At 66.9% G+C, this 113,191-nt stretch carries 104 protein-coding genes, 4 tRNA genes and 2 pseudogenes (2 of these 110 cut by a window edge); 49 read left to right on the top strand and 61 right to left on the bottom strand.

Features of this window, described 5'->3' with window-relative positions:
* From PPZ50_RS11295 to PPZ50_RS11305, 3 genes are all read left to right on the top strand, one after another.
* On the top strand, positions 1 to 197 hold the end of the coding sequence (locus tag PPZ50_RS11295; protein ID WP_066689878.1) for a manganese catalase family protein. Its footprint begins 658 nt before the window's first position; only the last 197 of its 855 coding nucleotides appear in the window; the start codon falls outside the window, past its left edge; it ends in the stop codon at positions 195 to 197.
* 54 nt (positions 198 to 251) lie between these two features.
* Positions 252 to 1,106 carry an MBL fold metallo-hydrolase gene (locus tag PPZ50_RS11300; RefSeq protein WP_066689877.1) on the top strand — a complete coding sequence of 285 codons (855 nt, stop codon included), beginning with the start codon at positions 252 to 254 and terminating at the stop codon, positions 1,104 to 1,106.
* A 147-nt stretch (positions 1,107 to 1,253) separates the two neighbouring features.
* Positions 1,254 to 3,257, top strand: coding sequence for a S9 family peptidase (locus tag PPZ50_RS11305; protein ID WP_066689876.1), 2,004 nt, complete (start codon positions 1,254 to 1,256; stop codon positions 3,255 to 3,257).
* Positions 3,258 to 3,574: 317 nt separating this feature from the next.
* Here the strand turns inward: PPZ50_RS11305 and cobA are convergent.
* From cobA to PPZ50_RS11340, 7 genes and pseudogenes are all read right to left on the bottom strand, one after another.
* Positions 3,575 to 4,303 (bottom strand): annotated as a pseudogene (gene cobA, locus PPZ50_RS11310) (uroporphyrinogen-III C-methyltransferase); the annotation flags it as partial.
* Positions 4,293 to 6,881: a nitrate reductase gene (locus tag PPZ50_RS11315; protein ID WP_066689874.1), complete on the bottom strand. Its 2,589-nt coding sequence runs from the start codon at positions 6,879 to 6,881 to the stop codon at positions 4,293 to 4,295. The gene PPZ50_RS11315 and the pseudogene cobA, both read right to left, overlap by 11 nt.
* A 113-nt stretch (positions 6,882 to 6,994) precedes the next feature.
* On the bottom strand, positions 6,995 to 7,333 hold the full coding sequence (gene nirD, locus PPZ50_RS11320; RefSeq protein ID WP_066689873.1) for a nitrite reductase small subunit NirD: 339 nt from the start codon (positions 7,331 to 7,333) through the stop codon (positions 6,995 to 6,997).
* Positions 7,330 to 9,810, bottom strand: coding sequence for a nitrite reductase large subunit NirB (nirB, locus tag PPZ50_RS11325; protein ID WP_157092717.1), 2,481 nt, complete (start codon positions 9,808 to 9,810; stop codon positions 7,330 to 7,332). The genes nirD and nirB overlap by 4 nt, the downstream gene beginning before the upstream one ends.
* 23 nt (positions 9,811 to 9,833) lie before the next feature.
* Positions 9,834 to 11,078 (bottom strand): nitrate/nitrite transporter, encoded by a 1,245-nt coding sequence (locus tag PPZ50_RS11330; RefSeq protein ID WP_066689871.1) that lies wholly within the window; start codon positions 11,076 to 11,078, stop codon positions 9,834 to 9,836.
* 321 nt (positions 11,079 to 11,399) lie between these two features.
* The gene (locus tag PPZ50_RS11335; protein WP_066689870.1) at positions 11,400 to 12,611 is read right to left on the bottom strand and encodes a CmpA/NrtA family ABC transporter substrate-binding protein; all 1,212 of its coding nucleotides are present in this window, start codon (positions 12,609 to 12,611) and stop codon (positions 11,400 to 11,402) included.
* Entirely contained in the window at positions 12,608 to 13,189 is a 582-nt protein-coding gene (locus PPZ50_RS11340) for an ANTAR domain-containing response regulator (protein WP_066689895.1), read from the bottom strand. Before PPZ50_RS11340 ends, PPZ50_RS11335 begins: the two co-directional genes overlap by 4 nt.
* Positions 13,190 to 13,348: 159 nt before the next feature.
* Here PPZ50_RS11340 and PPZ50_RS11345 point away from each other — a divergent pair, with 159 nt between their 5' ends.
* From PPZ50_RS11345 to PPZ50_RS11385, 9 genes are all read left to right on the top strand, one after another.
* On the top strand, positions 13,349 to 14,206 hold the full coding sequence (locus tag PPZ50_RS11345; RefSeq protein WP_066689869.1) for a TorF family putative porin: 858 nt from the start codon (positions 13,349 to 13,351) through the stop codon (positions 14,204 to 14,206).
* 110 nt (positions 14,207 to 14,316) lie between these two features.
* Positions 14,317 to 14,406 carry a K(+)-transporting ATPase subunit F gene (kdpF, locus tag PPZ50_RS11350; RefSeq protein ID WP_066689868.1) on the top strand — a complete coding sequence of 30 codons (90 nt, stop codon included), beginning with the start codon at positions 14,317 to 14,319 and terminating at the stop codon, positions 14,404 to 14,406.
* A gap of 12 nt (positions 14,407 to 14,418) precedes the next feature.
* Positions 14,419 to 16,122, top strand: a complete 1,704-nt coding sequence (gene kdpA, locus PPZ50_RS11355) for a potassium-transporting ATPase subunit KdpA (RefSeq protein WP_066689867.1) — start codon at positions 14,419 to 14,421, stop codon at positions 16,120 to 16,122.
* Positions 16,123 to 16,130: 8 nt separating this feature from the next.
* Positions 16,131 to 18,167 (top strand): potassium-transporting ATPase subunit KdpB, encoded by a 2,037-nt coding sequence (gene kdpB, locus PPZ50_RS11360; protein ID WP_420794413.1) that lies wholly within the window; start codon positions 16,131 to 16,133, stop codon positions 18,165 to 18,167.
* 11 nt (positions 18,168 to 18,178) lie between these two features.
* On the top strand, positions 18,179 to 18,760 hold the full coding sequence (gene kdpC / locus PPZ50_RS11365; RefSeq protein WP_066689866.1) for a potassium-transporting ATPase subunit KdpC: 582 nt from the start codon (positions 18,179 to 18,181) through the stop codon (positions 18,758 to 18,760).
* Complete coding sequence (locus tag PPZ50_RS11370; RefSeq protein WP_066689865.1) at positions 18,760 to 21,432, top strand: sensor histidine kinase; 2,673 nt, start codon at positions 18,760 to 18,762, stop codon at positions 21,430 to 21,432. The genes kdpC and PPZ50_RS11370 overlap by 1 nt, the downstream gene beginning before the upstream one ends.
* Entirely contained in the window at positions 21,432 to 22,118 is a 687-nt protein-coding gene (locus PPZ50_RS11375) for a response regulator transcription factor (RefSeq protein ID WP_066689864.1), read from the top strand. Before PPZ50_RS11370 ends, PPZ50_RS11375 begins: the two co-directional genes overlap by 1 nt.
* A gap of 42 nt (positions 22,119 to 22,160) precedes the next feature.
* Positions 22,161 to 22,742, top strand: coding sequence for a YkgJ family cysteine cluster protein (locus PPZ50_RS11380; protein ID WP_066689863.1), 582 nt, complete (start codon positions 22,161 to 22,163; stop codon positions 22,740 to 22,742).
* Positions 22,743 to 22,897: 155 nt separating this feature from the next.
* The gene (locus tag PPZ50_RS11385; protein ID WP_126013713.1) at positions 22,898 to 25,207 is read left to right on the top strand and encodes a beta-glucosidase family protein; all 2,310 of its coding nucleotides are present in this window, start codon (positions 22,898 to 22,900) and stop codon (positions 25,205 to 25,207) included.
* Between the two features lie 267 nt (positions 25,208 to 25,474).
* Here PPZ50_RS11385 and rpmE read toward each other — a convergent pair whose 3' ends face one another.
* The 12 genes from rpmE to rpsB all read right to left on the bottom strand — a co-directional run bounded on the left by rpmE (position 25,475) and on the right by rpsB (position 36,797).
* A complete protein-coding gene (rpmE, locus tag PPZ50_RS11390) occupies positions 25,475 to 25,705 on the bottom strand; it encodes a 50S ribosomal protein L31 (RefSeq protein WP_066689861.1) in 231 nt (76 codons plus the stop codon).
* A 97-nt stretch (positions 25,706 to 25,802) separates the two neighbouring features.
* Positions 25,803 to 26,273, bottom strand: coding sequence for a 3-hydroxyacyl-ACP dehydratase FabZ (gene fabZ / locus PPZ50_RS11395; protein ID WP_066689860.1), 471 nt, complete (start codon positions 26,271 to 26,273; stop codon positions 25,803 to 25,805).
* Between the two features lie 3 nt (positions 26,274 to 26,276).
* The gene (locus PPZ50_RS11400; protein WP_066689859.1) at positions 26,277 to 26,888 is read right to left on the bottom strand and encodes an OmpH family outer membrane protein; all 612 of its coding nucleotides are present in this window, start codon (positions 26,886 to 26,888) and stop codon (positions 26,277 to 26,279) included.
* Positions 26,888 to 29,587 carry an outer membrane protein assembly factor BamA gene (gene bamA, locus PPZ50_RS11405; protein WP_084401509.1) on the bottom strand — a complete coding sequence of 900 codons (2,700 nt, stop codon included), beginning with the start codon at positions 29,585 to 29,587 and terminating at the stop codon, positions 26,888 to 26,890. Before bamA ends, PPZ50_RS11400 begins: the two co-directional genes overlap by 1 nt.
* Positions 29,588 to 29,708: 121 nt before the next feature.
* Positions 29,709 to 30,842 (bottom strand): M50 family metallopeptidase, encoded by a 1,134-nt coding sequence (locus tag PPZ50_RS11410; protein WP_066689858.1) that lies wholly within the window; start codon positions 30,840 to 30,842, stop codon positions 29,709 to 29,711.
* On the bottom strand, positions 30,839 to 31,996 hold the full coding sequence (locus PPZ50_RS11415; RefSeq protein ID WP_066689857.1) for a 1-deoxy-D-xylulose-5-phosphate reductoisomerase: 1,158 nt from the start codon (positions 31,994 to 31,996) through the stop codon (positions 30,839 to 30,841). Before PPZ50_RS11415 ends, PPZ50_RS11410 begins: the two co-directional genes overlap by 4 nt.
* Complete coding sequence (locus PPZ50_RS11420; protein WP_084401508.1) at positions 31,993 to 32,718, bottom strand: phosphatidate cytidylyltransferase; 726 nt, start codon at positions 32,716 to 32,718, stop codon at positions 31,993 to 31,995. The genes PPZ50_RS11415 and PPZ50_RS11420 overlap by 4 nt, the downstream gene beginning before the upstream one ends.
* Before the next feature lie 74 nt (positions 32,719 to 32,792).
* Positions 32,793 to 33,458, bottom strand: a complete 666-nt coding sequence (gene uppS, locus PPZ50_RS11425) for a polyprenyl diphosphate synthase (RefSeq protein WP_084401506.1) — start codon at positions 33,456 to 33,458, stop codon at positions 32,793 to 32,795.
* Between the two features lie 92 nt (positions 33,459 to 33,550).
* Positions 33,551 to 34,108 carry a ribosome recycling factor gene (gene frr / locus PPZ50_RS11430; protein WP_066689855.1) on the bottom strand — a complete coding sequence of 186 codons (558 nt, stop codon included), beginning with the start codon at positions 34,106 to 34,108 and terminating at the stop codon, positions 33,551 to 33,553.
* 18 nt (positions 34,109 to 34,126) lie between these two features.
* Complete coding sequence (gene pyrH, locus PPZ50_RS11435; RefSeq protein ID WP_066689854.1) at positions 34,127 to 34,849, bottom strand: UMP kinase; 723 nt, start codon at positions 34,847 to 34,849, stop codon at positions 34,127 to 34,129.
* Between the two features lie 148 nt (positions 34,850 to 34,997).
* On the bottom strand, positions 34,998 to 35,927 hold the full coding sequence (gene tsf / locus PPZ50_RS11440; RefSeq protein ID WP_066689853.1) for a translation elongation factor Ts: 930 nt from the start codon (positions 35,925 to 35,927) through the stop codon (positions 34,998 to 35,000).
* A 90-nt stretch (positions 35,928 to 36,017) separates the two neighbouring features.
* Positions 36,018 to 36,797 (bottom strand): 30S ribosomal protein S2, encoded by a 780-nt coding sequence (gene rpsB, locus PPZ50_RS11445; RefSeq protein WP_066689852.1) that lies wholly within the window; start codon positions 36,795 to 36,797, stop codon positions 36,018 to 36,020.
* Positions 36,798 to 37,051: 254 nt separating this feature from the next.
* Here rpsB and PPZ50_RS11450 point away from each other — a divergent pair, with 254 nt between their 5' ends.
* Positions 37,052 to 37,276, top strand: a complete 225-nt coding sequence (locus PPZ50_RS11450) for a hypothetical protein (protein ID WP_066689851.1) — start codon at positions 37,052 to 37,054, stop codon at positions 37,274 to 37,276.
* On the opposite strand, the gene PPZ50_RS11455 is transcribed toward PPZ50_RS11450, so the two are convergent.
* Positions 37,239 to 38,006 carry a CDP-alcohol phosphatidyltransferase family protein gene (locus tag PPZ50_RS11455; protein ID WP_066689850.1) on the bottom strand — a complete coding sequence of 256 codons (768 nt, stop codon included), beginning with the start codon at positions 38,004 to 38,006 and terminating at the stop codon, positions 37,239 to 37,241. The genes PPZ50_RS11450 and PPZ50_RS11455 overlap by 38 nt on opposite strands.
* A gap of 2 nt (positions 38,007 to 38,008) precedes the next feature.
* Positions 38,009 to 38,740 carry a phosphatidylserine decarboxylase gene (locus PPZ50_RS11460; RefSeq protein WP_066689849.1) on the bottom strand — a complete coding sequence of 244 codons (732 nt, stop codon included), beginning with the start codon at positions 38,738 to 38,740 and terminating at the stop codon, positions 38,009 to 38,011.
* 120 nt (positions 38,741 to 38,860) lie between these two features.
* On the opposite strand from PPZ50_RS11460, the gene PPZ50_RS11465 reads away from it, so the two are divergent.
* Positions 38,861 to 40,081, top strand: a complete 1,221-nt coding sequence (locus PPZ50_RS11465) for an NADP-dependent isocitrate dehydrogenase (RefSeq protein ID WP_066689848.1) — start codon at positions 38,861 to 38,863, stop codon at positions 40,079 to 40,081.
* Between the two features lie 106 nt (positions 40,082 to 40,187).
* Positions 40,188 to 41,963, top strand: coding sequence for a cation:proton antiporter domain-containing protein (locus PPZ50_RS11470; protein WP_066689891.1), 1,776 nt, complete (start codon positions 40,188 to 40,190; stop codon positions 41,961 to 41,963).
* 49 nt (positions 41,964 to 42,012) lie between these two features.
* Here PPZ50_RS11470 and PPZ50_RS11475 read toward each other — a convergent pair whose 3' ends face one another.
* Both PPZ50_RS11475 and PPZ50_RS11480 read right to left on the bottom strand, forming a co-directional pair.
* A complete protein-coding gene (locus PPZ50_RS11475; RefSeq protein ID WP_066689847.1) occupies positions 42,013 to 43,062 on the bottom strand; it encodes a Glu/Leu/Phe/Val family dehydrogenase in 1,050 nt (349 codons plus the stop codon).
* Between the two features lie 26 nt (positions 43,063 to 43,088).
* Positions 43,089 to 43,165, bottom strand: a tRNA-His gene (locus PPZ50_RS11480).
* An 81-nt stretch (positions 43,166 to 43,246) separates the two neighbouring features.
* Between PPZ50_RS11480 and PPZ50_RS11485 the strand changes: the two genes are divergently transcribed.
* The gene (locus PPZ50_RS11485) at positions 43,247 to 43,918 is read left to right on the top strand and encodes a prolyl hydroxylase family protein (RefSeq protein ID WP_066689846.1); all 672 of its coding nucleotides are present in this window, start codon (positions 43,247 to 43,249) and stop codon (positions 43,916 to 43,918) included.
* A 55-nt stretch (positions 43,919 to 43,973) separates the two neighbouring features.
* Here the strand turns inward: PPZ50_RS11485 and PPZ50_RS11490 are convergent, their stop codons facing one another.
* The 5 genes from PPZ50_RS11490 to lon form a co-directional block, all read right to left on the bottom strand.
* Positions 43,974 to 46,784 carry a TonB-dependent receptor domain-containing protein gene (locus tag PPZ50_RS11490; RefSeq protein ID WP_066689845.1) on the bottom strand — a complete coding sequence of 937 codons (2,811 nt, stop codon included), beginning with the start codon at positions 46,782 to 46,784 and terminating at the stop codon, positions 43,974 to 43,976.
* 106 nt (positions 46,785 to 46,890) lie between these two features.
* Complete coding sequence (locus PPZ50_RS11495) at positions 46,891 to 48,531, bottom strand: hypothetical protein (RefSeq protein ID WP_066689844.1); 1,641 nt, start codon at positions 48,529 to 48,531, stop codon at positions 46,891 to 46,893.
* A 263-nt stretch (positions 48,532 to 48,794) separates the two neighbouring features.
* Positions 48,795 to 48,869: transfer RNA gene (locus PPZ50_RS11500), tRNA-Val, on the bottom strand.
* A gap of 51 nt (positions 48,870 to 48,920) precedes the next feature.
* The gene (locus PPZ50_RS11505; protein WP_055756411.1) at positions 48,921 to 49,193 is read right to left on the bottom strand and encodes an HU family DNA-binding protein; all 273 of its coding nucleotides are present in this window, start codon (positions 49,191 to 49,193) and stop codon (positions 48,921 to 48,923) included.
* A 183-nt stretch (positions 49,194 to 49,376) separates the two neighbouring features.
* Positions 49,377 to 51,860 (bottom strand): endopeptidase La, encoded by a 2,484-nt coding sequence (gene lon / locus PPZ50_RS11510; RefSeq protein WP_066689843.1) that lies wholly within the window; start codon positions 51,858 to 51,860, stop codon positions 49,377 to 49,379.
* A gap of 94 nt (positions 51,861 to 51,954) precedes the next feature.
* On the opposite strand from lon, the gene PPZ50_RS11515 reads away from it, so the two are divergent.
* Entirely contained in the window at positions 51,955 to 53,634 is a 1,680-nt protein-coding gene (locus PPZ50_RS11515) for a M1 family metallopeptidase (RefSeq protein WP_066689842.1), read from the top strand.
* Between the two features lie 26 nt (positions 53,635 to 53,660).
* On the top strand, positions 53,661 to 53,873 hold the full coding sequence (locus PPZ50_RS11520) for a hypothetical protein (RefSeq protein ID WP_241215452.1): 213 nt from the start codon (positions 53,661 to 53,663) through the stop codon (positions 53,871 to 53,873).
* Here PPZ50_RS11520 and PPZ50_RS11525 read toward each other — a convergent pair.
* Positions 53,857 to 55,023: a calcium:proton antiporter gene (locus PPZ50_RS11525; protein ID WP_232307936.1), complete on the bottom strand. Its 1,167-nt coding sequence runs from the start codon at positions 55,021 to 55,023 to the stop codon at positions 53,857 to 53,859. The genes PPZ50_RS11520 and PPZ50_RS11525 overlap by 17 nt on opposite strands.
* A 68-nt stretch (positions 55,024 to 55,091) precedes the next feature.
* Positions 55,092 to 55,790 (bottom strand): HAD family hydrolase, encoded by a 699-nt coding sequence (locus PPZ50_RS11530; protein ID WP_066689840.1) that lies wholly within the window; start codon positions 55,788 to 55,790, stop codon positions 55,092 to 55,094.
* A 79-nt stretch (positions 55,791 to 55,869) separates the two neighbouring features.
* Here PPZ50_RS11530 and PPZ50_RS11535 point away from each other — a divergent pair, with 79 nt between their 5' ends.
* Positions 55,870 to 56,019 carry a hypothetical protein gene (locus PPZ50_RS11535; RefSeq protein WP_157092716.1) on the top strand — a complete coding sequence of 50 codons (150 nt, stop codon included), beginning with the start codon at positions 55,870 to 55,872 and terminating at the stop codon, positions 56,017 to 56,019.
* A gap of 7 nt (positions 56,020 to 56,026) precedes the next feature.
* Here the strand turns inward: PPZ50_RS11535 and clpX are convergent, their stop codons facing one another.
* The 5 genes from clpX to PPZ50_RS11560 form a co-directional block, all read right to left on the bottom strand.
* Positions 56,027 to 57,292 carry an ATP-dependent Clp protease ATP-binding subunit ClpX gene (gene clpX / locus PPZ50_RS11540; RefSeq protein ID WP_066689839.1) on the bottom strand — a complete coding sequence of 422 codons (1,266 nt, stop codon included), beginning with the start codon at positions 57,290 to 57,292 and terminating at the stop codon, positions 56,027 to 56,029.
* Between the two features lie 129 nt (positions 57,293 to 57,421).
* Positions 57,422 to 58,051 carry an ATP-dependent Clp protease proteolytic subunit gene (locus PPZ50_RS11545; protein WP_055756397.1) on the bottom strand — a complete coding sequence of 210 codons (630 nt, stop codon included), beginning with the start codon at positions 58,049 to 58,051 and terminating at the stop codon, positions 57,422 to 57,424.
* A gap of 94 nt (positions 58,052 to 58,145) precedes the next feature.
* A complete protein-coding gene (locus tag PPZ50_RS11550; RefSeq protein WP_066689838.1) occupies positions 58,146 to 59,084 on the bottom strand; it encodes a glycosyltransferase family 2 protein in 939 nt (312 codons plus the stop codon).
* 105 nt (positions 59,085 to 59,189) lie between these two features.
* Positions 59,190 to 60,806, bottom strand: a complete 1,617-nt coding sequence (tig, locus tag PPZ50_RS11555; RefSeq protein ID WP_066689837.1) for a trigger factor — start codon at positions 60,804 to 60,806, stop codon at positions 59,190 to 59,192.
* Between the two features lie 67 nt (positions 60,807 to 60,873).
* A tRNA-Leu gene (locus PPZ50_RS11560) sits at positions 60,874 to 60,958 on the bottom strand.
* A 137-nt stretch (positions 60,959 to 61,095) separates the two neighbouring features.
* Between PPZ50_RS11560 and PPZ50_RS11565 the strand changes: the two genes are divergently transcribed.
* Positions 61,096 to 61,326 (top strand): hypothetical protein, encoded by a 231-nt coding sequence (locus tag PPZ50_RS11565; RefSeq protein WP_066689836.1) that lies wholly within the window; start codon positions 61,096 to 61,098, stop codon positions 61,324 to 61,326.
* Position 61,327: 1 nt separating this feature from the next.
* Complete coding sequence (locus tag PPZ50_RS11570) at positions 61,328 to 61,546, top strand: hypothetical protein (RefSeq protein WP_126013701.1); 219 nt, start codon at positions 61,328 to 61,330, stop codon at positions 61,544 to 61,546.
* A 141-nt stretch (positions 61,547 to 61,687) separates the two neighbouring features.
* Here the strand turns inward: PPZ50_RS11570 and PPZ50_RS11575 are convergent, their stop codons facing one another.
* From PPZ50_RS11575 to gatC, 5 genes are read right to left on the bottom strand one after another with little or no spacing between them, the layout of a single operon-like run.
* Complete coding sequence (locus PPZ50_RS11575) at positions 61,688 to 62,317, bottom strand: peptidylprolyl isomerase (protein ID WP_084401498.1); 630 nt, start codon at positions 62,315 to 62,317, stop codon at positions 61,688 to 61,690.
* Positions 62,314 to 63,792 (bottom strand): Asp-tRNA(Asn)/Glu-tRNA(Gln) amidotransferase subunit GatB, encoded by a 1,479-nt coding sequence (gene gatB / locus PPZ50_RS11580; RefSeq protein ID WP_126013699.1) that lies wholly within the window; start codon positions 63,790 to 63,792, stop codon positions 62,314 to 62,316. Before gatB ends, PPZ50_RS11575 begins: the two co-directional genes overlap by 4 nt.
* A 1-nt stretch (position 63,793) precedes the next feature.
* Positions 63,794 to 63,970 (bottom strand): hypothetical protein, encoded by a 177-nt coding sequence (locus PPZ50_RS11585; protein WP_164523849.1) that lies wholly within the window; start codon positions 63,968 to 63,970, stop codon positions 63,794 to 63,796.
* Positions 63,961 to 65,442, bottom strand: coding sequence for an Asp-tRNA(Asn)/Glu-tRNA(Gln) amidotransferase subunit GatA (gatA, locus tag PPZ50_RS11590; protein ID WP_066689833.1), 1,482 nt, complete (start codon positions 65,440 to 65,442; stop codon positions 63,961 to 63,963). Before gatA ends, PPZ50_RS11585 begins: the two co-directional genes overlap by 10 nt.
* A complete protein-coding gene (gatC, locus tag PPZ50_RS11595) occupies positions 65,442 to 65,729 on the bottom strand; it encodes an Asp-tRNA(Asn)/Glu-tRNA(Gln) amidotransferase subunit GatC (RefSeq protein ID WP_066689832.1) in 288 nt (95 codons plus the stop codon). Before gatC ends, gatA begins: the two co-directional genes overlap by 1 nt.
* Before the next feature lie 107 nt (positions 65,730 to 65,836).
* On the opposite strand from gatC, the gene PPZ50_RS11600 reads away from it, so the two are divergent.
* Genes PPZ50_RS11600 through PPZ50_RS11615 form a run of 4 tightly spaced genes read left to right on the top strand, consistent with a single transcriptional unit; the run spans position 65,837 to position 69,642 of the window.
* Positions 65,837 to 66,946, top strand: coding sequence for a DUF3089 domain-containing protein (locus PPZ50_RS11600; protein WP_066689888.1), 1,110 nt, complete (start codon positions 65,837 to 65,839; stop codon positions 66,944 to 66,946).
* Positions 66,943 to 67,413 carry a Holliday junction resolvase RuvX gene (ruvX, locus tag PPZ50_RS11605; protein WP_066689831.1) on the top strand — a complete coding sequence of 157 codons (471 nt, stop codon included), beginning with the start codon at positions 66,943 to 66,945 and terminating at the stop codon, positions 67,411 to 67,413. Before PPZ50_RS11600 ends, ruvX begins: the two co-directional genes overlap by 4 nt.
* A gap of 40 nt (positions 67,414 to 67,453) precedes the next feature.
* Positions 67,454 to 68,443: an aspartate carbamoyltransferase catalytic subunit gene (locus PPZ50_RS11610; RefSeq protein WP_066689830.1), complete on the top strand. Its 990-nt coding sequence runs from the start codon at positions 67,454 to 67,456 to the stop codon at positions 68,441 to 68,443.
* On the top strand, positions 68,440 to 69,642 hold the full coding sequence (locus PPZ50_RS11615) for a dihydroorotase (protein ID WP_066689829.1): 1,203 nt from the start codon (positions 68,440 to 68,442) through the stop codon (positions 69,640 to 69,642). Before PPZ50_RS11610 ends, PPZ50_RS11615 begins: the two co-directional genes overlap by 4 nt.
* A gap of 40 nt (positions 69,643 to 69,682) precedes the next feature.
* Here the strand turns inward: PPZ50_RS11615 and PPZ50_RS11620 are convergent, their stop codons facing one another.
* From PPZ50_RS11620 to PPZ50_RS11630, 3 genes are read right to left on the bottom strand one after another with little or no spacing between them, the layout of a single operon-like run.
* Complete coding sequence (locus PPZ50_RS11620) at positions 69,683 to 70,984, bottom strand: SPOR domain-containing protein (protein WP_066689828.1); 1,302 nt, start codon at positions 70,982 to 70,984, stop codon at positions 69,683 to 69,685.
* Positions 70,981 to 71,376 (bottom strand): hypothetical protein, encoded by a 396-nt coding sequence (locus PPZ50_RS11625; RefSeq protein ID WP_066689827.1) that lies wholly within the window; start codon positions 71,374 to 71,376, stop codon positions 70,981 to 70,983. The genes PPZ50_RS11620 and PPZ50_RS11625 overlap by 4 nt, the downstream gene beginning before the upstream one ends.
* 4 nt (positions 71,377 to 71,380) lie before the next feature.
* Positions 71,381 to 72,088 carry an AAA family ATPase gene (locus tag PPZ50_RS11630; RefSeq protein WP_272815300.1) on the bottom strand — a complete coding sequence of 236 codons (708 nt, stop codon included), beginning with the start codon at positions 72,086 to 72,088 and terminating at the stop codon, positions 71,381 to 71,383.
* A gap of 155 nt (positions 72,089 to 72,243) precedes the next feature.
* Between PPZ50_RS11630 and PPZ50_RS11635 the strand changes: the two genes are divergently transcribed.
* The gene (locus PPZ50_RS11635) at positions 72,244 to 73,155 is read left to right on the top strand and encodes an SPOR domain-containing protein (RefSeq protein WP_066689825.1); all 912 of its coding nucleotides are present in this window, start codon (positions 72,244 to 72,246) and stop codon (positions 73,153 to 73,155) included.
* A 4-nt stretch (positions 73,156 to 73,159) separates the two neighbouring features.
* Here PPZ50_RS11635 and serB read toward each other — a convergent pair whose 3' ends face one another.
* Positions 73,160 to 74,038 (bottom strand): phosphoserine phosphatase SerB, encoded by an 879-nt coding sequence (serB, locus tag PPZ50_RS11640; protein WP_066689824.1) that lies wholly within the window; start codon positions 74,036 to 74,038, stop codon positions 73,160 to 73,162.
* Here serB and miaA point away from each other — a divergent pair.
* The 6 genes from miaA to leuA all read left to right on the top strand — a co-directional run bounded on the left by miaA (position 74,037) and on the right by leuA (position 81,365).
* Positions 74,037 to 74,969 (top strand): tRNA (adenosine(37)-N6)-dimethylallyltransferase MiaA, encoded by a 933-nt coding sequence (gene miaA, locus PPZ50_RS11645; RefSeq protein ID WP_066689823.1) that lies wholly within the window; start codon positions 74,037 to 74,039, stop codon positions 74,967 to 74,969. The genes serB and miaA overlap by 2 nt on opposite strands.
* 85 nt (positions 74,970 to 75,054) lie before the next feature.
* The gene (locus PPZ50_RS11650; RefSeq protein WP_066689822.1) at positions 75,055 to 76,800 is read left to right on the top strand and encodes an acetolactate synthase 3 large subunit; all 1,746 of its coding nucleotides are present in this window, start codon (positions 75,055 to 75,057) and stop codon (positions 76,798 to 76,800) included.
* 113 nt (positions 76,801 to 76,913) lie between these two features.
* Entirely contained in the window at positions 76,914 to 77,429 is a 516-nt protein-coding gene (ilvN, locus tag PPZ50_RS11655; protein WP_066689821.1) for an acetolactate synthase small subunit, read from the top strand.
* A 53-nt stretch (positions 77,430 to 77,482) separates the two neighbouring features.
* Entirely contained in the window at positions 77,483 to 78,502 is a 1,020-nt protein-coding gene (gene ilvC / locus PPZ50_RS11660; protein WP_066689820.1) for a ketol-acid reductoisomerase, read from the top strand.
* A 356-nt stretch (positions 78,503 to 78,858) separates the two neighbouring features.
* Entirely contained in the window at positions 78,859 to 79,464 is a 606-nt protein-coding gene (locus PPZ50_RS11665; RefSeq protein WP_066689819.1) for a YceI family protein, read from the top strand.
* Between the two features lie 224 nt (positions 79,465 to 79,688).
* The gene (gene leuA / locus PPZ50_RS11670) at positions 79,689 to 81,365 is read left to right on the top strand and encodes a 2-isopropylmalate synthase (RefSeq protein WP_066689818.1); all 1,677 of its coding nucleotides are present in this window, start codon (positions 79,689 to 79,691) and stop codon (positions 81,363 to 81,365) included.
* 321 nt (positions 81,366 to 81,686) lie between these two features.
* Here the strand turns inward: leuA and PPZ50_RS11675 are convergent, their stop codons facing one another.
* The 4 genes from PPZ50_RS11675 to PPZ50_RS11690 all read right to left on the bottom strand — a co-directional run bounded on the left by PPZ50_RS11675 (position 81,687) and on the right by PPZ50_RS11690 (position 86,172).
* Entirely contained in the window at positions 81,687 to 82,418 is a 732-nt protein-coding gene (locus PPZ50_RS11675; protein WP_066689817.1) for a TorF family putative porin, read from the bottom strand.
* Positions 82,415 to 82,861, bottom strand: coding sequence for a hypothetical protein (locus PPZ50_RS11680; RefSeq protein ID WP_066689816.1), 447 nt, complete (start codon positions 82,859 to 82,861; stop codon positions 82,415 to 82,417). The genes PPZ50_RS11675 and PPZ50_RS11680 overlap by 4 nt, the downstream gene beginning before the upstream one ends.
* Positions 82,862 to 83,076: 215 nt before the next feature.
* Positions 83,077 to 83,349, bottom strand: coding sequence for an SWIB/MDM2 domain-containing protein (locus PPZ50_RS11685; RefSeq protein WP_055761337.1), 273 nt, complete (start codon positions 83,347 to 83,349; stop codon positions 83,077 to 83,079).
* Positions 83,350 to 83,508: 159 nt separating this feature from the next.
* Complete coding sequence (locus PPZ50_RS11690) at positions 83,509 to 86,172, bottom strand: TonB-dependent receptor (protein WP_066689814.1); 2,664 nt, start codon at positions 86,170 to 86,172, stop codon at positions 83,509 to 83,511.
* A 202-nt stretch (positions 86,173 to 86,374) separates the two neighbouring features.
* Between PPZ50_RS11690 and folE the strand changes: the two genes are divergently transcribed.
* The 3 genes from folE (at position 86,375) to PPZ50_RS11705 (ending at position 87,717) form a co-directional block, all read left to right on the top strand.
* Complete coding sequence (gene folE, locus PPZ50_RS11695) at positions 86,375 to 86,998, top strand: GTP cyclohydrolase I FolE (RefSeq protein WP_066689813.1); 624 nt, start codon at positions 86,375 to 86,377, stop codon at positions 86,996 to 86,998.
* 35 nt (positions 86,999 to 87,033) lie between these two features.
* Positions 87,034 to 87,594, top strand: coding sequence for a hypothetical protein (locus tag PPZ50_RS11700; RefSeq protein WP_066689812.1), 561 nt, complete (start codon positions 87,034 to 87,036; stop codon positions 87,592 to 87,594).
* Positions 87,595 to 87,640: 46 nt separating this feature from the next.
* Positions 87,641 to 87,717, top strand: a tRNA-Arg gene (locus PPZ50_RS11705).
* A gap of 289 nt (positions 87,718 to 88,006) precedes the next feature.
* Here PPZ50_RS11705 and PPZ50_RS11710 read toward each other — a convergent pair.
* The 4 genes from PPZ50_RS11710 to PPZ50_RS11725 are packed head-to-tail and all read right to left on the bottom strand — an operon-like array spanning position 88,007 to position 90,273.
* On the bottom strand, positions 88,007 to 88,435 hold the full coding sequence (locus PPZ50_RS11710) for a DUF1178 family protein (protein WP_066689811.1): 429 nt from the start codon (positions 88,433 to 88,435) through the stop codon (positions 88,007 to 88,009).
* Positions 88,432 to 89,235 carry a carbon-nitrogen hydrolase family protein gene (locus tag PPZ50_RS11715; RefSeq protein WP_066689887.1) on the bottom strand — a complete coding sequence of 268 codons (804 nt, stop codon included), beginning with the start codon at positions 89,233 to 89,235 and terminating at the stop codon, positions 88,432 to 88,434. The genes PPZ50_RS11710 and PPZ50_RS11715 overlap by 4 nt, the downstream gene beginning before the upstream one ends.
* A 20-nt stretch (positions 89,236 to 89,255) precedes the next feature.
* Positions 89,256 to 89,510, bottom strand: a complete 255-nt coding sequence (gene grxC / locus PPZ50_RS11720) for a glutaredoxin 3 (protein WP_066689810.1) — start codon at positions 89,508 to 89,510, stop codon at positions 89,256 to 89,258.
* 31 nt (positions 89,511 to 89,541) lie between these two features.
* Positions 89,542 to 90,273, bottom strand: coding sequence for a ComF family protein (locus PPZ50_RS11725; protein WP_066689809.1), 732 nt, complete (start codon positions 90,271 to 90,273; stop codon positions 89,542 to 89,544).
* A 45-nt stretch (positions 90,274 to 90,318) separates the two neighbouring features.
* Here PPZ50_RS11725 and PPZ50_RS11730 point away from each other — a divergent pair, with 45 nt between their 5' ends.
* Complete coding sequence (locus PPZ50_RS11730; RefSeq protein ID WP_232307935.1) at positions 90,319 to 91,158, top strand: class I SAM-dependent methyltransferase; 840 nt, start codon at positions 90,319 to 90,321, stop codon at positions 91,156 to 91,158.
* Here PPZ50_RS11730 and PPZ50_RS11735 read toward each other — a convergent pair.
* The gene (locus PPZ50_RS11735; RefSeq protein ID WP_066689808.1) at positions 91,155 to 91,523 is read right to left on the bottom strand and encodes a (deoxy)nucleoside triphosphate pyrophosphohydrolase; all 369 of its coding nucleotides are present in this window, start codon (positions 91,521 to 91,523) and stop codon (positions 91,155 to 91,157) included. The genes PPZ50_RS11730 and PPZ50_RS11735 overlap by 4 nt on opposite strands.
* A gap of 102 nt (positions 91,524 to 91,625) precedes the next feature.
* On the opposite strand from PPZ50_RS11735, the gene PPZ50_RS11740 reads away from it, so the two are divergent.
* Together PPZ50_RS11740 and PPZ50_RS11745 are read left to right on the top strand one after the other, a co-directional pair.
* Positions 91,626 to 91,817: a Flp family type IVb pilin gene (locus PPZ50_RS11740; RefSeq protein ID WP_066689807.1), complete on the top strand. Its 192-nt coding sequence runs from the start codon at positions 91,626 to 91,628 to the stop codon at positions 91,815 to 91,817.
* A 129-nt stretch (positions 91,818 to 91,946) separates the two neighbouring features.
* A complete protein-coding gene (locus PPZ50_RS11745; protein WP_055793027.1) occupies positions 91,947 to 92,114 on the top strand; it encodes a Flp family type IVb pilin in 168 nt (55 codons plus the stop codon).
* 84 nt (positions 92,115 to 92,198) lie between these two features.
* On the opposite strand, the gene PPZ50_RS11750 is transcribed toward PPZ50_RS11745, so the two are convergent.
* From PPZ50_RS11750 to PPZ50_RS11765, 4 genes are read right to left on the bottom strand one after another with little or no spacing between them, the layout of a single operon-like run.
* Entirely contained in the window at positions 92,199 to 93,146 is a 948-nt protein-coding gene (locus PPZ50_RS11750) for an acetyl-CoA carboxylase carboxyltransferase subunit alpha (protein WP_066689806.1), read from the bottom strand.
* Between the two features lie 11 nt (positions 93,147 to 93,157).
* Entirely contained in the window at positions 93,158 to 94,063 is a 906-nt protein-coding gene (locus tag PPZ50_RS11755) for a tyrosine-type recombinase/integrase (protein WP_066689805.1), read from the bottom strand.
* Positions 94,063 to 95,877, bottom strand: coding sequence for a hypothetical protein (locus PPZ50_RS11760; protein ID WP_066689804.1), 1,815 nt, complete (start codon positions 95,875 to 95,877; stop codon positions 94,063 to 94,065). The genes PPZ50_RS11755 and PPZ50_RS11760 overlap by 1 nt, the downstream gene beginning before the upstream one ends.
* Entirely contained in the window at positions 95,858 to 95,995 is a 138-nt protein-coding gene (locus PPZ50_RS11765; RefSeq protein ID WP_164523848.1) for a hypothetical protein, read from the bottom strand. Before PPZ50_RS11765 ends, PPZ50_RS11760 begins: the two co-directional genes overlap by 20 nt.
* A gap of 91 nt (positions 95,996 to 96,086) precedes the next feature.
* On the opposite strand from PPZ50_RS11765, the gene PPZ50_RS11770 reads away from it, so the two are divergent.
* Genes PPZ50_RS11770 through PPZ50_RS11785 form a run of 4 tightly spaced genes read left to right on the top strand, consistent with a single transcriptional unit; the run spans position 96,087 to position 99,104 of the window.
* Positions 96,087 to 96,638 carry a shikimate kinase gene (locus PPZ50_RS11770; protein WP_066689803.1) on the top strand — a complete coding sequence of 184 codons (552 nt, stop codon included), beginning with the start codon at positions 96,087 to 96,089 and terminating at the stop codon, positions 96,636 to 96,638.
* Positions 96,635 to 97,735 (top strand): 3-dehydroquinate synthase, encoded by a 1,101-nt coding sequence (gene aroB, locus PPZ50_RS11775; RefSeq protein ID WP_066689802.1) that lies wholly within the window; start codon positions 96,635 to 96,637, stop codon positions 97,733 to 97,735. Before PPZ50_RS11770 ends, aroB begins: the two co-directional genes overlap by 4 nt.
* A complete protein-coding gene (locus PPZ50_RS11780) occupies positions 97,735 to 97,884 on the top strand; it encodes a DUF2256 domain-containing protein (protein ID WP_084401491.1) in 150 nt (49 codons plus the stop codon). The genes aroB and PPZ50_RS11780 overlap by 1 nt, the downstream gene beginning before the upstream one ends.
* A gap of 59 nt (positions 97,885 to 97,943) precedes the next feature.
* Positions 97,944 to 99,104 carry a GGDEF domain-containing protein gene (locus tag PPZ50_RS11785; protein WP_066689801.1) on the top strand — a complete coding sequence of 387 codons (1,161 nt, stop codon included), beginning with the start codon at positions 97,944 to 97,946 and terminating at the stop codon, positions 99,102 to 99,104.
* Positions 99,105 to 99,108: 4 nt separating this feature from the next.
* Here the strand turns inward: PPZ50_RS11785 and PPZ50_RS11790 are convergent, their stop codons facing one another.
* Positions 99,109 to 99,513: a hypothetical protein gene (locus tag PPZ50_RS11790; protein ID WP_066689800.1), complete on the bottom strand. Its 405-nt coding sequence runs from the start codon at positions 99,511 to 99,513 to the stop codon at positions 99,109 to 99,111.
* A gap of 112 nt (positions 99,514 to 99,625) precedes the next feature.
* On the opposite strand from PPZ50_RS11790, the gene PPZ50_RS11795 reads away from it, so the two are divergent.
* The 6 genes and pseudogenes from PPZ50_RS11795 (at position 99,626) to lexA (ending at position 104,647) form a co-directional block, all read left to right on the top strand.
* On the top strand, positions 99,626 to 100,210 hold the full coding sequence (locus tag PPZ50_RS11795; protein ID WP_066689799.1) for an anthranilate synthase component II: 585 nt from the start codon (positions 99,626 to 99,628) through the stop codon (positions 100,208 to 100,210).
* Positions 100,207 to 101,199: an anthranilate phosphoribosyltransferase gene (gene trpD, locus PPZ50_RS11800; protein WP_066689798.1), complete on the top strand. Its 993-nt coding sequence runs from the start codon at positions 100,207 to 100,209 to the stop codon at positions 101,197 to 101,199. The genes PPZ50_RS11795 and trpD overlap by 4 nt, the downstream gene beginning before the upstream one ends.
* Entirely contained in the window at positions 101,196 to 101,972 is a 777-nt protein-coding gene (gene trpC, locus PPZ50_RS11805) for an indole-3-glycerol phosphate synthase TrpC (RefSeq protein WP_066689797.1), read from the top strand. The genes trpD and trpC overlap by 4 nt, the downstream gene beginning before the upstream one ends.
* Positions 101,973 to 102,007: 35 nt before the next feature.
* Positions 102,008 to 102,436, top strand: a complete 429-nt coding sequence (moaC, locus tag PPZ50_RS11810; protein ID WP_066689885.1) for a cyclic pyranopterin monophosphate synthase MoaC — start codon at positions 102,008 to 102,010, stop codon at positions 102,434 to 102,436.
* A gap of 317 nt (positions 102,437 to 102,753) precedes the next feature.
* Positions 102,754 to 103,931, top strand: a pseudogene (locus tag PPZ50_RS11815) (molybdopterin molybdotransferase MoeA).
* A gap of 53 nt (positions 103,932 to 103,984) precedes the next feature.
* A complete protein-coding gene (lexA, locus tag PPZ50_RS11820) occupies positions 103,985 to 104,647 on the top strand; it encodes a transcriptional repressor LexA (RefSeq protein ID WP_066689795.1) in 663 nt (220 codons plus the stop codon).
* 210 nt (positions 104,648 to 104,857) lie between these two features.
* Here the strand turns inward: lexA and PPZ50_RS11825 are convergent, their stop codons facing one another.
* Entirely contained in the window at positions 104,858 to 106,984 is a 2,127-nt protein-coding gene (locus PPZ50_RS11825) for an alpha-glucuronidase family glycosyl hydrolase (RefSeq protein WP_066689794.1), read from the bottom strand.
* Between the two features lie 101 nt (positions 106,985 to 107,085).
* On the opposite strand from PPZ50_RS11825, the gene PPZ50_RS11830 reads away from it, so the two are divergent.
* On the top strand, positions 107,086 to 108,234 hold the full coding sequence (locus PPZ50_RS11830; RefSeq protein ID WP_066689793.1) for an endo-1,4-beta-xylanase: 1,149 nt from the start codon (positions 107,086 to 107,088) through the stop codon (positions 108,232 to 108,234).
* Between the two features lie 29 nt (positions 108,235 to 108,263).
* On the opposite strand, the gene PPZ50_RS11835 is transcribed toward PPZ50_RS11830, so the two are convergent.
* A complete protein-coding gene (locus PPZ50_RS11835) occupies positions 108,264 to 112,490 on the bottom strand; it encodes a translocation/assembly module TamB domain-containing protein (RefSeq protein WP_066689792.1) in 4,227 nt (1,408 codons plus the stop codon).
* Positions 112,490 to 113,191, bottom strand: partial view of an autotransporter assembly complex protein TamA gene (locus PPZ50_RS11840; RefSeq protein ID WP_443018791.1) — the final stretch only. 1,407 nt of this gene lie beyond the right edge of the window; only the last 702 of its 2,109 coding nucleotides appear in the window; its start codon lies beyond the right edge, outside the window; its stop codon occupies positions 112,490 to 112,492. The genes PPZ50_RS11835 and PPZ50_RS11840 overlap by 1 nt, the downstream gene beginning before the upstream one ends.

The following is a 113,191-nucleotide window of genomic DNA, read 5'->3' on the forward strand; positions in this document are numbered from 1 at the left end:
TGGAGGATCAGGCGAACAACTATAACTTCTACGCGACCTCGGTCGACGGCACGTACCCCGAAGGGCGCTGGACCGCCGGCCCGACGATGGACGGCCGCGACGAATTCACCGTGTTCCAGAACAAGCCGCTCGGCCAGGAACCGGTGCTGGGTCCCGCGCGCCCTGACAGCGGCGCACAGGACCAGCAGATCGGCTGACGCGACCGGCGGGGATGCCTCACCATCCCCGCCCCTTTGCCAAGGACCGCGTCCATGCGAATCCATCACCTGAACTGCGGCAGCGACTGCCCCCTGGGCGGGGCGCTGTTCGACGGGCGCAGCCACGGGCTGCTCGGCCATCTCGTCTGCCATTGCCTGTTGATCGAAACCGACGCGCACGGGCTGGTACTGGTCGATACCGGCTATGGCCTGCGCGACGTCGCCCATGCCCATGCCCGCCCCGATCCGCGCATCACCCTGCCATGGCGGATGCTGCTCAACATCCGCCTGCGCGAGGAAGAAACCGCCATTCGCCAGATCGAGGCGCTCGGCTTTCGCGCACAGGACGTGCGGCACATCGTGCTGACCCATCTCGATTTCGATCACGCCGGCGGGCTGGAGGATTTCCCGCACGCGACCGTCCACGTCATGCAGCGTGAATATGACGACGCGACCAGACCCAAGACCGGCATCGTCGCGCGCAATCGCTGGCGCACGCGCCAGTTCGACGACGTCCGTCATTGGCGCGGCTATGGTGCGCCGGGCGAGCCGTGGTTCGGTTTCGACGCGGTCCGCGATCTCGACGGGTTACCGTCCGACATCCTCCTCGTCCCCTTACCCGGGCATAGCTGGGGCCATGCCGGGGTGGCCGTACGCGGCGATGACGGCCGGTGGCTGCTCCACGCCGGCGACGCCTATTTCTACCGGGGCGAGATGCGTCGGGCGCGCCGCCGCTGCACCCCCGGGCTGCGCGCCTATCAGCGCTTGATGCAGGTCGATGCCGATCGCCGCATGGCGAACCAGGAGCGCCTGCGCGCCCTGTCCGTCGACCAACGGGGCGACTTCAGCATCGTGTGTGCCCATGATCCGGTCGAGCTGGAGCACTGTCAGGCCGGAACGCCGCTCTGATCCTGCGCTGGGTCGTGACGGGGCAGGCCACACCGACGGCCCGACCCCGCGGGTAACCGGCCGTCCGTTTCGATAACGATATCCCCTTGCCGCCCCGGAAAGGGTGTGGTGTACTGGCAATACACTACATAACGGGGGGACAAGGCCATGCGTACGTCAATTCTGCTGGGATCGTTGAGCGGGGCGGCACTGCTGTCGATCGCGGGCGCGGCCTATGCCGCCCCGACGGGCGACGTGCCGCTGATCGAGCGTACCAAGCTCTTCGGCAACCCCACGCGCACCAACGGCCGGCTGTCGCCCGATGGCAAATGGCTCGCCTTCATCGCGCCGCAGGGGGGCGTGCAGAACATCTGGGTCGCGCCGGTCGACCGCCCGAACGAAGCCCGCGCCCTGACCGCCGAGACGAAGCGCCCGATCCGATCCTATTTCTGGTCGCCGGATTCGCGGCAGATCCTGTTCGTGAACGACAAGGGCGGCGACGAGAATTTCCTGCTCTACGGCGTCGACCTGACGACCGGCCGGCAACGGGCGCTGACTCCGTTCGAAAAGACGACCGTGCAGGTCATCGGCATGTCCGACACGATCAAGGACCGTATCCTCCTCGGCGTCAACAATCGCGACCCGCGCTGGCACGACGTACAGGAACTGAACCTGGCCACCGGCAAGTTGACGCCGGTGCTTCAGAATGACGGCTATGCCGGCTTCATCACCGACGACCAGCTGCGCGTGCGCATCGCCGTAAAGCCGCGCGCCGACAGCGGCATGGACTATTACCGGGTGACCGACAACAAGGTGGAGGCGACCCCCTTCACCCGCGTCGATTATGAAGATGCCTCGACGACCATCCCCTATGGTTTCACCACCGATGGCAAGACGCTCTATTGGGGCGACGCCCGCGGCCGCGATACCGTCGCGCTGCTGGCGCAGGACATGGCGACCGGGAAGTTCACCACCATCGGCGCGAGCGACCGGGCCGATGTCGGCGCCGGGCTGACCAATCCGAAGACCGGCGTCGTGGAGGCGTATTCCGTCAACTTCCACCGCAATGAATATGTCCCGGTCGGCGAAGCGGTGAAGGCGGACCTCGCCTTCCTGAAGGCGCAGAACAAGGGCGAATTCTATATCGGCACCCGCACCGATGCCGACGACAAATGGCTCGTCACCTTCGATCCGGTCAGCGCGCCGTCGTCCACCTGGCTCTACGACCGTCGCGCCCGCAAACTGACCGCGCTCTACACCCCGCGTCCCGAACTGGTCGGCGCACCGCTGGTCGGCATGGAACCGGTCGACATTCCGACCCGCGACGGGCTGTCGATGGTCAGCTATCTGACCCGGCCCAAAGGCGCGACCGGCGCCACGCCGATGGTGCTGCTCGTCCATGGCGGACCCTGGGGCCGCGACAGCTATGGCTATAACGGCTATCACCAATGGCTCGCCAATCGCGGCTATGCGGTGCTGTCGGTCAACTTCCGTGCCTCGACCGGGTTCGGGAAGAAATTCGTGCAGGCCGGCGACCGGCAATGGGGCCGCAAGATGCACGACGACCTGATCGACGCCGTCGACTGGGCGGTGAAGCGCGGTGTCACGACCAGCGACAAGGTCGCGATCATGGGCGGTTCCTATGGCGGCTATGCGACGCTCGCCGGGCTGACGATGACGCCCGACAAGTTCGCCTGCGGCGTCGATATCGTCGGCCCGTCGAACCTGTTCACCCTGCTCAAGACCATTCCGCCCTATTGGGAGGCGGGCAAGCAGCAGATGTACCGCCGCATGGGCGATCCGACCACGCCGGAGGGTCAGGCGCTGCTGAAGGAACGCAGCCCGCTGACCTATGCCGATGCGATCAAGCGGCCGCTGCTGATCGGACAGGGCGCCAACGATCCCCGCGTCAACGTGGCCGAAAGCGACCAGATCGTCGCCGCGATGCAGGCGAAGAAGATTCCGGTCACCTATGTCGTCTTTCCCGACGAAGGCCATGGCTTCGCCCGCCCGGCGAACAACATCGCCTTCAACGCGGTGGCGGAGAATTTCCTCGCCAAATGCCTCGGCGGCCGCGCCGAACCGATCGGCGGCGCGCTGGCCGCCTCGACCGCGCAGGTGAAGGCCGGCAGTGTAGAGGGCGCGGTAGCGCCGGGCGCCAAGGGCAACTGACCTGCGCAGCACCGCCATGCCCTTCGGCATGGCGGTGCCCCCTTCCCGCCAAACGTCACCCCGGGCTTGACCCGGGGTCCCGCTTTTCCAGCGAAATGCTCCGCGAGCAACGGATCCTCCCCGGCACGGGGAAGGGGACCATGCGCAGCATGGTGGAGGGGGCGTCCGCATACGGCACCGTTGCTTTGCGCAATGAATCCCCTCCACCATCGCCTCCGGCGACGGTCCCCCTCCCCGTACCGGGGAGGATACTTGCTAGCCCGCTCTATCCGACGACCGAAAGTGCCGTCCCCCGCGCGACCCTCGACGGCGCGCCCCCGCCACCGCCTCCCCACGATCAACACCGCCGGATCACTCGCACTGATCGCCTCGACCAGAAACGCCAGCGCCGACAGCCGCCCGCGAATGATCCGTTCATCCGGCAACGACGCATTGACCACCACCAGCACCGGCGTCTCCGCCGCGCGCCCGGCCGCGATCAGTTGCTGCGCCACCGTCGCCGCCGCCGCCCGCCCCATATAGATCGCCAGCGTCGCATCGGGTGCGGCCAGCACGTCCCAGTCGAGATCGATCGGCTGTCCCGCCTGCGCATGCGCCGTGACCAGCGTCAGCCGCCGCGCGATCCCGCGCAGCGTCAGGCTGGTGCCCGCCGACGCCACCGCCGCGCTCGCCGCCGTAATCCCCGGACAGATGCGGACCGCGACGCCGGCGGCGTTGCAGGCGGCAACCTCCTCCGCCGTCCGGCCGAAGATCGCCGGATCGCCGCCCTTCAACCGCACGATCCGCTTGCCCGACAGCGCGGCGGCGACGATCAGCGCATCGATCGTTCCCTGATCCTTCGAATGCCGCCCGGACCGCTTGCCGACGCTGACCCGCTCGGCACCCGGCGCGATCAGGTCGAGCACGCCCGGCCCGACCAATGCGTCGTAGAACACGACCTCGGCCGCGCCGATCAGCCGCGCCGCCTTGCGCGTCAACAGGTCGGGATCGCCCGGCCCCGCCCCCACCAGCCACACCGACCCGGCGGGAAAATCGTCATGCGGCATGGGTCTTCTCCTCGGTAAGCAGGCGGGCGAGTGCCGGGCGACACGATCCACAATTGGTCCCGGCGCCGATCGCCGCGCCGATCGCGGCGACATCGGCCAGCCGTTGATCCCGGATCGCTGCGACGATGGTCCGCATGCCGATATCGAAACAGGAACAGATGATCGGCCCACGATCGACCGCCGCGCCCGGCGCACGTCCGGCCAGCACCGTCGGCGCGGCCTGCGCCTCGCTCAGTTGCCCGATCAGCCAGTCGCGGCTCGGCAGCTCCCCGCGCTCGGTCACGAACAGCGCGGCGACCAGCCGCCCTTCGGCCAGCACCGCGATCCGCCGCGTGCCCCGCGCCCGGTCGACCGCCTCGATCCGCTCGCCGGCCGGCAGGCACGCCTCCAGCCGCGCGGCATCGCCATTGCCGGCCAGCTCCCACAGGCTCCCCGCCGGCACCGCCACCCGCGTCGCCCACAGGCAGTCGGGACGGCGCACCGGCTCGCCCGCGACGATCAGGAAGCCGCGCCATTCGGTGGCAACCGCGCCGATGTTGGCGGGGGTCGACTTGAACCCCGGCTGGCCGGAAACCGGATCGGTCAACGGCCGCGGCAGCAACCCCGTGCGCCCGCCGCTCGACGTCCGGTCGGTCCAATGGATCGGGGTGAACAGCTCGCCCGGCCGCTGGCTGTCGGTGACCTGCACCCGGTACAGGCTCTCCCCCTGCGGCGTCGCCAACCGCGCCAGGCCGCCATCGACCAGTTCCAGCCGGCGGGCGTCGTCCGGATGCACCTCGACCAGCGGCTCCTCGCGATGCCGTGCCAACTTCGGCGCCAATCCGGTCCGCGTCATCGTATGCCACTGATCCCGGTACCGCCCGGTGTTCAGCGTCAGCGGCCAGTCCTTGAGCGGCTCCGAAATCGCCTTCTGCGTAACCTTCACCAACTTCGCCCGCCCGTCCCCGGTCGGGAAGCGCCCATCCGCAAACGGCTTGCCCCCCCACCGGAACGGCGTCATCGCATCATACTCGGCATTGCCGCCCGCACCGTGCCCGGCCAGCGAAAACAGCCGCTTACCGTCATTGCGATAGGTCGACAGCCGGACATGCTCGCGCCAGATCTCCGCCGGCCGGTCGTAGGCGAAGGCGGTCTTCCACCCCATGCGCCGGGCGACTTCCTTGATGATCCACCAGTCGGGCTTCGCTTCGCCCGGCAGCGGGAACAGCGCCCGCTGGCGACTGACCGTCCGGTCGCTGTTGGTGACCGTCCCGTCCTTCTCCCCCCACGCCGCCGCCGGCAGCCGGACATGGGCAAAGGCCGACGTATCGGTGTCGGCGATCACGTCGCTCACCACCACGAACGGACACCCCGCCAGCGCTTCGCGCACCCGCCCCGCATCGGGCATCGACACGGCGGGGTTGGTCGCCATCACCCACAACGCCTTGATCCGGCCATGGCCCAGCTCGCGGAACAGGTCGACCGCCTTCAGCCCCGGCTTGGTCGCCATGGTCGGCGACGCCCAGAAGCGTTGGACGAGCGCCCGGTTTTCCTCGGCAAAATCCATGTGCGCCGCCAGCGTCGAGGCGAGCCCGCCGACCTCGCGCCCACCCATTGCATTGGGCTGCCCCGTGATCGAAAAGGGCTGCGCGCCGGGCTTGCCGATACGCCCGGTCGCGAGGTGGACGTTGATGATCGCGTTCACCTGGTCGGTGCCGGTCAGCGACTGGTTCACCCCCTGGCTGAACATGGTCACGGTCCGCGGAGTCGCCGCGAACCATTCGTAGAAGCGGCGCAGATCGGCGGCAGGCACATCGCAGGCCCGGGCAACCGACCACAGGTCGCTGCCCTCACCCACCTGCTCCCAAAAGCCGTCGGGCGTCATCACATGCCGGTCGAGGAAATCGGTATCGAGCGCCCCCGCCTCGCGACACCACGCCAGCAGCCCATTCATCAACGCCACATCGCTGCCCGGCCGGATGGCGAGGTCCAGGTCGGCCTGCTCGGCGGTCTCGGTGCGGCGCGGATCGATCACGACCAGCCTGGCGCCCGCATCGCAGCGCGCCCGGATCCGTTGATAGACGATCGGATGGCACCATGCGGTGTTCGACCCGATGAGCACGATCAGGTCGGCGACGTCGAGATCGTCATAGGATGCCGGAACGACATCCTCGCCGAATGCCCGCATGTGCCCGGCCACCGCGCTCGACATGCACAGCCGCGAATTGGTGTCGATATGCGCCGACCCGATGAACCCCTTCATCAGCTTGTTGGCGACGTAATAATCCTCGGTCAGCAGCTGGCCCGAGACATAGAAGGCGACGCTGCCCGGCCCATGCCGCTCGATCGTCTCGCGGAACCGGCGCGCGACCTGATCGAGCGCCTTGTCCCAACTCGCCCGCCGCTTACCGATCATCGGATGGAGCAACCGCCCCTCCAGCCCGACCGTCTCGCCCAGGTGCGTGCCCTTGGAACAAAGCTTCCCGCGATTGGCCGGGTGGTCCAGATCGCCCTCGATCCGCACGCTGCGCTCACCGGTGACGGTCGCGCGAATGCCGCAGCCGACGCCGCAATAGGCGCAGGTGGTGCGTACAGTCATCTAGCCCTCTCCCAGAAGGGGAGAGGGTTGGGAGAGGGGCGTTCCCGCAAGCGCTTGCCTCGGTGAGACACCCGCCCCCCTCCCCTTCCGGGTGAGGGCTTTTCCAATCCCGCTCACGCCGCCGCCTGCAACGTGGAAGCCCGACAGATCAGCACCCGTCCACCGCTCACCTTGACCGGCACGGTCGGCGTACACCCGCGATCCTCGCCCAGCGCTTCGCCGGTCGTCAGTGAAATCCTCCAGTTATGCAGCGGGCACGCCACCGCGCCGCCATGGACGATCCCCTGCGACAGCTTGCCATGCTTGTGCGGGCAACGGTCGCGCAGCGCGAACACCTTGCCCTCGCCGGTGCGGAACACCGCGATATCGTCGCCGCCATCAACCTGCACCGTGCGGCTGCCGCGCAGGGGGATTTCCTCGACCCAGCCGATATCGAGCCACTCGCCGATCATGCCATCTCTCCCACGGGCTGAAAGCGCGCCATCGGCGTATGGATTTCGCGCTCCTCGCCCGCGACGCGCGCCGCCCACGGATCGTCCTGCGAGAATTGCTGCGAATGGACGAATCGCCGCGCCAGTTCGGCCCGCGCATCCGCATCGGGCAGCAGCCGCGACTGGATGTAGGTCAGCCCGACCCGCTCGATCCAAGGTGCGGTCCGCTCAAGATAGCGTGCCTCCTCGCGATAGAGCTGGATGAAGGCAGCGCACATCTCCATCGCCTCCGCCTCGGTCGCGACCTTGCAGAGCAGGTCAGTGGCACGGACCTTGATCCCGCCATTGCCGCCGACATGCAGCTCATAGCCGCTGTCGACACACACGATGCCGAAATCCTTGATCGTCGCCTCGGCGCAATTGCGGGGGCAGCCCGACACGGCGATCTTGAACTTGTGCGGCATCCACGACCCCCAGGTCGCGCGCTCGATCTTGACGCCCAAGCCAGTCGAATCCTGCGTGCCGAAGCGGCACCATTCGCTGCCGACACAGGTCTTCACCGTGCGCAGCGACTTGCCATAGGCATGGCCGCTGACCATCCCGGCGGCGTTCAGATCGGCCCAGACGGCAGGCAGGTCCTCCTTCTTGATCCCGAAGATGTCGAGCCGCTGGCCGCCGGTGACCTTCACCATCGGCGCGTTGAACTTCTCGACCACATCGGCGATCGCGCGCAGTTCGGTCGGGTTGGTCAGGCCACCCCACATGCGCGGCACGACCGAATAGGTCCCGTCCTTCTGGATGTTGGCGTGCATCCGCTCGTTGACGAAGCGGCTCTGCTGATCGTCCTTATACTCGCCCGGCAGCGCGCAAAGCAGATAATAGTTGAGCGCCGGACGGCACGACGAACAGCCGTCGGGCGTCGACCAGTGCAGCTTCTGCATCACCTCGGGGATCGAGCGCATGTCCTGCGCGACGATCTCCCGACGCACGTCGTCATGGCCGAAGCTGGTGCATTTGCACATGGTCTTCGGCCCTGCCTCGACCTCGCCGCCCAGCCTGAGCGCCAGCAGGCTCTCGACGATACCGGTGCACGACCCGCAACTCGCCGACGCCTTGCACCCCGATCGCACCGCGTCGAGGCTGTGCGCGCCGCCATCGATGCACGCGAAGACCTTGCCCTTGGACACGCCGTTGCAGCCGCAGATTTCCGCATCGTCGGAAAGCGCCGCAACGGCCGCCTTAGGGTCCGCCTGCCCCCCTCCCGAGGCGAAGGCCTGACCGAAGATCAGGGCGTCGCGGATATCGGCAACGCTCTCGCCCTTCTTGAGCAAGTCGAAATACCAGTTGCCATCGGCGGTATCGCCATAGAGCACCGCACCGACGATCCGGTCGTCCCTGACCACCACCCGCTTGTAGATGCCGCGCGAGGCGTCGCGCAGCACGATGTCCTCCGCGCCGTCGCCGCCCGAAAAATCACCTGCGGAGAACACATCCAGCCCGGCTACCTTGAGCTTGGTCGAGGTGGCAGCAGGCTTGTAGCCGCTGGGTGCCTCGACCAGCCCGTCGGCCAGCGCGCGACACATGTCCCACAGCGGCGCAACGAGGCCATAGACCTGTCCGTCATGCTCGACACATTCGCCGACCGCCAGAACGTTAGGATCGCTCGTCACCATATGGTCGTCGACCTTGATCCCGCGCCCGACGTCCAGCCCCGTCTCGCGCGCCAGTGCGACCGAGGGGCGGATACCGACCGCCATCACCACCAGATCGGCGGGGATGACCGTCCCGTCCTTCAGGTGCACCGCCTCGACCCTGCCGTCGCCAACGATTGCGGCGGTGTCGGCCCCCGTCAGGATCGTCTGCCCGCGCGCCTCCAGCGCGGTCTTCAGCAACCAGCCGGCGGCTTCGTCCAGTTGCCGCTCCATCAGCGTCGGCATGATGTGCAGCACGGTCACCTTCATGCCGCGCAAGCTGAGCCCGTGTGCAGCCTCCAGCCCAAGCAGCCCACCGCCGATCACCACCGCGCTGCCGCCCCGGTCGGCCGCCGCCAGCATATGCTCGACATCCTTCATATCGCGAAAGCTGATGACGCCGGGCAGGTCCTTGCCGGGCACCGGGATGATGAACGGATCGGACCCGGTCGCGATCAGCAGCCGGTCATAGTCGAGCGTCAGGCCGCTGCGGCTGGTCACCGTCCGCGCGGCGCGGTCGATGGCGATCACCGGATCGCCGCTCAGCAGCGTGATCCCATTGTCGGCATACCAGTCGAGGCCGTTGATGACGATCTCGTCAAACGTCTTCTCGCCGGCCAGCACCGGCGACAGCATGATGCGGTTATAGTTCACCAGCGGTTCGGCACCGAAGATCGTTACCCGGTACCGGTTCGGATCGCGCGCCAGCAATTCCTCGACCGCGCGGCATCCCGCCATGCCGTTGCCGATGACGATCAAGTGCTCGCGGGTGTCGCCTTGCGGGCTTTGGATGGGTTCGTGTTGCATGACTATCATCCGGTGAAGAGGGATCAGATCCGCACGCCGTCGGCGGTCGCCCAGCGGCGGCGCCAGCCGGCCTTGACCAGCGTCAGTCCGCCCAGCGCGAGGACCGACAGCGCGGCGAAGATCAGGAAGCCGGGCGCAAAGCTCCCCGTCCATTGCTTGGCGAGGCCGAGCGACGAGGCGAGGTAGAAGCCACCGACCCCGCCGGCCATGCCGACCAGTCCGGTCATTACGCCGATCTCGGCGGCAAAACGCTGCGGCACCAGCTGGAACACCGCGCCGTTGCCGGTGCCGAGCGCCAGCATGGCCAGCACGAACAGCGCCAGTGCCGCCTCGACGCTGCCCGCCGCACTCACTCCCACCAGCGCCAGCGCAGCGACCGCGAACACGGCGGTCAGCGCCTTCACGCCGCCGACCTTGTCGGCCAGCGCCCCGCCCATCGGCCGCACCAGCGACCCGGCAAAGACGCAGGCGGCGGTGCAATAGCCGGCCGCGATCGTCGAGAGCCCGAATTGATCGGTGAAGTAGACCGGCAGGCTGGCCGCCAACCCGACGAACCCGCCGAAGGTCACGGCATAGAAGCCCATCAGCCACCAGGCGTCGGCCTGCTTCAGGGGGCTGAGATAGGCGGTCAGCGAACGCGGCGCGGGTGCATTCGGCGCGTCCTTCGCCATCACCATATAGGCGAAGAAGACGAGGGTCAGCGGAATGCAGGCCAGGCCCAGCACGGTGTTCCAGCCGAACAGCTTGGCGAGCGCAGGCGCAAACAATGCGGCCAGCACCGTGCCCGAATTGCCCATGCCGGCGAGGCCCATCGCCTTGCCCTGATGCTCCGGCGGATACCAGCGGCTCGCAAGCGGCAGGGCGATAGCGAAGGACGCGCCGGCAAAGCCGAGGATCACGCCCAGCGCCAGCGTGCCGCCAAAGCTGTTTACGCCCAGCAGCCACGCGACGAACAGGCCGGCGATGACGATGATCTGGCTGATCGCCCCGGCGCGCTTCGGCCCGATCCGATCGACCGCAAGGCCATTGACGACCCGCAGCACCGCGCCCGCCAGCGTAGGCACCGCGACCATCAGCCCCTTCTGCGCGGGCGACAGCCCCAGCGTCAGTGCGATGTCGGGCGCGAGCGGCCCGAGCAACACCCACACCATGAACGCGAGGTCGAAGTACAGGAACGCGGCGATCAGCGTCGGCTTGTGCCCGCTGTTCCAGAAACTGTCGCTGCCTTCGCGCTCAACCTGCGTGTCTTGCCAATATGCCGTTGCCATTCCTGCCTCCCAGAGCCGGAAACGAAAAAAGCCGCCAGAACGGCGGCCCTAGTCGGGCGCGTTCTGGCGGCTTCGTTGCCTGTGTCGGATGACGGGCCGATGCCCGTACTCCGTCAGCGGGAACCTCCCCGGCGCTGGAGAGGCTTGTCGCTGCTATTGCGTGCCCGACGCCATTGCCGGGCTGCGATCAAGCTGCCCGATTCGCGGATCGGATACAAGAGGCTTTCGCAGACGCAGCAAAATTGCGTTGGTAACAGCGCGAAACCAAAGCCTTCATCGCCACGCCGGGCTTGCCCCGAGGCGACGGCTAGAGGCACCGACTTATGGCAAACCAGCCAAATACCCCGGAATGTCATCCGGATCGAACGACCGCTCGTCGAAGAACCGATCGCTGCCGAGCATCAACCGACCCTGCGTCGAGCCCGCCCCGATCGGCCCACCCAGCGCCCCTTCCAGCTTCGAACTGGCGCCTGGCAACGGCGCGCCCGATCCGGCCAGCGCGGCTCGATACAGGTCCGGCCGGAATGTTGCCGCCGCGATCGCCGCGTCCCCGGCATCAAAACCCCGCCCGTCCCAGCGAACCATCTGTGCATAAAGCCACGCCGCCTGACTGCGCCACGGGAAGTTCGCTGCCTCGCGATACTGGAACATGAAGTCCGGATAGTGAACGGGCGCCCCGCCCGGCACCACCCGGATGCGGTCGGTGATCGCCCGCAGGATCGCGTCGACCGGCGCGTCGAGATAGGCGTCGCGGGCAAGGATCGCAGCACTCTGTTCGACCGTCGCGGGATCGACGAAATGCGCAGCGGCAGCGTGCAATGCGCGGATCAGCCGCAACGTCGCGTCGCCCCGCCCGGCAGCGGTATCAGCCCGCATCGCCAGCACCTTCTCGACGCCCCGCCGCCATATCTGCGCGGTCGCCAGCGCGATCCTCCCGACGCCGAGATCCACCGCGATGGAATTCCACGGCTCGCCCACGCAGATGCCGTCCACCTCGCCCGCCGCCAGCGCATCGGCGGCGAAGGGCGGGCTGGTCACGACGATCTCGACATCGATATCCGGTCGGATGCCGACTCCCGCCAGCCAGTAGCGCAGCATATAGTTGTGGCTGGAATAGCGATGGACGACACCGAAGCGCAGCCTTCGCCCCGCCGACGCACGCGCTTCCGCCACAGCCTTCAGCGCCGCACCCACGGCGACCGGATCGCCCAGTTCGTCACCCAGCCCGCACGCCTCGCCCAACGCGGTCGAAAAGGTGATGGCATTGCCGTTCAGCCCCAGCACGAACGGCACCGCCATCGGCACCGCCGGCCGGTCGCGGCCCAGGCTGGACGCGATGGCGAGCGGCGCGACCATATGCGCCGCATCGGTATGGCCATAGAGCAGCCGGTCGCGCACCGCCGCCCAGGTCACGTCACGGACGAGATCGATCGCGACGCCCTGTTCCTCGGCAAAGCCCAGTTCGTGCGCCAGGATCGGCAGCGCGGCGTCGACGAGCGGCAGGAAGCCGATACGGAAACGCTCGGTCGTCATGGCAAATCCCCCATCAGCGCATCGCTGGTGACGATCGCCTCCGCCACTTCGGCAATGCGGCGGTTCGACTGCATCGCGTGGCCGCGCAGCAGCGCATAGGCGGCGGGTTCGTCGATCCCGCGCCGCCGCATCAGAATCGCCTTGGCCTTATCGATCGTCTGCCGATCGGCCAGCGCTGTCTTCGCTTCGGCCAGCTCGGCCTGCAACCGCGAAAAGGCTTCAAACCTGCGGATGGCGACATCGAGGACCGGCTTGATCCGCTGCTTGGCAAGCCCGTCCACGACATAGGCGGACACTCCGGCATCGACCGCCGCCAGCGCGCTGTCCGCATCGGACTGATCGACGAACATCGCGATCGGCCGGTCGAGCGCGCGCGACATGGCGAAGAAATCCTCAAGCAGGTCGCGGCCCGGATTTTCGAGGTTGATCAGCACGACTTCGGGCGAACATGCCTCGATCTGGCGGACGATCGGTCCGGCGGGATCGATCACCACCTGATCGTCCAGCCCCGCTTCCGCCAGGCCCTCGGCGATGATCGCCGCGCGCGTGCTGCTGGTGTCGATGATTGCGATCCTCACGGATGCCTCGACTACCGCGATCGGCCGGATGCGGCAACTATACGCCAGCACTATGCGATCGAACGGAATCGCTCTCGAATTGATACGCCCCATGCGCCTAATCGCGCACCCCGTAAGGCGCCGTCGCGTGACGGACGCCTCGACATAGGGGTAACATCCATGACGTTCCGTCCCGCCGCCATCGCCTTGGCGCTGGCCGCATTTCCCACCACCACCTACGCCCAGGCCGCGCCCGAACCGACCGAACCGCCGGCCAGCGTCACCGTCAGCGGATCGGCGGCCGTCGCTTCCGACTATCGTTTCCGGGGCGTCTCGCAGTCGGATCAGGAAATGGCGGTACAGGGCGGCATTACCATCGCACACGACAGCGGCGCGTATATCGGCACCTGGGCATCGAACCTTGCCGGATGGGGCACGTTCGGCGGCGCCAACATGGAACTGGACCTGATCGCCGGCTACAAGACGGCGATCGCCGACGGTGCGACGCTCGACGTCGGCCTGACCTGGTATGTCTATCCCGGCGGGGCGGACAAGACCGACTTCGCCGAACCCTATGCCAGGCTGACCGGCACCGCCGGCCCCGCGACGCTGACCGCGGGTGCCGCCTATGCGCCGAAGCAGGAGGCGATCGGGAAATGGTATGCAACCGGCGCCGATGCGGCACGCGGGGTCTATACCCGCCCGGGCGCGAAGGACGACAATCTCTACCTGTGGGGCGACGCCGCCCTCCCCGTCACCGGCATCCCGATCACCGCCAAGGCGCATATCGGCCACAGCTGGGGTCAGGACGGGCTTGGCCCCAACGCGACCGCTGTGTCACCGACCGGCAGCTATTGGGACTGGTCGCTGGGCGCGGACGCGACCTGGCGCACCCTTACCCTGAACGTCAGCTATGTCGACACCGACCTCTCCGACCGTGACGCCGCCTATCTCCGCCCGAGCTTCAGCCGCGGACAGGACGGCAGCGGCAACATCGCCGGCGGGACGGTCGTCGTCGCGCTGACGGCCGCCTTCTGAATCGGGAGCGACCATCATGCAGGATATTCTCTGGCTCGCCGTCATGGTCGGACTGGTCGCGCTGACGCTCGCCTATGTCCGCCTGTGCGACAACGCGTGAGGGGGCGGCGATGACCCTCGACCTCTGGCTCGCCGCGATCACCGCGCTCGGGCTGCTCGTCTATCTGGTGGCGGTGCTGATCCGCCCCGAACGCTTCTGAAGGGGCGGTTCCATGACATTTCAGGGCTGGCTCCTGATTCTTGGCTTCGTTGGCATCCTGCTGGCGCTGGCCAAGCCGATGGGCCTGTGGCTGCACGCGCTCTACGAAGGCCGTCGTACGCCGCTCCATCTCCTCCTCGGCCCCGTCGAGCGGGGCCTCTACCGTCTTTCCGGCATCGATCCGAGCCAGGAACAGGGCTGGCGGCGCTATGCCGTGCACATGCTCGTGTTCAACGCCGTGTTGATGTTCTTAACCTATGCCGTGCTGCGGTTGCAGGCGGTACTGCCGGGCAATCCGCAGGGGTTGGCGGCGGTCGGTGAGCATCTGTCGTTCAATACCGCGATCAGTTTCACCGCCAACACCAATTGGCAGAGCTATGGCGGTGAGAGCACCATGTCGAACCTCAGCCAGATGCTGGGGCTGACGATCCACAATTTCCTGTCGGCGGCGACCGGCATCGCGCTGGCGTTCGCGCTGTTCCGCGGCTTTGCCCGGCGGGAAGCGAAGGCGATCGGCAATTTCTGGGCCGACATCACCCGCATCACGCTCTACCTGCTGCTCCCGCTCTGTGTCGTGCTGACGGTCTTCTACATCGCCAGCGGCGTGCCGCAGACGCTGGCCGGCGTCGTCGACGTCCAGACGCTGGAGGGCGCACGTCAGTCGATCCTGCTGGGTCCGGTCGCATCCCAGGAAGCGATCAAGATGCTCGGCACCAATGGCGGCGGCTTCTTCAACGCCAATTCGGCGCACCCGTTCGAAAACCCGACCGCACTGACCAACTTCATCCAAATACTGTCGATCTTCGTGATCGGCGTCGGGCTGACCTGGACCTTCGGCAAGGCGGTCGGCAACCCGCGTCAGGGTTGGGCGATCCTCGCCGCGATGATGATCCTGTTCCTGGCCGGCACGACCGTCACCTACTGGCAGGAAGCCGCAGGCAACCCGATGCTGCACAGCCTTGGTGTCGCAGGCGGCAATATGGAGGGCAAGGAAGTCCGCTTCGGGATCGCCGCCAGCGCACTCTTCTCGGTGGTCACGACGGCGGCATCGTGCGGTGCGGTCAATGCGATGCACGACAGCTTCACCGCGCTGGGCGGCCTGATCCCGCTGTTCAACATGCAACTGGGGGAGGTCGTGATCGGCGGCGTGGGCGCCGGCATCTACGGCTTCCTGCTGTTCGCGATCCTCGCCGTGTTCGTCGCCGGACTGATGGTCGGACGCACGCCCGAATATGTCGGCAAGAAGATCGAGGCGCGCGAAGTGAAGCTGGCGGTGCTGGCCATCGCCGTCCTCCCGCTCGCCATTCTCGGCCTCACTGCGCTGTCGTCGGTGCTGGAACAGGGGCTGGCCGGGCCGCTCAACAAGGGGCCGCACGGGTTCAGCGAAATCCTCTACGCCTTCACCAGCGCGGTCGCGAACAACGGATCGGCCTTCGCCGGCCTCACCGCCAACACGCCCTGGTACAACGGGATGCTGGGCGTCGCGATGTGGCTCGGCCGCTTCTTCGTCATCGTGCCGATGCTGGCCATCGCCGGCAGCCTCGCCGCCAAGAAGCATACGCCGGAAAGCACCGGGTCCTTCCCGACCACCGGCGGCCTGTGGGTGGGGCTGCTGGTCGGCATCATCCTGGTGCTGGGCGGCCTGACCTTCTTGCCGAGCCTCGCGCTCGGTCCCATCGCCGATCATCTCGCGATGATCCGCGGTCAATCCTTCTAAGGGGAGCCATGGTGGCACAATCCCAAGGCAAGAGCCTGTTCACCGCCGATCTGATCGTGCCGGCGTGTCGGGCTTCGTTCGTTAAGCTGCACCCGGCCGAACTGGTGCGCAATCCGGTCATGTTCGTGACCGCGACCGTCGCGGCGCTGCTCACCATCCTGCTCGTCGTCGGCAATGACGGCCTGACCGCCGGCTTCAAGCTGCAACTGGTCGTGTGGCTGTGGCTGACCGTCCTGTTCGGCACCTTTGCCGAGGCACTGGCCGAAGGGCGCGGCAAGGCGCAGGCGGCATCGCTGCGCGCGACCAAGGCGGAACTGACCGCAAAGCGGCTGCGTGGCGATGGACGCAATTATGACGCCGTTCCGGCAAGCGCGCTGACCGTCGGCGACGTCGTACTGGTCGAAACCAACGACCTGATCCCGTCGGACGGCGAGGTCGTGTCGGGCGTCGCCTCGGTCAACGAAGCGGCGATCACCGGCGAGAGCGCGCCGGTGATCCGCGAGGCGGGCGGCGACCGTTCCGCCGTCACCGCCGGGACCCGCGTCATCTCCGACGAAATCCGCGTCCGCGTGACCGTCGAGCCGGGCAAGGGCTTTCTCGACCGCATGATCGCGCTGGTCGAGGGAGCGGAGCGGCAGAAGACCCCGAACGAGATCGCACTGACGCTGCTGCTCGTCGGCCTCACCATCATCTTCCTGATCGCGGTCGCGACCATTCCGGGGTTCGCCAGCTATGCCGGCGGCAACATCCCCGTCGCGATCCTCGCCGCGCTGCTCATCACGCTGATCCCGACGACCATCGCCGCGCTCCTGTCGGCGATCGGCATCGCCGGCATGGACCGGCTGGTCCGTTTCAACGTGCTCGCCAAATCGGGCCGCGCGGTGGAAGCGGCGGGCGATGTCGACGTGCTGCTGCTCGACAAGACCGGCACGATCACCATCGGCGACCGTCAGGCATCCGAGTTCCGCGCGGTCGGCGGCACCAGCGAGGCCGAACTGGCCGAGGCGGCGCTGCTCGCCAGCCTCGCCGACGAGACGCCCGAGGGCCGCTCGATCGTCGTCCTCGCCCGCGACCGGTTCGACCTGAGACTGACGATGCCGTCGGGCGCGGAGGTCATTCCCTTCACCGCACAGACCCGCGTGTCGGGCATCCGGGACGGCGAGACCGTGATCCAGAAGGGCGCGGTCGATTCGATCCTGAAGGTGAGCGGCGGTGCCGGCGCCACCGCAGCCGCCACCGAACTGCGCCGCATCACCGATGAGATTGCGCGGGCCGGCGGCACGCCACTGGCGGTGGTGAAGGACGGCCGGCTGCTCGGCGCGATCTTCCTGAAGGACGTGGTGAAGGCCGGCATCCGCGAACGCTTCGGCGAACTGCGCGCCATGGGGATTCGTACGGTGATGATCACCGGCGACAACCCGCTGACCGCCGCCGCCATCGCTGCGGAAGCCGGGGTCGACGACTTCCTCGCCGAAGCGACGCCGGAGGACAAGCTGGCGCTGATCCGCAAGGAACAACAGGGCGGCAAGCTGGTCGCGATGTGCGGCGACGGCACCAACGACGCCCCCGCCCTTGCCCAAGCGGATGTCGGCGTGGCGATGAATACGGGCACGCAGGCCGCACGCGAAGCGGGCAACATGGTCGATCTCGACAGCGATCCGACCAAGCTGATCGAGGTCGTGGGGCTGGGCAAGCAGTTGCTGATGACCCGCGGGGCGCTGACGACCTTCTCGGTCGCCAACGACGTCGCGAAATATTTCGCGATCATCCCGGCGATGTTCGTCGCGCTCTACCCGACGCTCGGCGTGCTCAACGTCATGGGGCTGGCCTCGCCGCAATCGGCGATCCTGTCGGCGATCATCTTCAATGCGGTCATCATCCCGATGCTGGTGCCGCTGGCGCTGAAGGGTGTCACCTACAAGCCGATGGCGGCGGGGCCGCTGCTGTCGCGCAACCTCGCCATCTACGGTCTGGGGGGGCTGGTCGCGCCGTTTTTCGGCATCAAGCTCATCGATATCGTCGTCAGCGGCCTCGGCCTCGCGTAAGGAAGACGGACATGAACAAGGATTTCTCCTCCGCGCTGCGGCCGGCCATCGTGATGACGCTACTGTTCGCCACGCTGCTCGGCCTCGGCTATCCGCTGGCGATGACCGGGATTGGACAGGCGCTCTTCCCGGCGCAGGCCAATGGCAGCCTGGTCCGCGACGACGCCGGCCGCGTGATCGGGTCGAGTGTCGTCGGACAGGCCTTCACCACCGACCGCTATTTCCAGACCCGTCCATCGGCGGCAGGCAAGGGCTATGACGGACTCGCCTCGTCCGGCTCCAACCTCGGCCCGACGTCCAAGGCGCTGATGGAACGCGTAACGACAGACGTGGCGAAGCAGCGCGCGGAAGCGGTGAACGGCCCCCTGCCAGCCGACCTCGTGACCACCAGCGGATCGGGGCTCGACCCCGACCTGTCGCCAACCGCCGCGCTGGCACAGGCGCCCCGGGTCGCGCGGGTACGCGGGATCGGCGTCGATGCGGTCCGCCGCCTCGTGACGGAGACCACCGAAACCTCCGTCCTCGGCGACCCGACTGTCAATGTCCTCGCGCTCAACCGCGCACTCGACCGGCTGGCCCCCGCCCCGCGCTGATGCCGCCAGCCGACCCGCACCGTCCCGACCCCGACGCCCTGCTGCGCACCGCCGCGCAGGAGGGGCGCGGGCGGCTGAAGATCTTCCTCGGCGCGGCGCCGGGGGTCGGCAAGACCTATGAGATGCTGTCCGAAGGGGCGGCGCGCAAACGCGACGGCGTCGACGTGGTGGTCGGAGTCGTCGAGACGCACGGCCGGGTCGAGACCGAGGCGCTGACCCGTGGGCACGAAATCGTCCCCCGTCGCGACGTCGCCTATGAAGGCCGCACGCTGGGCGAGATGGACATCGACGCCATCCTGGCCCGTACCCCCCGCCTCGTCCTCGTGGACGAACTGGCGCACACCAACGCACCGGGCAGCCGCCATCCCAAACGCTATCAGGATGTCGAAGAACTGCTGGCCGCCGGCATCTCGGTCTATTCGACGCTCAACATCCAGCATGTCGAAAGCCTCAACGACGTCGTCGCCAGCTTCACCCGGGTCCGCGTCCGCGAAACCGTGCCCGACAGCATCCTCGAAGCCGCCGAGATCGAGGTCGTCGATATCCCTCCCGACGAGCTGATCGACCGGCTGAAGGCGGGCAAGGTCTATCTGCCGCAGGAGGCCACCCGCGCGCTCGACCATTTCTTTTCCAAATCGAACCTCTCGGCGCTGCGCGAACTGGCGCTGCGCCGCGCCGCACAGGCGGTCGACGCCCGAATGCTCGACGATGTTCGCGCGCTGGGGCTGGGCGGGACCTGGGCGGGCAGCGACCGGATCGTCGTCGCGATCAACGAACTGCCCGGCGCCGACAATCTGGTCCGCGCGGCCAAGCGCGTTGCCGACGGCCTGCGCGGCCCCTGGACCGCGCTGTTCGTCGAAACCCCGCGCACCGCCGCCTTCACGCCGGCGCAGCACGCCCGCGTCGCTGCGACGATGACCCTCGCGACTCAACTCGGCGCAGCGGTCGCGACCGTGCCGGCGCCCAATGTGGTGGACGGCATCCGCGGCTTTCTCTCCGATGCCCGCGCGACCCAGCTGGTGCTGGGCAAGTCGCGCCGGTCGCGCTGGTTCGAATTGCGGCATGGATCGGTCGTCGACCGGCTGGTGCGCGACACGCCGGGCGTGACGATCCACGTCCTGCCGGTCGAAGGCGAAGCGCCGCCCGACAGCCGCCGACAGCGCCCGATACATCCCTGGGGTACGGCCACCGGCTACGCGCTGACTACCGCGATGGTCGCCGGCATCACCGCGATCGCCAGCGCGCTGTTCCACATCCTCGAACTCGGCAATATCGGGATGCTGTATCTGCTCCCGGTGATGGTCGCCGCCAGCCTGCATGGGCTTCGCACCGGCCTGTTCGCCGGACTGGCCTCCAGCCTCGCCTACAACTTCTTCTTCCTGCCACCGGTCGGCACGCTCAGCATCAGCAATCCCGAAAATATCGTGTCGGTCGTGGTGCTGTTCGGTGTCGCCGTCGCGACCAGCCAGCTGACCGCGCGCGTGCGGGCGCAGGCCGATCTTGCCGCCGCCAGCGCGCGGACCAACGCGACGCTCGCCGGCTTCCTGCGCCAGATCGCGAGCGTAAACGACATCGACACCGCCGCGCGGATGATCTGCGACGATGTTCGACGGCTGCTCGGCGTACAGGTGCTGCTGCTGGGACCGGATCGCGCCAGCAACGTCGCAATCCTTGCCGCGACCGACCCGGCCTATCGGCTCGACACCATGGACCACGCCGCCGCAAACTGGGCCTATGAAACCGGCACGCCTGCCGGCAAGGGATCGGGCACGCTCACCGCCTCCGAATGGCTGTTCCACCCGCTGAAGGCCGGCGAACGGAGGGTCGGTGTACTGGCCATCGCCAATGAAAGTGGCGGCAATCCGGTCCGCCCCGACCAGCTTCCCCTGCTCTCCAGCCTCGCCGACCAATCCGCGCTCGTCCTCGAACGGCTGCGCCTGCAGGCCGAGATGCGCGACGTCGACGCCGTCCGTACCCGCGACCGGCTGCGCGCCGCACTGCTGTCGTCGGTCAGCCACGACCTGCGCACCCCGCTGACCGCCGTGATGGTCGCCGCCGACCAGCTGGGCCACGGCGTCACGCCCGAACTGGTCGGCACGATCCGGTCGGAAGCGGCGCGGCTGAACCGCTTCGTCGCCAACCTGCTCGACATGGCGCGGGTGGAGGCCGGCGCGATCCGGCTGAAGGTCGAGGCGACCGACCTCAGCGATGCTGTCGCCGGGGCCGCGCACGACGCGCGCGATGCGCTGGCGGGGCATGACGTCCGCCTCGACGTGCCGCCCGATCTGCCGCTGGTGCGCGTCGATCCGCAATTACTGCACCATTGCCTGCTCAATCTGCTCGACAATGCCGGGCGTTACGCCGATCCGGGCACCGAAATCGTGATCGAAGGGCGCAACCGCTATGGCGAGATCAGCCTGTCGGTCCGCGATCAGGGGCCGGGCCTTCCCCCCGGACAGGAGGCGCGCGTGTTCGAAACCTTTACCCGGCTGGAGGGGACCGATCGCTCGGCCGGCGGCACCGGGCTGGGCCTTGCCATCGTCAAGGCCTTTGCCGAAGCGATGGGGATGACCGTCACCGCCGCGAACCGACCCGATGGCGCCGGCGCTATCTTCTCACTGATCCTCCCGCCCGCCCTGCTGCTGCGCGACGTCGCGGGGAGCGCCGACTGATGCCCGCGAAAATTCTCGTCGTCGACGACGAAGCCGCCATCCGCCGTCTACTCCGCAACACCCTGGTCCGCGCAGGTTATGACGTCGTCGACGCCTGTAACGGTCGGGATGCCTTGCACGAAGCTGCAGCCGAACGCCCCGACGCGGTCCTGCTCGACCTCGGCCTGCCCGACCGCGACGGACTGAGCCTGATCCCGCTGCTGCGTGCGCAGGGCGACGCGGTCGTGCTGGTCGTCTCCGCGCGCGATGCCGTGGAGGAAAAGGTATCCGCGCTCGACCTCGGCGCCGACGACTTCGTCACCAAGCCGTTCGATACCGAGGAACTGCTCGCGCGCCTCCGGGTCGCGCTGCGGCATCGCCGCGCCAACGACCCCGCACGGCAGATCGTCGAGCGCGGCGACCTGCGCATCGACCTGGATCGTCGCACCGTATTCCGCGCCGGGGTCGAGCTCCACCTGACCCGCAAGGAACATGACGTGCTGGCGCAACTCGCCCGCCACATCGGCCGCATCGTGACGCACGAACGGCTGCTGACGACCTGCTGGGGTGGCGACGAGGACCCCCGCATCGAATATCTGCGCATCATCATCCGCAACCTGCGCCAGAAGCTCGAAGCCCCCGACCCGGTCGGCAGCGTCATCGCCAATGAACTGGGCGTCGGCTATCGGCTGCGGTCTGACAGCTGACCGCGATTTTGCCGCTTCGGCATCCGGCGGTATAGGCCGCACATGCACCGCCCGCCGAGTGAACCCGATATCGAAACCATGCTGCTCGGCCCGGTCCTGCCGGAGCGCGACTGCGGCGACTGCACTGCCTGCTGCACCCATCTGACGGTCAATTCGCCGGATTTCGCCAAGCCGGCCGGCATCGCCTGTTCGCACCTGACGCCAGGCGGATGCGGCATCCACGCAGTACGCCCGCATATCTGCCGGACCTGGTTCTGTGTCTGGCGCCGCCGCGCCGACCTGCCCGACGCCGCCCGGCCCGACCGCTCCGGCCTGCTCGTCTCGCTGAATTTCGTCGACCAGGCGCAGAATTGTCTGGAGGCGGTGTCGATCAATATCCGCATGCTGCCGGGCAGCGACGCAATCCGCAACGGGCTGGCCGCCGCGACGCTCGACCGCCTGTGCCGGGACCTGGTGCCGGTCTGGTTCAGCGACGGCGAGGAAAAGATGCTGATGCACCCGGCGGCCGACGTCGCCCGTCACGTCCTGTCCGACACCCCGCCGCCCGCCGCGCTCGCGCCAGAGGTAGCCGCTTGGCGCGAACGCTACGCCCTGTTCGGCGCCGATCGGACCGATGCCGACTGACGCAGACCGTCTGGGCTGACAACGTTATCATCCTGCAGTAAGTCGGGCGCGAACAGCGAACAGGAAACGGCTGGGGGACGATGATGCCAGTATCGACAAACGGACTGAATAGAACCATTGTGAACGTTCACTCGACTTCGATCGGAAAGCACCGCATGCCCGCCACTTCCCGCACCACCCTGCTGCGCCTGCTCGGCGGCACGTTGCTCGCCGGCAGCATCCTGTCGTCGCCCGCTTTGGCGCAGACGACCAACAACGCACCCAAGGCCGCTAGTGCGCCGACCGAAGGCCCGCAGCAGCGCCCATGGATGAACACCGCGCTCGACGCCGCGGCGCGGACCGAATTGCTGCTGAAGGAAATGACGCTCGACGAAAAGCTCCAGCTGACCTTCGGCTATTTCTCGACCAAGGCGGAATGGCAACGCTCGCCGATCAAGAACTGGCAGATGCCGAAGGACGGCCTGCCCGATTCCGCCGGCATCGTCCCGGGCATCCCGCGCCTCGGCATCCCGAACCAGTGGCAGACCGATGCCGGTGTCGGCGTCGCCAGCCAGCGTACGCAGACCCCGCGTCTGCGCACGTCGCTCCCCTCGGGCATCGCCACCGCCGCGACCTGGAACCCCGAACTCGCGCAGGCGGGCGGTGCGATGATCGGGAACGAGGCGTTTCTGTCGGGCTTCAACGTGCAGCTGGCCGGCGGCATGAACCTGATGCGCGAACCGCGCAACGGGCGGAATTTCGAATATGGCGGCGAAGACCCGCTGCTCGCGGGCATCATCACCGGCCACGAGATCAAGGGCATCCAGTCGCAGAACGTCGTTTCGACGATGAAGCATTTCGCCTTCAACGGGCAGGAAACGAACCGCTTCAACATCGACCACAGGATCGGCGAACAGGCCGCCCGCCAGTCCGACCTGCTCGCTTTCGAATTCGCGCTGGAGGTCGGCGATCCCGGATCAGTCATGTGCGCCTACAACCGCGTCAACGGCTTCTATGCGTGCGAGAATGACTGGCTGCTCAACAAGACGCTGAAGCAGGACTGGGGCTACAAGGGCTTCGTCATGTCCGACTGGGGCGCAACCCATTCGACGACGCAGGCGGCCAATGCCGGGTTGGACCAGCAATCGGGCTGGGCGTTCGACCGCTCGCCCTATTTCGCCGATGCGCTGCGCGAAGCGGTCAACAACGGCTATGTGCCCGAAGCCCGCGCGACCGACATGGCCCGCCGCATTCTGTGGGCGATGTTCGACAACGGCCTGTTCGACAAGCCGGTGGCCGGCGACCGCGCGACCACGATCGACTATGCCGCCCACGCCGCCGTCACCCGCGCCGATGCGGAAGAAGGCATCGTCCTGCTCAAGAACACGCCGGGCCTGCTGCCGTTGTCGCGCACGGCAAAGTCGATCCTCGTCATCGGTGCCCATGCCGATGTCGGCGTCCTGTCGGGCGGCGGGTCGAGCCAGGTCTATCCCTATGGCGGTCCGGTCAACGGCTTGGCCGTGCCGGACGAATTCCCCAGCGGCTTCCCCGGCCCCAAGCTCTACCACCCGTCCTCACCAGTGAAGGCGTTGCAGGCCCGCACCCGCGCCACCGTTACCTATCTCGACGGCAAGGACGTTCGCGCCGCCGCGGCCGCCGCGCGCAAGGCCGATGTCGTCATCGTGTTCGGTGAACAATGGACTGGCGAATCGATCGACGCGCCGAACCTGAACCTGCCCGACAATCAGGATGCGCTGATCGACGCGGTCGCGCGCGCCAACAAGCGCACCGTCGTCGTGCTCGAAACCGGCGGTCCGGTGCTGATGCCGTGGCTGCCAAAGGTCGGCTCAGTGCTCGAGGCATGGTATTCCGGCACCTCGGGCGGCGAAGCGATCGCCCGCGTCCTGACCGGCGAGGTCAACCCGTCGGGTCACCTGCCCGCAACCTTCCCCGCTTCGCTCGCCCAGCTGCCGCGTCCGGTGATCGAGGGCGATCCCAAGCTCGACCGCGATTCACACCCGATGGGCAATTACGATATCGAAGGCGCTGCGGTCGGCTACAAATGGTTCGACAAGACCGGCGCCAGGCCGCTGTTCCCGTTCGGCTACGGCCTCTCCTACACCAATTTCACGCTCGGCAAGCTGACCGCCACGCCGCAGGGCAAGAGCGTGTCGGCGAGCTTCACCATCACCAACAGCGGCAAGGTCCGGGGCAAGGGGCTGGCCCAGCTCTATGTCGCCGGCAACGGCTGGGAAGCACCCAAGCGGCTCGGCGGCTTCACCAAGGTCGATCTGGCCCCGGGTGAAAGCCGGTCGGTCACGCTGACCGTCGATCCGCGCCTGCTAGCGACCTTCGACAGCAAGACCCGCGGCTGGAACATCGCCGGCGGCGACTATCAGCTGCTGCTGGCCCATTCCGCGACCGACATCGCCGAACGGGCAACGGTGCGGCTGGCGCCCGCTACGCTCGACAATCGCGGGCGGTGATGGGACGTCCGGGGATCGGTCTCGATCCCCGGATCGTCCAACCAGACCACGCCATCTCCGTCACCCCGGGCTTGACCCGGGATGACGAGCTGGTGGATCGGTCCTGTCGCGCTCAAATTCGTCGTCCGCCGGACAAGCCGAGCCGGCCGGGTTTTACGCCATGAAGTGGGGAAGGTGACGCTCTCCGCAAAACAAAAAGGGCCGCGGTAGCATCTGCCACCGCGGCCCTTTTCGCAGCAATCGACGCGGCATCCCGCCGCGTGCGACTTACTTCTTGCCGAGCGTGAGACCGCCGAAGCGCTTGTTGAAGCGCGCGACCTGGCCGCCCGAATCCAGCATCTGGCCACGGCCGCCGGTCCATGCCGGGTGCGCCAGCGGGTCGATGTCCAGCTGCATCGTGTCGCCTTCCTTGCCCCAGGTGGAGCGGGTTTCGAACACCGTGCCGTCGGTCATCTGGACCTTGATCATGTGGTAGTCGGGGTGCGTGTCTTTCTTCATCGACTGTCTCCGCAAGCGGCTGGTTCCGACCAGCCCTGGAAAGGGGAAGGCGCGCCCGTACACGGACGCGCCCATAATAGCAATGATCGGTATCCGCCTACGCCTTGGGCGGGTCGGCGATCATCGCGGTGAATTCGCATTCGGCGGCCAGTTCGCCATCGATCCGCGCCTTGCCCGCGAACTTGCAGACCCGCGCGCGCTTCTGCACGAACTCCGCCTCCAGCGTCAGCAGCACGCCCGGCTCGACCGGCTTGCGGAACTTCACGCCGTCGATCGACATGAAATAGACCAGCTTGCCCGAGCCGGCGAGGCCGAGGCTTTCGACCGCGAGGATGCCGGCGGCCTGCGCCAGCGCCTCGACGATCAGCACGCCCGGCATGATCGGACGGCCGGGGAAATGCCCCTGGAAAAAGCCTTCGTTGATCGTCACCGCCTTGATCGCGGTGATCGACCGGTCGGGGATCAGCTCCGCGACACGGTCGACCAGCAACATGGGATAGCGATGCGGGATCGCCGCCATCACGCGCGTGATGTCGAGCGGTCCGATCGAGGTCGCTTCCCCTTCCATCGATCAGCGGCCTGCCGGGGCCGGACGTGCGCCGGCGGCGGGCGCGGTCGGGGCGGCCTGTGCCGGGGCGGTCACGCTGACGCTCGGCAGCTGCGCGTTGAGGGCGGCGAGCACCGCGTCGGTGATCTCGGTCGCCGGTGCGTTGTAGAAGCTGCTGCCCTTGTCGACGGCCAGCGTCGCGCCGCGCTGCTGCGCGACCTGGGTAATGATCGGGCCCAGCTTCGTGCCGATCTGTTCGCGGACATAGGCGATGTTGCGCTGGACCTGCTGTTCCTGCTGGCCGATCTGCTGCTGCGCCTGCTGCTGGCGCTGCTCGAAGGTGCGGATGCGGGTCTGGAGCGCGGCGTCCGGGTTGCCCTTGGCGGCGGTCACGGCGGTCTGCAGCGACTGCGCTTCGGTCTGCAGCGGCTGGCCGAGCGAGGTCGCGAGCGACTGGAGCTGGGTGCGCTGCGTCTGGAGCTGCGCGGTTGCCGCCTTGCACGCGGTGCAGTCGCGGAAGATCCGCTCCGAATCCACGACGGCGATCTTCGCGTCGGGCAGCGCCTGGGCGAACGCCGGGGCGGTCGGAAGGGCGAAAACGAATGCGGCGACAGCCGCCTTGGTGAAGCTACGCATCAGAATTGGGTTCCTACGTTGAAAGTAATGAGTTTCTTGTCGTCGCCCGGCTGGCTCAGCAACGCCTTGGCAAGGTCGATGCGCAGCGGCCCGAACGGCGAGTTCCAGTTCACCCCGATACCGATCGACAGGCGCGGGCGAGCCGAATCGCCAAGGAACTGTTCGAGGAAGGGATCGGTGGTCGACACGGCAAGCGTGTTCGCTTCACCGCCGGCGCACGTGCCACCGATCGTCGCCGAGTAACCGACCGCACAGGTGGTCTGGCGGAATGCCGTTGCGCCCGACGCGTCGGTGAACTGGTTGTTGTAGACCTGCTGACCGTTGATCTTGGTCGGCTGGCTGAACGGCAGCAACGACGGCGACCCGTCCTTGTTGAACCGCAACGTGCCATCGGCATTCTTCGCCTGCTCGAACTGAACGGTCGGCAGCGGACGGGTGACGCCGAACAGCGCACCGGCCTGGATGAAGATCGACGGACGCAGCCCCAGCTCGGCGATGCCCGATCCCAACGGCGGCTCGAGTTCGAGCTTGCCGAGATAATAGGCCTTGCCGCCCAGCGGGTCGTTCAGCACCTGATCGCGTGCGGTGATCAGCGCCTGATCGCCCCCGGCGACCGACCCGGTGTAACGCTGCCGCTGGATGCGCGGGCCGACGCCGCGAATGTCGAAGCCGCGGAACTGCGGTTCACCCAGATAGAAGCGATCGACGATGCGGACCGGATCGATTCCCTCGCCCGGGCTCTTCTGGAGCGCGTGGATATAGCCGCCCTCGATACCGGCCGACAGGACGAACCCGCCGAGATTCCAGTATTTGTCGAAGTCGCCGCGCACGCGGGCATAGCGCACGTCGCCGCCCAGACCGGCAAAGTCGACGCCGGTCACCAGCCGCTGGCCACGCGACGGGCGCAGGCGGTTGTTGAGATTGTCGAAGATCAGATTCGCGCCGACGATGCTCGACAAACGGTTGCCGATTGAATCGCACAGATAGCGCCCGGCCTTCAACGGGTCGCAGACGCCGTCGGTGAAATAGGTCGCCTCGTCCAGCCCGACATTGTCCTGGCTCAACTGATAGCGGCCCGACAGCGTCCAGAACTCGGTCAGCGGCACGCTCGCCACGACCTGTCCGCCGGTCGAAATCTGCGAATAGAGCGAGTTGCGGCCGGTGCCGAGGAAGTTGAACGAATTGAAATCGCGGCGGAACAGCGTACCGCCCAGCGCGATATTCTTGTCGAACAGATAGGGTTCGGTGAAGCCCAGCTCGATCGACTTCTGATAGGTCGAATAATTGACCGACGCCTGAAGGTCCTGCCCCTTGCCCCGGAAATTCCGTTGGCGGATCGACGCCTGGATGATGAAGCGTTCGAGGCTGGAGAAGCCGGCCGACAGCGTCAGTTCGCCGGTCGACTTTTCCTCGACATTCGCCGCCAGGATGATCCGGTCGGGCGAGGACCCTTCCTTGCGCTCGATTTCGAACTTGTCCTGGAAATATCCCAGCGAATTGATGCGGTCCTGCGAACGCTTGATCAGGAACGCGTTGAACGCGTCCCCTTCGGCCACGCGGAATTCGCGACGGATCACGCGGTCCTGCGTCTGCGTATTGCCGGTGATGTCGATCTTCTCGACATAGGTGCGGTTGGCTTCGTTCAGGAAGAACGTGATCGCCATGGTCAGGTTTTCGCGGTCCGGCTGATATTCCGGGCGCACGTCGGTGAACGCATAGCCGAACAGCCCGGCATATTCGCTCAGTTGGTCGATCGCGTCTTCGGTCAGCTTCGCGTTGTACCAGTCGCCCTTCTTCATCGGCAGCGACTTGGTCAACGATGCGTTGTCGAAGTCGCGGATCGCGCTTTCGACCGCCACATCGCCGAATTTGTACCGCTTCCCTTCCTCCACCACGTAGGTGATGATGAAGTCTTCCTTGTCCGGCGTCAGTTCGGCAACGGCCGAGATGACGCGGAAATCGGCATAGCCGTTGGTCAGGTAGAATTGGCGCAGCTTCTGCTGGTCGTAGGCGAGGCGATCCTGATCATAGCTCGTGTTCGAGCTGAAGATGCGCCACGGCCGCGACTCCTTGGTCGCCATCTCGCCGCGCAGCTCGCTGTCGCTGAACACCTCGTTGCCGAGGATGTTGATCTGGCGGACCTTGGACTTCGGCCCTTCCTGGATTTCGAAGATTACGTCGACGCGGTTCTGGTCGAGCATGACCATCTTCGGCTCGACATTCGCCGCGAACCGGCCCTGACGGCGATACAGCTCGACGATCCGCGCCACGTCGGCACGGACGGCGGTACGGGTGAAGATCTGCCGCGGGGCGAGCTTGATCTCCTTGGTGATCTTGTCGTCCTTCAGCCGCTTGTTGCCTTCCAGCACGACGCGGTTGATGATCGGGTTCTCGCGCACCCGGACGATGATGTCGCTGGTCTCGGCGCCCTCGATCTCGACATTGGCGAGCAGGTCCGACGCGTACAGGTCCTTGATCGCCTGATCGAGCGTTTCCGCGGTGTACGGAATGCCGACGCGCAGCTTGGTATAGGACAGCACCGTGTCCGGTTCGATACGCTGTGCGCCTTCGACCCGGAGCGAGCGGATGGTACGGGTCGGCGCGACGGGCGCCGCCGGCGCCTGCGCGGTGGGCGGCTGGACTGCCGGGGCAGCAGCGGCCGGGCGCGTCTGGGCCGAGGCGGCCGTGCCCGAGAGCATCGTGCTCGCGAGCAGCGCGACGCCATGCGCGCCGTAAATCGAAAACTTGCTTGCCGTCACCAAACCCACCCCAACCGGAGGAACTTTCCAAACAGGACGATTGCGCCCTGCCCTAACCGCGTCAGCCGATCAAGCCGGCCAGCCCACGCCACACGCCGAACGCCCCCAGATCGTTCACCGTGACGAAAATCATCAATGCAAGCAACAGCGCCAATCCGCCGCGGAACGCCCACTCCATCGTCTGCGGGCTGACCGGCCCGCGCTTCACCGCTTCGATGGCGTAGAAGAACAGGTGGCCGCCATCCAGCATCGGAACTGGCAACAAGTTGATGAACCCCAAGTTAATGGATACGAACGCCACGAACGTCACCAGCGCCGGCCAACCGAGCGACAGCTGTTCGCCCGACGTCTTGGCAATGCGCAAGGGGCCGCCCATTTCGTCCATCGAACGCCGCCCGGTGATGATCTGCCACAGCCCGTCGACGGTCCCGCGCAGGATCGCACCGACCATCCGCGTGCCTTCGGCTGGCGCCTGCCAGAGCGGCAGCGGGGCATAGACCGGAGGCCCACGCTCGATGCCGAACCGGCCGATCTTCGCTTCGTTGCCGAACCGGTCGCGCTGTACCACCGAACCGATGACGGCATCGGTCTTCTGCGCCGCTCCGCCGCGCAGATACTCCACCGTCACCCGTTCGCCCGGATGCATCGCGGTATAGAAGGACAGGTCCGAAAAGGTTTCGATCGTCCGCCCGTCCAGCGCCGCGATCCGGTCCCCCGGCTGCAATCCGGCGCGGTCCGCAGCACTGCCCTGCACCACACCGCCGACTGTGGCCGGCGTGCGATCCACGCCATAGGCTGCGGCAAAGCCACCCAGGATCAGGACTGCGAGCAACAGGTTCACCGCCGGCCCCGCCGCAACGATGATCGCCCGCTGCCATACCGGCTTGGCCTGAAACGTGCGAGCGCGCTCATGGGCCGGCAGTTGCAGCCATTCCGCATCCGGCTGCGACGCCGGGTTCATGTCGCCGGCAAAGCGGACATAGCCCCCCAGCGGTAGCCATCCGAACTTCCACCGGGTGCCGTGCCGGTCGGTAAAGCCGGCAATCTCCCGGCCGAACCCGACCGAAAACGCATCGACCTTCACACCGAACCAGCGTCCGGCGGCATAATGGCCAAGCTCGTGCAGGAACACCAACGGCCCCAGCACCAGCAGGAACGCGATGATGGTCATCAACAGTCCGGGGGATTCGATCAAGCGACGCCGTCCTTCACACGCTCGCCCGCCAACACCCTTGCCTCCGCATCGATCGTCAGCACGGCGTCGAGCGTCTGCGGCTTCGGCGGATCGAAGCGATCCAGAACATCCGCGACGATTGCGGCAATTTCGAGGAAGCCGATCCGCCGGTCGAGAAACGCCGCCACCGCGACTTCATTCGCCGCGTTCAGGATCGCCGGCCGCGCCCCGCCCGCCGACAGCGCGGCACGGGCCAGCGCGAGAGCGGAGAAGCGCACCATGTCGGGCGCCTCGAAATCCAGCCGCCCGATCCGGGCAAGATCGAGCCGTTCGCACGGCGTATCCATCCGGTCGGGCCAGGCGAGCGCGTGCGCGATCGGCACGCGCATGTCCGGCGACCCCAGTTGCGCCAGTGTCGACCCGTCGACATATTCGACCATCGAATGGATCACCGACTGGCGATGGACCAGCACGTCGAGCTGTTCGGGGCTGACGGGGAACAGGTGATACGCCTCGATCAGTTCGAGGCCCTTGTTCATCATCGTCGCCGAATCGACCGAAATCTTGGCGCCCATCGACCAATTGGGATGCGCCACCGCCTGTTCGGGCGTGATGGCGCGCATCTCTTCCAGTGATCGCTCGCGGAACGGCCCGCCGCTCGCGGTCAGGATGATGCGGCGGATGCGCTCGGGCGGGCAATCGTCGAGGCACTGGAAGACCGCATTATGCTCGCTGTCGACCGGCAGCAGCGTGGTGCCCGCCCGGCGCGCCGCCGCCATCATCACATCGCCGGCCGAAACCAGGGCTTCCTTGTTGGCAAGCGCCACCGCGCCACCGCGCGCCAACGCTGCCATGACCGGCTTCAGCCCCGCGGTGCCGACGATCGCCGCCATGGTCCAGTCGACCGGCCGCGCCGCCGCTTCGACCACCGCCTGCGCGCCGCCCGCCGCCTCGATCCCGCTGCCGTCCAGCGCGTCGCGCAACGCCGGCAGACAGGCTTCGTCGCCGACCACCGCCAGCGCCGCGCCGACCCGGCGTGCAGCGGCTGCCAGCTTGCCGACGTCACGATGTGCCGTCAGCGCCTCGACCGCGAAATCATCGGGATTGCGCTCGATCAGGTCGAGCGTCGACGACCCGACCGATCCGGTCGCGCCCAATATGGTAACCCGCTTCATGCCAGATACAGCCCCGCCAATACCATCAGCGCCGCAGCCGGCGCGACGGGAACCAGTCCGTCCAAACGATCCAAGACGCCGCCATGGCCGGGCAGGACGTTGCCCGAATCCTTGACCCCGGCCTTGCGCTTCAGCTGGCTCTCATACAGGTCGCCCATCTGCGCCAGTACCGCCAGCAGCGGCGTCGCCAGCACCAGATGCAGCGGCAGTCCGGCATATTGCAGCACGCCCGCCAGCACCGACGCGGCGATTACGCCGCCGATCAGTCCGGCCCAGGTCTTGTTCGGGCTGATCGTCGGCGCAAGCTTCGGCCCGCCGATCGACCGGCCCGCGAAATAGGCGCCGATGTCGCATGCCCAGACCAGCGCCATCGCCCAGAAGGCGAGCAGCAGCCCGTCGCCCTGCCCGCGCAGGAACACGACCGCCAGCGCCGGCGCCCCGCAATAGACGATGCCACGCGCCAGCCCCGGCAGGCGGGTCGTGATGACGACGAAGAACGCAGCGCCAATAATCAGCCCCAGCGCCAGGAAACTCGCTCCCGCCGCCAGCGGCGACAGGATCGCCAGCGGCACGGTCAGCGCGAACTGCGCCAGCCGCTTATGCTCGCGCGAGACTTTGTGCAGGTCGGCCCATTCGGCCATCATGAACAGGGTGCCGATCGCGACCAGCAGCCAGAACACGAAACCGCCCAGCCACAAGGCGGTCGCCGCCACCGCAATCATGCCGACACTGGCCAGCGTCCGCGTGGCAAGGTCGGATTTGCGCCGCGCAACCGGATCGGCGGCGGGATCGGGAATCACAGGCCCCCGAACCGGCGCTGCCGCTGGCCATAGGCGGCGATCGCCTGCGCCAGGCACTCGCCGTCGAAATCGGGCCACAGCGTGTCGACGAACAACAGCTCGGCATAAGCCGCCTGCCACAACAGGAAGTTCGACAGGCGCTGTTCCCCCGACGTGCGGATCATCAGGTCGAGCGGCGGCAGGCCATCGGTATCGAGTTCACGGTCGATCGCCGCCTCGTCGATCGCCGACACGGGCATCCCGGCCGCAACCTTTTCCGCCAGCCGCCGCGCCGCCGCGACCAATTCGGCCTGCGCGCCATAGTTCAGCGCGATGGCCAGGATCGGCCCGGTGTTGGTCGCCGTCCGCGCCACCGCGTCGTCGATCAACTCGACCAAGTCGGCCTTGAGCGCGCGGTAATTCCCAAGGATGCGCAGCCGCACGCCCTCGCGCGTCAGTTCCTTGATCTCGTTCTTCAGGAAATGGCGCAGCAACCCCATCAGGTCGCCGATTTCCTCTTCCGGCCGGCGCCAATTCTCCGACGAGAAGGCATAGAGCGTCAGCGCCTCGATGCCCTGTTCGCGCGCGGCCCGGGTGATGCGACGCACCGCCTCCACGCCCTGCCGATGGCCCGCCACGCGCGGCAGGCGCCGGGCCTTCGCCCAGCGGCCGTTGCCGTCCATGATGATCGCCACATGACGCGGAATGGATGCGGAGGAATGCAGGCCCGGTTCGTCGGCATGGGCCGGAACCGGAGCACGCGCGGCGAACGACGTCACTTGCCGAGGATTTCCTTTTCCTTGGCATCGGCCGCCGCATCGATCTCGGCGATCGTGGCGTCGGTCAGCTTCTGGACCTCGGTCTCGTGGCGCTTGCGCTCGTCTTCCGAATAGACGCCCTTCTTCTCGTCGGTCTTCAGGCTTTCCATGCCGTCGCGACGGACGTTGCGCACGGCGATACGCGCCGATTCCGCATATTTGCCGGCCAGCTTCGCCAGTTCCTTGCGACGCTCCTCGGTCAGGTCGGGGATCGGCAGGCGCAGCGTCTGGCCGTCGACGATCGGGTTGAGGCCGAGACCGGCCGAACGGATCGCCTTGTCGGCCGGGCCGACATTCGACTTGTCCCACACCTGGACCGACAGCATGCGCGGCTCGGGCGCCGACACGGTCGCGACCTGGTTCAGCGGCATGTGCGCGCCGTACACCTCGACCATCACCGGATCGAGCAGCGATACCGCCGCCCGCCCGGTGCGCAGACCGCTCAGGTCGCCCTTCAGCGATTCCACGGCACCGGCCATCCGGCGCTCCAGATCGGCCTTGTTATATGCGGCCATAACCGACTTCCTTCTGAATCAAGCGTTGTTCTGGACGATCGTCGACACACCTTCGCCCGCCAGCACGGCGGCAAGGTTGCCTTCGTCGCGAATGTTGAAGACGACGATCGGGATATTGTTGTCGCGGCACAGCGCCACCGCCGACGCGTCCATCACCTTCAGGTCGTCGGCCAGCACGCGCCCGAAGCCCAGCGTGTCGTAGCGCTTGGCGGTCGGCACCTTCTTCGGGTCCGCGTCATAGACGCCGTCGACACTGGTGCCCTTGAACAGCGCCTCGCAACCCATTTCGGCGGCGCGCAGCGCGGCGGTGGTATCGGTGGTGAAGAACGGGCTGCCAGTGCCGGCGGCGAAGATCACGACGCGCCCCTTCTCCATGTGGCGCACCGCGCGACGGCGGATATAGGGCTCGCACACCGACGCCATCGGGATCGCCGACTGGACGCGGGTTTCGACGCCGATCTGTTCCAGTGCGTTCTGCATGGCGAGCGCGTTCATCACGGTCGCGAGCATGCCCATATAATCGGCGCTCGCGCGCTCGAAGCCCGCCGCAGCCCCGGCGACACCGCGGAAGATGTTACCGCCGCCGACCACGACGCACACCTCATGCCCTTCGCCCCGCGCGGCCTTGATCTCGCGGGCGACGCGGTCGCACATCGCGGGGTCGATGCCGAACTGGCCCGATCCCATCAGCACTTCGCCGGACAGTTTCAGGAGGATACGATTGAAGCGGGGACGGGTCATGAAACCTGCAAAGTTGGCTGGATTGGAGCGCGGCGGACCCTAGCCGCGACCGCCCGCAAAGCCAAGCGGCCATTGGCCGATACGACAAGGGCCGCAGGTGCATATCACACCTGCGGCCCCTGCCTTTGCCGGATCGGCGGGTAGGACCTTACTTGGTCAGGCCGGCCGTGGCGGCGACTTCGGCGGCGAAGTCGCTCTCTTCCTTCTCGATGCCTTCGCCGAGCTGGAAGCGGACATAGTCCTTCAGCACGATGGTCGTGCCCGCGTCCTTGGCCGCCTTGGCGACGACGTCCGCGACCGGCGTCTTGCCGTCCATCACGATCGGCTGGCTCAGCAGCGCGTTTTCCTTGGCGAACTTCTTCACCGAACCTTCGACCATCTTGGCGATGATGTCGGCCGGCTTACCCGATTCGGCGGCCTTTTCGGTCGCGATCTGGCGCTCACGCTCCAGGATGTCCTGGTCCAGACCGCTCTCGTCCAGCGCCAGCGGGAAGGCAGCGGCGATGTGCATCGCGATCTGCTTGCCCAGCGGTTCGAGGACGTCGACGCCGGCGTCCGATTCCAGCGCGACCAGCACGCCGATCTTGCCCAGGCCGGGGGCGGCGGCGTTGTGGACATACGGGATCACCGCGCCCTTGGCGACTTCGACGGCCTTCGCGCGACGCAGCACCTGGTTTTCGCCGATGGTCGAGATGTTGGCGACCAGCGCGTCCTCGACGGTGCCGCCGTTCGGCATCGCCTGGCCCTTCAGCGCCTCGATATCGTCGCCCTTTTCCAGCGCGATCGCGACGACGTCACGAACGAAGCTCTGGAACTGGTCGTTCTTGGCGACGAAGTCGGTCTGGCTGTTGACTTCGATCGCAACGCCCTTGGTGCCGGCGACGGCAACGCCGACCAGACCTTCGGCCGCGGTGCGGCTCGACTTCTTGGCGACGGCGGCAAGGCCCTTGGTACGCAGCCAGTCGACGGCGGCTTCCATGTCGCCATTATTCTCGGACAGCGCCTTCTTGCAGTCCATCATGCCTGCGCCCGAGCGCTCACGCAGTTCCTTGACGGCGGCGGCGGTAACTTCTGCCATGATCAGGCTCCTGATTGGTGTTCGATATGCTTGCGGGCGAGGCAGCGCGTGTTCCGCCCTGCCCCGCCCGCACGTCAGTTCCGTGACAGCTTACGCTTCGACAGCGGCTTCCGGCTCGGCGGTCAGCACTTCCTCTGCCGGCGGCTCGTCCATCGCGCCCAGGTCGCGGCCCGAATGGGCCATCGCCTGCTGCCCGCCACGGGTCGCGGCGATCGCCACGGCTTCGCAGTACAGGCGGATCGCACGGCTCGCGTCATCGTTCGCGGGCACCGGGAAGGCGATGCCGTCCGGCGACACGTTCGAATCGAGGATCGCGACGACCGGGATACCTAGCGTGTTGGCTTCCTTGATCGCCAGCTCTTCCTTGTTCGCGTCGATCACGAACATGATGTCGGGAATGCCGCCCAGATCGCGGATACCGCCGAGCGACAGCTCCAGCTTGTCCTTCTCGCGGGTCAGGTTCAGCACTTCCTTCTTGGTCAGGCCGTGCGTGTCACCCGACAGCTGCTCTTCGAGCGCCTTGAGACGCTTGATCGAGTTGCTGATCGTCTTCCAGTTGGTGAGCATGCCGCCCAGCCAGCGATGGTTGACGAAATGCTGGCCCGACTTGCGCGCTGCTTCGGCGATCGGCTCCTGCGCCTGGCGCTTGGTGCCGACGAACAGGACCTTGCCGCCCGACGCGACGGTCGACGACACGAATTCGAGCGCGCGTGCGAACAGCGGCACGGTCTGCGACAGGTCGAGGATGTGGACGCCGTTACGATCGCCAAAGATGTACGGCTTCATCTTCGGGTTCCAGCGGTGGGTCTGGTGGCCGAAGTGCGCGCCCGATTCGAGCAGCGCCTGCATGGTGACGACGGGTGCCGCCATAGGATAATTCCTTCCGGTTGATCCTCTGGGAAGCAGGAACCCTTGTTTGGGCCTTAGGCCCGGGCACCGGTATATGCGCTTCCCATGTGGGGTTGAGACGGCGGCCCTTAGCGGAACATCGGCGGGCGATCAAGACTTGACGATGGAACGATATGAGAACATACAGGGTTCAGACACGGACCATGGAACAAGAACTCAACTAACCTGTTGAGGGGGCTTGCGATTTCATGGTCGCATGATCGGGGAGTTTCGAGATGGCCCTGTTGGTTTCTGCGTTGTTCGCTTTCGGTTTCATCGTCGCGGTGGCGACGATCTTCGCCACCATCGTTCCGGCAAAGGACCGCATCCTTCGCCTGCTGCTGCGTGGCCCGGAATGGACGATCGACCCACTGCCCCCGGTACGGCTGACATCGCGCCGTGGCGTTATCCGCCAGCGCGCCGCTACGGCCGCTGCGCAGCCGCTTCGCGTAGCCGCCTGACCCGCGCATAGCTGCGAATGCTGAACGGCAGCGTCACCAGATAGGCGACGCATACTGCCGTGAGCGTTTCCCACGCGGCGGACACCAACGCAGCCGCAACGATCACCACGCCGACAATCGCTTCGAACCGGATGTTCGGACGCAGCTTGAGCGACGACCAGCTATAGGTGGCGAGGCTCGACACCATCAGGAAGGCGACGAACGCCACCCAGGGGGCGACCAGCCACGGCGACCGGAACAGGTCCTCGCCTGACCAGATCCAGATGTATAGCGGCAGCATGGCCAGCCCGGCACCCGCCGGGGCAGGAATGCCGGTCAGGAATCCGGCGGACTTGTGCGGCTGATCGGCCACGTCGATCCGCGCGTTGAATCGGGCGAGGCGGAGCGCGGTGAATACCGCATAGACCAAAGATACGATCCATCCGATCCGCGGCTCGGTCAGCAGCGACCAGAGGTACAGGATCAGCGCCGGCGACACACCGAACGAGATCGCGTCGGACAGCGAATCGAGCTCCGCGCCGAACTTGCTCTCGCCGCGCACCAGTCGCGCGACCCTGCCGTCCAGCCCGTCGAGCACCCCGGCGAGCAGCACCATCAGCACGGCGCGCTCCCACTCGCCGCCAATGGCGAAACGGATGCCGGTCAGGCCGGAACACAGCGCCAGCGCGGTGATGGCATTGGGCGCGAAGGCACGCAGCGGAATACCGCGCACGGGAAGCTGGCGACGCATCCTCACTGTGCCACACCGACGGGGGCGGCAAGTCCCGGTCGTCCCAGTACCGTTTCACCGGCAACGCTGCGCTGGCCCAGCGCAACCTGCGGCTCGATCCCTTCGGGCAGGAACACGTCGACGCGGCTGCCGAAGCGGATCAGGCCGATCCGCTGTCCTGCCGCGACGAAATCCCCCGGCTTCACGAAGCCGACGATCCGCCGCGCGACCAGCCCGGCAATCTGGGTGAAGCCGACCCGCTGCCCATCCAGTCCCTCGACCACGATATGCTGGCGCTCATTCTCGTCGCTTGCCTTGTCGAGATCGGCGTTCAGGAACTTGCCGGAAATATAGACGACCTGCCGCACCGTGCCCGCGATCGGCGTACGGTTGATGTGCACGTCGAACACCGACATGAAGATCGACACCCGCACCAGCGGCTGATCGCCAAGACCGTTGGGGCCGCGCAACTCCGGCGGCAGTTCGACCCGCTGGATCATCGTGACCATGCCATCGGCCGGCGCGACGATCAGGCCTTCGCCCTGCGGCGTCGTGCGGATCGGATCGCGAAAGAAGGAGGCGACCCACAAGGTCACCAGCCCCATCGGCCATGCCAGCGTCTCCCATGCCATGAAGGCGAAGAAGGCGGTGATGACGGCGGCGATGAGGACGTATTTGCGCCCTTCGGGATGAACCGAGGGCCAGCGCCACTTGACGGTCGTGGTGCCGACCGCGGGCTTTTCGAGCGATGCCATGAAGCGTGGTGTAGCCAAGGCGGGTCGTGCTGACAACCGCCCCGCTCCGCCCGCCCGGTTGATCCCGCGCCAACGACCCCCTAAGGCCCTCGCAACCGCAACAATATCGAGAGCAGGCGCATGGCGAAGATCAAGGTCAAAACCCCGGTCGTGGAGATCGACGGCGACGAAATGACCCGCATCATCTGGGCATGGATTCGCGAACGGCTGATCCTCCCCTATCTCGATATCGACCTCGAATATTATGACCTGGGCATCGAGAGGCGCGACGAGACCGACGACAAGATCACGGTCGACAGCGCCAAGGCGATCCAGAAGTATGGCGTCGGCGTGAAGTGCGCCACGATCACCCCCGACGAAGCCCGCGTCGAGGAATTCGGCCTGAAGAAGATGTGGCGCTCGCCCAACGGCACGATCCGCAACATCCTGGGCGGCGTGGTCTTCCGCGAACCGATCGTCATCTCGAACGTGCCGCGCCTGATCCCGGGCTGGACCAAGCCGATCGTCGTCGGCCGCCATGCATTCGGCGACCAGTATAAGGCGACCGATTTCAAGGTGCCGGGTGCGGGCAAGCTCACCATGAAGTGGGAAGGCACCGACGGGCAGGTGATCGAGGAGGAAGTGTTCGACTTCCCCGCCGCCGGCGTCGCCATGGGCATGTACAATCTCGACGAATCGATCCGTGACTTTGCCCGCGCGTCGATGAACTACGGCCTCGGCCGTGGCTGGCCGGTGTATCTGTCGACCAAGAATACGATCCTGAAAGCGTATGACGGCCGCTTCAAGGATATCTTCGAGGAAGTATTCGCGACCGAATTCAAGGATCAGTTCCAGGCCGCCGGCATCGAATATCAGCATCGCCTAATCGACGACATGGTTGCATCGGCGCTGAAGTGGCACGGCGAGTTCGTCTGGGCCTGCAAGAACTATGACGGCGACGTGCAGTCTGACCAGGTCGCGCAGGGTTTCGGTTCGCTCGGCCTGATGACTTCGGTTCTGATGTCGCCGGACGGCAAGACGATCGAAGCCGAAGCCGCCCACGGCACCGTTACGCGACACTATCGCCAACATCAGCAGGGCAAGGCGACCTCGACCAACCCGATCGCGTCGATCTTCGCCTGGACCGGCGGCCTGAAGTATCGCGGCAAGTTCGACGGCACGCCGGAAGTCACCAAGTTCGCCGAGACGCTGGAAAAGGTCTGCATCGAAACCGTCGAAGCCGGCCACATGACCAAGGATCTCGCGATCCTGATCGGCCCGAACCAGCCGTGGATGACCACCGAACAGTTCTTCGAACAGGTTCGCGTCAACCTCGAATCGGCGATGGGCGCGCAGAGCTGATCCGTCCCCATCATCGGTAGAGGCGAACGGCGTTCATCCCCGCGGATGGGCGCCGTTCGTGCGTTAGCGGTTGCCGCGTCCGTGCCGCATCCGCAACAATGCCGCCATGCCATTGCCGATTGATTCGACGCCGTTCAGCGATTCGCTGGTCATTCTGGGGGCCGCCGGCCTCGTCATTCCCGCGTTTGCCCGCTTTCGGGTCAACCCGGTCATCGGGTTCATTCTGGTCGGCGTGCTCGTCGGCCCCTTCGGCCTCGGCGCGCTGGTCGACCGTGCGCCCTGGCTGTTCCACATCACCATCACCGACCGACATTCGATCGAACCCTTCGCCGAATTCGGCATCGTCCTCCTGTTGTTTTCGATCGGCCTCGAACTGTCGTTCAAGCGCCTCTGGGCGATGCGCCGGCAGGTGTTCGGACTGGGCGCCGCCGAACTGTTCGGATCGGCGCTGCTGATTGGCATCGCGCTGATGGTACTGGGTCAGGCAACCGCGGGTGCGATCGGGCTCGGCCTCGCCCTCGCACTTTCATCGACCGCGTTGGTGCTGCCGATGGCAGGCACGACCGGACCGGTCGGCCGCACCGCCTTCTCCATGCTGCTGTTCGAGGATCTGGCGCTCGTCCCGATCATCTTTGCGCTCGGCGCGCTCGCTCCGACCGCGACCGATGACGGCTGGGTCGGCCTTGCCAATACCGCGATGTGGGGCGGCTTGAGCGTCGTCGGCCTCTATGCCGCCGGCCGCCTGTTCCTGCCACGCCTGTTCGCGCAGGCAGCCCGGACCAAGAGCCCCGAGCTGTTCCTGTCCGCCAGCCTGCTCGTCGTCATCGTCGCCAGCCTCGTCACGACCGCAGCCGGCCTGTCGCCGATCGTCGGAGCGCTGCTCGCCGGCCTGCTGATCGCCGAAACCGAATATCATAGCGAGGTCGAGGTCATCACCGCGCCATTCAAGGGACTGGCGCTGGGCGTGTTCCTGATCACCGTCGGCATGAGCCTCGACCTCGCGACTATCGCCGACAACTGGCCCGAACTGCTTGGCGCCATCGCCGGCGTGGTCGTGCTGAAGGCGGTCGTTACCAGCGGGCTGCTGTGGTTCAACGGCGTGCGCCCTGGCACCGCAACCGAAACCGGCCTGCTGATGTCGAGCCCGTCGGAAACGACGCTGATCGTGCTGGCCGCCGCGACGCAGGCGCAGCTGATCCAGTCGTCGACTGCCGCCTTCTGGCAGACGGTCACTGCCATCGGTCTGACCATCACGCCGCTGCTGGCGACGCTGGGCAAGCGGGTGTCACGCCGGATCGAGCATCGCACGGGTACGCCGGAGGAAGCCCCGGTCGAAACCGCCGCCGCACGCGTCGTGATCATCGGGTTCGGGCGTGTGGGTCGGCTGGTCGCCGAAATGCTCAAGACCCACGGCAAGAGCTATATCGCGGTCGATTCAGACATCGACAACGTCGCGGCGGCACGCGCGGAAGGGCATCCGATCCTGTTCGGCGACGTATCGCGTTCCGAACTGGTCGATCGCCTGGACCTCGGCCGTGCGTCTGCCCTGGTGCTGACGATGGACGATCCCGTGCTGACCGTGCGGTTGACGCGCCGGGTTCGCGGCTGGGTGCCGAACCTGACGATCCTCGCCCGCGCTCGGGACGCGACCCATGCCGCCGAACTCTATGCAGCCGGGGTCAGCGACGCGGTGCCCGAAACGCTCGAAAGCTCGCTGCAATTGTCTGAAGCGGTGCTGGTCGATCTCGGCGTCGCGATGGGACCGGTGATCGCCTCGATCCACGAAAAGCGTGACGAATTGCGCCAGACGATCCGCGAGCAGGCCGATCTGGAACGCGAACCCCGTATCCGCCGCCTGCGCCGGATCGACGATCCTGTGTGACTTAAGAGAAGGTCGCCAGTCCTGCCGATGCGGGACTGGCGACGAAGGATCAGCCGCGGCCGATCAGCCGGCGGGCAATGGCATCCGCGACGTCCGAATGCGGCTTGCCGCTGGCTTCGCTCTCGTCCCACACCTGCACCAGCCGGTCGGGGATGCGCGCAATGCGGGCCTCGACCTCGGCACGGTTGCCCTGGCCGAGATATTCCAGCGCGACGTTGATGATCCCGCCCGCGTTGATGACGTAATCGGGCGCGTAGAGGATCCCGCGATCCTGCAGGCGCGCACCGTCCGCAGCCGTCGCCAACTGGTTGTTGGCGCCGCCCGCCACCGCGCGGCACCGCAGCGCCGCAATAGTTGCTTCATCCAGCACCGCCCCCAGCGCATTGGGGCTGACGATATCGGCCTCCAGCGTCAGGACCGTTGCCGGATCGGCGGTCGTCGCGCCCAGCTCGCTCGCCAGCGCTTCGGCCCGTGCTTCGTTGACGTCGGCCAGCGTCAGCACGGCACCGTCCTTGGCCAGCAGGCGCGCAAGCCCGCCACCGACCGAGCCGACACCCTGCACCGCGACGCGAACGCCGCGCATGTCGTCGCTGCCCAGCGCTCGCCTGGCCGCCGCACGGACGCCCAGATACACGCCCATCGCGGTGAAGGGCCCCGGATCGCCGCCGGCATTGCCCGCCGCGACGGGCAGGCCGGACACATATTTGGTCGAACCGGAGATCGTGATCATGTCGGCTTCCGACATGCCGACATCTTCGGCCGTAACGTAGCGCCCGCCGAGCGATTCGACCGCACGACCGAAAGCCGCCAGCAGTTCGGGCGTCTTGGCGCCGCCCTCAGGCGCCAGCACCACGCCCTTGCCGCCGCCCATCGGCAGGCCGGCCATCGCGTTCTTGAAGCTCATGCCGCGCGACAGGCGCAGCGCGTCGGTCACCGCCGCGTCACTGGTCGCATAGCGCCAGAAGCGCACGCCGCCCGCCGCCGGGCCCAGCGCGGTCGAATGGACCGCGATGACGCAGCGCAGGCCGGTCTGGTGATCAGAAAAGAGGTGGATGCCCTCGTGATCGTCGAAGTCGGGATAACCCCAATCGGTCTGCACGGCGGCGGCTCCAGCGCTGTAAGGGATGGGGCGACCGACGGGACTTGAACCCGCAACTTCCGGCATCACAAGCCGGCGCTCTAACCAATTGAACTACGGTCGCCGTGGAGTGGCGCGCTTAGCCGTGCGTCGCGCGTCGGTCAAGCAGTGGCGCAACGATAATCGTTCTGGCAGGAAAATCTCCATGCAAACGCACGCCACCCCCGCCCGCCCGTCGCTCGGTTCCGGCTATCCATCGGAACCGGTCGTCGAGCACATCATGGCCCAACCGGGCGTGCAACGCGTACCCAGCGCCAAACTGTCGCTGTTCATCCGTCGGGCGCTGATCCCCGCCAATCTGTGCGCCGCGCTGATCGAGCGGATCGATGCCAAGCGCCGGCCGTCGACCATCGCCGACGCCAATGGCGACCCGACCTTTCGGACCAGCGAAACGTGTGACCTCGATTCGACCGATCCGGTGGTCGCTGCGGCAGAGGCGTTGATCTTCGACTTCTGCGCGCTCGACCCGGCCCATGGCGAGCCGTTGCAGGGACAACGCTATGCCGTGGGGCAAGAGTTCAAGGCGCACACCGACTATTTCGATCCGCATGGCGGCGACTTCGCGAAATATTGCTCGGTCGCCGGCAACCGGACCTGGACGGTCATGCTTTACCTCAACGAACCGGGTGCCGGTGGCGCCACGCGCTTCAAGGCGATCGACAAGATCGTCCAGCCCGAGACCGGCAAGCTGCTCGCCTGGAACAATTTGCGCGCGGACGGCACGCCGAACCCCGCGACGCTCCACCACGGGATGAAGGTGCGCGAGGGCACGAAATACGTCCTGACCAAATGGTTTCGCGAACGCCCGTGGGGATAAGCGAACGGGCCGCCGGCATCGCTGCCGACGGCCCGTCCTGCCGCGTTACGCCGGATCAGAACTGGGCGGTGATGCCCAGCGAGAACATCCGGCCGAGGTCGTAGCGGTTGATATAGACCGGGTTGCCGCCGAAATTCTGGCTTTCCGAATAACGCTGGCCGGTCAGGTTGCGGGCCTCCGCCTTCACCTCCAGATTGGCGCCGGCCACTTCGAACCCCTGCCGCGCGACGAGGTCGAGGCGGATGCCCGGACGCTCGACGATATCGGGCTGGAACCCCTGCCCCGACAGGTTCGACGGACCACGGTTCGTCACACGGTCGCTGGCATAGTTGAATAGCAAGGTCAGCTGCGACAGGTTGGCGGTATCCTCCAGCCCGACCTGCACGTTGACCAGATGGTCCGACTGGCCGGTCAGCGGCGCGCCGTCGCGGAACAGCAGATTGGCACGACCGAAGCCCGCCGCACAGCCACCGATGCCGGGCGAACCCAATGCCGCCGCCGGATTGGGCACGCAGCTGCCATCCGCCGTGATCTGCGACTGGGTATAGGTATAGTTCGCCAGCAGCAGCAGGCGCCGCGTCGCGAAGAAATTGCCGAGGCTTTCGAGCGGAACATATTTCTGCGCCTCGACCTCGCCGCCCCACAACGTCGCCTTGGGCAGATAGGTAAAGCCGGTTTGCAGCGTCGCGTCGGGGCTGGGATAGAAGCCGGCCTGTTCGATCGGGCGATCGATCCGCTTGTAGAAACCGGCGGCGGTGAAGCGCTGGTCGCGGCCGAAGAACCATTCGTAGCGCGCTTCGAGATTCCACAATTCGGAATCGCGCAGGTTCGGGTTACCGAAGAACAGGCGGTCCGAGTCGGGATCGCGGAACTGCTGGGGGGCAAGCTCGCGGAATTGCGGGCGCGAGATCGTCTTCGCGCCGCTCAACCGCGCCTGCATGTCCGACGCGAAATTCCACGTCAGCGTGCCCGCCGGCAGCCAATAGCCGTTCTTCAGGATGGTCGACGGATTGCCGATCGGCGTCACTTCCTCGCGCGCCGTTTCGTAACGCACGCCGGCGACCGCGCGCAGGCCGTCGCTAACCTCGGCCTCGGCCTGGACATAGCCGGCATGGATTTCGAGGCCGGCATCATAGGCATAGGCGCCGTTCTGCGTATTGAACTGCAGCTGGATCGTGCAGGCCCCGGTCCCGCGCTGCGGACAGGCGTTGAACAGCGAGTCGGGCGACAGCAGATAGTCCGGACGCAGCAGGTTGTTGGGGAAACCCGGCGCCGTGCCTGCGCCATCGCTGGTCTGGTAGTTGAACTGCAACCGGCGCGAATTGCGGTCGGTGTTCGAATAGAAATAGCCGGTCGACAGCGTGATCGGTCGATCGGTCGCCAGCTTGTACGACAGGTCGGCCTGACCGGTGTACAGATTCTCGTCCAGCTCGCTGAACACGACGCTGGCAAAGGGCGAGAAGCGCTGCGTCACCTGATAGGCGCCGTTGCAATTGAACCCGCGCGAGAAGGGCGCACCGTCAGTCGTAATCGGATAGCCGTTGGTCGTACGGTTCGAGCAGAGATAGTCGAACTGCCGCTCATAGGGCGCGTTGCGCTTCGAATTGGCGAAGGCGCCGCGCGCGTCGAACTTCAGCGCATCGGTCAGCTTGAATTCGCCGACCAGTTGCGTCTCGATCAGCTGGCGTTCGAACCAGTTGGTGTTCTGTTGCAGGCGCAGGCCGCTGAAATTGTTGTACGCTTCCGACCCGGCCAGACGGCCCTGCTTCAGCGTGTCGTGGATATAGACGTTGGTCCAGCGGATCGTATTGTCGTTGAACTCGTAGCCCAGCCCGACCAGCGCATTGGCCACAATCCGGTTGTCGGTCAGCACGGTGCGGAAATCGTTGCGGACCGTGCCGTCCTCGCTGACGCTGTCCTGCTGGATCGCGTCGCGGGTGCGGAAGGTGTTGGACAGGCCGAGCGACGCGATGACGCCCAGCCGGTCGCTGCCGATATCGAACACCGAACCGCCGGCGATCTCACCCGACAGGTTGGCCGGCAGCTGGTTGTTGACCTGCAACAGCGTCGTGCGTGCGTTGTTCAGCTGCGCCACCTGATCGGCGGTGAAGATGCCCGATCCCTGGTCGGCGTTGCGGATGAAGGCGGGAACGCCGCGCGTCCCATCGTCATAGCCGATCCAGTCGGACTTGCCGCCGGCATAGACATAGCCGAGCTCGCTGGTCGTCACCGTGTCCGCAGCTATCGACCCGCCGATTGACAGGAAGTTCTTCTTCGGGATCGCCTTCGACGTCAGGTTGATGACGCCGCCGCCGAATTCACCGGGGAAGTTGACCGAATAGGTCTTTTGCACCAGCGCCGATCCGACGATCGAGGTCGGGAAGATGTCGAGCGGGACCGAACGGCGCAGCGGCTCAGGGCTGGGCAGCGGCGATCCGTTGAGCAGCGACGACGAATAGCGATCGCCGAGACCTCGGACATAGACGAAGCCGCCGCCGACAACCGACAGGCCGGTGACACGGGTCAGCGCGCCGGCGATGTCGCCGTCACCGGTGCGCGCGATGTCGGCTTCCGACAGCACCGACACGATCTGCGGCGTGGCACGCACCACGTTCGGGATGTTGCGGCCGACGACGACGATTTCCTCCGCCGTCGATTCGTCGAAGCCCGGCGAGGAGACTTCGGCCGGGGTGTCGGTCGTGGTCGTGCCGTCCTGCGGCGTGGCGACCGGGTCCGGCTGGGTGCCGGTCTGCACGACCGGCGGAGTGGCCGCGGTCGGTGCCGGCGCGGTCTGCGCCAGTACGGCCGGCGCGACCAGTTGCGATGTCAGGAGAAGGAGCGTTGCATAGGCGCGGCGGTGCTGCATGACCGGGGATCCACCTGTTCAAGTCGTAAAGAGCGAATGCCGGGACGGGCGTATCGGCCCGCCCCGGCATCGGCGTGTCATCGCTTGGGCGCGATGGTGTCGCGGATCAGCGCCCGTTGCAGGCGAAGTAGATCGAGCTGAACACCGGCGGGCCGAATTCCTGCGGGCCGCCATTGTCGGTCGGACCAGTGTTCGCCGCGCGGATCGTCGAGCGATCGCTGGTGCCCGCCACCAGGTTGAGGCACGGGACGCTCGACACCGACTTCACGATGCCGTTGACATAGCGCATGTCCGACCCGCCGCGCTGACGGATCGCGGCCGGCGCCAGCGCCGTCTGGATGAAGGTGAAGTTGGCATAGGTCGAGAAGGTCCGCGGCAGCAGGTCCTCGGCGTTATTAGAGTCGATCTCGGTCGAGAAGGAGTCGGCGGTCGCGCCCAGCGTGCGCTGCGCGGCGATCATGAACTGCATGAACCCGCGATAGCCATTGTCGATGTCGAAGCCGTCATCGTCAGCACCGGTGATCGCGATGTACTTCAGATTGGTCGTGCCACCGAAGATTTCGATGCCGTCATCGGCCGAATTGTGGCTCTGGATATGGTCCAGAACGGTGCCGGTCCCGGTGCCGCCCAGCGTCAGGCCCTGCAGTTCGTTGCCGTCGCTGATCGCGATACCCGAATAGCGGATCTGGACGTACGACATCTGGCCGGAGCTGTCGGCGACGTTCGGACCGCCATAGAAGCGTCCCGTCACGCCTTCGATCGCCTGCTGGCAGGTGGTCGACGAACCGGCGGCGTTGTTCGGGCCGGTGCCGGTCGCGCAGACGGCGGTCGGCGCACGGCCGAGCAGGATGATGCCGCCCCACTGACCCTGAGTCGCGTCCGATACGCCGTTGCTGACGGTGTTCTGCTGCGAGGTGAAGATGATCGGCGCGTCGCGCGTGCCGATCGCCGAAATCTTCGAACCGCGGTTGACCAGCAGCAGGTCGTTGGTTGCTTCGGTCGAGTCGGCGGCGATGACGACGCCGGCGGCGATCGTCAGTGTGGCGCCGGTGCCGCCCGTGGTGCCGAGGTCGGTGCCGACTTCGGTCTGGCCGCGCAGGCGATAGACGACGCCGGCGATCTTGGGCAGCGACAGGTCGGTGGTGATGTTCTGCGGCAGGCGGCAATAGCGGATCGTCGGGCTCGACGAGCTGTTGGTGCCGTCATCCAGCGTGCCGGTCGGGCAGACCGAGGTCGCCGCGGCATAGGTGCCGATCGACGGGACCGCGGTGCAGCGCGCGCCCGAACCGCCGAATTCGGCCGAGGTCGAGTTGCAGGTCCAGCCCTGGAACGCGGTATCGGTCGGACCGTTCAGCGCGCCGACATAGTTGGTGCTGGTGAAGAAGCTGTTGATCGTCGACGGATCGGTCGCGGTGGCCAGCGAGGCGCTGCCGACCGGATAGACGCCGTTCATCGTCGAACCGACGCCGTTCACATTGTTGTTGGTGCCGGCATTGACGATGGCGAGCTGTTCTTCCGGCGTGATCGAGACGCCGTTGACGGTGGTCGAGGCCGCGAACTGCGCCGCGGTGATCGCGCTCGGGGTGGCCGAGGGCGTCGGGGTCGGCGTCGGGGCCGGCGCGGGGACGGTCACGTTGATGCTGCCCGCACCCGGCGAGGCGACGCCATCGGCGCCGCTGCACCCCGCGAGCGCGGCGCAGGCCGTCGACGCCATGAGAATAAAGCCGATGCGCTTGCTGCTGGCCATCACCGAAGAACTCCCGAAACCTGGTTGTCGTTATGCGGGCGCATTGACCCGGCGATCGACCAAGGTTCCCCCGTCGGCCGATCCACACCCGCCCGTTAGGCGCGCTGGATGACGGGACCGTGCGATTTGGATGAAGTTTCGGAGACGTTACGGTTTCGGTTTTGTGACAGCGTTCCAGATCGAACCATGTTGCCCGGAATCAGAAACGGCCGCCCCGCACAACGCCTCTGTTCAGAGGTCGCAGTGCCGGACGGCCGTTGATCTGGTGGGCGCGACAGGGATTGAACCTGTGACCCCACCCGTGTGAAGGGTGTGCTCTACCGCTGAGCTACGCGCCCGGAAACCCGGAGGACGGCTCCCTAAATGGGTCCGGCCACCGTGTCCAGAACTTAATTCACCGAATCCTTCAGGCCCTTGCCGGCCTTGAACTTCGGCTGCGACGACGCCTTGATCGTCATCGGTTCGCCGGTCCGCGGGTTGCGGCCGGTCGACGCCTTGCGCTTCGACACCGAAAACGTGCCGAATCCGACGAGACGAACCTCGTCACCCTTTTTGAGCGCCGCCGAGATGACGTCGAACACCGCTTCGACCGCCTTCATCGCATCGCCGCGGGTAAGCCCCGAATGGTCGGCGACCTGCCCGATCAGCTCCTGCTTGTTCATCCCGTGGAACCCCCTTCAGCCTAATAACAATATGGAAAACTCGAAAGCGGCAATAAGGCCGCTCGAACGCGGGCTGTCAAAGCAAATTGGACGCATTAGTGCAATCCGGTGCTTTGCACGCCATCGTCCGCCAAACGTACATCAGGATCGGACGGGGGCGGCCATTGGCCACCCCCATCCTCATCAATGTGGGCGCGACTCGCCGATGCCCGGTACCGGGACCGGCGGTTGTGCCGCCAGATCGTCTGCCTCGGTCCAGTCGATCGCGGTCAGCGGCTCGGTCAGCGCCAGGCGCAGCACCTCGTCGACATGCGCGACCGGAATGATCTCCAGCCCCGAACGGATGTTGGCCGGGATTTCCGCCAGATCCTTTTCGTTCTCGACCGGGATCAGCACCGTGGTGATCCCGCCGCGCAGCGCCGCGAGCAGCTTTTCCTTGAGACCGCCGATCGGCAGTACCCGACCGCGCAACGTCACCTCGCCGGTCATCGCCACCTCCCGCCGCACCGGCACGCCGGTCAGCGTGGACACGATCGACGTGACCAGCCCGATGCCGGCCGACGGGCCGTCCTTCGGCACCGCGCCCTCGGGCAGGTGGATATGGACATCCTTGCGGTGGAACAGGCTGGGCTTGATGCCATAGCCAGGCGAGCGCGCCTTGACGTAGCTCCACGCCGCCTCGACCGATTCCTTCATCACGTCGCCTAGCTTGCCGGTCGTCTTGACCGACCCCTTGCCCGGCACCGTGACGCTTTCGATGGTCAGCAGTTCGCCACCGACCTCGGTCCAGGCGAGACCGGTGACCGCACCGATCTGATGCTCTTCCTCGCCCACGCCGAAGCGATATTTGCGGACGCCGGCGAACTCGGACAGGTTGTCCGGGGTGACCGTGACCGACGTCGCCTTGCCTTCGAGAATGCGGCGCAGCGCCTTGCGGGCGAGTTTCGCAATCTCGCGCTCCAGCGTGCGGACACCGGCTTCGCGGGTGTAGAAACGGATCAGATCGCGCAGGCCGTCCTGCGTCAGTTCGAACTCGCCCGGTTTCAACCCATGCGCATCGACCTGCTTGGCGACCAGGTGCCGCTCGGCGATCTCGACCTTCTCGTCCTCGGTATAGCCTTCCAGCCGGATGATCTCCATCCGGTCGAGCAGCGGCTGCGGCAGGTTCAGCGTGTTCGCGGTGCACACGAACATCACGTCCGACAGATCGATGTCGATCTCCAGATAATGATCGTTGAACTTCGCATTCTGTTCGGGGTCGAGCACCTCGAGCAGCGCCGATGCCGGATCGCCGCGGAAATCCTGACCCAGCTTGTCGATCTCATCGAGCAGGAACAGCGGGTTCGACGCGCCGGCCTTTTTCAGGTTGGTGACGATCTTGCCCGGCAGCGACCCGATATAGGTGCGGCGATGGCCCCGAATCTCCGCTTCGTCGCGCACGCCGCCCAAAGACTGGCGGATGAACTCCCGCCCCGTCGCCTTCGCGATCGACTTGCCCAAGCTGGTCTTGCCGACCCCCGGCGGGCCGATGAGGCACAGTATCGGCCCCTTCAGCTTGTTGGTCCGGGCCTGCACCGCCAGATATTCGACGATGCGGTCCTTGACCTTTTCCAGCGCGTAATGGTCGTGGTCGAGCACGTCCTGCGCGACCGCGATATCCTTCTTCAGCTTCGACTTCTTGCCCCAGGGCAGGCCCAGCAGGACGTCGAGATAGTTGCGCACGACGGTCGCCTCGGCACTCATCGGCGCCATCGTCTTGAGCTTCTTCAGCTCCGACGTCGCCTTGGTCCGCGCTTCCTTGCTGAGCTTCAGCGTCGCGATCTTCTGCGTCAGCTCGGCGATCTCGTCGCCGTCGCCATCCTCGCCCTCGTTGCCGAGTTCGCGCTGGATCGCCTTCAACTGCTCGTTCAGATAATATTCGCGCTGCGTCTTCTCCATCTGGCGCTTCACGCGGCTGCGGATTTTCTTCTCGACCTGCAACACGCCCAGTTCGCCCTCCATGAAGGCGAACACCATCTCCAGCCGCTTGTGCGGATCGGATTCGACCAGCAGTGCCTGCTTGTCGGCGACCTTGACCGCGATGTTACCGGCAATCGCATCGGCAAGGCGCGAGGGATCGTCCAGCTCGGACAGCTGCACCGCGGTTTCCGCCGGCAGCTTCTTGTTGAGCTTGGCGTAATTCTCGAACTGGTCGACCACCGACCGCATCAGCGCCTTCAGCTCGGCACTCGGCTGAGCAACCGATTCGGCGACGCGCTCCTCCATGCCCTCATCTGCATCTTCCAGCGTCGTGTCGTCCGCTTCGGCCGGCGTGACTGTCGCGACCAGATAATTGTCGACCGATTCGAGCTCGGTCAGGGTCGCGCGCGCCTTGCCCGACACCAACACACGAACCGTGCCGTCGGGCAGTTTCAGCATCTGCATGACTTCGGCAGACACGCCGACATCATACAGGTCCTCGCGCGCCGGATCGTCATCACCGGGATCGAGCTGCGCCACGAGGAAGATTTCCTTCGATCCCGCCATCGCGGCCTCAAGCGCCGCGACCGACTTGTCGCGCCCGACGAACAGGGGCACGATCATGTGCGGAAACACGACAATATCACGCAGCGGCAATACCGGCAGCTTCAGCGGCTCGGACGAAACGGAATTGGTAATCTCGGACATGGACACTCCACGACCCGGCCGAAGCGCCGGACCCACGACCTTATATGGTGGCAATTGCCGCGCCATCAATCTCCGTTCGCAGGCACACTGACCCATGACGGTATCGCTTGCGCTGGCGCTGGCCGCCGCGTTGCAGGTGGCGCCGACCGAAACGGTGCCGCCGGTCCATCCGATGACCTTGCGATCGGGCGGCCCCATCGCCGCCGATCGCGCCGCACTGCGGCTGGCGCATGCCGATCTGGCGATCGAGGCGTTGCCGGCGCGGCGGATGTTGTCGGCACGGGCGACGCTGACCCTCGCCGCCAATGCCGCGGTGCCTCGCATTCCGATCGACCTCGACGATGTGCTGACCGTCCGGTCGATTCGCGTCGACGGCCGCCCGCTCGATCGCGCCCGCTGGCGCCAAGCGGGCGGACAGGTGGTGATCGACACCCCGCTTGTCGCCGGACAACGCACCACGATCGAGATCAGCTATGCCGGTAGTCCGCGGGTTGCGAAGCGCGCGCCATGGGATGACGGCTTCGTCTGGAGCGAATGGAAGGGCAAGCCCTGGTTCGGCACCACCGCGCAGGATACCGGCTGCGACCTGTGGTGGCCATGCCTCGACTTTCCCGCCGGTGAACCCGCCGCCGTTGACCTGCACCTGACCGTCCCGGCCGGTCTGTCCGCCCCGGCCAATGGCGTGCTCCGCGGGATCGACCGGCTGCCCGATGGCCGGACCACCTGGCACTGGCATGCCGGTTCGACCAATCCCTATGCGCTGGCGATCAGCGTCGGCCCGTATCGCGAGATCAAGGGCGAGTATCGCAGCCGCTTCGGCAACGTCATCCCGCTGCATTTCTGGCATTTGGAAGGGAAGGACGAGCAGGCGAAGCAGCTGTTCGCCGAGTTCGCCCCGACGCTCGACTTCTTCGAATCGACCATCGGCCCCTACCCGTTCGGCGACGAGAAGGTCGGCGTGGTCGAAACGCCCTATCTCGGCATGGAGCATCAGACGATCAACGCATACGGCAACGGCTACAAACCGGCGCCCGAAGGCTTCGACTGGCTGTTCCAGCACGAATTCAGCCACGAATGGTTCGGCAACCAGATGACCGCCGCCGACTGGGACGATTTCTGGCTGCACGAGGCATTCGCGTCCTACATGCAGCCGCTCTACGGCAAATGGCGGGAAGGCGACGCGCGCTATTTGTCGATGCTGCTGATCCAGCGGCAACGCGTCGCCAATCGCGCGCCGATCGTATCGGGCAGTTCACGGACCACGCGTGAGGTCAACGGCGAGACCGGCCCCGGCACCGACGTCTATTTCAAGGGCGCGTGGATGCTGCACAGCCTGCGCCACCTGATCGGCGACCGCGCTTTCTTCGCGGCGACGCGTCGGCTGGTCTATGGCCGCCCCGATCCGAAACCGGGCAATTTCACGCCCCGTTTTGCCACGACGCGCGAATTTGAAACGGCGGTGGCGGAGGAAACGGGGAAGGATTTCGGCTGGTTCTTCGACGTCTATCTGCGACAGGCCGCCCTGCCCGATCTGATCGAGCAGCGCAGCGAGACCGCGCTGATGCTGCGCTGGCAGGTGCCGGGCGACGGCCCCTTCCCGCTGCCGGTCGAGGTCGAAGTCGATGGCGTCCGCCACACCCTGCCGATGACCGGCGGCTCGGGCGCTATCGCGGTGCCGCAGGACGCCCATGTCGTGATCGACCCTATGGCTTGGTTGTTGCGGCGTTCCCCGGCGATCGAACGGATGCAGGCGCCGCGCGTTGCCACCCCATGACCCAGCTATCCAGACGCGCTGCCGAAATGGCCGCGACCTTCATGATCGGCGACGGGCTGCTCGGCCTGTTGCAGCCCAGTCGCCATATCGCGCTGTGGCAGGAACGCGCCGGCGGTGCGCAGTGGCTGGTGCGCCCCTTTATCGGTCGCCCCACCCTGCGCCGGGCCTATGGCGTCGCACAGATCGCTGCCGGGCTGGCCCTCGCCGCCCGGCAGCGGGCGATCACGGAACGATCGTGATGAACAGATAGGCGGCGAAAATTGTCAGGTGGACGATGCCGGACAGCACCGTCGTCCGCCCGTTCCCGAGCGTCAGCGTCGACACCAGCAACGATAGCGCGAACAGCACCATCGACTTGGCATCGATGCCCAGCGACAACGGCCAGCCCATCACCAGCGACACGATCGCGACGCTGGGGATGGTCAGCCCGATGGTCGCCAGAGCCGATCCCATGGCGAGGTTGAGACTGGTCTGAAGCCGGTCCTTACGCGCGGCCTTCACCGCCGCCAGGCTCTCGGGCGCGAGCACCAGCGCCGCGATCAGAATGCCGACGACCGCCAGCGGCAACCCCGCCCCCAGCACCGCCGCTTCGATCGTCGGCGACAAATCCTTCGCCAGCAGCACCACCCCCACCAGCGCGATCAGCAACGCGCCGAACGCGATCCAGGCGGTTCCGGCGCTCGGCGGCTCGGCGTGGGCGTCCTTGGGCAGCGAACCATCGGTCGCCGGCAGGAAATAGTCGCGGTGCCGCACCGTCTGCACCATCACGAACGTGGCATAGAGAATGACCGAGATGATCGCGACGAAGGTAAGCTGCGACGGCGACAGTGTCGGCCCAGGCACGCTCGACGTATAATTGGGCAGGACGAGCGACATCACCGCCATCGCCGCCAGCACCGACAGCGCGGCGCTGACCCCGCGCAGCACGAACCGCTGCTCGTGGTGACGAATACCGCCGACCAGCAGGCAGATTCCGACGATGAAGTTCAGGATGATCATGATCGCGGCGAACACCGTATCGCGCGCCAGCGTCGCAACGTCCCCCGAGCCGGACAACATCAAAGATACGATCAGCGAAACCTCGATCACCGTCACCGCGACCGCCAGCACCAGCGTTCCGAACGGTTCGCCGACCTTGTGGGCGACCACCTCGGCGTGATGGACGGCAGCGATCACGCAACCGATCATGATCGCTGCCGCAAGACCGGCACCGATCCCGCCCACTTTCGCCAGGTTCAGCAGGATCGCAACCAGCCCCAGCACCGGAATGACCGTCGACCACCATGGCAGCGCGGTACGGTCGAGCAGCGCACGTTTGGTCGCCGGACTGACCAGCGTTTCCTCGAATTCCGCCGCCATCGCCGCTTCATGGTCTCGTGCCGCCGACATCATCGCTCCCTGATCGTTACGCAAAGCCAATGCTTCGGGCGCGCGATGTTTCCATCGGGCGCAGGCATTTAGCGGCCGATCGAGTCGATCCAGTCGGGCAGCGCCGCCAGATCGGGCAACTGGCGAAAGCGGGGATGGTCGATCGGCGGCTCACCCGCCTCGTGCGCCCAGGCCAGCGGCTGCGGAACATACGCGGCCCATGCCCCGGCCGACAGGGCGGGCAGAACGTCGGAGCGCATCGAATCGCCTGCCATGACCGCTGCCTCGGGTGTCGCGCCATAGCGGTCGAACAGCCGCGTAAACGTCTCGGTCGTCTTGTCGCTGACGATCTCGATCCCGGCAAAGCGGTCGCCAAGGCCCGATGCGGCGAGCTTCGCTTCCTGGTGCAGCAGGTCGCCCTTAGTGACCAACACCAGTCGTCCGCGCTGCGACAGCGCATCCAGCGTCGCCTCGATCCCGTGCAGTAACTCGACAGGATGCGCCAGCAACCGGCGTCCGGCGGCCAGTATGTTGGCGATCACGCCGCTCGGCAAACGATCCCCGCCCAGTTCGAGGGCCGTTTCGATCATCGATAGCGTGAATCCCTTGGCACCATAGCCATAGAGTTTTAGGTTGCGCGCCTCGCAGGCGTCGAGCGTTTCGAGCGCGACATCGGCGGCCGCGAACGGGCGAAGCATTGCGGTGAAGGCGTGATGCGCCTCCTCGAAATGGCGCATATTGTGCCAGAGCGTGTCGTCGGCATCGAGGCAGATAAGATCGATCGGCATGGACGCTGGATAGCGGGCGGAGGGTGGCGAGGAAAGTCATAGCACCTCCCCATCGTCATTCCGGCGTAGGCCGGAATCCATGGACGCGGCGACGTCGCAAGCAGATCGTAAACGCCCGACACAATGGATTCCGGCCGACGCCGGAATGACGATGGCCGGCTGGCTGGCTGGCGAACCAGAACGCAAAACGGGCGCCGGTTTCCCGACGCCCGCCCTACAAACCGGCTGATCGCAGCTTACGCGGCGTCGCCCGCCTTCTTCTTTTCGGCATAGACACGAACCGGTTCCTTCCGGCCCTCGATCACGTCCTTGTCGACGACGACCTCGTCCACCCCGTCCATCGACGGCAGGTCGAACATCGTGTCCAGCAATATGCCTTCGAGGATGGAACGAAGCCCGCGCGCGCCGGTCTTGCGTTCGATCGCCCGCTTGGACACCGACACCAGCGCTTCCTCGTTGAAGCCGAGCTTCACGCCCTCCATGTCGAACAGCTTCTGATACTGTTTGACCAGTGCGTTCTTCGGCTCCGTCAGGATTTTGATGAGCGCCGCGACATCGAGGTCTTCGAGCGTCGCGATCACCGGCAAGCGGCCGACGAATTCAGGGATCAGGCCGAACTTCAGCAGATCTTCGGGCTCGGTCTGACGCAGCACCTCACCGGTACGGCGTTCCTCCGGCGCCGCGACATAGGCACCGAAGCCGATCGACTTGCCCTGCAGACGATCGGCGATGATCTTTTCAAGACCCGCGAACGCGCCACCGCAGATGAACAGGATGTTCGTCGTGTCGACCTGAAGGAATTCCTGCTGCGGATGCTTGCGCCCACCCTGCGGCGGCACCGACGCGGTGGTACCTTCCATCAACTTGAGCAGCGCCTGCTGCACGCCCTCGCCCGACACGTCGCGCGTGATCGACGGATTCTCGGCCTTGCGGCTGATCTTGTCGATCTCGTCGATATAGACGATTCCGCGCTGCGCCCGCTCGACATTATAGTCGGATGCCTGGAGCAACTTCAGGATGATGTTCTCGACATCCTCACCGACATAGCCCGCTTCGGTCAGCGTCGTTGCATCGGCCATGGTGAACGGCACGTCGAGGATGCGCGCCAGCGTCTGTGCGAGCAGCGTCTTGCCGCAACCGGTCGGCCCGACGAGCAGGATGTTCGACTTCGCCAGTTCGACGTCGGCGCCCTTCTGACCGTGGTTCAACCGCTTATAGTGGTTGTGCACCGCGACCGACAGCACGCGCTTCGCCTGCTTCTGCCCGATGACGTAATCGTCGAGCACGTTGCAGATTTCCTGCGGCGTCGGGACCCCGCCATCCTTCTTGGCGACCAGTGCCGACTTCGTTTCCTCGCGGATGATGTCGTTGCACAGTTCGACGCATTCGTCGCAGATGAACACGGTCGGACCCGCGATCAGCTTGCGCACCTCGTGCTGCGACTTGCCGCAGAACGAGCAGTACAGGGTGCTCTTGGAGTCGCCGCCGCTGAGCTTCGTCATTCAAATCATCTCCCGCGCCGCTGTGACGCGTCTTTCCGCCCGTCAGGATACACACAGGCTTGTATCCGGCAATGCATTAAAAGTTTACCCGCCCGAGCCGCCGGATAGGCCGTCGGGCGGGGCAACCGCTTATGCGGCCGGGGTCGCCTCTTCCGGCGCGCCCGGACGCTTGTCGAACACTTGGTCGACCAGACCGAACGCCTTGGCTTCCTCCGCTTCGAGGAAGGTGTCGCGGTCCATCGCACGCTCGATCTCTTCCAGCGGCTTGCCGGTGTACTTCACATACAGCGCGTTCATCCGGTCCTTGATGCGCTGGATTTCCTTCGCCTGGATCTGGATGTCCGACGCCATGCCCTGCGCCCCGCCCGAAGGCTGGTGGATCATGATGCGGGCGTTGGTCAGCGCCACGCGCATCCCGGGCTCACCGGCGGCTAGCAGGAAGCTGCCCATCGACGCTGCCTGCCCGATGCAGACCGTGCCGACGCGCGGGCGGATATACTGCATCGTATCGTGGATCGCCATGCCGGCCGTCACCACCCCGCCCGGCGAGTTGATGTACATCCAGATGTCCTTCTTCGGATTTTCCGATTCGAGGAACAGCAGCTGGGCGGTGATGAGCGAAGCCATGTGGTCCTCGACGCCGCCGGTCACGAACACGATCCGTTCACGCAGCAGGCGCGAGTAAATGTCGAAGCTGCGCTCCCCGCGGCTCGACTGTTCGATGACGATGGGGACGAGGCCGTCGTGAATATCTAGCATTGGGTTCCCGCTGAGTAGGTTTCGACGCCCTACATCGGCGCTCCCGACTGAGCGCGCAAGGGGCCAGCGCATCGCTACGCCCCCGGAATGATGGTTAGCGTGCGATCCACCCGCTGCCCGGTGCCGGATGCGCCAGATAGGCCAGCCGCCGCACCTCCCGCCGCCCCCGCACAACCGTGTCGAGAATCAGGCCGGAAAAGAGGCACAGTGAGGCAAGGATGACCAGCCCGGTCGCGAGAATCGCCGTCGGGAATCGCGGCACTAAACCGGTATGCAGATAGGTAATGACGATCGGCACCGCGAGCACGACCGCGATCAGCGCCAGCAACAGGCCAATCGCGCCGAAGAACCACAAGGGCCGCTCGATCCGGTACAGGGTCGCGATGGTCCGCGCGATGCGGAACCCGTCGCCATAGGTCGACAGCTTCGACGCGGACCCTTCCGGCCGGGCGAAATAGCGGGTCGTCACCTCCGCCACCGGCATCCGCAGTTCGAGCGCGTGGACGCTGATCTCGGTCTCGATCTCGAAGCCGGCCGACAGCGACGGAAAGCTCTTCACGAATCGCCGCGAGAAGACGCGATATCCCGACAGGATGTCGGTGAAGCTGCGCCCGAACAACCGCGCCAGCATCCCGGTCAGCATCGCATTGCCGAAACGATGGCCCCGCCGGTACGCCAGCGCAGCCTCACTCACCCGCTGCCCGACCACCATGTCGAGCTGCTCGTCGAGCAGTCTAGCGACCAGTTCCGGCGCGGCGGCCGCGTCATAGGTCGCATCGCCATCGGCCATGACATAGATATCGGCATCGACATCGGCGAACATCCGCCGCACGACCGCGCCCTTGCCTTGGATACGCTCGCTGCGCACGACCGCCCCGGCGGCACGGGCGACCTCGATCGTGCGGTCCGAAGAGTTGTTGTCATACACATAGATGGTCGCATCTGGCAGCGCCGCGCGAAACCCCGCGACCGTCGCGCCGATCGCGGCTTCTTCGTTGTAGCAGGGCAGCAGGACGGCAACGGTCGTGGACATGGCCCTGCGTACAACACCGGACGCCGCCGAAAGCAAGCGCCCGACATGCAAAGGCCGCCCGCTCCTCGTGGGAGTGGACGGCCCTTTCGCATCAGGATCGACCGATCAGTCTTCGCTGGCTTCGGTTTCGACCTTCTTCTTGGCGCGTGGCTTCTTGGCCGGGGCCGGAGCGGCCTCGCCCTCGGCGGCTTCGGCCGGAGCGGCTTCCGCCTTCTTGGCCGGAGCCTTCTTCGCCGGAGCCTTCTTCTTCGGCGCTTCCGCGTCGGTGGCAGCTTCGCCTTCCGCCGATGCTTCGGCGGCCGGCTTGGCCTTGGCAGCCTTCTTCACCGGCTTCGCATGGTCATGATCGTGATCGTGGTTGCAGTCCGGGCCGTGCACATGCGGCACCGCGCCTTCCTCGCTCTCGATCGCGGCTTCCAGTTCCTCGCGCGTCACTTCGCGGTCGGTGATCTCAGCCTTGCCGAACAGGAAGTCGACGACTTTGTCCTCGTACAGCGGGGCACGCAGCTGCGCGGCGGCCATCGGCTCCTGCTGCACATACTGGATGAAGCGCTGGCGATCTTCCGGGCCGTACTGCTGCGCGGCCTGCATGATCAGGCGCTGCATTTCCTGCTGGCTGACCTCAATGCCGTTCTTCTGGCCGATTTCGGACAGGAGCAGGCCGAGGCGAACGCGGCGCACCGCGATCTGGCGATAATCGTCACGCTCGGCTTCCAGCTCGGCACGGGCCGCTTCCGGATCGGCTTCGTGGCCGGCTTCGTGCTGCAGCTGGGCCCAGATCTGGTCGAACTCGGCTTCGACCATCGACGGCGGAACGTCGAAGTCGTGGCCGGCGGCCAGCTGGTCGAGCAGCTTGCGCTTCATGTGGGTGCGGGTCAGGCCGTTCAGTTCCTGCTCGACCTGCCCCTTGATGAGCCCGCGCAGCTGTTCGAGGCTTTCGAGGCCCAGCGACTTGGCGAACTCGTCGTCCGGGCCACCTTCTGCGGGCACCTTCACGTCGGTGATCTTCAGGTCGAAGGTCGCCGCCTTGCCCTTCAGGTTTTCGGCCTGATAATCGTCGGGGAAGGTGACGTTGATCGTCTTCTCGTCGCCCTTCTTCACGCCGATCAGCTGGTCTTCGAAGCCGGGGATCAGACGACCCGAACCGATTTCGATCGCCATGCCTTCGCCGGTGCCACCGTCGAACGCCACGCCGTCAACCTTGCCGACGAAATCCATCACGACCAGATCGCCAGTGGCGGCTTCATGGCCTTCCTCGGCGTCGTTGTGGCGCTTGTTGTTGCTGGCGAGCTGCTCGAGCTGCTGGTCGACCACGGCTTCGTCAGCGGGAACGGTCAGGCGCTCCAGCTTGATCTCATCGATCGCCGGGGCCGGCACGTCGGGCAGCACTTCGAGCGACACGGTTACGGCCGCATCCTTGCCCGGTGCATAGTCGCCTTCCAGCGAGACCTGCGGCGCGGTGGCGGGGCGCAGCTTCTGCTCGGCGATCAGCGTCTGGATACCGTCCTGGATCGAGCTGTTCAGCGCGTCCTGCGACAGCGCTTCGCCGTGCATCTTACGGATCAGGTTCGCGGGCACCTTGCCGGGGCGGAAGCCGGGCATCTTCACGGTCGGCGCGACGCGCTTCACTTCGGCATCGACCTTCGCGTCGATATCGGCAGCGGTGATGGTCAGCGTGTAGGCGCGCTTGAGGCCCTCGTTCAACGTCTCGACAGTCTGCATTCTCACGGCTTTCGTCAAAAGAATCGAATGGAGCGGCTCCAGCTTCGACAGGCGCTGGCGGCGTCACTGGTGCGGGCGAAGGGAGTCGAACCCCCACATCTTTCGATACTGGAACCTAAATCCAGCGCGTCTACCAGTTCCGCCACGCCCGCCGAGCGGACGCCGCCGGCACGGGCGCGTCTATAGCAGCCATGCGCGTCGGGGCAAGTCGCCACGCTTCGCAGAGTTGTATGAGCACCGCAACCCGTCCGCGCGGCGGACGTTGGAGTGCGAGAAGGAGAGACTTTCCATGCCCGTCGAACCGCCGATCCCCGCCGAAACGCCCGCCCCCGAACCGGGCGTAGCGCCGACCACCCCGCCGCCCGAACAGCCGGCGCCGCAGACCGAACCCGGCCAACCGACCGCCCCGCCGCCGGAAATCGACGTACCCGGTCCCGATATCGACGTGCCCAGCCCGCTGCCCGGCGGCGATCCGGGCGTGACGCCCGTTCCCGGCCAGCCGGTCATGGGAGGAAACTGACATGAGCGACCGCGATCGCAGCATTCACCCCGACAGCGCCCCGCAGGACGATACCGATCGTCGCAGCGATATCGAAAAGGCGGTCGATGCCGTCAATGGCGATGTCGAACGCGGCGGAACCGACAGCGGGGCGACCTCGCCGACCGAACCCACCGTGTCGCCCGATACGGCCGGCGGGTCGGGCGGGGTCGTCCGCAATCAGGAGGGCGACGGACAGTAACGCCCGTACTGATCGACAAGGGTCGATCGTTCCAGCGCAATCGTAACCCCGGACTTGCTCCCGGGTCCCGCTTCTACTGCAAACGGCGAACGAAGCGGGACCCCGGCTCAGGGCCGGGATGACGCGTACAAGAAGACAGGCCTACTTCAGCACCCGCCGCGCGGTGATGACCTTCACCGGCGCAGCGGGCATTTCGCCCTTGAACGCACCGTTGCTCGCCTTGGTCGGATCTACCGGAGTATCGAGGATCTTCACGAGCACGTCGCGCCCGTCGACGACCCGGGCAAAGGCGGCATAGCCCTGCCCGTCCGCCGGCACGCCCGGCGCGGCATCCAACGCGCGGCGCTGATCCCCGACCGAAATGGTGAATTCGCCGCGCGCCGTTCCCAGCCCTAGACGGGCGACCGACAGCGTGCCGTCGGTATGCGACAGCCCGGTCAGCGTCGTCGGCTCATGCTTGATCGGCGGCAGATACTTCTTCGCATCGGTATGCGGCCCGAACTGGACGAAGCCGAACTCCGGTCCGACCTTCACGATGCGATAGAAGCTGACGCCATCGAGCCGCTTCTGGTCGACATAGCGCAGGAAATTGGCCGCCGTGATCGGCGCGCGCTTCACCTCGACCTCGACGGTCAGGGTGCCGGCGGTGGTAACGATCGCGACGCGCGGCAGCGGCGGTTCGGCGCCCGGTTGCGGCGCCGGCGTCTGTGCCAACGCCGGCCCGGCCCAAGCCAGCACCACCAGCAGCGCGCGCCTCGTCGTCTGCATCATCCCAGCGCCTTCTTCAGCAGGTCGTTGACGACGCCGGGATTGGCCTTCCCGCCCATCGCCTTCATCGTCTGCCCGACGAAGAAGCCGAACAGCTTGTCCTTGCCGCCGCGATAGTCGGCGACCTTGTCGGCGTTCTTTTCCATGACCGCGGCGATCACCGCCTCGATCGCGCCGGTGTCGCTGGTCTGCTTGAGCCCGCGTTCCTCGACGATCGCATTCGCCCCCTGCCCGGTTTCGAGCATGATCTCGAACACCTGCTTCGACAGCGTACCCGACAGCGTACCGTCGGCCACCAGCTTGAGCAGTTCCGCGCCCTGCGCCGGCGACACCGGGCTGTCGCCGATGCCCTTGCCCAGCCGATTGAGCGCGCCATACAGGTCAGAAATCAACCAGTTGGCGGCCGACTTTGCCGGCACGTCCGAACCGCCTTCGGCCAGCAGCGCCTCGAACCAGCGCGCCGTTTCGACCTCGGCGGTCAGCACCGCGGCATTATACGCCGACAGGCCGAGCTCGCTCTCATAGCGCTTGCGCTTGGCATCGGGCAGCTCGGGGAGCGACGCACGACATTCCTCGAGAAACGCATCGTCCAGTTCGAGCGGCAGCAGATCGGGATCGGGGAAGTAGCGATAGTCGTGCGCGTCTTCCTTCGACCGCATCGACCGGGTCACGCCCTTGTCGGGATCGAACAGGCGCGTTTCCTGCACGATGCGGCCGCCATCCTCCAACACCGCCACCTGCCGGTTCGCTTCATATTCGATCGCGGCCATGACGAAGCGTACCGAGTTGACGTTCTTCGTCTCGGTCCGCGTGCCGAATTCCTCGCCCGGACGGCGGACCGACACGTTGACGTCGGCGCGCATCGACCCCTGGTCCATATTGCCGTCGCACGACCCGACATAGCGGAGAATCGTGCGCAGCTTCGACAAATAAGCGCCTGCTTCGGCAGGCGAACGCATGTCCGGCCGGCTGACGATCTCCATCAGCGCCACGCCCGATCGGTTCAGGTCGACATAGGACCGCGTCGGATGCTGGTCGTGCATCAGCTTGCCGGCATCCTGCTCGACATGGATGCGCTCGACGCCGATCGCCTTGGGCACGCTATTCGGGTCTTTCTCGTCCAGCACGATCTCGACCACGCCTTCGCCGACCAACGGATGATAGAGCTGGCTGATCTGATAGCCCTGCGGCAGATCGGCGTAGAAATAATTCTTGCGGTCGAAGCGCGACCATTTGTTGATGACCGCATCGATCGCCATGCCGGTCCGCACCGCCTGCCGGATGCATTCGCGGTTCGGGGTCGGCAGCATGCCGGGCATCGCCGCGTCGACAAGGCTTACCTGCGTATTCGGCTCGGCACCGAAGGCGGTCGCCGCGCCGGAGAACAGCTTCGCGTTCGACGTGACCTGCGCATGGACTTCGAGGCCGATCACGACCTCCCAGTCGCCGGTGGCACCACGGATGCGGTAATCGCTCATGTCATCGCTCTTCATACGGGCCGGTCGGCGGCCGCTGTTCCATTTCGCTCCTCGGGACCGGTGTCGGCCCGTCGGAGATCGTGTGCTTCGTCTTCGACTTCCCATCGGGGATCAGATCGATGGCAGTTTCCACCACCGCTCCGATCGCCTCGATCAGCAGTTCGACAACTACCACCATTTGTCCGCACGGGCGACGAAGCCGGCGCGCTGCTCGATCGCAAGGCCTGCGTTCAGCACGCCCTGTTCGTCCAGTGGCTTGCCGATGATCTGCAACCCCAGCGGCAGTCCGTCCTTGTCGACGCCGCCCGGCACGCTCATCGCCGGCAGGCCTGCCAGCGACGACGGCACGGTGAAGACGTCGTTCAGATACATCGCGATCGGATCGGCGCTCTTTTCCCCCAGCGCGAACGCCGCCGATGGCGCGGTCGGGGTCAGTAGCACGTCGCACTGTTCCCACGCCTGTTCGAAATCGCGCGCGATCAGCGTCCGCACCTTCTGCGCCTGCGTGTAGTAGGCGTCGTAGAAGCCAGCCGAGAGCACATAGGTGCCGATCATGATCCGGCGCTTCACCTCGTCGCCGAAACCGGCGGCGCGGGTGGCGGCGTACATGTCCTGCAGGCCGGCGCCATCAGGCAGCACGCGTTGACCGAACCGCACACCGTCATAGCGGGCAAGGTTCGACGACGCTTCGGCCGGCGCGATGATGTAATAGGCCGGCAGCGCATATTTGGTGTGCGGCAGCGAGACCTCGACGATCTCCGCCCCCGCATCCTTCAGCCATTCGATGCCCTGCTGCCACAGCGCCTCGATCTCCGCCGGCATGCCATCGACGCGATATTCCTTGGGGATGCCGACCCGCTTGCCGCGCAGGTCGGCGTTCAGCCCCGCTTCCCACGCCGGCACGGGCAGGTCGAGCGAGGTCGAGTCCTTCGGATCGAACCCGGCCATCGCCTCCAGCATGATCGCACAGTCGCGGACGTCGCGCGCCATCGGCCCGGCCTGATCGAGCGAGGAGGCGAACGCGACGACGCCATAGCGCGAGCAGCGGCCATAGGTCGGCTTGATGCCCGTGATGCCGACGAACGCGGCGGGCTGGCGGATCGAACCGCCGGTATCGGTGCCGGTCGCCGCCGGGCACAGCCGCGCCGCGATCGCCGCGGATGACCCGCCCGACGATCCGCCCGGCGCCATCGGCGCGGTGTCGCCCGGACGCCGCCACGGCGAGATGACGTTGCCGAACGCGCTGGTTTCGTTGGACGATCCCATCGCGAACTGGTCGAGGTTCAGCTTGCCCAGCATCCCCGCCCCGGCATTCCACAAGTTACCGGAAACCGTCGATTCATACTGAGGCACGAAGCCTTTTAAGATACCACTTGCCGCCGTCGTCTCGACGCCCTGCGTGCAGAACAAGTCCTTCATGCCGATCGGCACGCCGGCCAGCGGCTTGAGCGTCTCGCCAGCGGCGCGGGCATCGTCGGCCACCTTCGCGGCGGCACGGGCATGGTCGGGGGTTTCGACGAGAAAGGCGTTGAGCGGCTTCGCAGCGGCGACCGCGTCGATGAACGCGTCGGCGACATCGCGGGCGGAAAAATCGCCGCTGCGCACGCCGTCGCGGATCGCGGCGACGCCAAGGTCGGTCAGGTTCGACACTATTCGATCACTTTCGGAACGGTGAAAAAGCCATGCTCGCCCTGCGGCGCATTGGCGAGTACCTTGTCGCGGACGTCGCCATCGGTCACGACATCGTCGCGCAGGCGCAGATGGTTGGGGATGACCGCGGTCATCGGCTCGACGCCCTGGGTATCGACCTCGCCCAGTTGCTCGATCCAGCCGAGAATGTTGCCGAGTTCAGGTGCGAGCTTTTCGGCTTCGGCATCGGTGATCGCGATACGGGCAAGGCCGGCCACGCGTTTGACGGTTGCAGGTTCGACGGACATGGGAAGGGCGGCTAGCATCCCGGCACGCCCCCCACAAGCACCCGCAAAGCAGTTGCACCCGGCCGCGCCATCCCGCATCGGTGCGCCGACTGACGGTGGAGTTCGGATTGGCGCGCAAATTTCTGTACATTGTGGCGACGCTGATCGTCCTCGTCATCGCCGGCGCCGTAGCCTATCGCATGTTCGGCAACGACCTGCTGCGCCGCGCGCTGGTGCCGAGCGTTGCGTTCCGGACCGAACCGACCATTCCGTCGCGACTCTATGCCGACAAGACGATGTGGTTCGCACGGCCAGGGCTGACCAATACGCCGGTCGACTGGTTGCCGCCGGGGGTGCAGCCGACGCCGCCGGGCCGGGCCGAGATTTTCTTCATCCACCCGACATCGTTCGTCGGCACCGACCGCTGGAATGCGGTGCTGGACGACGCCGAGACCAACGACCGCGCGCGCATCTTCCTGCGCGGGCAGGCCAGCGCCTTCACCGCCGCCGGACGCGTCTGGGCGCCGCGCTATCGCCAGGCGACCTTCGGCGCGTTCCTGACCAGCGAAGATGCGGCGGAACAGGCACTCGACCTCGCCTATCACGACATCGAATCGGCGTTCGACCGGTTCGTCGAGGAAATCGATCCGAAGCGGCCGATCATCCTCGCCGGCCATAGCCAGGGCGGGCTGCACCTGACCCGGCTGCTGCGAGAAAAGGTCGCCGGCACGCTGCTCGCCCGACGGATCGTCGCGGCCTATGTCGTTGGCTGGCCGGTATCGAAGGTGACGGATATCGTCGCGCTCGGCCTTCCCGAATGCACGACCGCCGATCAGGCCCGGTGCCTGCTGTCGTGGCAGAGCTTCGCCGAACCGGCCGATCCGTCGCTGATCCTTGAACAATATGACGCATCGACCGGGTTCGACGGCCGCCCGCGAGCGAAAACGCCGATGGTCTGTACCAATCCGCTGACCGGCACCGCCGATGCGCAGGCGCCGGCCAGCGCCAATCTCGGCACGCTGATCCCGGATAAGTCGCTGCAGAACGCGACGATGACGCCGGGGCTGGTGCCCGCAGCCTGCGGGCCGCGCGGATTCCTGTCGATCGGTGACAACCCGCCCGACCTCGGCCCCTATGTGCTGCCGGGTAACAACTGGCACGTCTACGACTACAGCCTGTTCTGGGCGAATGTCCGCGCCGACGCGTTGCGCCGGCTCGCGGCGTGGAGGGTAAAATGATTACCGAAGACCGCGCCGTCTTTCGCGACGCGCTGCCCGAAGGCGGTCGGCTGATCGGGCTGGATGTCGGCACGAAAACGATCGGCACCGCGCTGTGCGATGCCGGGTGGAGCTTCGCCAGCCCGGCTATTTTGGTGAACCGAACCAAATTCACCGCCGACAAGGCACAACTGGCCACGCTGATCCGCCAGCAATCGGTGCGCGGCATCGTCATCGGCCTGCCGCTCAACATGGACGGCAGCGATTCGCCGCGTACACAGTCGGTCCGCGCCTTCGCCCGCAACCTCGACGATTTGAATCTGCCGATCTTTCTGTGGGACGAACGCTGGTCGACGGTCGCGGTCGAGCGGCAGATGATCGCCGAGGACCTCAGCCGCGCAAAACGCGCGGAGCGGGTAGACAAGCTCGCCGCCGCCTACATCCTGCAAGGCGCGATCGACGCTCTGGTGAATGTCCCGCTAGCCTGAGCTTGCAAGGGCGCGCGGCGCGGCCTAACCGGTCGCCTCGATGCCTATTTCAGACCACCGCCCCGCCGCCATGATTGATGGCGGCGCCGTTTTCCCGCATCGGCACCTGACCGGGATCGAGGGATTGCAGCCCCATGAAATCCTGTTCCTGCTCGACGAGGCGGAGCAATGGATCGACGCCAATCGCAGCCGGGCACCCGGCGACCAGCGACTGAAGGGCGTGACGCAGATCAACGCCTTCTTCGAAAACAGCACCCGCACCCTTTTGTCTTTCGAGATCGCGGGTAAGCGGCTGGGCGCGGACGTGGTCAACATGCATGCCGGCCAGTCGAGCGTGAAGAAGGGCGAGACGCTGATCGACACCGCCGTCACGCTGAACGCGATGCGCGCGGACGTCATCGTCATCCGTCACAGTTCGTCCGGCGCCGTGCAGTTGATCGCCGACAAAGTCGACTGCCCGGTGCTGAACGCCGGTGACGGCTGGCACGAACATCCGACGCAGGCGCTGCTCGACGCGTTGACCATCCGGCGCCGGCTGGGCGAAATCGCGCACAAGCGGGTCGTGATCTGCGGTGACATCCTCCACAGTCGCGTCGCGCGCTCCAACATCCTGGCGCTGACGACGCTGGCTGCCGAGGTGCGCGTCGTGGCGCCAGCCACGCTGATGCCGCACGCGATCGAATCGATGGGCGTAACCCCGTTCACCGATTTCGATGCCGCACTCGAAGGTGCCGACGTGGTAATGATGCTGCGGTTGCAGAATGAGCGGATGAACGGAGGCTTCATCCCGTCGACCCGCGAATATCATCTGCGCTACGGCCTGACCCGCGAGCGGCTGAAACGCGCCGAACCGCATGCGATCGTGATGCATCCGGGGCCGATGAACCGGGGGATCGAGATTAACAGCGACGTCGCCGACGATTCCGAGCGGTCGACGATCACCGAGCAGGTGGAAATGGGCGTGGCGGTCCGCATGGCCTGTCTCGACGTACTGACCCGGCGTAGCCGTGGCGTGGAGGGCTGGGCATGAGCAAGCAGTTCACTGGCGGCACGCTCGTCTGTCCGGTCGACGGGATCGCCGCGCGCGACCTGCTGGTCGCCGGCGAGAACATCGTCGCCGATGCGAACGGTGCCGAGACGATCGACGTGTCGGGCAAGCTGATCGCGCCCGCCATCGTCGATCTGGGCGTATTCGGAATCGACACTGCCGCGTTTCGCGCCGGCGGCATCGTCCGCGTCGGGTTGATGCCGGATCAGGCGCCGGTGCTCGACGATCCGGGCATCGTCGCGCGCGCGGCCTATATGGGCAAGCCCGACCTGTGGATTCACCCGATCTCCGCCGCGACGCAGGGGCTGCGCGGGACGGACCTTGCCGAAATGGCGATCAATGCCGAAGCGGGCGCGGGCGCGGTCGCGACCGGCCGGCGCTGGATCGGCGACAGCGGCGTCATGCGCAAGGTGCTGGCCTATGCCCGCGATTGCGGTCTGGTCGTCATCGCCCATGCCGAGGATGGCGGACTGGCCGGGGATGCGGTCGCCACCGCGGGTGAGACCGCGACGCGGCTCGGCCTGCCCGCGGCACCGGCGATGGCCGAAGCGCTGGCGATCGCGCGTGACGTGATGCTGGCCGAGGAGACCGGCGCGCGGCTGCATTTCCGGCAGGTGACGACGGCGGCCGGGTTCGACCTGGTCCGCGCGGCCAAGCGGCGCGGGGTGCGGGTTACCTGCGGCATCACTCCGGCGCACCTCTATCTGTCCGACATCGCGATGAGCGATTTCCGCACCTTCGCCCACCTCTCCCCGCCCCTGCGCAGCGAGAGCGACCGGCAGGCGGCGGGCGCCGCGCTGGCCGATGGGACGATCGACGTGCTGTGTTCGGGCCATGATCCGCGCGGACCGGAGGCAAAGCGCCTGCCCTTCGCCGATTCGGAGCCGGGCATGGCCGGTGCGGAGACTCTGTTGCCGCTGGGGCTCGGGCTGGTGCGCGATGGACTGATCGGGCTCGACCGGTTGTTCGCCCTGTTGTCGTACAACCCCGCCAAGCTTCTGGGCCTCGACTCGGGCACGCTCGCCATCGGTGCGCCGGCGGACCTGATCGTCGTCGATCAGGATGCCCCGTGGCAGGTCCGTGCCGACGCATTGGCAGGCAAGGCCGCGAACACGCCGTTCGACGGCCTGCCGGTGCAGGGCCGCGCAGTACGCGTGATGAAAGGCGGCGCGTTCCTGTAACGGAACGCGCCGCCTCCTCCTGGGAGAGGCTTGGAAAGGGTTAGCGCGAGGCCAGCCGCTCGGGGCGGGCCCAGCTGGCCAGCTGTTCGCCGGCATGGGTCCGCACGAAGCAGCGGTCGCCCTTGGCGCGTATGCTGCCGCACAGCGCCGTGGCGTCGTTGCGGGCAAGGCCACCGACCGACAGGCGGTAGAAGCTCGCCCCGCGAACGCTGGCCTGCATCCCCTGCGGCGCCAGCGCAGCGAGACGGGGGACGTTGCGGCTCATCCGCTTCCACGCGTTGCGCGCGACGCCGGCATTGTCGAATGCCCCCAGCTGCACATAATAGTTGCCGGTGGCCGTCGCGGGCGCGGAGGCCCGGACCGGTCGCGGCGTCGAGCGCGCTGCCATCCGAACCGGCTGCTCCTGCCGCCGATAGCTACCGGGCAGCGCCTGCACGATCTCGCGACGCGGGGCGAAGGTGATGGCCGGACGGGCGACCGCCGCGACCTGCACCGGTGCCGCGACGGCGGGCACGATCGGGGTATCGCCGACCGGCTCGACCGCGACGACTGCCGCCGGGACTTCGGGCACGGGATCGGCCTGCGCCAGCGCGACCGACGCCGCAGCCGCAGGTTCAACCAGTGCCAGCTGCACCGGCTGGCCCCGGTCCGGCGACGGCGTCACGCCCAGCAGCGCCGCAACCTGTTGCGCCGCATGTTCGGGCCGGGCGAATGCCGCCCATTCCATCAGCCGCTGATCGACCTGCGCCGGCGGCATATCGACCGAGGCCACGGTGCGCGCATCGACCCAGCGCCCGTCGAGCGCGAGCGCCAGCGCCAGATTCTGCCGCACGGTCGCCGTCGCCGCCGGGTCGCGCGCCGCTTCGCTGAGCAACGCGATGCCGCCTGCCGGATCGCCCGCCAGTGCCAGCGCCAGGCCGCGATCGGCCGGCGAAATCCGCGCGGCATGGGCGGTCAGCGTCTCGCGCGCCGCGACCCATTCGCCGGTCGCCGTCTGCGCCAGCGCCAGATTGAGCGCGGCCTTCGCATCGGCGGGGTTGAGCGTCAGGACGTCGGTAAATGCCTGGGTGGCCGATGCGAACCGGCCGGCGGCCAGATAGGCGCGACCGAGCAACGCGCGATAAGCCGCATCGCGCGGCGCGAACGCCACCGCCTGTTCGGCGAAGGTGACCGCATCGGCCGCGCGACGCTTGGTCAACGCCTTGGTCGCCTTCACTGCGAACTTGCGTGCCGGGCCGTCCTCCGACGACGCGACCGCGATGGTGCCGCCGCCGACCAGCGCCAGCGATCCGCCCAGCATGGCCGTGGCGAGGCCGATCGATACCAGGAGATGCGTCTTCATGGCTTGCCCTTTGTTGCCCCATCGGGGGCGAGGCGCTGCACCAGCGCCGCGATGTCGGATGCCGACGGGAGGGAGCGATCGAGCGCATCGCGCACGAAGGCTTCCGGGGTAACGTTGCGCACCGTCGCCGCCAGCTTCAGCCGGAGCATCCGGTCGGGGTCGAGGTCGAGCATGATCGATTCGGTGGCCGGTGCGGGGGGTGTCGGCAGCGCGTGCAGCTTCGAACGCTCGCGCAGCACCGGAGGCAACGCCTCTCCCAGATCGTTCCAGCCCAGATCGTCGCCATCGCGGCTGTCCGGACCGGTGCCGTGCGGCCGCATGGCCGGGCGTGCCTCGCCCTTGCGCGCCAGCAGCGACGAGTTAATCTGGGCGGGGGGGCGCGGCGTCGTCATCCGCTCACCCCTGCCCCCGCCGCCCGAACCCGCGGGCGGGTACGCGCATCGCGGTCGGCATCGTCGGCACGGCGAAGACCGTCCGGCGGAAATTCTTCTCTAAGCGATCCTGGATATAGAGCCACAGGGCCTCAATCTCGGCGCTCGACTTCGATGCCGGATCGATCTCCATCACCGTACGGCCATCGACCATCGACGATGCGAAATCGACGCGGTGATGAATCGTCACCGGCGCGACCGTGCCGTGCTGCGACAGTGCCATCGTCGCTTCGGTCGTGATCCGCGCACCAGGCGTCGCAGCATTGACGACGAAGACCAGCGGCTTTCCCGCGCGGTCGCACAGGTCGACGGTTGCCCCCACCGCGCGCAGGTCGTGCGGGCTGGGCCTAGTCGGCACAACGATCAACTCGGCGACCGCAATCACGCTCTGGATCGCCATGGTGATGGCGGGCGGTGTATCGATCACCGCCAGCTTGAACCCGTGCGACCGCAGCGTTTCGAGGTCGGCGGCAAGGCGCGCAACCATGGTCTGCGCAAAGGCCGGTTCGTCGGTGACGCGTTCGTTCCACCATGCCGCCAGCGACCCCTGCGGATCGATGTCGATCATCACCACCGGCCCGGCGCCCGCGCGTTGGGCCTGCACGGCCAGATGCCCGGACAAGGTCGTCTTGCCCGAACCACCCTTTTGCGAAGCCACCGCCAATACGCGCATCGCGCCACCGTCTCCCCGTAATCTCCGCACCCCGATGCCATGGCGGCGGATAAGAACCGGTTAACGCGCCGCTTCCCATGCCACCGATGCGAAAGGCATTCCGATCATGGTAAACCGCTGATAGGGAATGGCGGACGGACGCAGAGGGGATCGTGATGCGCGTGATGGTTGGGCTGGCACTGGCAGGTGCGCTGCTGTCGACGGCGGCGGGAGCGGATGTGAAGGCCGGAGTCGATGCCTGGGCCCGTGGCGACTGGGCGACGGCGGTCCGCGAATGGCAGCAGCCGGCCGCCGCCGGCGATGCCGATGCGCAGTTCAACTTGGGCCAGGCGTACAAGCTCGGCCGCGGCGTGCCGATGGACATGGCGCAGGCCGAACGCTGGTACGCGCTCGCCGCGCAGCAGGGGCACCGCCAGGCGGAGGATAATTACGGCCTGATCCTGTTCCAGAACGGCAAGCGCGCCGATGCCGTCAAATGGCTCGAAAAATCGTCGCAGCGGGGGGAGGCGCGGAGTCAGTTCGTGCTGGGGACGATGCTGTTCAACGGCGATGCCGTGAAGAAGGACTGGCGGCGCGCCTACGCATTGATGACGCGGGCGTCGTCGGCCGGCCTGCCGCAGGCCGCAGCGACGCTGGCGGAGATGGATCGCTATGTGCCGCTGCCCGACCGGCAGGCGGCGCTGGCGATGGCCCGTGATCTGGAGCGTAATGCCGGGCGGCCGAGGCTGACTGCCGTCCAGCCACAACCGACCACGCCGGCCGCTCGCCCGACGCCCGCCCCCACGCCGCGCGCAGCGCCTGTAGCCAAGGCACCGCCCGCCCCCGTCGCCAAGCCGACAGCGATCCGCGATGGCGGCTGGCGGGTGCAGCTCGGCGCGTTCAAGGATGCCGGCAATGCCCGCCGCCTGTGGAGCAGCGTGTCGGACAAGTTCGCCGGTCGCCAGCCCTATTATGAAGCGGCCGGCGCCAATACTCGGCTGCAGGTCGGCCCGTTCGCCAGCAGCGCGGAGGCGACCCGCGCTTGCGCCGCGATCCGCCCGACGCCCTGCGTGGCCGTGAAGCGCTGAGCGGTCAGCCCGCCGCCCAGTCGGCGGGTGCGATCCCCTGGATATAGAGCAGCGCGGTCAGGTCGTTATGATCGATCCGCACGCCCGCCTCCGCCGCGACGATCGGCTTGGCATGATAGGCGACGCCCAGCCCGGCGCGGCGGATCATCGGCAGATCGTTGGCGCCATCGCCTACCGCCAGTGTCGCGGCCGGATCGATGCCGAGTTCGTCGATCGCGGCGAGCAGTGTCACTTCCTTGGTCGTCGCATCGACGATCGGCTTGCGCACCTTGCCGGTCAGCTTTCCGTCCTCGATCAGCAGGCGGTTGGCGATCATGCGGTGAAAGCCCAGTTCGGTTCCGACCGGCTCGGCAAAGCGGGTGAAGCCGCCCGACACGAGGATCGTCGTCGCTCCCCGCGCGCGCATCGTCTGAATCAAGGTCCTCGCGCCGGGCATCAGCTTGACCCGTTCGTCGAGGCACCGCTGGATCGCCGCTTCCTCCAGCCCCTCCAGCAACGCCACCCGCGCGTCCAGCGCGGAGGCGAAGTCGAGTTCGCCGCGCATCGCCCGCTCGGTCACCTCGGCGATTTCCGCCTTGATCCCGGCATAATCGGCGAGTTCGTCGATGCATTCGACGGTGATAATCGTCGAGTCCATGTCGGCGACCAGCAGAGACTTTTCGCGGTTGGCGGCCGCCTGAACCGCCACATCGGTCCGGTTGAACACGCCCTCCAGCGCAGGGCGCGCTGCGGCGACCTCGCTCGCAAAACGAATGTCGGCGGCGCGACCCTCGTCGATCCAGCTCCAGCCCTCGACATGACACCCGACCATGTCAAGCCGGTCCGCCGCTGCGGAAACATCGCCCGCGGCGAGTTCGGCTGCTATCAGCGTGGCGATGAACATGGCGAAGTCTCCTGAACGTCCGAGGGTCGCGCTCATCGCAGGCCCGACCGCCAGCGGCAAGTCCGCGCTGGCGATCGAGATCGCACGGCGACACGACGGCGTGGTCATCAACGCCGACAGCGCGCAGGTCTATCGCGACCTGCGTATCTTGTCCGCCCGTCCCTCAACCGACGAGGAGGCGCAGGTGCCGCACCGCCTGTTCGGCCATATCGACGGTGCCGCGCCCTATTCCGCCGCCTTATGGTCGCAGCAGGCGACCACCGAGATCGAGGCCGCCCATGAAGCCGGCAAGTTGCCGGTGCTGGTCGGCGGCACCGGCCTGTATCTGCGTACGTTGATCGACGGCATCGCCCCGGTGCCCGATATCGACCCGGCGATCCGGCAGGCGGTTCGCGCACTGCCGACCGATCAGGCGGCGCAGGCCTTGCAGCGCGAGGACTCGGCAGCGGCGGCCCGGCTGAACCCGACCGACACGACCCGGATCGCGCGCGCCCTCGAAGTCGTCCGCTCGACCGGCCGGACGCTGGCCGACTGGCAGCGCGACCGTATCGGCGGCATCGGGCACCGGATCGCGCTGTCGGCGATGCTGCTGCTGCCCGACCGCGACTGGCTGACCGAACGCTGCGACCGCAGACTGGCGCAGATGTTCGATGGCGGCGCGGTCGAGGAGGTCACAGCGCTGCTGGCCCGCAGCGATATCGCGCCGGACGCGCCGGTCCGCCGGGCGATCGGCGTGGCGGAAATCGCCCGCTGGCAAAGGGGCGGGTCCACCCGCGACGAAGCGCTCACCGCCGCCCGCTTCGCGACGCGGCAATATGCGAAACGGCAATATACCTGGTTCCGGAACCAGCCACCCGCCGACTGGCTTCGCACGAGCGAAACCGAAAAATACGCACTTGCCGGTCATTTAGACACTTTATTACGTAATTGATGGTTGACACGAATATTTCATGCGGCTAGCGACGCCGCTCCAACGGTGCTATTGCGCCCGCGAAATAGTGAGGAGTTGAAGACCCATGCCTGAGAAGAGTGGAGCCGCCATTTTGGTCGAGGCCCTCGTCGACCTCGGCGTGGAAGTCGTATTCGGCTATCCCGGCGGCGCGGTGCTGCCGATCTATGACGCGTTGTTCGAACATAGCCGGATCAAGCACATCCTCGTCCGTCACGAACAGGCAGCGACCCATGCGGCGGAGGGCTATGCCCGCTCCACCGGCAAGCCCGGCGTCGTGCTCGTCACCTCCGGTCCGGGCGCGACCAACGCGATCACCGGCATCACTGACGCGCTGCTCGATTCGATCCCGATGGTCGTCATCACCGGGCAGGTGCCCACCGGCCTGATCGGCACCGACGCGTTTCAGGAGGCCGATACCGTCGGCATCACGCGCCACTGCTGCAAGCATAACTACCTGGTGAAGGACCCGGCCAAGCTCGGCCATGTCATCCACGAGGCGTTCCATATCGCCACCGCCGGCCGTCCCGGTCCGGTCGTGATCGACATCCCGAAGGACGTGCAGGTCGCGACCGCGCGCTATACCAAGCCCGGCCCGATCCAGCACAAGACCTATCGCCCGAAGGTGAAGGCCGACCGCGCGCAGATCGAACAGGTCGTCGACATGCTCGCCGCGGCGGAGCGGCCGGTGCTCTATACCGGCGGCGGCATCATCAATTCGGGGCCGGCGGCGTCACAGCTGCTGCGCGAACTTGCCCGGATCAGCGGTGCCCCGGTCACCTCGACGCTGATGGGTCTGGGCGCCCTGCCCGCCTCCAGCCCGCAATGGCTGGGGATGCTCGGCATGCACGGCACCTATGAAGCCAATATGGCGATGAACGAGGCCGATCTGGTCGTCGCCATCGGCGCGCGCTTCGACGACCGGGTGACGGGACGGCTCGACGCCTTTTCCCCGCGCAGCCGCAAGGTCCATATCGATATCGATCGTTCCAGCGTGAACAAGATCGTCCGCGCCGACCTTGGCATCATCGCCGATGCGGGCCATGCGATGGAGGACATGATCCGCGTCTGGAAGTCGCGCCAGCATCCCAAGCCCGACCTGTCGGCATGGTGGGCGAAGATCGACGGCTGGCGCGCCAAGCGTTGCCTCGATTTCCCGGAATCGACCAGGGAAATCATGCCGCAGCGGGCGATCCGGGCGCTGTACGAGGCGACCAAGCATCGCGCGCCGATCGTGTCGACCGAGGTCGGCCAGCACCAGATGTGGGCCGCGCAGCATTTCGGTTTCGAAGCGCCCAACAAGTGGCTGACCAGCGGCGGTCTCGGCACGATGGGCTATGGCCTGCCCGCGGCGATCGGCGCTCAGCTCGGCAATCCGGGGGCACTGTGCATCGACATTGCCGGCGAGGCGTCGATCCAGATGAATATTCAGGAGCTGGCGACCGCGACGCAGTATCGCCTGCCGGTCAAGATCTTCATCCTGAACAACGAATATATGGGCATGGTCCGCCAGTGGCAGGAGCTGACCTATAGCTCGCGCTATTCGAACAGCTATTCGGACTCGCTGCCCGATTTCGTGAAGCTGGGCGAGGCCTATGGCTGGAAGGGCATTCGCATCGAGCATCCGGACGAGTTGGAAGCCGGTATCCAGGCGATGCTCGACCATGACGGCCCGGTGATCGTCGACTGCATGGTGGCGAAGCTCGCTAACTGCTTCCCGATGATCCCCAGCGGGGCGGCGCATACCGACATGATCCTGCAGGCGAACGAAGTCTCGGGCGAAATGGACGACGAGGCCAAGGCGCTGGTGTAACCCTTCAAGATCCTCCCCGCTCCGCGGGGAGGGGGACCGCTCGCAGAGCGGTGGAGGGGGATCGCCACAAGCGGAACGCTGCTCTCGGCAACGCCCGAGGAACAGGGACGAACATGCACATCAAGACCGAACAGACCGAACGGCACACGCTGGCCGTGCTCGTCGACAACGAACCCGGCATCCTGGCGCGCATCGCCGGGCTGTTCTCCGGCCGTGGCTACAACATCGAAAGCCTTACCGTGTCGGAGATCACCGTCGACAAGGCGGTCAGCCGCATCACCATCGTCACCAGCGCGTCGCCGTCGGTGATGGAACAGATCATCGCGCAGCTCGATCGGCTGGTCCCGGTGCACAAGGTCGTCGACCTGACCGTGCAGGGTGCGCATGTCGAACGCGAGCTGGCGCTGGTCAAGGTCGTCGGCACCGGCGAGCATCGGATCGAGGCGCTGCGCCTCGCCGAGGTCTATCGCGCCCGCGTGGTCGATGCGACGGTATCGAGTTTCGTGTTCGAGGTGACGGGATCGATCGAAAAGATCGACAAGTTCACCGAATTGATAGCCGAGGTCGGTCTGGTCGAGGTCGCTCGCACCGGCATCGCCGCCATCGCCCGCGGACGAGAGGCCGCCTGAATCCATTCGCGTCGCCGAACCGGACGACGCCAACCTATCGAAAGGGAACCCACATGCGTGTCTATTATGATCGCGACGCCGATCTGAACCTGATCTCGGACAAGAAGATCGCGATCCTCGGTTACGGTTCGCAGGGCCATGCCCATGCGCAGAACCTGCGCGATTCGGGCGTGAAGAACGTCGCCATCGCGCTGCGTCCCGGTTCGGCGAGCGCCGCCAAGGCCGAAGGTGCGGGCTTCAAGGTGCTGCCGAACGCGGAAGCCGCCGCATGGGCCGACATCCTCATGATCCTCGCGCCCGACGAGCATCAGGCCGCGATCTATGCCGACGACATCCATGCGAACCTGAAGCCCGGTTCGGCGTTGGCCTTCGCGCACGGCCTCAACGTCCATTTCGGGCTGATCGAGCCGCGTGCCGATGTCGACGTCATCATGATCGCGCCCAAGGGACCAGGCCATACGGTGCGCAGCGAATATGTGAAGGGTGGCGGCGTGCCCTGCCTCGTCGCGATCCATCAGGACGCGTCGGGCAACGCGCACGACATCGCGCTCGCCTATGCATCGGGTGTCGGCGGCGGCCGTTCGGGTATCATCGAGACGAACTTCCGCGAGGAATGCGAAACCGACCTGTTCGGTGAGCAGGCCGTGCTGTGCGGCGGCGTGACCCACCTGATCCAGGCCGGGTTCGAAACGCTGGTCGAGGCGGGCTACGCCCCCGAAATGGCCTATTTCGAATGCCTCCACGAAACCAAGCTGATCGTCGACCTGCTGTATGAGGGCGGCATCGCCAACATGCGCTATTCGATCTCGAACACCGCCGAATATGGCGACATCGTCACCGGCCCGCGGATCATCACCGACGAAACGAAGAAGGAAATGAAGCGCGTGCTGGCCGACATCCAGTCGGGCCGCTTCGTGAAGAACTTCGTGCTCGACAACCGCGCCGGCCAGCCCGAGCTGAAGGCCGCGCGCAAGCAGGCGGCGGCGCATCCGATCGAGAAGACTGGTGCCGAACTGCGCGCGATGATGCCATGGATTGGCGCGAACAAGTTGGTCGATCAGACCAAGAACTAGTCGCAGCGCGCCCTGACCGTAGCACTGCTACGGTCGGCACGCGCCAGACCGGCCGGTGCGACAAAGCCCGCCCTTCGGAGCGCGGCTTTGCCGCGACCGACGGGCGGGCGGCGATCTTGCCCCAACGTCATCCCGGCGAAGGCCGGAATCCATGGTGTCGGGTGGTATCGATAAATCCCGACTGTCCCGCGTCCGTGGATCCCGGCCTTCGCCGGGATGACGGCAACCAACGTACCCACCGCCCAACCCACGGCACCCAAACCGAAACCGATCGTTTCGCATCCGGTATTTGACCCGAAGCCCGGCCCGCCCGACAACGGCGGCATTCCGACTTCGCCTCAACCGGAGAGCTTTCCATGCGCACCCCCCTGATCCTCGCCGCCGCCCTGTTCGCGGTCGCTGCCCCGACCGTCGCCCAGATGCCGGGCGCCCCCGACAAGTCGCGCGTGACTGCCGGCAACTACACCGTCGACACCGCGCACACCCAGGTCGCGTGGCGCGTGAACCATATGGGCTTCACCATGCTCGACGGCCTGTTCGGCGCGACCGGCGGCACCGCGACCTTCGACCCGAAGAACCCGGCCGCGACCAAGGTGTCGATCGATTTCGACATCGCCAAGTCGCTGACCGTCACCAGCCCGCAATTCGCCGAGCACCTGAAGTCGAAGGACTTCTTCGACGTCGCCAACCACCCGACCGCGAAGTTCGTGTCGACCCGCGTCCAGCCGATGGGCGACCATTGGATGCTGGCCGGCAACCTGACGATCAAGGGCCAGACCAAGCCAGTCCAGCTGACCGTCCGCTTCATGGGCGCCGGTGAGAACCCGATGAACAAGAAGAAGAATGTCGGCTTCACTGCGACCGGCTCGATCAACCGCAGCGACTTCGGCCTCGGCATGGCTGCCCCGGTCGTGTCGGACAAGGTCGACCTGACGATCAACGCCGCGTTCGTCGCCGCCTGACCTTCGTGCGGGTTGCGGGCAATCGCCTGCGGCCCGCATCGGCTCTGGACATTTGCGCGGGGCCACGCCACACAGCCGCCATGTTCGGACGCCGCATCCTTCTGCGACTTAGCCGCCCTTAGGGCAGGATCGCACCGGCGTGCGCCTGCCCTGAGGGAGTATCACACCCTTTCCGGCAGATACTGGCGCGCAATCACCGCGCGCCCAAGACAGGCTGAGACGTCATGTTGCGCGATCCTTCGACCAAATACCGCCCCTTTCCGACCGTGAACCTGCCCGACCGCCAATGGCCGTCGCGCACGATCACCGCCGCCCCGCGCTGGCTGTCGACCGACCTGCGCGACGGCAATCAGGCGCTGATCGACCCGATGGGCGCGGAGAAGAAGAACCGCTTCTTCGATCTGCTGGTAAAGGTCGGGTTGAAGGAGATCGAGGTCGGGTTCCCATCGGCCGGTGCCACCGAGTTCGACTTCATCTCGGGCCTCGTCCAGCAGGATCGCATCCCCGACGACGTCTGGGTGCAGGTCCTGACGCAATCGCGCCGCGACCTGATCGAGCGCAGCTTCGAAAGCCTCGACGGCGCGAAACAGGCGATCGTCCACCTCTACAACGCGGTCAGCCCGGCGTGGCGGCGGATCGTGTTCGGCATGGAACGCTCAGAAGTCCGCGAGATCGCGGTGAACGGTGCGAAGGTGCTGCGCGACGAAGCGTCCAAGCGTCCTAACACCGACTGGCGCTTCGAATATAGCCCGGAAACCTTCTCGACCGCCGAACTGGATTTCTCGGTCGAGGTTTGCGCGGCGGTCATGGACGTGCTGCAGCCGACCCCGGACAAACCACTTATCCTGAACCTGCCCGCCACCGTCGAGGCGGCGACGCCCAACGTCTATGCCGACCAGATCGAATGGTTCTGCCGCAACGTGCCGAACCGCGACAGCGTCGTCATCTCGCTCCACACCCACAACGACCGCGGCACCGGCGTTGCGGCGGCGGAACTCGGGTTGATGGCGGGCGCCGACCGGGTCGAGGGCTGCCTGCTCGGCAACGGCGAACGCACCGGCAATTGCGACCTCGTGACCGTCGCGCTGAACCTCTACACCCAGGGCGTCGATCCGCAGCTCGACCTCTCGGACATCGACGAGGTCGTGAACACGGTGAATTACTGCACCCAGCTGCCGGTCCATCCGCGCACGCCCTATGCCGGTGATCTGGTGTTCACCGCATTCTCGGGCAGCCACCAGGACGCGATCAAGAAGGGCATGGCGGCGCAGGCGGTGCGCAACGACGGGCTGTGGGAAGTCCCCTATCTGCCGATCGACCCCGCCGATCTCGGCCGCAGCTATGAAGCGGTCATCCGCGTCAATTCGCAGTCGGGCAAGGGCGGCGTGGCGTGGGTGCTGGAACAGGACAAGGGCCTGAAACTGCCCAAGCGGTTGCAGGCGGATTTCAGCCGCCATGTGCAGGCGATGGCCGACCGGCTGGGCCGCGAGCTCAACGCCGCCGACATCTGGTCCGCGTTCCACGACGCCTATCTGCCGCAGGGTAAGGATCGCTATGCGCTGATCGACTATGCCGAAACCCATGCGCCCGGGGGTGGCCCGCCGCGTACCTTCGTCGGTCGTGTCCGGCTGGATGGTGAGGAACGTTCGATCTCGGGCAAGGGCAACGGGCTGTTGTCGGGCCTGCTCGCCGCGCTGCGCGAGGAGGGCGGCATCGACATGGATGTGGTCGATTACAGCGAGCACGCTATCGGCCATGGCGCCGATGCGCAGGCGGCGGCCTATCTCGAATGCAGCCTGTCTGATGGACGGCGGTTATTCGGGGTCGGCATCGATGGCGACGTCGCCACCGCCACCGTCCGCGCCGCTTTGAGTGCCGCCAACGCGACAATGCGGGACTGAGTCTCCGTCCATCGTCGTATCCCCGCGCAGGCGGGGATCCAGGGTCACAAACACGACCTTCTGCGACCTTGGCTCTGGATCCCCGCCTGCGCGGGGATACGGTTACTTGGTCGAGCGCGACGTGGTAGTGGTCAGTAACCCCGGCGAGTACTTGTCGGTGGTCGCCCGACATGAGGTTCGCGACACCAGTAAAACCCCACACCGTCACCCCGGACTTGATCCGGGGTCCCGCTTTCTTATCAACCGCCGAAGAAGAAGAGGGACCCCGGATCAAGTCCGGGGTGACGATGCGGTCTGGATCGGCCCAGCGCTATCACAAGCTCAAAACGCGAACCGCGCCCGTCCCAGAATCCGGTCGCCGCTATGCGGTCGATCGCCGATCGACGTCACCCCGCGATCGTCGTTCAGGTCGGTCCCGACATAATCGAGCGCCAGCGTCAGCGGACCGGTCGTGTGCTCCACGCCCAGCCGCCAATCGACATAGGTCCCGCCCGGCCGCAACCGGTCAGCGCGCAGCGCATCATCGACCGCACCGGATGACCGTCCGATCCCGCCGACCAACGTGAACGGCGTCATCGGAATGCCCGCCACCGCCTGTGCTGACAGATACAGGTTGCTGCCCCCGATCGCACGCTGCGGCGGGGCGTAGAGCGCGCCGGCAGTCAGTTCGACCGGCCCCAGCGTGTAGCGCGCGTCGCCGCCGAACTCGGCATAATCCATACCCTGCTCCGCGCCGGCAAAGACGTGGCCGATCGCCCGCCCGCGCAATTGGAACGGCCCGACATCGGTGACGATCGCCGCACCCAGATCGGCGACCGCATCGGCGCCATCATGCCGCACCGACCCGCGCAGCGCCGACACGCGGGCATCGAGTTCGATCATGCCCAAAGTCAGCGCGGCATCGCCCGAAATCGACGCCTTGCCCTCGCTCCAGCTCAAGCCGCGACGCCGTTCGTCGGTCGTCGCCTCGACGCCGACCGACGGCAGCGATTGCGCCTGCGCCGCTGCCGTCACCAGCAGCGACGCGACGCCCCATCCGATCCGTCCGATCATCCGGCCTGCATCGTCCCGTGCATCCGGTCGATCTCGGCATGGAGCACCGGATGGTCTTCCTGTGCCAGCTGGACCAGTCGCGCCTGCAACGCATCGTTGCGGCTCGCGACTTCCTGCGCGATCGCCGTCTTCTGTGCGCTGCACCAGCCCGGCCGGCTGCCTTCGATCACCTTGTCATGGGTGAACGATCGCGCCAGCGTCGATCCCGACTCATGGCGCGCCTGCCGCTCGACGACCAGCCCCGCGCGCCACAGGCAGCGCAGAGTCGACGGACGACCGCCGACCCCGACCGTGCCGATCTGCTGATGGGTCACCTGCACATCGGCGGTATAGTCGGAATGTACCGCACCGGTGCGGTGATCGATCCGTGCGCTGTGCGCAATGTCACCATTCGGTGCCGCCATCGCCGCTCCCAGCAACAGCCCGACCAACCCGAACGTCATGTCCTATCTCCTTGTCCTGCTGCGGATGGCCTCGGCCTATGGTGGCCGATGACCGTTTCGGACTTTCGTCCGATACGTACATAACCGATGACACGGCAAGCGCGTTCCGGTTTTCGTGCCGGCAACGCTTTGTTACGAAACGAAAACGCCGTCCGAAGGCGTTCCTTCGGACGGCGTATCGCTGAACAGGCGGCGCCGGGTCCGGCGCCAACCGGTCACTTCATGTGCGCGCTGAGGAGCTTGTTCATTTCGAACATCGAGCACGACTTCTTGCCGAACAGCTTTTCCAGCGTTTCGTCCGCCAGGATCTCGCGCTTGTCCTTCGGATTCTGCAGGTCGTGCTTCTTGATGTATTCCCACATCTTGCTGACGACTTCGCTGCGGGGCAGCGGGTCGGAACCGGTGATCTTCGCCAGATCGGCCGACGGCGTCACCGGCTTCGCGATTCCGCCCCGGGCGCCGCCGGTCGTCGTGGTTTCCTTGGCCATAATATTCCTCCTAATCCCCCTGCAAACCGCGCCTCGCGGGCGCGGCAGGTCGATGGTTATGCAAGGTTCCGAACCGCTTGTCGCGGGGGAATTGCGACAAACCGTACCGTCAACCGCACGAAATTTCCTCCGCGACCGTCCTTTTCCGTCCCGACCGGCTCAGAAGCCGAACCGGGCGCGCACCCCGTAGAAGCGCGGCATGGCGGGATAGACGCCATAGGTGCCGGTCTGTTCGGGGATCGCGAAGCCGGAAATGTTGAAATACTGGTTGGTGATATTCTCCACGAAGAATTCCAGCTGCTTGCTGCGATCGTCGGTCGCAACGCCGATCTTGCCGTTCAGCAGCGGATAGCCGTCATTGCCGACCGTCGTCGCACCGGTGCCGTCGCGGACGATCGACACGTCGCTGTTGTAGCGCATGTCGACATGGAACAGCGCGTTGAGGTTGTCGGTCAGGCGCGGGGTCCACGTCGCCGCGACCGTCACGACGTTGCGCGGCTGGTTCAGGAACTGGCGGCCATTCTGGTTCTGGAGCGGCGTGCCGGCGAAATTGTTGTCGGCATCATAGGACGCATCGAGCAGCGTATAGCCCAGGCGGAAGCTCAACTCGCGGATCGGCTGGATCAGCGATTCCAGCTCGACGCCCTTCGCCGTCGACTTGGGCACGTTCTGCACGACGAAGCTGTTGCCCGCGAAAATCAGCGACTGCAGCCCCTTGAACTTCTGGTAGAAGAACGCCGCGTTGAACGAGAATTGCCGCGTCACGCTGGTCTTCAGGCCCAGTTCGTAGCTGTCGACCGTTTCCGCGCCGAACTCCAGATCGGTCGCCTGTGCGCCGTCACCGCCCAGGACGCGAGTGTTGAAGCTCGCCTGGTCGAGATTGTAGCCGCCCGACTTGAAGCCGCGATCATAGCTGGCATAGCCCAGCACGTCGGGCGTGAACTTGTAGGCGAGCTTGGCGGTGCCGGTCAGGCGGCTTTCCGACCGGTCATGGCTGTAATTGCCGTTGAACTCGCTCGACACCGCCGGATTGCAGCTGAGCAGAAACAGGTTCTGGAACAGCGCCGGGCTCGCCTGACGGATCAGGTTGCGATAGGTCACCGCTCGCGGATCGTTGCCGAGGAAGAAGCCGCACGCCGCCGGATTGCTGTTGATCGACGCGGCCAGCTCCTTGCGCTCGTAATTGTAGCGCAGGCCCAGCGTCAGCGAGAGCTTGTCGTTGACGTTGATGATGTTGTGCGTGAACAGCGCGAAGGCGTTGGTATCGACCTGGAAATCGTCGTTATTGTTGCCTTGTCCCGCGACGTTCGGGGTCAGCGGCGTGTTCAGATAGTTGAACAGTGCCGATCCCGGAGGCGCCGCCTGCTGCAACGCCGCGCTCTGGGCATAGAGCAGTTGCCCGAACAGCGGCACGGTCCCGGTCGGCAGGGCCGCCCCGCCACGCAGCGACGTCACCAGCTGGGTAAAGGTCGGCACGTTGAAGCTGCCGTAGAACTGCGCCTGCCGCCCGATACCGCCGGCCGACGGCGGCGCGCCGAGCACACCCGCCAGCAGCGTGTCGACATAGCGGTTGGCATCGTTGCCCAGCCGCACCGTGTCGCGCAGGTTCAGCTTTTCGTTCAGGTAAAAGCCGCCGACGAGGAAATCGAGCTTCCCGTCGAATAGCTGCCCCTGTAACCGCAGTTCCTGCGTGATATCGCGCAGCGACGACTTGTACCCATCGCGATAGGCGCGATCGATGCCCGAATAATCGATGTCTTGGTTCCGTAGCACGCGGAAGTCGCGATAGGCGCTGATCGAGGTGAGCTTCAACTCACCGATATCGGCGTTGATCTCACCCGACACGCCCCAGTCGCGCACCGCTTCCTTATAGTCGCGGTTGGGCGAGGCGGCCATCTTCCGCTCGGACGGGGCGCCGGTGTAGATGCCGGTGCGACCCTGCTGCGCGGCGATCGCCTGGATCGCGGCGGCCGTCGGCCCCCGCGTGCCGCTGACCACGCCGCAGCATTGCTCGTCGGTCTTGTAGTAATCGCCGATCAGGCGGAAGCTGAACGCCGAGGTGTCGTACAGCGCCTGACCGCGGACATACCAGCGGTTGATGTCGTTGAACGCGCGGTCCGAATTGACGTCCTCGATATAGCCGTCGCGCTTGCGATAGCCGCCGTCGACGCGCAGCGCGAGCTGTTCGCTGACCGGCCCGGTCAGCGCGCCCTTCAGCTCATAGGCGTTGAAATTGCCATACTCGCCCTCGACATAGCCGCCCAGGTCGAACTTCGGCATGGCGGTCGTCACCGACAGCGCGCCGGCCGAGGTGTTCCGGCCGAACAGCGTTCCCTGCGGCCCGCGCAGCACCTCGACTCGTTCGACTTCGGGCAGCTCGGCGATGGCGATGCCGGCGCGCGACCGGAACACGCCGTCGATGAACACGCCGACCGCCGGTTCGAAGCCGGGATTGTCGCCTGCCGTGCCGACGCCGCGAATCGACAGCGAGGTCGCGGTCGCCGACGACTGGCCGGTCGTCGTCTGAAGCGAGGGAGCGAGCTGTTCGAGGCCGCGGATATCGCGCACGCCGGCATCGTCGAGCAGCTGCGCATTGACCGCGGTGACCGCGATCGGCACGTCCTGGATCGGTTCGGCGCGGCGGTTGGCGGTCACGATGATCTCGTTCCCCCAATCGTCATCGGCCTGTGCCGTAGCGTCACCGGGCGCAGCCGGCGCGGTCGGCGTCTCGACCGGCGCGGTCGGCGTCGTCTGCGCCAGCGCGGGCGCGGCGCCCGCGACCAGGGACAGGGCTGTCGCGGTCAGCAGATGGAACTTCTTCATGGCATCCCCTCTTCCTCAGCTGCCGATATCGTCCGGCTATGCATGTTGCATTTGGTGACGAAGCATCTAAGCCGCGTCAACGGGCAACCTGCATCCGACCTACGCTTTCATCGGCGAACGGGTATGGAAGCCACAGTACGGCGCCGCAGGGGATCGCCCCGGTCGGCTGCAAAAAGTCGAAGATCGGGAATGGAACAGAACCATGTGTGACGCGAACGACGATGCCGATGGCGGCGAACTGGTCGGCCCCGCGCCCAAAATTCCCGTTCCCGATCATGTCGCTGACGCGATCCGCACCCTGATCCGCTGGACCGGCGACGATCCCGATCGCGAAGGATTGCTCGACACGCCGCTGCGCGTCGCGCGCGCGTGGAAGGAATATACGCAGGGCTATGCGGAGGACCCCGCACACCATCTCGAACGCGTGTTCGAGGAAGTGGGCGGCTATGACGAGATCGTGCTGCTGCGCGACATTCCGTTCCAGTCGCACTGCGAACATCATATGGCGCCGATCGTCGGCAAGGCGCACATCGCCTATCTGCCCAAGGACCATGTCGTCGGCATTTCGAAGCTTGCCCGCGTACTCCACGGCTATGCCCGGCGGTTGCAGGTGCAGGAACGGCTGACGGCGGAAGTCGCCGACTGCATCTGGAACGGCCTGCGCCCGCGCGGTGTCGCGGTGGTGATCGAGGCGACGCATGGCTGCATGACCTCGCGCGGGGTGCGCACGCCGGGTGTCACCATGACGACCAGCCGGATGATGGGCGTGTTCCGCGACGACGAACGCAGCCGCAAGGAAGTGCTGGCGCTGATCGGGCGCGGCTGACGGAACGCCCGCGCCGCGCGGGACGTTGCAACGCGATGATCCGCCCCCTCGCCTTCCTGCTTGGCCTAGCGTCGCTTGCCGCCTGCTCGGCCGACCCGCCCGCCGCTGCCAATGCGGCCGATGGCGTGCTTCCGGTCGGATCGGTAGGAGGCGTCGATCCGGCGACGAACGCCCAGTTCGCGGCGGCGCCGCCTCCGGCACGGGGGCTGCCCGATACGCCGGCGCCCCACGCAGCACCGGAATTGCAGCCGATGGTCTATGCCGACTTCGCCGAAAAGGAGTTGCTCGGCTCTGGCTGTTCGTTCCGCACCGTGCCGCGCGGCCCGGTCCTGCTGTTCGTCCGCGACCAGGGCGACGGACTGGTCAGGTTCGACAAACGCCTGCGTCGGATCACCGCCGCAACGCCGGGCCGCGAGGCGGTCGAGGACGGCGGCATCCTTGCCGGCGACCAAGTGTCGTTCACGGTCGAACGCCCCGCCGACCGGGCTGATCCGGCGGCGGATTCGACCCGGCAATGGCCCGCGACGCTGACCATGCGGACCGCCGATGGCGGCGAACGCGTCTATCGCGGCGGGCGCTGGGAATGCGGCAGCTGATCGACCCGATTGCGTCGCGGCCAAGGGCATTCTACAGCGACCGCCTGGCCTCGTAGCTCAGCTGGACAGAGCGCCGCTTTCCTAAAGCGGGCGTCGGGGGTTCGAGTCCCTCCGAGGCCACCAGATTTACCGTTGCCACCGTCCCTCGGGGAATCCGTTCCGTTCGAGCAGCTTCGAGCCTGTCGAAGCAAACGCGTGGCGGGCGGATACAAGCTAAACCGCCCGCGCCAACGACGTGATCCGCCCGCCAATAAGTCCGTTCGGTTCGAGCAGCTTCGAGCTTGTCGAGAAGCGTCCGTCGAGAACTTCATGTCTGGGGCACCCCCTTCTCGACTACGGTTCTCGACAGGCTCGAACCTTCGCTCGAAGCAAACGGATGGACTTTCGGGGCGACGGTTTGGCGGAAAATGGCCTAATTTGCCCGCTCGGGCGGCACCACCGGCAGCGGCAGCGGCGCGATCGGCACGCCTTCCTCCGCCAGCGCCTTCGCCTCTTCCCGCGTCGCCTGGCCATGGATCGGTGCCGGATCGGCGTCGCCGACATGCATCGCCCGCGCCCGGTCGGCAAAGGCGGTGCCGACCCATTCGCTTCCCGCCAGAACCTCGCGCTGCGCCTTCGCCAGTGCCGCCAGCGCGGCTTTCATCGCTTCGGGCGGCGGCCCCGCCGGCCGGTCGCCCTTGGGCGCGATGTTCGGCGCCATCACCGCTTTCTCGATTCGGGCGTCGTCGCACATCGGGCAATGGATCAGCCCGCGTTCGCGCTGCCCGGCATAGGCGTCGCTCGACGCGAACCACGCCTCGAACACATGCGCGTTGCCGCACCGCAGGTCGAAAACGATCACTTGGCGATCTCGACCGGCGGGATCGCCCGGCGATGGTCGAGCACCGGCACCCGCGCCCGCACCGCTGTCACCTGCTCCGGATCGACGTCGACATAACCGATCCCGGCCGCCTGGCCCATGTCGAGCAGCACCTTGCCCCACGGGTCGATGACCAGCGAATGGCCATAGGTCGCGCGGCCGTCCTGATGGAGGCCGGTCTGCGCCGCGGCGACCACGAACGCCCCCGCCTCGATCGCTCGCGCACGCAGCAGCACATGCCAATGCGCCTGTCCGGTCGGTACGGTGAACGCGGCGGGCACCGACAGGATCGTCGCCCCGACATCGCTCATCGCCCGGAACAGGTCGGGAAAGCGCATGTCGTAGCAGATCGACAGTCCCATCGCCCCTGCCGGCGTCGCGACCACACAGGCGCGCTCGCCCGGCGCATAACTCGCCGACTCGCGCCAGCTTTCGCCGCTGGGCAACGTCACGTCGAACAGATGCAGCTTGTCATAGGTCGCGCGTATCGCGCCGCTGCCGTCGATCACATAGGCGCGATTGGCCAGCCGACCATCCTCGCGCCGGATCGCGAGCGACCCCAGATGCACCCATAGGCCGGTCCGCGCCGCCGCATCGCAGACCGCGTGCAACACCCGGTCCTCACCTTCGGTGGCGATCGACCCCGCTGCCCGTTCGCGGTCGCGGTCGATCAGCCCGGACATTTCGGGCGTGAACAGCATCACCGCCCCCTCGCCCGCCGCCTGTTCGATCGCATCGACCAGCACCGCCGCATTGGCATCGGGATCGATGCCGGCGGTCATCTGCAGCAGGGCGAGCTTCGTCACGCCAGCAGCGCGTCCAGCTTGCCTTCCCGCTCCAGCGCGGCAAGGTCGTCCGATCCGCCGACATGGGTGTCGCCGATGAAGATCTGCGGCACGGTCGTCCGGCCGTTCGACTTTGCCAGCATTTCCTGCCGCTTGGCCCCGCCCATGGTAATATCGATCTCGTCATAGGCGGCGCCCTTCTCATCGAGCAGCCGCTTGGCGCGCGTGCAATAGGGGCAGAACGCCTTGGTATAGATGATGATGCTTGCCATGCGTCCCAGTTGTGGTCGCACCGCCGCCTTGTCAATCATCCGCTCCGACGACCCGTGCCCAGCACAGCGCCGTGACGCGCGCCGCGCCGGCCCGCCGCAGCGCCAGCGCACAGGCATCGATCGTCGCTCCGCTGGTATGGACATCGTCGATCAGCACGATTCGCTTTCCCGCCACGACCGCCGGATCGGCCACGACGAAGGCACCGCGCACCATTTTCGCCCGCGCCCGCCCGTTCATGCCCCGCAGCGGCGGCGTGGCGCGGGTCCGCCGCAGCGTATCGCGCAGTACTGGTACGCCGCGCATCCCCGCCAGCGCGGTCGCGATCAGCACCGACTGGTTATAGCCGCGCGTCCACAGCCGCCGCCGGTGCAGCGGCACCGGGATCAGGCAATCGGCATCGTCGGGCAGGTGCCGGCACATCAGCCGCGCCATCGTCGTCGCCAATGCCAGCCGCCCGCCATATTTCAGCTTCAGCGCAACGTCGCGCGCCACCGGGCCATAGGCGACCGCCGCCCGCACTCCGTCATGCACCGGCGGTTGGCTCAGGCATGGCGCACAGCGCATTCCCGGCCCCTGGTCGATCGGCAGCGGCGTCCCGCAAGCCGCGCACGCCGGATCGCCCAGGAACCGCAGCCCCGACCAGCAGCCTGCACAGAAACGATGGTCCGCCTCCACCACCACCCCGCACCCCGGACAACGCGGCGGCAGTGCCAGGGCGACCAGTTGCGCGATCGCAGCGACGGGTATGGTGGCAAGGCGCATCGCTTGCCCTTGTCGCCGCGCCCGCCGCCCGGCACAAGGCGCCGCGTGAGTGCCCCCGATCTTTTCGCCCGCCCGCGCCGCCGCCTCCACCGCGACCGCGCCCAGCCCGGTTTCGCCCGCGCCGACTTCCTCCACCGCTATATGCTGGAGGGGGTCGAGGACCGGTTGCAGGCGGTGACGCGCAGCTTTTCGGACGTGCTCGACCTGGGATGCGCCGACGCCGCCTTCACCCCGCCGCCCGGCGCGCGCGTGGTGCGGTTCGATCCCGGTTTCGCCTTCGCCCGTGCGGCGGGCGGCGTGCAGGGTGATGAGGATCGCCTGCCCTTCGCCGATGGCGCGTTCGACCTCGTGGTCTCGGTCGGCGTGCTCGACAGCGTCAACGACCTGCCCGGCGCGCTGACGCTGATCCGCCGCAGCCTGCGCCCCGACGGCCTGTTCCTCGCCGCCTTTACCGGGGGCCACAGCCTCGCCACCCTGCGCCAGTCACTGCTGGCCGCAGAGGCGGATCGCCCGGCGGCCCGGGTCCATCCGCAAATCGACCTGCGATCGGCCGGCGACCTGCTGGTCCGCGCCGGCTTCGCGCTGCCGGTCGCCGATTCGGAGACGCTGACCGTACGCTATTCGGGACTGGGCAAGCTGGTCGACGACCTGCGCGGCATGGGGGCGACCGGGCTGCTGGAGCCGGCCCCGCTCGGCCGGGCGGGCCTCATGGGCGCCGCATCCGCCTTTGCCGAGCGTGCCGATGCCGATGGCCGTACGGCGGAACAATTCGAGGTCATCTACCTGACCGGTTGGGCACCCGCCCCCAGCCAGCCGCAACCCGCCCGTCGCGGCAGCGCCACTGCCTCGCTCGCCGACACGCTCCGCCCGCCGGAACCGCGCTAGACCAACGCCTCCAGCAGGCCGATCAGCGGACGGTCGGCCGGCGGCATCGGCAGCGCGTGCAGCTGCACCGGGCGCAGCCATTGCAGCGCGGTCGCATGGCGCGCGACCGGCCTGCCGTTCCATTTGCGCAGCGCATAGAGCAGCAGCAACAAATGCCGCTCGCCCAGCGCTTCGCTGGCAAAGGCGGCGGGGGCGAGGCACTGGTGATCGACGACGATCCCCAGTTCCTCGTCCAGTTCGCGGACCAGTGCCGCCTCCGGCGTCTCGCCCGGTTCGACCTTGCCGCCGGGAAATTCCCACAGCCCCGCCATCGCCGTGCCCGGCGGACGCTGCTGCACCAGCACGCGCCCGTCGGCGTCGATCATCGCGGCGGCGGTTACCAGTAATATCGGGGCCGGGTTGGACGACACTTTCTTAACCTCGTCGGGCTTAGGGATGGGGGCGACGTTCAACAGGAGTCATCCGTCATGCGTTCAACTCTGCGCTCGTTGCGCAGCCTGTGGCGGGACCGGCGCGGTGCGACCGCCGTGGAATATGGCATGATCCTCGCGCTGATCGTAATCGGCCTTATCGCCGTCGTCGCCCAATTGGGAAAGACGACCAGCGCCATGTGGAACGGCGTGGCACACAACGTTACCGAAACCGGACCGCGCGGTTAACCATCATAGTGATTCCGCAAGGATTCCTTTAAACTTTTGTCAACCGCGCTCCCGTTACTCTGCTCCTGTCGAACGGAACCTGGTTTCGAACGACCGGGAATTGAAGCACGCAGAACCATGGAGCAGATTATGCAGAAGATCCGTACCTTCCTGAAGAACAGCAAGGGCGCGACCGCCATCGAATACGGCCTGATCGCAGCGCTGATCGCCGTCGCCGCCATCGCCGCGATGCAGGGCCTCGGCAACCAGCTGAAGCTGACCTTCGGCAACGTCACGTCGAACATGAAGGCGTCGTAAGACACTTCACAATCGCGAAGAGGGCGGCGGGACGGGGGTCCCGCCGCCCTTTTTGTTTGCCCGCGTAACTGGCGACAAACGCCGTTACAGCCGCCCCATCGCCAGGAACTTCTGCCGCCGCGACTGCCTGAGCGCGACCGCCGGCTGCGCGGCCAGTTCGCTCAGCTCGCCATCGATCGCATCGCCCAGCGCCGCGATCGCTGCGGCAGGATCGCGATGCGCCGCACCTAGCGGTTCGGCCACGATCCGGTCGATCACGCCCAGCGTCTTCAAGTCCTGCGCCGTCACCCGCATCGCCTCGGCCGCTTCAGGTGCCTTGTCGGCAGTGCGCCACAGGATCGACGCACAGCCTTCGGGCGAAATCACCGAATAGACCGCGTGCTCCATCATCAGCACGCGATTGCCCGCCGCCAGCGCGATCGCGCCGCCCGATCCACCCTCGCCCAAAATCGCCGATACCATCGGTACGCCCAGGTTCAGCGCCGCTTCGGTCGAGCGCGCGATCGCTTCGGCCTGCCCGCGCTCCTCGGCCTGGATGCCGGGAAACGCGCCCGACGTATCGACCAGCGTGACGACCGGCAGACCGAACCGGTCGGCCAGCTGCATCAGGCGGATCGCCTTGCGATAGCCCTCGGGCTTGCCCATGCCGAAATTGTGGCGCAGCCGGGTCGCGGTGTCGTCGCCCTTTTCATGGCCGATCACCATCACCTTACGGCCCCGAAACCGGCCGATCCCGCCCAGGATCGCCTGATCGTCGGCAAAGGCGCGGTCGCCGCCCAGCGGCATGAAATCCTCGACCAGCGCCGCCACATAATGCTTGAAATGCGGGCGTTCGGGATGCCGCGCGACCTGCGTCTTCTGCCACGGGGTCAGCTTCGCATAGGTTTCGCGCAGCAGCCGGTCGGACTTGGTCTGCAACCGCCCGATCTCGGTCGCGATGTCCAGCTCGCCATCGGCGGCGGTATCGCGCAGTTCGTCGATGCGCGCCTGCAGCTCGGCGATGGGTTTTTCGAAATCAAGGAAGGTAGCCATGGTTCCGCGCCCTATGGCCGTGTCCGCCCGGCGTCAATCAGCGGGTGGAGTTCGCCGACCAGCTGCACCAGCCGCGAAGCATCGACATGGGTGTAGATTTCGGTCGTGGCAATATCGGCATGGCCCAGCATCGCCTGTAGCGCGCGCAGGTCCGCCCCGCCCTCCAGCAAATGGGTGGCAAAGGCATGGCGCAGCACGTGGGGGCTGATCCGGTCGGGGGCGATCCCTGCCTCCCCGGCCAGCGCGCGGACGATCTGGTAGAGCCGCATCCGCGACAGATGCCCCTTGCCCGACGGGAACAGCCACGGGCTGTCCGCCGGGACATGCGCCCGCCACCGCGCCACGGCGGCACGCGCCCGGTCCGACAGCGGCACCATCCGCTCGCGCCCGCCCTTGCCCTTCAGGATCATGTACGGCCGGTCGGGCGCAATGATCCCGCGCGGCAGGGACACCAGCTCGGTCGCGCGCAAGCCCGATCCATAGAGCAGCTCGAACAGGGCCGAGAGGCGCAGGTCGTTACGGTCGGGCGGCACCCGCGCGATCCGCGCGTCGATCGCGGCGAACATCGCATCGATGTCGCGGCTCGACAGCGTCTTGGGCAATCCGCGCGACGTGCCCGGCCGGGGCAAGGCCGCCCCCGGATCGTCCGCCCGCAGCCCCTCCTCCGCCAGAAACGCGAAGAACCGCCGGAGCGCCGCCGATTTCCGCGCGACCGTCGCCTTGGCAAGGCTCGCCCAGCCATCGGCCAGCCGCCCGATCGCTTGCGTATCCGCCCCCGACAGCCGCCCGCCCAACACCTCGGACGCCAGCGACAGGTCGGTGCGATAGGCGGACAGCGTGTTGCGCGCCGCTCCCGCCTCCGCCGCCATCATCTCCAGAAAGCGGTCGATCAGCACCCGGTCGCTGCCGGGCGCCATCACGACCGCGCGATCGCTTCCGCCGCGATCATCCGCGCCTCGCCCTCGCGCCCCGCCGCACGCAGTGCCGCGACGATATGGAACAGCGCCTCGGCCGGCACCCCGCGCCAGTCGCGGGTCTGCATGCCGGTCGCGGCGAGGAGCAGCACCGTGCCGCCCTCGCCATTCACGCCCGCCCGGTCGATCGCATCGGTCCACGCGTTGCGCGCCCCGACCGCGACGTTCAGGTCGCGCGCCATCGCCGCCACCTGGTCGCGCGGCAGGCGCCCCAGCCCGGCCAGCGCCGCGAACAGCAACTGCCCCTTGCGGGCATTTTGCCCCGCATAGTCCGACACCGTACCCGGCGCGACCGACCGGCCCATCGGATCGGCGACCGTCAGCATCGCCCAGCCGTCGCTGCCGACGGGAACGATCCCGCGCCACCGCAGCGCTGGCAGATCCAGTCCGGCGGTCAGCATCGACGCAATCAGCTGATCGGCATCGCCCGCATGATCCGCGACCGGCGCGATCATGGCCGCCGCCCGCGCGGTCAGCACCCGGCGCGCATAGCCCAGCTCGGTGGTGATTGCCGGTTCCCAGAACTGCCGCAGCATCGCCAGCCGCCCCGCATCGTTCCCGGTAAAGGCGGTGCGAAGGTCGGTGGCGAGCGCGGTCTGCGTGCTCGTCGCATCCTCGTCGCTCGACAGCTGGGCATAGAGGTCGACCAGCGCCTCGCTGGACAACACGCCCTGCGCAGCGGCCAGATCGGCATCCGCCAGCCGGACGTTCGGCGCGAATTGCGGCGCGGTGGCATGCCAGTAGCGGACCTGCGGCCCGACCCCGCCGAACAGCCCGGCGGGCACCGGCGTCGCGCTGGCGGCGGCCATGCCGTATCGCCATGCGGTCAGACGGTCGATGCCATCCCATTCGATCGTCGCGGCGCGGCGGCCCTGCGCGCCCTTGCCGACCAGCTTTTCCGCCAGCGCCACGTCGATCGCGCCGCCACCGGGCGCCTGCCGCCTTGCCTGATCGACGATCCGCCCGGCCTCGCGCGCTTCGCCCTTCAGGCCGAGGCAGATGGCATTGGCCAGTCGCCAGCCGCGTTCGTTCGACACCTGCATCGCCGGTGCGGTGAGCGGACACAGCCCGCCCGGATCGCCGGTCGCCAGCATCGCCTGCATCGCGATCTGGAACAGCTTGGGGGTATAGTTGTCGATATCGACCGACTGCACCAGCGCGCGGGCCGGTGCCGCCTCGCCCATCCGCACCAGCAGCCATGCCCGCTCGGCGGCGAAGTCCGCGCCATCGACGCCCGCCGGGGTGGCGGTGTCGGACACCAGCGCGCGACGCAGCCCGATCGAGACCCAGCGCGAGACGACCGGCGCATCGAGCGAGCGCATGATCCGTTGCAGCCACGGCCCGTCGCCGGTGCCGAAGGCCTTGCCGTCGAACGCCCCGCCCCGTCCGGCGATGCCGATGCTGGCGGTCGAACGGCGCGCATAATCCGGCAGTTCATATTGCCGAAGCGCCTCTGGGCTGATCGGGCTCGGCGTCGCGGACGCGCTGGGCTGCGGCGTCGGGGTCCCCCCCGGGACGCCGGGCACGCCCGGCAAGGGCTGCACGATCGGCGCGGCCGGCGCGAAGTTCGGCGCGCCGGGCGCGGTCGGGCGCGGGCTGGCGCGCGGGGTCGGCGTGGGTGCAGGGGCCGGCGCATCGCCGAAGCCGGGCGGCAACAGCGATTCGGGCACGTCCTGTCCGATCGCCGGCACCGCGACCGCGATCAGCGCGGCAGCGGCGATCCCGACGCGCAACCGGTCAGTTGGCGAGGTTTTCAAGCGAGACCGCCTTTTCGATCTGGGTCGGCTGCTGCTCGGTCGAACGTCCCGCCAGAACGAACATGCCCGCGACCAGCGCGACGAGGACGACGAGAAGAATGACAAGCGAACGCGACATGGATCAAATCGTCCCGAATATTTTGGCCAGGAAAAAGACGGCGACGCGCCTTTTGCCCGATCGGCGGGGCGGCTGTATAGCCCCTCCCGCAATGCTGCAAATTCAAGACTCCCTGCCCCACCCCGCCCCTCGCTGGACCGGCCGCCCGATCGTGCTGGTCGGGTTGATGGGCGTGGGCAAATCCACCGTCGGCCGCCGCCTGGCGCAGCGGATGAAGCTCGATTTCGTCGATGCCGACAACGAAATCGAACATGCCGCCGGCATGACCATCGCCGAAATCTTCGAACGCTTCGGCGAGGATCATTTCCGCGACGGCGAACGGCGGGTCATCGCCCGGCTGATCGATGGCTCGCCCAAGGTGATCGCGACCGGCGGCGGCGCGTTCATGCAGCCCGAAACCCGCGAACTGATCCTGGGACAGGCGCTGGCGATCTGGCTCGACGCCTCGCCCGCCGTGCTTGCCGAACGGGTCCGCCGCCGCGACACCCGCCCGTTGCTGCGCGGCAAGGACCCGCAAAAGGTACTGACCGAACTCGCCCGCGTCCGGAACCCCGTCTACGCCCTTGCGCCGATCCATATCGTCAGCCAGCACGCGCCGCACGACGCCACCGTCTCCGCCATCCTGAAAGCCATCGGCCAATGACCGTCATCACCGTTCCCTTGAGCGACCGCAGCTACGACATCGTGATCGAGGACGGCGTGCTGGCGCGGGCCGGGGACTATCTGGGGCCGATCGCGCGCGGAAGGCGGATGGTGATCGTCGCCGATGCGCAGGTGCCGATGCACCTCGCCACGCTGCGCACGTCGCTGACAGCCTCCGGCATCGCCAGCGAAGCGATCGAGATTCCGGCGGGCGAAGGCTCGAAGAGCTGGGCGACCTTGGAACTGCTGCTCGATTCGCTGCTGGCGCTGGGTGTCGAGCGCGGCGACCATATCGTCGCGCTGGGCGGCGGCGTGATCGGTGATCTGGTCGGGTTCGCCGCATCGATCCTGAAACGCGGCTGCGGCTTCGTACAGGTGCCGACGACCCTGCTGGCACAGGTCGATTCGTCGGTCGGCGGCAAGACCGGGATCAACACCCGCGCCGGAAAGAACCTGGTCGGCGCGTTCCATCAGCCCGCACTGGTGCTGATCGACCCGACCACGCTCGACACGCTGCCGCCCCGCGAAGTCCGCGCCGGCTATGCCGAGGTCGTGAAATACGGCCTGATCGACGATCCCGACTTCTTCGCGTGGTGCGAATCGAACGGCACCGTGCTGCTGCTCGGCGATCCGCTGGCCCGCGCCCATGCCATCGCCCGTTCCGTGTCGGCCAAGGCAAGGATCGTCGGCGCCGACGAGCGCGAGACGACCGGCACCCGAGCGCTGCTCAACCTCGGCCACACCTTCGGCCATGCGCTGGAGGCCGAAGCCGGCTTCGACGGATCGCTGCTGCATGGTGAGGGGGTCGCCGCCGGCATGGCGCTCGCCTTCGCCTTCTCCGCCGAACAGGGCCTGTGCCGCGCCGAGGATGCGGATCGGGTCGCGCGGCATCTGCGCGACGCCGGCCTGCCCGACGGGATTGCCGCCGCCGGTATCACTGCCTCTGGCGAAACGCTGGTCGGCCACATGCTGCACGACAAGAAGCGGGAGGGCGGCACGCTGCCGTTCCTGCTCGCGCGCGGCATCGGTCAGACCTATCTCGACCGCTCGGTCGACCTGCAACAGGTCGCCACCTTCCTCGACCGCTGCCCCCGCTGATGCCGCAGGGTGTCGCCAAGCGCGACCTTCCCACCAAAGTCTGTCCGGTGTGCGAACGCCCGTTCGCATGGCGCAAGAAATGGGCGCGCGACTGGGACAATGTCGTCTATTGTTCCGACCGCTGCCGCCGGACGGGCAAGGCGAATTAACGAAATTACAGTTAATTACCGGCTATCCCGTCTGATCGACCGCGTTCGGGATCAACGGCATGAACCATCAGCGACAGGCGCGCCTCGCCGGCGGTAACCCGGCGCTCGCATGGCTTGGCGATCCCGTCGTGCCGGTTCCCGACGCGGCGCGGCCCTCCGTCTATGCCGCCGTGCTGGCCACGCCGTCGGTCGTCGTCATGGCCGCGCTGGCCAGCCTGATGGTCAGCGTCACTGCTGCACTGCGCACCGGGCAGTCGATCTTCTGGATATTGGTGCTGTGCGAAATCGTCGTGCTCGGCGTGCGGCTGCGCACCATCTTTCGCGCCCGCCGCGCCGATAGCGCGGGACACGTGCCTGCGATCGATCCGGCGATCCGCTGGTCGATCGCCTGGGCGGCGTTGCAGGGGGTAATGGCGTTCACCATCGCCCTGACCGACGACAAACCGTTGCTGATCGTCACCATGGCCTTCATCCTCGGCCTGACCGCACCGATCTGCGCGCGCAACTATGCCATGCCGCGCCTCGCCACCCTGATGGTGATGCTGTGCGATCTGCCGTTCAAGCTCGGCCTCGCGATGTCCGGCGATCCATTGCTGTGGCTGCTGCTGCCGATGACCATTCCGTTCTTCATCGGCGTGCGGGCGCTGCTGGGCAGTTTCGGGCGGATGCTTTCGCTGTCGCTGCAGGTCGCGGAACAGCATCGCCACCTCGCCGGCCACGACCCGCTAACCGGCCTCGTCAACCGCCAGCGCCTCGACGATATCCTGCGCGGCATGATGAATGCGCCGCAGGGCTCGCTGGCGCTCCACTGTATCGACCTCGACCGGTTCAAGCCGGTCAACGATCGCTACGGCCACGCCGCGGGCGACCGCGTTCTGGTCGAGGTCGCCGAACGCCTGCGCCAGGCCGCTCCGGACGAGGCGCTGATCGCACGGCTGGGCGGTGACGAGTTCCTGGTCGCGGTCACCGGCCTGACCGTCGCCGACGCCGGGCGACTGGCCGAACGGCTCCACCACGCCCTGTCCGCGCGCAGCTATGCGATGGACGACACCGCACGCGCCAATGTCGGGGCGAGCCTCGGCTATGCCTGCTTTCCCGAAGACGCCGACACCCTCGACCAGTTGCGCCAGCGCGCCGATGCCGCGCTCTACGCCGCGAAGCGTTCGGGCCGGCTGCGGCGCTACGGCCCCGACGTCGGCCGGGTGAGCGACGCGGCCTGATCCGTTACGGAATGGCGCGTTCCTGCGCCTGCTGGTCGCGGCGCCACGCGAACCATTGGCGCAGCATCGCCTGGGTACAGCCGGTCTGCCCGCCGGTCCCGACCACCGAACAGCTGTTCGGCCGCCCGATCCGCGCCTCCTCCATCGCGCTGTCCGCCCGCATCGCCCAGCTGGCACCCGCCGACGACTTGTCCGGCGGGTTCCGGAACCGCTTGGGGATGCGATAGCGCTCATTCTCGCCCAGCCGCGCGCACACCACGATCTCGTCGTCGCTGCTCGGCTTGGGACAGGCTTCGTCGCCATAGACGGTGGCATTGCGCACGCGCTGCGGCGGGTCGGCGGGGGCATCCTGCGCCAGCACGGGCGCCGCGAACGCCAATGCCAGTCCCGCCAAAACCCAACGCGCCATACCCGTATCTCCTGCAAGCCACCCACTAAGCGGACCGCCCCGATGACCAGCACCTGAACGCATGAGCTTTTGTGGCCGTTGCACCGCGCCCGCAGGACGCTATGGCGGTGCCATGATCCTCGTCATCGACAATTACGACAGCTTCACCTGGAACCTGGTCCATTACCTGATGGAACTGGGTGTCGAGGTCCGCGTCGAACGCAACGACAACCTGAGCGCGGCGGAGGCGCTGGCCAGCAACGCGCAGGGCTTCCTGATCTCGCCCGGCCCCTGCACCCCGACCGAAGCAGGGGTTTCGCTCGACCTCGTCGCCGCCTGTGCCGATGCGCAGCGCCCGCTGCTCGGCGTGTGCCTAGGCCACCAGGCGATCGGCCAGCATTTCGGCGGGAAAGTCGTGCGCGGCGGGCTGATGCACGGCAAGACCTCGCCGATCGACCATGACGGCACCGGAGTCTTTGCCGGCCTGCCCACGCCCTTCACCGCGACCCGCTATCACTCGCTGATCGTCACCGACATTCCCGATACGCTGGCGGTCAACGCCACCGCGTCGGACGGCAGCGTCATGGGCTTCCGCCACCGCGCCCTGCCGATCCACGGCGTGCAGTTCCACCCGGAAAGCATCGCCACCGAACATGGCCACGCCATGCTCGCCAATTTCCTGAACGACGCCGGCATCGCCGCGACGGTGCCGGCATGACCGTCACCACGCTGCTCCCCGACCCCTCGACGCCGCTCAGCCACGAGAGCGCGGCCGAAGCCTTCGCCGCGATCCTCGACGGCACGGTATCCGACGACGCCATCGCCACCTTCCTGACCGACCTCGCCATCCGCGGCGAAACCAGCATCGAGATTGCCGAGGCCGCCCGCGCGCTGCGCCACCGCATGATCCCGATAAACGGCCCGGCGGGTGCGATCGACGTCTGCGGCACCGGCGGCGACGGCCACCACACCCTCAACGTCTCCACCGCCGTCAGCCTCGTCGTCGCAGCCAGCGGCGTACCGGTCGCCAAGCACGGCAACCGCGCCGCCTCCAGCAAGGCCGGTGCCGCCGACACCCTCGAAGCGCTCGGGCTCGACATGGGGGCGGCGGGTGCGTTGGCGGAGTCGACGCTGAACGACATCGGCATCGCCTTCCTCTTCGCCGCCAACCATCATCCGGCGATGAAGCGCATCACCCCCATCCGCCAGCGGATCGGGCGGCGCACCATCTTTAACCTCATGGGCCCACTCGCCAATCCGGCGCGCACCACCCGCCAGCTGATCGGCATCGCCCGCCCCGATTACGCGACCGTCTATGCCGAGGCGATGGAGCTATTGGGCGCCGAAACCGCGCTGATCGTGTCGGGCGAGGAGGGCTTGGACGAAATCTCCGGCGCCGGTCCGACCATCGTCGTGCCGGTCGGCATGGCCATGGCCGACCGCATCGTGCCCGAGGATGCCGGCCTCACCCGCCATCCGATCAGCGCGATCCGCGGCGGCGACGCGGTCCATAACGCCGCAGCCCTGCGCGCCCTGCTGCGCGGTGAAAAAGGCCCGTATCGCGACGCCGTCCTACTCAACGCGGCCGCCGCGCTGCTGATCGCCGACACCGCCACCGACCTGCGCGACGGCGCCGAACGCGCCGCCGAGGTCATCGATTCGGGCGCGGCCGACCGCCTGCTCGACCAATGGATCGCCTACGCATGACGATGCTCGACACAATCCTCGCCACCAAGCGCGCCGAGGTCGCCGACCGCAGTGCCCGCGCCAGCATCGCCGCCCTCGACGCCCGCGCGACCGAGCAAACGGCGCCACGCGGCTTTCGCGCCGCCCTCGACGCCAAGCCCGGCCACGCGCTGATCGCCGAGATCAAGAAGGCCAGCCCGTCCAAAGGCCTGATCCGCCCCGATTTCGATCCCCCGGCCCATGCCCGCGCCTATCAGGCCGGCGGTGCCGCCTGCCTCTCCGTCCTGACCGATGTCGAGTATTTCCAGGGGGCCGACGACTATCTGGTCGCCGCCCGGCAGGCATGCGACCTGCCGGTCCTGCGCAAGGACTTCAACGTCGACCCCTGGCAGGTCGCCGAGGCCCGTTCGCTGGGTGCCGACGCGATCCTGATCATCGTCGCTGCGCTCTCCAACGCCCAGATGGCGGAGATCGAGGCGGCAGCGATCGAACGCGGTATGGACGTGCTGGTCGAGGTCCACGACCGCGCCGAACTCGACCGCGCGCTGAACCTGAAGTCGCGACTGATTGGCGTAAACAACCGCAATCTGAAGGACTTCACGGTCAGTTTTGAGCGAACCTATGAACTGGTCGGCCACGCGCCCGCCGGCTGCACCTTCGTCGCCGAAAGCGGCCTCACGTCGCGTGCCGATCTCGACGCGATGGCGCAGCACGGCGTCCGCTGCTTCCTGATCGGTGAGGCGCTGATGCGGCACGCCGATGTCGAGGCTGCGACGCGGGCGATGATCGCTTGAGCCTCACCCATCTCGACGCCGATGGCAGCGCCCGCATGGTCGATGTCGGTGACAAGACCCCGACCCGCCGCGTCGCCGTCGCCACCGGCCGCATTGCCATGTCGCCGGACGCCCTCTCCGCGATCCGCGACGGGCTGGTAAAGAAGGGCGACGTCCTCGCCGTCGCCCGCGTCGCCGGCATCATGGCCGCCAAGCGCACCAGCGACCTGATCCCGCTGTGCCACCCCCTGCCACTGACCAAGGCCTCGGTCGACTTCGCGTTCGAGGAAGACGCGATCCGCGTCACCGCCACCGCCGCCACCGACGGCAAGACCGGCGTGGAAATGGAAGCATTGACAGCTACTTCTACCGCACTCCTCACCATCTATGACATGGCCAAGGCGATCGACAAGGCGATGGTGATCGACGGCGTGTGCCTGTTGGAAAAGCAGGGCGGCAAGTCGGGAGACTGGGTAAGAGGCTGAGCACCCCCATTATCGTCATCCCCGCGAAGGCGGGGATCCATAGACGCAACGCCGCTGATAATCCTCACTGCCAGCGCCTATGGATTCCCGCCTTCGCGCGAATGACGACGAGAAAATCGATCGACCGCGGCTCACATTCTATCGACCATCGAGCAGACCACGGCGAACGCACAACCAACCCCACCCCCAACGTCACCCCGGGCTTGACCCGGGGTCCCGCTTCTTACTTCTATCGAGAGAGAAAGCGGAACCCCGGATCAAGTCCGAGGTGACGAAGAGTGACTGCCACCCGCCCTGTAAGCCATAAGGCCAAGCGCATGACCCTCCTCCCCGTCGCCGAAGCCCAGACCCGCGTCCTCGCGCTCGCCCGCCCAGCCGCCCCGGAAACCCTCCCCTCGCCAAAGCCCTCGGCCGCTACGCCGCCACCGACGTCGTCGCCCTGCGCACCCAACCCGCCCGGCCCTTGTCCGCCATGGACGGCTACGCGATCCGCTTCGACGACCTCCCCGGTCCGTGGGACGTCATTGGCGAAAGCGCCGCCGGCGCCTCCTTCCCCGGCACCGTCGCCCCGGGACAGGCCGCCCGCATCTTCACCGGCGCCGCGATGCCCACCGGCACCGACTGCGTGCTGGTGCAGGAAGAGGCGACCCGCGACGGCACCCGTCTCCACCTCGCCGGCGAAGGCCCGGTCCGTGGCGGCAATGTCCGCCGCGCCGGCCTCGATTTCCGCGAGGGCGACCTGCTGATCGCGGCAGGCGAGCGCATCACCCCCGCCCGCGCCGCACTGGCCGCCATCGCCGGGCACGGCACCCTGTCGGTCGGCCGCCGTGCCCGCATCGCCATCGCCGCCACCGGCGACGAACTGGTCCCCGCCGGCCAGCCCTTGCGCGAGGACCAGCTGCCCGAATCCAACGGCCTGATGCTCGCCGGGCTGCTCGCCGACCTGCCGGTCGATCGCATCGACCTCGGCATATTGCCCGACCGGATGGACGCGCTGGTCGATGCGTTTCGCGCGGTAGATTGCGACCTGCTCGTCACCACCGGCGGCGCCTCGGTCGGCGACCATGACCTCGTCCGCCCGGCCCTTGCCGCAGCCGGCGGCGAGCTCGACTTCTGGCGGATCGCGCTGCGTCCCGGCAAGCCGATGCTCGCCGGTCGCCTGCGCGACGCCGCCGTGCTCGGCCTGCCCGGCAACCCGGTATCGTCGTTCATCACCGCGCTGCTGTTCGTCCGCCCGCTCGCCGCGCGCATCGCCGGTGCCGCCGATCCGATGCCGCGCGCCATCCGCGCCACGCTCGCCCACCCGCTCCCCGCCAACGGCCCGCGCCAGGACTATCTGCGCGCCACGCTGATCGACGGACAGGTGTCGACCGCCGCCATTCAGGACAGCTCGATGCTGCGCACGCTTGCCCGTTCCGACTGCCTGATCGTGCGGGCACCCCATGCCCCGGCGGCCGATGCCGGCGACTCGGCGGAAATCCTGCAACTCGCTTGACGCCACATAAATCGTTTCCTATTGGTTCCACGTCTGTTCCGACGGAGGACGTTATGCTGACGCGTAAGCAGCACGAGTTGATCTGCTTCATCGACGACCGGTTGAAGGCGACCGGGGTTTCCCCCTCGTTCGAGGAGATGAAGGAGGCGCTCGACCTCAAGTCGAAGTCCGGCGTCCACCGCCTCATTTCGGCGCTCGAGGAACGCGAATTCATTCGCCGCCTGCCCAACCGCGCCCGCGCGCTGGAGGTGCTGCGGATGCCCGACCGCCCCGTCGCGAAGAAGCCGGCGGCCAAGCCCATGGCAACGCCCCGCCCGACCCCGCAGCCGGCGAACGACGTCATCGAACTGCCGCTGCACGGCCGCATCGCCGCCGGTGTCCCGATCGAGGCGATAGAGGGACAGGCGACCCTGCCCGTTCCCGCCGCCCTGCTCGGCGCGGGCGATCATTATGCGCTCGAAGTCGCCGGGGACTCGATGGTCGAGGCCGGTATTCTCGATGGCGACTATGCGCTCGTCCGCCGCACCGAAACCGCCCGTGATGGGGAGATCGTGGTGGCGCTGATCGAAGACAGCGAAGCGACTCTCAAATATTTTCGCCGCGAAGGCGCGATGATCCGGCTCGATCCCGCCAACCGCAGCTACGACCCGCAGCGCTACCGCCCCGAACAGGTGCGCGTACAGGGCAAGCTCGCCGGCCTGCTGCGCCGCTATTGATTCGCAATGTCGTTGGTAAAGGCGTCCCGACGACAAACGCGGCGAGTGTGAACTTAGTGAACTTATTTCGAATAGCCGTTTAAACGCTGACACTTAGCCGAAAATGGCAAGCCAGACCTCTCGCTTCGTTGGGCAGACATCGGTGAACTGACCGGCACCCCGGCCTTGAGCCGGGGTCCCGCTTCTTCTTCTGCGACCGGAGCGGACGACCTATCGCCCATTCCCCGGCGCATAGGGCGTCCGAACCGCCTTATACCACGCCAACGGATGCGTCGGCGGCACGACCCCCGCCGGCAAGGCCCGCCCCGACACCTCGGCAAAGTAAGCGATACAGGCATCCCGCCACCACTGCGCCTCGGCGCGCTGGATCGTCAGGAACTGGCTGACCTCGTCATGTCGCTGCTCGTCCACCCGACCCCGCAGCGCCGCCCACTGTCCCTGCATCGCCGCAACCTCGGCCACGCCGCGATCGTACCGCGCGACCAGTTCCTCCCACAGCGTACGCCCTGACGCCATCCGCCGCTCCCACGGAACATGGTGGAACCACAGCAGCAGGTCTTCGGGCACCGTCGCCGGATCGCCCCAGCGCTTCGCCAGCGCCGGCGCATATTGCCCCACCGCATCGCTGCCGCTCCGGGTCCGGTCGAACCCGATGCCCGCCCGGTCGGCCTTGTGATAATAGACCGGGTTCCAGTCCGGCCGCGCCAGATCATCGACCCATGGCCCCGGCCCATAATGATGCCCCGTCGCGAACAGGTGATGCAGCCCCAGCGGCATCATATAGTCGACCACCGCCTGCCGTGACTGCAGCATCATCGCCGCCACCGGATCGGCCACCGCCGGCCCCCAGGTCATCGCCGCCCAGTCCCGCGCGATATCGCTTGCCCGGTCGTCGGGGTTCCACGCCATCCGCCCGAACGCATACCAGTTGGCCTGGTCGAACTGCGACCCCGACCAGTTGCGGTCGGTCCCGACATTGGCCACCCCCGCCATGCCGCTCAGCCGGGACTGGGCAAGCACCTTCGCCACGGTCATGCCCCGGCGCGGCCGATAGGTGTCGCTCCGCAACACCTCCTCCCACATCGGTCCCAGATAGGCGAGGTGGGTGGCGAACCCCAAATATTCCTTGGTAATCTGCACTTCCATCATCAGCGGCGTGCGCGGCATCGCTCCGAACAGCGGATGGAACGGCTCGCGCGGCTGGAAATCGATCGGCCCGTTCTTCACCTGCACGATCACATTGTCGGCGAACTTCCCGTCGAGCGGCTGGAACTCGCTATACGCCTGCTTTGCGCGGTCCTCGGGCTTGTCATGGGCATAGACGAACGCCCGCCACATCACGACGCCGCCATGGGGTTTCAGCGCGGCGGCGAGCATGTTCGCCCCCTCCGCATGGCTCCGCCCATAATCGCCCGGCCCCGGCTGCCCCTCCGAATTGGCCTTGACCAGAAACCCGCCAAAGTCGGGAATGCGGGCATAAATCTCGTCCGCCTTGGCCCGCCACCACGCAGCAACCGCCGGGTCGAGCGGGTCCGCCGTCTTCAACCCGCCAATCTCGATCGGGGCGGAGAATTTGGCCGACAGATAGACCCGTATCCCCCAGGGCCGAAAGATCGTCGCCAGCCGCTCGACCTTTGTCAGGAACGCCGGCGTCAACATATCCGGACTGGCATTGACGTTGTTAAGCACCGCGCCGTTGATCCCCACCGACGCATTGGCCCGGGCATAGTCGGTATAGCGCGGATCGCTGAACCCCGGCAGCTTCTGCCAGTCCCACAGCGACTGCCCCGCATAGCCCCGCTCGACATAGCGGTCCGGATTGTCCCAATGGTTCAGCACCCTGAGCGCCAGCCGCGGCCGCTCGACGATCGCCAGGCGGTCGAGCGACTGCCCGGCCTGCGCGATCCGCAACAGCCGGAATGCGCCATAGAGCACCCCCACCGGCCGGTCCGCCGCGATCACTGTCACCGGTCGACCCTCGACCGTCACCGACCGCACCAGATAGCCCTCCGGCCCCAACCCGGCCAACGGCAGCCGCAACGCAGCGATCCGCGCCGACCGCGCGGTACCGATGACGATCGCCCCCTCGCCCAGATCGCCGCCCGCGATCCGCCTGCCCGTCAGCCCCGACAGCCCGCGCTCCAGCTCAGCTGCTGCCAGTCGGATCGTCTCGTCATCTTCATCGCGAACGACCGTCGTCGCCTTGCTCGCAACCGCATCGGCCTGAGCCGCAGGCAATGGCCGATAGCGCAGCCACAGGTCATAGCCGTCCTCAGCACGTGCCGGAGTCGCGCAGGCGACCCACAGCGCCATCATCCAGCCGAGCGATTTCAACATCGTGCATCCTCTGATCCCGTCTGATCGACGGCGTTGACACCGACATATCATCGCGATCATGGTAACGCTACCACGTCAGAGAACGAGGATATGGAGAGCGCATGACCCTGATCGACCGCCGCAGCATCCTCGCCGGAGGCGCAGCGATGCTTGCCGCGCAGGCGTTACCCGCCGCCTCGGCGCCGCTGACCCTGAAGGACGCTGCCGCCCGCCATGGACGTCGCTTCGGGTCCGCCTTCGCCTGGGCGCCGCCGGGGCGCGACGCAGCGTCATTCAACAACCCGGCCTACGCCGCGCTCCTGCAACGCGACTGCGCAGTGCTGGTCGCCGAAAACCAGATGAAATGGCAGGCGCTGCGCCCCAGCGCCGACCGGTTCGATTTCGCGCAGTTCGACGCGATGGTCGACTGGGCGATGCGCAACGGTTTCATGATGCGCGGCCACACGCTCTACTGGGCCTATTCCAAATGGTTTCCCGCATGGCTCAACACCCAGGACTTCGGCCAACGCCCGGCCTCGGCAGCGGCCGGCATTCTCGACCACCACATCGATACGATCGCCAAGCGGTACGGCCGAAAGATCTACAGCTACGACGTGGTGAACGAAGCGGTCGATCCCGACACCGGCGCCTTACGCGAAACGTCGTTGTCGCGCGCGATGGGCGGGACCGCCAACGTGCTCGACCACGCCTTCCGCACCGCCCGCGCCGCCGCGCCGCATGCCGAGCTGGTCTATAACGACTATATGAGCTGGGAAGACGGCAACGAGAAGCATCGCGTTGGCGTGCTCTCGCTGCTCGAGGAGTTCCGTCGTCGCGGCACGCCGGTCGATGCGCTCGGGGTGCAGTCGCATATCGGCCTGTTCCAGCCGACCACCGACGCCGGTGTGCTCGCCCATCGGCTCGAACCCGAATGGCGGCGGTTCCTCGACCGGGTTGTGGCGATGGGGTACCGACTGGTCATCACCGAATTCGACGTACGCGACCGCGGGTTACCGGCGGCGATTGCCCCGCGCGACCGTGGCGTCGCCGACTTCGCCCGCGCGTACCTCGACATCATGCTGTCCTACCCGCAACTGGGCGACGTCCTCGCCTGGGGCCTGAGCGACCGGTACAGCTGGCTGCGTGGCTTCGAACCCCGCCCCGACGGGGCCGTCGCGCGCGGCTGTCCCTATGACATAGACCTCAAACCCAAGCCGCTGCGCGACGCGATGATCGCCGCGCTAGCGAACGGCACCACGCACCGCCGGTGACGCGGCGGCGGTGTTACCGCCGCCGCCCATCAATAATCCCGGCTGTAGCGCAGCGAAGCGTTCGACCCGCCGAACGATCCGGTCTGCGACAACAGGCTGAGCGTCCGCGACAGCGCGATCTGGATCTGCGTGGCGGTGAAGCCCCGCGCATCGGTGATGATCTCGATATAGATATCATCGGTCAGATACTTGCCCGCCGCCAGCGACGTGCCGCGCCCGCTCGCCTCGTCCCCGCCCAGCACGCGCAGCCGGTCGAACCCGGTCGCGGAACGCAACTTGCCGAGCGGGTTCAGCCCACCGCCGCCCGACCCGCGCAGCGAGTTCAGCGCGGCGGCCAGCTGGATCGCCTCGGTCGCAGACAGGTTCGTCACCGAACTGCCGAACAACAGCCGCGACAACACTTCGTCCTGCGCCAGCGACGGGGTCGAGTTGAACGCGATCTGCGGTGCCTGCGCGGTGCCGGACACGTTGATCGACGCGGTGATGCCTTCGGCCGTGGTCGACGCGACGATATCGATCACCGGGTTGGTATAGTCCTCGCCCTCGAACCGGATCACCCCGCGCTCGACCTCGAACCGTTTGCCGGCAAACGAGTAGGTGCCGCGCACCAGCTGCAACTGTCCGTTGATCGTCGGCGCAGCGGAGGTTCCCGCGATGCGCAGGTTCGCCTGCCATTCCGACTCCAGCCCCATGCCCGACACGAACAACCGGTTATCGGCTCGCACCCGCAGCGCGAGGCGGAACAACCCGGCCGACGCCGCCGCCTGCCGCTGCGGTGTCGCATTCGACCGGTTCGCATCGCTCTTGCGCCGGACGCCGGTCAGCTCCGGCACCTCGGCCGCGCCTTGCCGGATGATCTGGTAGCGCGCTTCGGGAATGACGAGGTCGCCGGAGATCAGGCCCCCATCGCGCCCGTTCTGGATGCGGATGTCGCCGGTCGCCGATGCCCCCAGCGCATCGCTGCGCGCCAACTGGGCATCACGCAGCTGGGCGCGGATGTCGATCGGGAAGCCGCTGTCCGCCGCCAAGCCCACTGTTCCCTGCGCCGCAACCGTGCCCTCACCGGCGCGCGCCCGCAGCTGGGTCAGCTCGAACCGGTCGTTGGTGAAGCGGCCATTGATGCCGAGATTGGTCAGCCGGGTGCCCAGCGTCTCATTCTCATAGGTCAGGTTGTTGGCGCGGACGATGCCGGTCAGCTGCGGCGACTGCACCCGCCCACCGAAATCGGCGGCCAGGCCGATCGGCCCGGACAACTGCTGATCGGCCAGCCCGGCAAAGGAGAACAGCACGCCCGCCGGGCCGTTGTACCGGATTCCGCCCGACAGCGGTGCCGCCAGCATCCGTGTGACCCACGACCCGCTACCCGGCGGCAACGGCCGGAGGTTCGCAACCATCCGCCCGACCGTGGTCGTGCCGCGGCGGATCAGCGCCCGTCCGCTGCCACCCTCAGGCCGCAGGTCGCCGGCAAAGACGATGTCGACCGGTTCGGAGACAGAGGCAAGGCTGGTCCGCTGGAAATTGCGGATGGTCAGGCGTGCATCGGCCCGCGGAAAGCTCTGGTCCGCCGCCTGCGCGAAGTCGAGGCTCCCGGTCGCGGTGCCACCGATACCGGTGCCCGGCACGAAGGCATTGACGATGCTCAGGTCCAACCGGTCGAGCCGGGTCTGGATCGACATGCCATTGCCATAGACGCCCGCCGCGCGGATCGAGCCTTGCGCGAAGTCGATCCGCGTCGGGTACAGGCGATAGCCGCCCGGGGCCGACACGATCCGCGCCGGGTTGACCGTCTTGAACGGGATCGAATTGGCGACACCCTGCAACGCGACCAGATAGTCGTTTGGGCGCAGCCGCGCATTGGCGGCGACCCGGAACGGCACGCCCGACGACCCTTCGGCGAACATCTGCGCCGTGCCGTTGCCGCCGCGATAGTTGATCTTCGCCCGGCTGCGCTGGAGCAGGAAGTCGCCCATCGACAGGTTGGCGACCTGCGCATCGGCGACGATTTCCGGCTGGTCGTACAGCACCGCGCTGCCGGTCACGATCGCGCGACCGATGCGCAGCCCCATATTGCCCGGAATGACCGCGTTCGACGCCTGCGCATTCACGTCCGCGCGCTGGAATCGCCCTTGAGCCGACAGGCGCGCGATACCGGCCACGCCCGATCCGGCGAAGTTGATTCGCCCTGCGAACGGCCCGGCATCGGTCGCCTCCACCCGGCCGTCGATATTCATGCCGGCAAAGGTTGCGGAGTGGATATCGGCGACTAGCCGCGGCGCGGTCGACAGCAGCACATCGGCGCGGAACGGCCCGTAATCGGTATTGCCGGTCGCCTGGATCGCATAGCGGTCGCCCTGCCCACGCACCCGTGCCTCGAGATTGGCGAGCCCGACCCCAACGCCCGGGCGCGCGGCGCGCAGCAGGACCTGCGGCGCAGCGACGGTACCGGTCACCCGCGCACTCAGCGGACCATATTGCGTCGAATAGGCATCGGCATTTACGAGCAACGGCCCCGCCGGATCATAACGGCCAGAACCGTTGGTGATACGGAACTGCGGCGCATTCATCCGCACGTTGGAGAAGCTGACGATCCCATCCGGTCCCACACCGACATCTGCGCGCGTGGTGGTGACGTTGCCGCCCAGAAAGTTGCGAATGCCTTCGTTGAACAGGCGGGTGGTCTGCGCGACCACACGGCCCTTGATCCCGAACCCGCCCTGTGGCGCGGCATAGAGGCTGGCGTCGGTCGTCAGGTTCAGGATGCCGATGCTGGCGACTTCGTAATCGTTGATCCGCCCCTTGATCGCGCCGGTGTAGCGCCCGGTGGTCAGGTTGGCGGCGACGATGGCGGTCGCGTCGATCCGGTCGGACCGGATGCGCAGATTGTCCGACAGCACCTGATCGCCCGAAATGGCAAGGTAACCATTGATCGCGACGTTGGTGACCAGTCCGCCGACCGCCGCGTTCAGCCCAGAGATACGCCGCGCCTTCGCCGCAATCGGGATCAGAATGCGGTCGGCATCAACCGTCGCCCGTCCTTCGGCATAGAGCTGTTCAACGACGGTTTCGCCAAAACCCAAGGCAGCGGCCTGCACCTTGTAATCCACGGTCGGCGTGCCGAACCCACCGTCGAGGACGACAGCGGCGCGGACCGATCGCCCGTTTAAGTTCGGCGCGATCGCACCGGGGGTCAGCAGCATCGCTTCGGTCCGGAAATTGCCGAACCGGCTGTTGCCCAGGTCAAGCAAACCGGCGGCGTTCACCGCCAGCGCACTCGATCGCAGCTGGATGCGGGTATCGGCCTTGCGATCCTGCAACGCCGCATCGATCGCCACGTCGAGCCGCGGAGCGGTCAGCCGTTCGACCGGACCCTGGAGGATCAATCCCGGCTGGGTCGAGCCCCGGACCGTAAAGCGACCCTCCCGTCCGGTCAGCGCCAGATCGGCCAGCGGCCGCCCGCCCAGCGTGCCGGCAAGTCGCCCGCGCCAGTTACGCCAGTCGCCTTGGCCATCGACCGTCGCGACGATCGGCGCCTTCAGTCCCGCCATTCCCGCGATCATGCCATTGGCTGGTCCGGTGATCCGGGCATCGACATCGAAGCGATTATCGTCGGGCACCGCGTCGAGCTTCAGCGCGACACGGTCGCCCCCCGCCACGCCCGGCGCGGCGATGGTCGCGGCGTTGGCGGTCACCTGCGCGCGACGGTCGGCGATATGCACCTCGCCGTCCAGCCGCGCGATATGGCGCTGCCCGGTCACCGCCGGGCCGACCTCGATCCGGTCGACGCGCAGGCGGTTCACGTCGATGTCATAGTCGGGCAGCAGCGGCGCATTGGGGTCGCCCGGCGGCGTGTCCTTCAACACCGGATTGCGCGCATAGCGGATCAGCGGGCTCGTCAGGCTACGAATATCGACATGCCCGTTCGCGAAGGCGAAGGGCCGCCAGTCGACCGCGACTTCCGGCGAATAGGCGAACACGCCCTGCGTATCGCTCAGCCGCAGCTCGCGGACGGTCATCGCGCCATAGAGCGAACCATCGATCCGGCCGATATTGACCTTCAGCCCCGACGCGGTGGTGTAGCCGTCGAGCTTGCTGACGATGAACCCCCGCCCCGGCCCGGTGTTCAGCGCGAACACCAGCGCGATCAGCAGGATGATCAGCGTGGCCAGCGCGATGCCGACCCATTTCAGGACCTTCTGCCACAACGGACGATCGCGCAGGATCACGGTTTCGGTGGCGGGCATGTCGGCGTCGGTCATCAGAAAGCCTGCCCGATCGAGATGTAGAGCGCGATCTTGGATTCTCCCGGCCGCCTTGCGATCGGCGTGGCGACATCGACCCGCATCGGACCGAAATTGGTATAGAAGCGCCCGCCGATACCCGCGCCGAAGCGCAGGTCGGACCCCTTGGGCAGGCTGGATTCATACACCTGACCGGCGTCGATGAACGGCACGATCCCGAAATTGCCGAAGCGATAGCGGGCTTCGAGCGCGAACTCGTTCAGGCTGCGTCCGCCGATCGGACGGTTGAGGTTGTTGCCGTCCTCGTCCACCTCCGGCGTCCGCGGCCCGAGTTCCTGGAACCCGAAGCCGCGCACCGAGCCGCCGCCGCCGGCATAATAACGGCGCGACGGCGCCAGATCGTCGCGGGCGATCCCCTGGATCGATCCCGCGCGCGCGCGGCCGGCGATGACGATGCTCTCCCCGATCGGGTAATAGGCGGTGCCCTCGACCATGAACCGGCCATAGGGCCGAACCGCACCCTGCACCGACGCCTCGGGGCTGACGTTCAATTTGAGGCGGAACCCCTTGGTCGGGTTCAACAGATTGTCCGACGTATCGAACCCGGCGAACAGCGGCAGCGCGGCGATGCCATAGGTCTTGCGACGGCGCGCCGCCACGTCGAAATCGTAAGTGTCTTCGTTGGTGCCGATCAGTTCGGCACCATAGGCATAGGTGAA

Origin of the sequence: Sphingomonas hankookensis (assembly GCF_028551275.1) — a bacterium.
Classification (GTDB): Bacteria; Pseudomonadota; Alphaproteobacteria; order Sphingomonadales; family Sphingomonadaceae; genus Sphingomonas; species Sphingomonas hankookensis_A.

Coding starts and splice junctions, on each gene's coding strand:
- PPZ50_RS11715 (WP_066689887.1), bottom strand. CDS start 89,235: ATGACCGCCGGCATCGATCCCGATGCCAATGCGGCGGTGCTGGTCGAT.
- PPZ50_RS11665 (WP_066689819.1), top strand. CDS start 78,859: ATGCGCACCCCCCTGATCCTCGCCGCCGCCCTGTTCGCGGTCGCTGCC.
- moaC (WP_066689885.1), top strand. CDS start 102,008: ATGGTCGATGTCGGTGACAAGACCCCGACCCGCCGCGTCGCCGTCGCC.
- PPZ50_RS11345 (WP_066689869.1), top strand. CDS start 13,349: ATGACGTTCCGTCCCGCCGCCATCGCCTTGGCGCTGGCCGCATTTCCC.
- PPZ50_RS11635 (WP_066689825.1), top strand. CDS start 72,244: ATGCGCGTGATGGTTGGGCTGGCACTGGCAGGTGCGCTGCTGTCGACG.
- trpC (WP_066689797.1), top strand. CDS start 101,196: ATGACGATGCTCGACACAATCCTCGCCACCAAGCGCGCCGAGGTCGCC.
- tsf (WP_066689853.1), bottom strand. CDS start 35,927: ATGGCAGAAGTTACCGCCGCCGCCGTCAAGGAACTGCGTGAGCGCTCG.
- PPZ50_RS11615 (WP_066689829.1), top strand. CDS start 68,440: ATGAGCAAGCAGTTCACTGGCGGCACGCTCGTCTGTCCGGTCGACGGG.
- PPZ50_RS11650 (WP_066689822.1), top strand. CDS start 75,055: ATGCCTGAGAAGAGTGGAGCCGCCATTTTGGTCGAGGCCCTCGTCGAC.
- miaA (WP_066689823.1), top strand. CDS start 74,037: ATGGCGAAGTCTCCTGAACGTCCGAGGGTCGCGCTCATCGCAGGCCCG.
- rpmE (WP_066689861.1), bottom strand. CDS start 25,705: ATGAAGAAAGACACGCACCCCGACTACCACATGATCAAGGTCCAGATG.
- PPZ50_RS11485 (WP_066689846.1), top strand. CDS start 43,247: ATGCAAACGCACGCCACCCCCGCCCGCCCGTCGCTCGGTTCCGGCTAT.
- gatC (WP_066689832.1), bottom strand. CDS start 65,729: ATGTCCGTCGAACCTGCAACCGTCAAACGCGTGGCCGGCCTTGCCCGT.
- PPZ50_RS11370 (WP_066689865.1), top strand. CDS start 18,760: ATGCCGCCAGCCGACCCGCACCGTCCCGACCCCGACGCCCTGCTGCGC.
- bamA (WP_084401509.1), bottom strand. CDS start 29,587: ATGCTCTCGGGCACGGCCGCCTCGGCCCAGACGCGCCCGGCCGCTGCT.
- PPZ50_RS11545 (WP_055756397.1), bottom strand. CDS start 58,051: ATGCTAGATATTCACGACGGCCTCGTCCCCATCGTCATCGAACAGTCG.
- PPZ50_RS11305 (WP_066689876.1), top strand. CDS start 1,254: ATGCGTACGTCAATTCTGCTGGGATCGTTGAGCGGGGCGGCACTGCTG.
- PPZ50_RS11680 (WP_066689816.1), bottom strand. CDS start 82,861: ATGACGTTCGGGTTGGTCGGGCTGTTGCTGGGAGCGGCGATGGCGGCA.
- PPZ50_RS11835 (WP_066689792.1), bottom strand. CDS start 112,490: ATGACCGACGCCGACATGCCCGCCACCGAAACCGTGATCCTGCGCGAT.
- kdpB (WP_420794413.1), top strand. CDS start 16,131: ATGGTGGCACAATCCCAAGGCAAGAGCCTGTTCACCGCCGATCTGATC.
- trpD (WP_066689798.1), top strand. CDS start 100,207: ATGACCGTCACCACGCTGCTCCCCGACCCCTCGACGCCGCTCAGCCAC.
- PPZ50_RS11490 (WP_066689845.1), bottom strand. CDS start 46,784: ATGCAGCACCGCCGCGCCTATGCAACGCTCCTTCTCCTGACATCGCAA.
- PPZ50_RS11495 (WP_066689844.1), bottom strand. CDS start 48,531: ATGGCCAGCAGCAAGCGCATCGGCTTTATTCTCATGGCGTCGACGGCC.
- PPZ50_RS11570 (WP_126013701.1), top strand. CDS start 61,328: ATGAGCGACCGCGATCGCAGCATTCACCCCGACAGCGCCCCGCAGGAC.
- PPZ50_RS11550 (WP_066689838.1), bottom strand. CDS start 59,084: ATGTCCACGACCGTTGCCGTCCTGCTGCCCTGCTACAACGAAGAAGCC.
- PPZ50_RS11620 (WP_066689828.1), bottom strand. CDS start 70,984: ATGAAGACGCATCTCCTGGTATCGATCGGCCTCGCCACGGCCATGCTG.
- PPZ50_RS11515 (WP_066689842.1), top strand. CDS start 51,955: ATGACGGTATCGCTTGCGCTGGCGCTGGCCGCCGCGTTGCAGGTGGCG.
- nirB (WP_157092717.1), bottom strand. CDS start 9,810: ATGCAACACGAACCCATCCAAAGCCCGCAAGGCGACACCCGCGAGCAC.
- leuA (WP_066689818.1), top strand. CDS start 79,689: ATGTTGCGCGATCCTTCGACCAAATACCGCCCCTTTCCGACCGTGAAC.
- ilvN (WP_066689821.1), top strand. CDS start 76,914: ATGCACATCAAGACCGAACAGACCGAACGGCACACGCTGGCCGTGCTC.
- PPZ50_RS11505 (WP_055756411.1), bottom strand. CDS start 49,193: ATGAACAAGCAGGAGCTGATCGGGCAGGTCGCCGACCATTCGGGGCTT.
- PPZ50_RS11400 (WP_066689859.1), bottom strand. CDS start 26,888: ATGCGTAGCTTCACCAAGGCGGCTGTCGCCGCATTCGTTTTCGCCCTT.
- pyrH (WP_066689854.1), bottom strand. CDS start 34,849: ATGACCCGTCCCCGCTTCAATCGTATCCTCCTGAAACTGTCCGGCGAA.
- PPZ50_RS11315 (WP_066689874.1), bottom strand. CDS start 6,881: ATGACTGTACGCACCACCTGCGCCTATTGCGGCGTCGGCTGCGGCATT.
- lon (WP_066689843.1), bottom strand. CDS start 51,860: ATGTCCGAGATTACCAATTCCGTTTCGTCCGAGCCGCTGAAGCTGCCG.
- PPZ50_RS11450 (WP_066689851.1), top strand. CDS start 37,052: ATGGCCCTGTTGGTTTCTGCGTTGTTCGCTTTCGGTTTCATCGTCGCG.
- PPZ50_RS11300 (WP_066689877.1), top strand. CDS start 252: ATGCGAATCCATCACCTGAACTGCGGCAGCGACTGCCCCCTGGGCGGG.
- PPZ50_RS11790 (WP_066689800.1), bottom strand. CDS start 99,513: ATGGCGCGTTGGGTTTTGGCGGGACTGGCATTGGCGTTCGCGGCGCCC.
- tig (WP_066689837.1), bottom strand. CDS start 60,806: ATGCAGACTGTCGAGACGTTGAACGAGGGCCTCAAGCGCGCCTACACG.
- PPZ50_RS11455 (WP_066689850.1), bottom strand. CDS start 38,006: ATGCGTCGCCAGCTTCCCGTGCGCGGTATTCCGCTGCGTGCCTTCGCG.
- PPZ50_RS11830 (WP_066689793.1), top strand. CDS start 107,086: ATGACCCTGATCGACCGCCGCAGCATCCTCGCCGGAGGCGCAGCGATG.
- PPZ50_RS11685 (WP_055761337.1), bottom strand. CDS start 83,349: ATGGCCAAGGAAACCACGACGACCGGCGGCGCCCGGGGCGGAATCGCG.
- PPZ50_RS11385 (WP_126013713.1), top strand. CDS start 22,898: ATGCCCGCCACTTCCCGCACCACCCTGCTGCGCCTGCTCGGCGGCACG.
- grxC (WP_066689810.1), bottom strand. CDS start 89,510: ATGGCAAGCATCATCATCTATACCAAGGCGTTCTGCCCCTATTGCACG.
- PPZ50_RS11765 (WP_164523848.1), bottom strand. CDS start 95,995: ATGTCGCGTTCGCTTGTCATTCTTCTCGTCGTCCTCGTCGCGCTGGTC.
- PPZ50_RS11675 (WP_066689817.1), bottom strand. CDS start 82,418: ATGATCGGACGGATCGGATGGGGCGTCGCGTCGCTGCTGGTGACGGCA.
- lexA (WP_066689795.1), top strand. CDS start 103,985: ATGCTGACGCGTAAGCAGCACGAGTTGATCTGCTTCATCGACGACCGG.
- PPZ50_RS11380 (WP_066689863.1), top strand. CDS start 22,161: ATGCACCGCCCGCCGAGTGAACCCGATATCGAAACCATGCTGCTCGGC.
- PPZ50_RS11780 (WP_084401491.1), top strand. CDS start 97,735: ATGCCGCAGGGTGTCGCCAAGCGCGACCTTCCCACCAAAGTCTGTCCG.
- PPZ50_RS11335 (WP_066689870.1), bottom strand. CDS start 12,611: ATGACGACCGAGCGTTTCCGTATCGGCTTCCTGCCGCTCGTCGACGCC.
- aroB (WP_066689802.1), top strand. CDS start 96,635: ATGACCGTCATCACCGTTCCCTTGAGCGACCGCAGCTACGACATCGTG.
- PPZ50_RS11585 (WP_164523849.1), bottom strand. CDS start 63,970: ATGGTGGTAGTTGTCGAACTGCTGATCGAGGCGATCGGAGCGGTGGTG.
- rpsB (WP_066689852.1), bottom strand. CDS start 36,797: ATGGCGGCACCCGTCGTCACCATGCAGGCGCTGCTCGAATCGGGCGCG.
- PPZ50_RS11525 (WP_232307936.1), bottom strand. CDS start 55,023: ATGTCGGCGGCACGAGACCATGAAGCGGCGATGGCGGCGGAATTCGAG.
- PPZ50_RS11690 (WP_066689814.1), bottom strand. CDS start 86,172: ATGAAGAAGTTCCATCTGCTGACCGCGACAGCCCTGTCCCTGGTCGCG.
- PPZ50_RS11460 (WP_066689849.1), bottom strand. CDS start 38,740: ATGGCATCGCTCGAAAAGCCCGCGGTCGGCACCACGACCGTCAAGTGG.
- ilvC (WP_066689820.1), top strand. CDS start 77,483: ATGCGTGTCTATTATGATCGCGACGCCGATCTGAACCTGATCTCGGAC.
- PPZ50_RS11420 (WP_084401508.1), bottom strand. CDS start 32,718: ATGATTGCGGTGGCGGCGACCGCCTTGTGGCTGGGCGGTTTCGTGTTC.
- PPZ50_RS11415 (WP_066689857.1), bottom strand. CDS start 31,996: ATGAAGCGGGTTACCATATTGGGCGCGACCGGATCGGTCGGGTCGTCG.
- gatB (WP_126013699.1), bottom strand. CDS start 63,792: ATGAGCGATTACCGCATCCGTGGTGCCACCGGCGACTGGGAGGTCGTG.
- uppS (WP_084401506.1), bottom strand. CDS start 33,458: ATGGACGGCAACGGCCGCTGGGCGAAGGCCCGGCGCCTGCCGCGCGTG.
- PPZ50_RS11795 (WP_066689799.1), top strand. CDS start 99,626: ATGATCCTCGTCATCGACAATTACGACAGCTTCACCTGGAACCTGGTC.
- PPZ50_RS11785 (WP_066689801.1), top strand. CDS start 97,944: ATGAACCATCAGCGACAGGCGCGCCTCGCCGGCGGTAACCCGGCGCTC.
- PPZ50_RS11745 (WP_055793027.1), top strand. CDS start 91,947: ATGCAGAAGATCCGTACCTTCCTGAAGAACAGCAAGGGCGCGACCGCC.
- serB (WP_066689824.1), bottom strand. CDS start 74,038: ATGTTCATCGCCACGCTGATAGCAGCCGAACTCGCCGCGGGCGATGTT.
- PPZ50_RS11535 (WP_157092716.1), top strand. CDS start 55,870: ATGGACGCGGCGACGTCGCAAGCAGATCGTAAACGCCCGACACAATGG.
- kdpF (WP_066689868.1), top strand. CDS start 14,317: ATGACCCTCGACCTCTGGCTCGCCGCGATCACCGCGCTCGGGCTGCTC.
- clpX (WP_066689839.1), bottom strand. CDS start 57,292: ATGACGAAGCTCAGCGGCGGCGACTCCAAGAGCACCCTGTACTGCTCG.
- PPZ50_RS11375 (WP_066689864.1), top strand. CDS start 21,432: ATGCCCGCGAAAATTCTCGTCGTCGACGACGAAGCCGCCATCCGCCGT.
- PPZ50_RS11530 (WP_066689840.1), bottom strand. CDS start 55,790: ATGCCGATCGATCTTATCTGCCTCGATGCCGACGACACGCTCTGGCAC.
- folE (WP_066689813.1), top strand. CDS start 86,375: ATGTGTGACGCGAACGACGATGCCGATGGCGGCGAACTGGTCGGCCCC.
- PPZ50_RS11575 (WP_084401498.1), bottom strand. CDS start 62,317: ATGATGCAGACGACGAGGCGCGCGCTGCTGGTGGTGCTGGCTTGGGCC.
- PPZ50_RS11770 (WP_066689803.1), top strand. CDS start 96,087: ATGCTGCAAATTCAAGACTCCCTGCCCCACCCCGCCCCTCGCTGGACC.
- PPZ50_RS11330 (WP_066689871.1), bottom strand. CDS start 11,078: ATGGCAACGGCATATTGGCAAGACACGCAGGTTGAGCGCGAAGGCAGC.
- PPZ50_RS11725 (WP_066689809.1), bottom strand. CDS start 90,273: ATGCGCCTTGCCACCATACCCGTCGCTGCGATCGCGCAACTGGTCGCC.
- fabZ (WP_066689860.1), bottom strand. CDS start 26,273: ATGGAAGGGGAAGCGACCTCGATCGGACCGCTCGACATCACGCGCGTG.
- PPZ50_RS11565 (WP_066689836.1), top strand. CDS start 61,096: ATGCCCGTCGAACCGCCGATCCCCGCCGAAACGCCCGCCCCCGAACCG.
- frr (WP_066689855.1), bottom strand. CDS start 34,108: ATGGCCGCATATAACAAGGCCGATCTGGAGCGCCGGATGGCCGGTGCC.
- PPZ50_RS11755 (WP_066689805.1), bottom strand. CDS start 94,063: ATGGCGCCCGGCAGCGACCGGGTGCTGATCGACCGCTTTCTGGAGATG.
- kdpC (WP_066689866.1), top strand. CDS start 18,179: ATGAACAAGGATTTCTCCTCCGCGCTGCGGCCGGCCATCGTGATGACG.
- PPZ50_RS11610 (WP_066689830.1), top strand. CDS start 67,454: ATGCCTATTTCAGACCACCGCCCCGCCGCCATGATTGATGGCGGCGCC.
- PPZ50_RS11630 (WP_272815300.1), bottom strand. CDS start 72,088: ATGCGCGTATTGGCGGTGGCTTCGCAAAAGGGTGGTTCGGGCAAGACG.
- PPZ50_RS11735 (WP_066689808.1), bottom strand. CDS start 91,523: ATGATCGACGCCGACGGGCGCGTGCTGGTGCAGCAGCGTCCGCCGGGC.
- kdpA (WP_066689867.1), top strand. CDS start 14,419: ATGACATTTCAGGGCTGGCTCCTGATTCTTGGCTTCGTTGGCATCCTG.
- PPZ50_RS11625 (WP_066689827.1), bottom strand. CDS start 71,376: ATGACGACGCCGCGCCCCCCCGCCCAGATTAACTCGTCGCTGCTGGCG.
- PPZ50_RS11700 (WP_066689812.1), top strand. CDS start 87,034: ATGATCCGCCCCCTCGCCTTCCTGCTTGGCCTAGCGTCGCTTGCCGCC.
- PPZ50_RS11520 (WP_241215452.1), top strand. CDS start 53,661: ATGGCCGCGACCTTCATGATCGGCGACGGGCTGCTCGGCCTGTTGCAG.
- PPZ50_RS11465 (WP_066689848.1), top strand. CDS start 38,861: ATGGCGAAGATCAAGGTCAAAACCCCGGTCGTGGAGATCGACGGCGAC.
- ruvX (WP_066689831.1), top strand. CDS start 66,943: ATGATTACCGAAGACCGCGCCGTCTTTCGCGACGCGCTGCCCGAAGGC.
- PPZ50_RS11740 (WP_066689807.1), top strand. CDS start 91,626: ATGCGTTCAACTCTGCGCTCGTTGCGCAGCCTGTGGCGGGACCGGCGC.
- nirD (WP_066689873.1), bottom strand. CDS start 7,333: ATGATCGGCGAGTGGCTCGATATCGGCTGGGTCGAGGAAATCCCCCTG.
- PPZ50_RS11470 (WP_066689891.1), top strand. CDS start 40,188: ATGCCATTGCCGATTGATTCGACGCCGTTCAGCGATTCGCTGGTCATT.
- PPZ50_RS11750 (WP_066689806.1), bottom strand. CDS start 93,146: ATGGCTACCTTCCTTGATTTCGAAAAACCCATCGCCGAGCTGCAGGCG.
- PPZ50_RS11825 (WP_066689794.1), bottom strand. CDS start 106,984: ATGTTGAAATCGCTCGGCTGGATGATGGCGCTGTGGGTCGCCTGCGCG.